90 protein-coding genes, 3 tRNA genes and 1 pseudogene (2 of these 94 cut by a window edge) are annotated in these 115343 nt (G+C 58.5%); 65 read left to right on the forward strand and 29 right to left on the reverse strand.

All coding sequences use genetic code 11. The features are described 5' to 3' along the window. The 5 genes from rnc to coaD all read right to left on the reverse strand — a co-directional run. Positions 1-661, reverse strand: the 5' portion of a protein-coding gene (rnc, locus tag BLLJ_RS01645) for a ribonuclease III (RefSeq protein WP_007055729.1). The gene continues 68 nt to the left of window position 1, outside the view; only the first 661 of its 729 coding nucleotides appear in the window; it begins with the start codon at positions 659-661; the stop codon falls past the left edge of the window. Between the two features lie 147 nt (positions 662-808). Then, entirely contained in the window at positions 809-1003 is a 195-nt protein-coding gene (gene rpmF, locus BLLJ_RS01650) for a 50S ribosomal protein L32 (RefSeq protein WP_007051413.1), read from the reverse strand. A gap of 88 nt (positions 1004-1091) precedes the next feature. Then, positions 1092-1721, reverse strand: a complete 630-nt coding sequence (locus tag BLLJ_RS01655; RefSeq protein WP_007054816.1) for a YceD family protein — start codon at positions 1719-1721, stop codon at positions 1092-1094. An 88-nt stretch (positions 1722-1809) separates the two neighbouring features. After that, entirely contained in the window at positions 1810-2700 is an 891-nt protein-coding gene (locus tag BLLJ_RS01660) for a cell division protein (RefSeq protein ID WP_007057854.1), read from the reverse strand. A gap of 7 nt (positions 2701-2707) precedes the next feature. Then, positions 2708-3208, reverse strand: coding sequence for a pantetheine-phosphate adenylyltransferase (gene coaD, locus BLLJ_RS01665; protein ID WP_007051410.1), 501 nt, complete (start codon positions 3206-3208; stop codon positions 2708-2710). Between the two features lie 273 nt (positions 3209-3481). On the opposite strand from coaD, the gene BLLJ_RS01670 reads away from it, so the two are divergent. Then, on the forward strand, positions 3482-3775 hold the full coding sequence (locus tag BLLJ_RS01670; RefSeq protein ID WP_007055705.1) for a DUF3039 domain-containing protein: 294 nt from the start codon (positions 3482-3484) through the stop codon (positions 3773-3775). Between the two features lie 41 nt (positions 3776-3816). On the opposite strand, the gene BLLJ_RS01675 is transcribed toward BLLJ_RS01670, so the two are convergent. Then, on the reverse strand, positions 3817-4827 hold the full coding sequence (locus BLLJ_RS01675) for an aldo/keto reductase (protein ID WP_010081165.1): 1011 nt from the start codon (positions 4825-4827) through the stop codon (positions 3817-3819). A 173-nt stretch (positions 4828-5000) separates the two neighbouring features. Between BLLJ_RS01675 and BLLJ_RS01680 the strand changes: the two genes are divergently transcribed. Beyond that, the gene (locus BLLJ_RS01680; RefSeq protein WP_007051407.1) at positions 5001-5429 is read left to right on the forward strand and encodes a MerR family transcriptional regulator; all 429 of its coding nucleotides are present in this window, start codon (positions 5001-5003) and stop codon (positions 5427-5429) included. Between the two features lie 99 nt (positions 5430-5528). On the opposite strand, the gene BLLJ_RS01685 is transcribed toward BLLJ_RS01680, so the two are convergent. Continuing rightward, complete coding sequence (locus BLLJ_RS01685; RefSeq protein WP_013582373.1) at positions 5529-6155, reverse strand: Pr6Pr family membrane protein; 627 nt, start codon at positions 6153-6155, stop codon at positions 5529-5531. 230 nt (positions 6156-6385) lie between these two features. Here BLLJ_RS01685 and BLLJ_RS01690 point away from each other — a divergent pair, with 230 nt between their 5' ends. From BLLJ_RS01690 to BLLJ_RS01700, 3 genes are all read left to right on the forward strand, one after another. Further along, on the forward strand, positions 6386-7708 hold the full coding sequence (locus tag BLLJ_RS01690; protein WP_007055715.1) for a nicotinate phosphoribosyltransferase: 1323 nt from the start codon (positions 6386-6388) through the stop codon (positions 7706-7708). Between the two features lie 294 nt (positions 7709-8002). Further along, positions 8003-8767, forward strand: a complete 765-nt coding sequence (gene rph, locus BLLJ_RS01695; RefSeq protein ID WP_007058292.1) for a ribonuclease PH — start codon at positions 8003-8005, stop codon at positions 8765-8767. Positions 8768-8810: 43 nt separating this feature from the next. Beyond that, complete coding sequence (locus BLLJ_RS01700) at positions 8811-9569, forward strand: non-canonical purine NTP pyrophosphatase (protein WP_007051401.1); 759 nt, start codon at positions 8811-8813, stop codon at positions 9567-9569. Positions 9570-9736: 167 nt separating this feature from the next. On the opposite strand, the gene BLLJ_RS01705 is transcribed toward BLLJ_RS01700, so the two are convergent. Beyond that, positions 9737-9809: transfer RNA gene (locus tag BLLJ_RS01705), tRNA-Thr, on the reverse strand. A 206-nt stretch (positions 9810-10015) separates the two neighbouring features. Here BLLJ_RS01705 and BLLJ_RS01710 point away from each other — a divergent pair. The 3 genes from BLLJ_RS01710 to BLLJ_RS01720 all read left to right on the forward strand — a co-directional run bounded on the left by BLLJ_RS01710 (position 10016) and on the right by BLLJ_RS01720 (position 13998). Then, positions 10016-11284: an aminoacyltransferase gene (locus BLLJ_RS01710; protein ID WP_007051400.1), complete on the forward strand. Its 1269-nt coding sequence runs from the start codon at positions 10016-10018 to the stop codon at positions 11282-11284. Between the two features lie 73 nt (positions 11285-11357). Beyond that, positions 11358-12668 (forward strand): aminoacyltransferase, encoded by a 1311-nt coding sequence (locus BLLJ_RS01715; protein ID WP_007051399.1) that lies wholly within the window; start codon positions 11358-11360, stop codon positions 12666-12668. A 49-nt stretch (positions 12669-12717) separates the two neighbouring features. Further along, positions 12718-13998 carry an aminoacyltransferase gene (locus tag BLLJ_RS01720; RefSeq protein WP_013582374.1) on the forward strand — a complete coding sequence of 427 codons (1281 nt, stop codon included), beginning with the start codon at positions 12718-12720 and terminating at the stop codon, positions 13996-13998. Positions 13999-14080: 82 nt separating this feature from the next. Here the strand turns inward: BLLJ_RS01720 and BLLJ_RS01725 are convergent, their stop codons facing one another. From BLLJ_RS01725 to BLLJ_RS01735, 3 genes are all read right to left on the reverse strand, one after another. Then, positions 14081-15082, reverse strand: coding sequence for an AEC family transporter (locus BLLJ_RS01725; RefSeq protein WP_007054825.1), 1002 nt, complete (start codon positions 15080-15082; stop codon positions 14081-14083). 191 nt (positions 15083-15273) lie between these two features. Further along, positions 15274-15354 (reverse strand) — tRNA-Leu (locus tag BLLJ_RS01730). 87 nt (positions 15355-15441) lie between these two features. After that, positions 15442-15514: transfer RNA gene (locus BLLJ_RS01735), tRNA-Thr, on the reverse strand. 288 nt (positions 15515-15802) lie between these two features. Here BLLJ_RS01735 and pgi point away from each other — a divergent pair. From pgi to araA, 8 genes are all read left to right on the forward strand, one after another. Beyond that, positions 15803-17503 (forward strand): glucose-6-phosphate isomerase, encoded by a 1701-nt coding sequence (gene pgi, locus BLLJ_RS01740; protein ID WP_007057834.1) that lies wholly within the window; start codon positions 15803-15805, stop codon positions 17501-17503. Between the two features lie 631 nt (positions 17504-18134). Then, positions 18135-18500, forward strand: coding sequence for a 50S ribosomal protein L19 (gene rplS, locus BLLJ_RS01745; RefSeq protein ID WP_007051394.1), 366 nt, complete (start codon positions 18135-18137; stop codon positions 18498-18500). Positions 18501-18666: 166 nt separating this feature from the next. Then, positions 18667-19524, forward strand: a complete 858-nt coding sequence (lepB, locus tag BLLJ_RS01750; protein WP_007057862.1) for a signal peptidase I — start codon at positions 18667-18669, stop codon at positions 19522-19524. 119 nt (positions 19525-19643) lie between these two features. Next, positions 19644-20483: a ribonuclease HII gene (locus tag BLLJ_RS01755; RefSeq protein ID WP_007057855.1), complete on the forward strand. Its 840-nt coding sequence runs from the start codon at positions 19644-19646 to the stop codon at positions 20481-20483. A gap of 126 nt (positions 20484-20609) precedes the next feature. After that, complete coding sequence (locus BLLJ_RS01760; RefSeq protein ID WP_007057860.1) at positions 20610-21725, forward strand: LacI family DNA-binding transcriptional regulator; 1116 nt, start codon at positions 20610-20612, stop codon at positions 21723-21725. 155 nt (positions 21726-21880) lie between these two features. After that, positions 21881-23527 carry a xylulokinase gene (locus tag BLLJ_RS01765; protein WP_013582375.1) on the forward strand — a complete coding sequence of 549 codons (1647 nt, stop codon included), beginning with the start codon at positions 21881-21883 and terminating at the stop codon, positions 23525-23527. 84 nt (positions 23528-23611) lie between these two features. Beyond that, the gene (locus BLLJ_RS01770; RefSeq protein ID WP_007051389.1) at positions 23612-24304 is read left to right on the forward strand and encodes an L-ribulose-5-phosphate 4-epimerase; all 693 of its coding nucleotides are present in this window, start codon (positions 23612-23614) and stop codon (positions 24302-24304) included. Positions 24305-24535: 231 nt separating this feature from the next. Continuing rightward, positions 24536-26053, forward strand: a complete 1518-nt coding sequence (araA, locus tag BLLJ_RS01775; protein WP_007051388.1) for an L-arabinose isomerase — start codon at positions 24536-24538, stop codon at positions 26051-26053. Positions 26054-26236: 183 nt separating this feature from the next. Here araA and BLLJ_RS01780 read toward each other — a convergent pair whose 3' ends face one another. Further along, complete coding sequence (locus BLLJ_RS01780) at positions 26237-26953, reverse strand: gamma-glutamyl-gamma-aminobutyrate hydrolase family protein (protein WP_007057865.1); 717 nt, start codon at positions 26951-26953, stop codon at positions 26237-26239. 273 nt (positions 26954-27226) lie between these two features. On the opposite strand from BLLJ_RS01780, the gene BLLJ_RS11095 reads away from it, so the two are divergent. From BLLJ_RS11095 to BLLJ_RS01800, 4 genes are all read left to right on the forward strand, one after another. Continuing rightward, positions 27227-28801: a hypothetical protein gene (locus BLLJ_RS11095; protein ID WP_007054834.1), complete on the forward strand. Its 1575-nt coding sequence runs from the start codon at positions 27227-27229 to the stop codon at positions 28799-28801. A gap of 148 nt (positions 28802-28949) precedes the next feature. Next, positions 28950-30317: an ABC transporter permease gene (locus tag BLLJ_RS01790; protein WP_007054835.1), complete on the forward strand. Its 1368-nt coding sequence runs from the start codon at positions 28950-28952 to the stop codon at positions 30315-30317. Next, positions 30314-31537, forward strand: a complete 1224-nt coding sequence (locus BLLJ_RS01795) for an ABC transporter permease (RefSeq protein ID WP_007054836.1) — start codon at positions 30314-30316, stop codon at positions 31535-31537. The genes BLLJ_RS01790 and BLLJ_RS01795 overlap by 4 nt, the downstream gene beginning before the upstream one ends. Before the next feature lie 12 nt (positions 31538-31549). After that, complete coding sequence (locus BLLJ_RS01800; RefSeq protein WP_007051383.1) at positions 31550-32185, forward strand: ABC transporter ATP-binding protein; 636 nt, start codon at positions 31550-31552, stop codon at positions 32183-32185. Positions 32186-32366: 181 nt separating this feature from the next. Here the strand turns inward: BLLJ_RS01800 and BLLJ_RS01805 are convergent, their stop codons facing one another. Then, the gene (locus BLLJ_RS01805) at positions 32367-34190 is read right to left on the reverse strand and encodes an AMP-dependent synthetase/ligase (protein WP_013582376.1); all 1824 of its coding nucleotides are present in this window, start codon (positions 34188-34190) and stop codon (positions 32367-32369) included. 169 nt (positions 34191-34359) lie between these two features. Between BLLJ_RS01805 and BLLJ_RS11365 the strand changes: the two genes are divergently transcribed. After that, a complete protein-coding gene (locus tag BLLJ_RS11365; RefSeq protein ID WP_007054838.1) occupies positions 34360-34560 on the forward strand; it encodes a hypothetical protein in 201 nt (66 codons plus the stop codon). 138 nt (positions 34561-34698) lie between these two features. Then, positions 34699-38550: an ABC transporter ATP-binding protein/permease gene (locus BLLJ_RS01815; protein WP_013582377.1), complete on the forward strand. Its 3852-nt coding sequence runs from the start codon at positions 34699-34701 to the stop codon at positions 38548-38550. Positions 38551-38602: 52 nt separating this feature from the next. On the opposite strand, the gene BLLJ_RS01820 is transcribed toward BLLJ_RS01815, so the two are convergent. Continuing rightward, the gene (locus tag BLLJ_RS01820) at positions 38603-40846 is read right to left on the reverse strand and encodes a sugar porter family MFS transporter (protein ID WP_013582378.1); all 2244 of its coding nucleotides are present in this window, start codon (positions 40844-40846) and stop codon (positions 38603-38605) included. Positions 40847-41290: 444 nt separating this feature from the next. On the opposite strand from BLLJ_RS01820, the gene BLLJ_RS01825 reads away from it, so the two are divergent. From BLLJ_RS01825 to BLLJ_RS01860, 7 genes and pseudogenes are all read left to right on the forward strand, one after another. Next, positions 41291-43450 carry a beta-galactosidase gene (locus BLLJ_RS01825; protein WP_013582379.1) on the forward strand — a complete coding sequence of 720 codons (2160 nt, stop codon included), beginning with the start codon at positions 41291-41293 and terminating at the stop codon, positions 43448-43450. A gap of 43 nt (positions 43451-43493) precedes the next feature. Then, positions 43494-44549, forward strand: a complete 1056-nt coding sequence (locus BLLJ_RS01830; protein ID WP_013410360.1) for a LacI family DNA-binding transcriptional regulator — start codon at positions 43494-43496, stop codon at positions 44547-44549. Between the two features lie 246 nt (positions 44550-44795). Beyond that, positions 44796-46067, forward strand: a complete 1272-nt coding sequence (locus tag BLLJ_RS01835; RefSeq protein ID WP_008783747.1) for an IS30-like element ISBlo4 family transposase — start codon at positions 44796-44798, stop codon at positions 46065-46067. A 243-nt stretch (positions 46068-46310) separates the two neighbouring features. Beyond that, positions 46311-47918, forward strand: coding sequence for a glycoside-pentoside-hexuronide (GPH):cation symporter (locus tag BLLJ_RS01840; RefSeq protein WP_013582380.1), 1608 nt, complete (start codon positions 46311-46313; stop codon positions 47916-47918). A 356-nt stretch (positions 47919-48274) separates the two neighbouring features. Beyond that, positions 48275-48457: pseudogene (locus BLLJ_RS11370) on the forward strand (glycosyl hydrolase 53 family protein); the annotation flags it as partial. Between the two features lie 821 nt (positions 48458-49278). Next, on the forward strand, positions 49279-50148 hold the full coding sequence (locus tag BLLJ_RS01855; RefSeq protein ID WP_011068388.1) for an aldo/keto reductase: 870 nt from the start codon (positions 49279-49281) through the stop codon (positions 50146-50148). Positions 50149-50151: 3 nt separating this feature from the next. Continuing rightward, positions 50152-50895 (forward strand): HNH endonuclease family protein, encoded by a 744-nt coding sequence (locus BLLJ_RS01860; protein ID WP_013410358.1) that lies wholly within the window; start codon positions 50152-50154, stop codon positions 50893-50895. A 3-nt stretch (positions 50896-50898) separates the two neighbouring features. Here the strand turns inward: BLLJ_RS01860 and BLLJ_RS01865 are convergent, their stop codons facing one another. Further along, the gene (locus tag BLLJ_RS01865; RefSeq protein WP_013410357.1) at positions 50899-52269 is read right to left on the reverse strand and encodes an ATP-binding protein; all 1371 of its coding nucleotides are present in this window, start codon (positions 52267-52269) and stop codon (positions 50899-50901) included. Positions 52270-52558: 289 nt separating this feature from the next. Between BLLJ_RS01865 and BLLJ_RS01870 the strand changes: the two genes are divergently transcribed. After that, on the forward strand, positions 52559-53926 hold the full coding sequence (locus BLLJ_RS01870) for an Nramp family divalent metal transporter (RefSeq protein WP_013582381.1): 1368 nt from the start codon (positions 52559-52561) through the stop codon (positions 53924-53926). Between the two features lie 99 nt (positions 53927-54025). Here the strand turns inward: BLLJ_RS01870 and BLLJ_RS01875 are convergent, their stop codons facing one another. After that, the gene (locus tag BLLJ_RS01875; RefSeq protein WP_013582382.1) at positions 54026-55615 is read right to left on the reverse strand and encodes an MDR family MFS transporter; all 1590 of its coding nucleotides are present in this window, start codon (positions 55613-55615) and stop codon (positions 54026-54028) included. A gap of 310 nt (positions 55616-55925) precedes the next feature. Here BLLJ_RS01875 and BLLJ_RS01880 point away from each other — a divergent pair, with 310 nt between their 5' ends. The 14 genes from BLLJ_RS01880 (at position 55926) to BLLJ_RS01940 (ending at position 74776) form a co-directional block, all read left to right on the forward strand. After that, entirely contained in the window at positions 55926-57197 is a 1272-nt protein-coding gene (locus BLLJ_RS01880) for an IS30-like element ISBlo4 family transposase (RefSeq protein WP_008783747.1), read from the forward strand. A 187-nt stretch (positions 57198-57384) separates the two neighbouring features. Continuing rightward, a complete protein-coding gene (locus BLLJ_RS01885) occupies positions 57385-58980 on the forward strand; it encodes a sugar transferase (protein ID WP_013582383.1) in 1596 nt (531 codons plus the stop codon). A gap of 243 nt (positions 58981-59223) precedes the next feature. Continuing rightward, on the forward strand, positions 59224-60996 hold the full coding sequence (locus tag BLLJ_RS01890) for a DUF4012 domain-containing protein (RefSeq protein WP_229063381.1): 1773 nt from the start codon (positions 59224-59226) through the stop codon (positions 60994-60996). A 58-nt stretch (positions 60997-61054) separates the two neighbouring features. Continuing rightward, on the forward strand, positions 61055-62533 hold the full coding sequence (locus BLLJ_RS01895; protein ID WP_013582385.1) for a polysaccharide biosynthesis tyrosine autokinase: 1479 nt from the start codon (positions 61055-61057) through the stop codon (positions 62531-62533). 4 nt (positions 62534-62537) lie between these two features. Then, positions 62538-63746 carry a glycosyltransferase family 4 protein gene (locus BLLJ_RS01900; protein WP_013582386.1) on the forward strand — a complete coding sequence of 403 codons (1209 nt, stop codon included), beginning with the start codon at positions 62538-62540 and terminating at the stop codon, positions 63744-63746. Continuing rightward, a complete protein-coding gene (locus tag BLLJ_RS01905) occupies positions 63743-65125 on the forward strand; it encodes a glycosyltransferase (RefSeq protein WP_013582387.1) in 1383 nt (460 codons plus the stop codon). Before BLLJ_RS01900 ends, BLLJ_RS01905 begins: the two co-directional genes overlap by 4 nt. Positions 65126-65177: 52 nt before the next feature. Further along, on the forward strand, positions 65178-66191 hold the full coding sequence (locus BLLJ_RS01910; RefSeq protein ID WP_032740595.1) for a capsular polysaccharide synthesis protein: 1014 nt from the start codon (positions 65178-65180) through the stop codon (positions 66189-66191). Between the two features lie 4 nt (positions 66192-66195). After that, on the forward strand, positions 66196-67206 hold the full coding sequence (locus BLLJ_RS10250; RefSeq protein ID WP_074709860.1) for a glycosyltransferase family 2 protein: 1011 nt from the start codon (positions 66196-66198) through the stop codon (positions 67204-67206). After that, positions 67203-68300, forward strand: coding sequence for a polysaccharide pyruvyl transferase family protein (locus BLLJ_RS01915; protein ID WP_013582389.1), 1098 nt, complete (start codon positions 67203-67205; stop codon positions 68298-68300). Before BLLJ_RS10250 ends, BLLJ_RS01915 begins: the two co-directional genes overlap by 4 nt. A 307-nt stretch (positions 68301-68607) precedes the next feature. Further along, the gene (locus BLLJ_RS01920; protein WP_197530259.1) at positions 68608-69579 is read left to right on the forward strand and encodes an O-antigen ligase family protein; all 972 of its coding nucleotides are present in this window, start codon (positions 68608-68610) and stop codon (positions 69577-69579) included. Further along, positions 69563-70501, forward strand: a complete 939-nt coding sequence (locus tag BLLJ_RS01925) for a glycosyltransferase family 2 protein (protein WP_041473806.1) — start codon at positions 69563-69565, stop codon at positions 70499-70501. The genes BLLJ_RS01920 and BLLJ_RS01925 overlap by 17 nt, the downstream gene beginning before the upstream one ends. A 3-nt stretch (positions 70502-70504) precedes the next feature. After that, the gene (locus BLLJ_RS01930; RefSeq protein WP_372584482.1) at positions 70505-72028 is read left to right on the forward strand and encodes a lipopolysaccharide biosynthesis protein; all 1524 of its coding nucleotides are present in this window, start codon (positions 70505-70507) and stop codon (positions 72026-72028) included. Between the two features lie 177 nt (positions 72029-72205). Continuing rightward, complete coding sequence (locus BLLJ_RS01935; protein ID WP_013582393.1) at positions 72206-73213, forward strand: nitroreductase family protein; 1008 nt, start codon at positions 72206-72208, stop codon at positions 73211-73213. Positions 73214-73339: 126 nt separating this feature from the next. Beyond that, a complete protein-coding gene (locus BLLJ_RS01940; protein ID WP_013582394.1) occupies positions 73340-74776 on the forward strand; it encodes a Coenzyme F420 hydrogenase/dehydrogenase, beta subunit C-terminal domain in 1437 nt (478 codons plus the stop codon). A 314-nt stretch (positions 74777-75090) separates the two neighbouring features. Here the strand turns inward: BLLJ_RS01940 and BLLJ_RS01945 are convergent, their stop codons facing one another. After that, positions 75091-76308: an ATP-binding protein gene (locus BLLJ_RS01945; RefSeq protein ID WP_013582395.1), complete on the reverse strand. Its 1218-nt coding sequence runs from the start codon at positions 76306-76308 to the stop codon at positions 75091-75093. Positions 76309-76380: 72 nt separating this feature from the next. On the opposite strand from BLLJ_RS01945, the gene BLLJ_RS11025 reads away from it, so the two are divergent. Next, on the forward strand, positions 76381-76542 hold the full coding sequence (locus BLLJ_RS11025; protein WP_007051352.1) for a hypothetical protein: 162 nt from the start codon (positions 76381-76383) through the stop codon (positions 76540-76542). A gap of 509 nt (positions 76543-77051) precedes the next feature. Here BLLJ_RS11025 and BLLJ_RS01950 read toward each other — a convergent pair. The 7 genes from BLLJ_RS01950 to trxA form a co-directional block, all read right to left on the reverse strand. Continuing rightward, the gene (locus BLLJ_RS01950) at positions 77052-77486 is read right to left on the reverse strand and encodes a hypothetical protein (protein ID WP_013582397.1); all 435 of its coding nucleotides are present in this window, start codon (positions 77484-77486) and stop codon (positions 77052-77054) included. A 278-nt stretch (positions 77487-77764) separates the two neighbouring features. Further along, the gene (locus BLLJ_RS01955) at positions 77765-78364 is read right to left on the reverse strand and encodes an arsenate reductase/protein-tyrosine-phosphatase family protein (protein WP_256754980.1); all 600 of its coding nucleotides are present in this window, start codon (positions 78362-78364) and stop codon (positions 77765-77767) included. A 142-nt stretch (positions 78365-78506) separates the two neighbouring features. Beyond that, a complete protein-coding gene (locus BLLJ_RS01960; RefSeq protein WP_013582399.1) occupies positions 78507-79016 on the reverse strand; it encodes a hypothetical protein in 510 nt (169 codons plus the stop codon). 321 nt (positions 79017-79337) lie between these two features. Further along, a complete protein-coding gene (locus tag BLLJ_RS01965) occupies positions 79338-79553 on the reverse strand; it encodes a helix-turn-helix transcriptional regulator (protein WP_074709857.1) in 216 nt (71 codons plus the stop codon). After that, positions 79543-79968, reverse strand: a complete 426-nt coding sequence (locus BLLJ_RS01970) for a hypothetical protein (RefSeq protein WP_032740603.1) — start codon at positions 79966-79968, stop codon at positions 79543-79545. The genes BLLJ_RS01965 and BLLJ_RS01970 overlap by 11 nt, the downstream gene beginning before the upstream one ends. A 129-nt stretch (positions 79969-80097) precedes the next feature. After that, positions 80098-81093 (reverse strand): aggregation-promoting factor C-terminal-like domain-containing protein, encoded by a 996-nt coding sequence (locus tag BLLJ_RS01975; RefSeq protein WP_013582402.1) that lies wholly within the window; start codon positions 81091-81093, stop codon positions 80098-80100. Between the two features lie 69 nt (positions 81094-81162). Then, positions 81163-81537, reverse strand: a complete 375-nt coding sequence (trxA, locus tag BLLJ_RS01980; RefSeq protein ID WP_007051343.1) for a thioredoxin — start codon at positions 81535-81537, stop codon at positions 81163-81165. 255 nt (positions 81538-81792) lie between these two features. On the opposite strand from trxA, the gene BLLJ_RS01985 reads away from it, so the two are divergent. The 11 genes from BLLJ_RS01985 (at position 81793) to BLLJ_RS02035 (ending at position 96307) form a co-directional block, all read left to right on the forward strand. After that, positions 81793-82425 carry an NUDIX hydrolase family protein gene (locus BLLJ_RS01985; protein ID WP_013582403.1) on the forward strand — a complete coding sequence of 211 codons (633 nt, stop codon included), beginning with the start codon at positions 81793-81795 and terminating at the stop codon, positions 82423-82425. Positions 82426-82552: 127 nt separating this feature from the next. Then, positions 82553-83410 (forward strand): alpha/beta fold hydrolase, encoded by an 858-nt coding sequence (locus tag BLLJ_RS01990; protein WP_007051340.1) that lies wholly within the window; start codon positions 82553-82555, stop codon positions 83408-83410. Positions 83411-83419: 9 nt separating this feature from the next. Further along, positions 83420-84712 carry an NAD(+) diphosphatase gene (nudC, locus tag BLLJ_RS01995; protein ID WP_007057649.1) on the forward strand — a complete coding sequence of 431 codons (1293 nt, stop codon included), beginning with the start codon at positions 83420-83422 and terminating at the stop codon, positions 84710-84712. Between the two features lie 25 nt (positions 84713-84737). Then, on the forward strand, positions 84738-85151 hold the full coding sequence (gene gcvH, locus BLLJ_RS02000; RefSeq protein ID WP_007051338.1) for a glycine cleavage system protein GcvH: 414 nt from the start codon (positions 84738-84740) through the stop codon (positions 85149-85151). Between the two features lie 66 nt (positions 85152-85217). Beyond that, positions 85218-86549 carry an App1 family protein gene (locus BLLJ_RS02005; RefSeq protein ID WP_007057650.1) on the forward strand — a complete coding sequence of 444 codons (1332 nt, stop codon included), beginning with the start codon at positions 85218-85220 and terminating at the stop codon, positions 86547-86549. A gap of 60 nt (positions 86550-86609) precedes the next feature. Continuing rightward, the gene (locus tag BLLJ_RS02010) at positions 86610-89126 is read left to right on the forward strand and encodes a S9 family peptidase (RefSeq protein WP_007051336.1); all 2517 of its coding nucleotides are present in this window, start codon (positions 86610-86612) and stop codon (positions 89124-89126) included. A gap of 64 nt (positions 89127-89190) precedes the next feature. Then, positions 89191-90222, forward strand: coding sequence for a 3-isopropylmalate dehydrogenase (locus tag BLLJ_RS02015; protein WP_007051335.1), 1032 nt, complete (start codon positions 89191-89193; stop codon positions 90220-90222). 57 nt (positions 90223-90279) lie between these two features. Continuing rightward, on the forward strand, positions 90280-91365 hold the full coding sequence (locus BLLJ_RS02020; RefSeq protein ID WP_013582404.1) for a lipoate--protein ligase family protein: 1086 nt from the start codon (positions 90280-90282) through the stop codon (positions 91363-91365). A gap of 238 nt (positions 91366-91603) precedes the next feature. Continuing rightward, positions 91604-92323, forward strand: coding sequence for a Crp/Fnr family transcriptional regulator (locus BLLJ_RS02025; protein WP_007051333.1), 720 nt, complete (start codon positions 91604-91606; stop codon positions 92321-92323). A 103-nt stretch (positions 92324-92426) separates the two neighbouring features. Continuing rightward, a complete protein-coding gene (locus BLLJ_RS02030) occupies positions 92427-94742 on the forward strand; it encodes a transglycosylase domain-containing protein (RefSeq protein ID WP_007051332.1) in 2316 nt (771 codons plus the stop codon). A gap of 191 nt (positions 94743-94933) precedes the next feature. After that, positions 94934-96307 carry an NADH:flavin oxidoreductase/NADH oxidase gene (locus BLLJ_RS02035; RefSeq protein ID WP_007055215.1) on the forward strand — a complete coding sequence of 458 codons (1374 nt, stop codon included), beginning with the start codon at positions 94934-94936 and terminating at the stop codon, positions 96305-96307. A gap of 167 nt (positions 96308-96474) precedes the next feature. Here BLLJ_RS02035 and BLLJ_RS02040 read toward each other — a convergent pair whose 3' ends face one another. Next, positions 96475-97626 (reverse strand): quinone-dependent dihydroorotate dehydrogenase, encoded by a 1152-nt coding sequence (locus tag BLLJ_RS02040; protein WP_007057648.1) that lies wholly within the window; start codon positions 97624-97626, stop codon positions 96475-96477. Positions 97627-97980: 354 nt separating this feature from the next. On the opposite strand from BLLJ_RS02040, the gene BLLJ_RS02045 reads away from it, so the two are divergent. The 5 genes from BLLJ_RS02045 (at position 97981) to BLLJ_RS02065 (ending at position 103161) form a co-directional block, all read left to right on the forward strand. Continuing rightward, positions 97981-98796 carry a DeoR/GlpR family DNA-binding transcription regulator gene (locus BLLJ_RS02045; protein WP_023658105.1) on the forward strand — a complete coding sequence of 272 codons (816 nt, stop codon included), beginning with the start codon at positions 97981-97983 and terminating at the stop codon, positions 98794-98796. After that, entirely contained in the window at positions 98789-100039 is a 1251-nt protein-coding gene (gene galT / locus BLLJ_RS02050) for a galactose-1-phosphate uridylyltransferase (protein WP_007053742.1), read from the forward strand. Before BLLJ_RS02045 ends, galT begins: the two co-directional genes overlap by 8 nt. Positions 100040-100055: 16 nt before the next feature. Next, complete coding sequence (galK, locus tag BLLJ_RS02055; RefSeq protein ID WP_007057651.1) at positions 100056-101306, forward strand: galactokinase; 1251 nt, start codon at positions 100056-100058, stop codon at positions 101304-101306. An 82-nt stretch (positions 101307-101388) separates the two neighbouring features. Then, positions 101389-101661 carry an ACT domain-containing protein gene (locus tag BLLJ_RS02060; protein ID WP_007053740.1) on the forward strand — a complete coding sequence of 91 codons (273 nt, stop codon included), beginning with the start codon at positions 101389-101391 and terminating at the stop codon, positions 101659-101661. Between the two features lie 135 nt (positions 101662-101796). Continuing rightward, entirely contained in the window at positions 101797-103161 is a 1365-nt protein-coding gene (locus BLLJ_RS02065; protein ID WP_007053739.1) for a PFL family protein, read from the forward strand. 306 nt (positions 103162-103467) lie between these two features. On the opposite strand, the gene BLLJ_RS02070 is transcribed toward BLLJ_RS02065, so the two are convergent. Next, positions 103468-104130 carry a tRNA (cytidine(34)-2'-O)-methyltransferase gene (locus tag BLLJ_RS02070; RefSeq protein WP_007053738.1) on the reverse strand — a complete coding sequence of 221 codons (663 nt, stop codon included), beginning with the start codon at positions 104128-104130 and terminating at the stop codon, positions 103468-103470. Positions 104131-104150: 20 nt separating this feature from the next. Between BLLJ_RS02070 and BLLJ_RS02075 the strand changes: the two genes are divergently transcribed. The 4 genes from BLLJ_RS02075 to BLLJ_RS02090 all read left to right on the forward strand — a co-directional run bounded on the left by BLLJ_RS02075 (position 104151) and on the right by BLLJ_RS02090 (position 113847). After that, positions 104151-105137, forward strand: coding sequence for an HhH-GPD family protein (locus BLLJ_RS02075; protein ID WP_007053737.1), 987 nt, complete (start codon positions 104151-104153; stop codon positions 105135-105137). Positions 105138-105201: 64 nt separating this feature from the next. Further along, positions 105202-105924: a hypothetical protein gene (locus tag BLLJ_RS02080; RefSeq protein ID WP_007057770.1), complete on the forward strand. Its 723-nt coding sequence runs from the start codon at positions 105202-105204 to the stop codon at positions 105922-105924. Between the two features lie 154 nt (positions 105925-106078). Continuing rightward, a complete protein-coding gene (rpoB, locus tag BLLJ_RS02085; RefSeq protein ID WP_013582405.1) occupies positions 106079-109642 on the forward strand; it encodes a DNA-directed RNA polymerase subunit beta in 3564 nt (1187 codons plus the stop codon). A 167-nt stretch (positions 109643-109809) separates the two neighbouring features. After that, positions 109810-113847 carry a DNA-directed RNA polymerase subunit beta' gene (locus BLLJ_RS02090; protein WP_013582406.1) on the forward strand — a complete coding sequence of 1346 codons (4038 nt, stop codon included), beginning with the start codon at positions 109810-109812 and terminating at the stop codon, positions 113845-113847. Between the two features lie 158 nt (positions 113848-114005). On the opposite strand, the gene BLLJ_RS02095 is transcribed toward BLLJ_RS02090, so the two are convergent. The 3 genes in view from BLLJ_RS02095 to BLLJ_RS02105 are tightly spaced (at most 26 nt apart) and all read right to left on the reverse strand, a layout consistent with a single transcriptional unit that may run on beyond the window. Beyond that, positions 114006-114638 (reverse strand): FHA domain-containing protein, encoded by a 633-nt coding sequence (locus BLLJ_RS02095; RefSeq protein ID WP_007051318.1) that lies wholly within the window; start codon positions 114636-114638, stop codon positions 114006-114008. Positions 114639-114653: 15 nt separating this feature from the next. Continuing rightward, positions 114654-115169 carry a variant leucine-rich repeat-containing protein gene (locus BLLJ_RS02100; protein ID WP_013582407.1) on the reverse strand — a complete coding sequence of 172 codons (516 nt, stop codon included), beginning with the start codon at positions 115167-115169 and terminating at the stop codon, positions 114654-114656. Between the two features lie 26 nt (positions 115170-115195). Next, a protein-coding gene (locus BLLJ_RS02105) for a PP2C family protein-serine/threonine phosphatase (RefSeq protein ID WP_007056411.1) crosses the window boundary here: on the reverse strand, positions 115196-115343 show its end. 785 nt of this gene lie beyond the right edge of the window; only the last 148 of its 933 coding nucleotides appear in the window; the start codon falls outside the window, past its right edge; its stop codon occupies positions 115196-115198.

Genomic DNA, 115343 nt, shown 5'->3' on the forward strand with positions numbered 1-115343 from the left:
TACGCTTGCTGGAGCCCTTACCGATGCCGATGATGTCGCCGTTCTCGCCCAATGAGACGCGCGCGGTGAAGATCTGCGCGTATTCCGGGCCGGAGACCTCCATATGGTAGACAGGCTCCTCCTTGCCGAGGCCGTGCGCCTTGACGGTCAGCGAGGTCTTCCAGTCAAGTGCCGGGCCCTCGGTGGCCACTTCGGCGAGCGTGTCGTCAATAAGCCGGTGAATCACCTTGCGTGCCTCGTCGATGCCGTGTTCCAGGAAGGTCGCGCCGATGAGCGATTCCACGATGTCGCATAGGATGGAGTTCTTCTCCGCGCCGCCCTGCTCGGCTTCTCCGTGACCCAGCAGAATGTAGGGGCCCACCTTGAGCTTGGTTTTGGCGATGGCGCTCAGCGCGTCTTCGGAGACGGCCTTGGCGCGCATCTTGGCCAGTTGCCCCTCGGTCATATCCGGGTGAATGGTGAACAGCGTTTCAGTGGAGACCAGTTCGAGCACCGCGTCTCCCAGGAATTCGAGGCGTTCGTAATTGGCCACGCCGGGGTGCTCATGCGAGAAGGAACGGTGGGTGAGTGCCTGCACGAGCAGATCCGGGCTGAGAGTGGTGCCCAACGCTTCAAGAAGCTCGTTGGCCGGCGTCGGCTGCTGTGGGGTTTCATTACTCATGATTGTTGTATGGTCCTTCACGCGATGGTGATGTGTTGTGTTGTGTTGTGTTGTTTGCGATGCGATGGTGTACGCAATGGTGCACTTATGCGAAGACCCCGCCACCCGTCGATGGCAGGGCCTTCATTCAAGCCGTTATCGCAGGACTCACTTGGTGTGAGCCGGCTGGATGGCGGAGCGGTAGGTGCGGCCGCGGTAGTTACCGCAGCTCGGGCAAGCCATGTGCGGCAGGGCCGGAGCGCCACAGTTCGGGCAGTTCACGGTCGCAGCAGCGGTGGCCTTCCAGTTCGCGCGACGCGAATGCGTGTTGGCGCGCGAGGTCTTGTACTTAGGCAGTGCCATTTGAGTATCCTCTATTTCGTTCGAACAATTGAGCTTAAGCGTCCGTTATCTTAACGCACGGCTCGTACAAACTTCGTTCAGGCGCGCGTCACTCGGCCTGCTCGCCGTTCTGCTCGGCCTCGAGCTGGGCTTTGAGCCCCGCCAATCCGGCAAAACGGATATCCGTCACATCGTGATGATGGTCGGGATCCTCGTTCAGATCGGCACCGCACTGCGAGCACAGACCCCTGCAATCCGGTCGGCACAGTGGTTGCAACGGCAGCGATTCGACCAGCGTGTCGCGGATCATCGCCTCGATGTCCGCGAATGCGCCGTTCTCCAGCAGCGGATACGTGTCTTCCGACTCGTCCTCGCCGGCGATGATGTCGATTTCGTCGTCCTTCTTGCTCTTGCCGCCCTTGCCGTTGGCCTTGTCCTGGCCCGACTCGTACGGGAAGAACACCGTCACATCAACCGGCCAGTCCTCGTCAATCGGCTTCAGGCAGCGCGTGCACTCGCTGACGAATGGCGCGACCAGGCGGCCGGTGAAGATCAGGCCGTCCACAATCGAATCGAACTGCCCGCTCACGTGTACGGGCTCACCTTCCTTGATGCCGACAATGCTGTCGCCAATGCCGGAAGGTGCCGGGAAATCGGCGTCAATCGGCTTGGATTGACCGGCGCGCGAAGCAATCTGCGCTACCGGAATGGCCCACGGGGAATCTTCAACTCGTGCCATGGTATGTTCTTGGTGCCTTTCGTATGTTGGCTGGAGTTATTCGTTACTGGCGTTATTCGCGTTACTGATGTTGCCGGCGTTGCTGGCGTTACTGGGCTTCGGGATAGTCGTTCAGCGTCAGGTGCGGCATCTGTTCGCGGGCCGCGCGCTGGCGCTCTTCCAGCACGTTAAGACCGGCCTGCACATCCTGACTGAGTTTGCCGAGCTGCTGGGACAGCCCTTCCATCACCGTAGTGCAGTACTGGTCCGCGCCTTGGGTCAGATGGTCGGCTTTGGTCTGTGCCTGGTCAAGAATCGCGCGCGCTTTCTGCCGTGCAAGCTCGGTGACGTTCTCTTGGCCGGCCAGGAACTGTGCCTGTTCGTTGGCGTCCCTGATCATGTTGGCTGCGCGGCTTTGTGCGGAGGCGACGATGGCGTTGGACTGGGTCTGTGCCGATTCCAGACGGCGCTCGGCCTCGCGCATGAGGGCGGAGGCGCGCTCCAACTGCACCGGCAGCATTTTCTTCAACTCGGAAAGCTGGTCGGTGAATTCGTCGCGGTCAACCTTCACCATGCCGGGGGCGAATATGCTGGACTTCGCTTCGCCCAGTGCCGCCTCGAGCTGGTCGATGATGTCATACACCGTGGTGAATTCCTCGTGGCTCTTGACCGTGGCCGGGTCGTCGTCCGTGGTTTCTCGCAGGTCGGGCATTTCGTTCATGAACGAGGGGCGAATGCCGGCGGCCTGAGCGGTCTGAGCCTGTGCCCGGGTCTGCTGAGCTGCTTGGGCCTGCGCTTTGGCCTGCATTTGTGCCGGAGTAGGGGTAGGCGCGGCGGGCGGCGATCCGGCGAGAACATCGGCCTCTTCGGTGGGTGCCGGCGCGGCTTGCGTAGACGCGGGCGGTTCCGGGGCGGACGGCTCCGGAGTGGACGATGCGGCGTCCGCATTCGGTTTGGTCAGATCGACGTATCCAGTAGGGTGGTCATCGCTCATAGTCATTAGTGCATCAGTCCTTCCGCTGACGTTCCTCGGCCAGGGCATCGGCCAGCATCGGCACGACGCAATCGGGCACCATGCCGGTCACGTCGCCTCCATGGCGGGCCACGTCCTTGACGATGGAACTGGAGATGTGTTCAAGAATCGGATCGGCCGGCAAAAACAGGGTTTCGATGCCAGCGAGCTTGCGATTGACCAGCGCCATGCCGAGCTCGGCTTCATAGTCGCCGTTCTGGCGCAGACCCTTGATGATAACGGTGGCGCCGACCTTCTTGCAGTAGTCGGTGATCAGGCCGTCGGTGGAAGAAACGGTGACGTTCTTGCAACCGGCTTTGTCAAGGGCGCGGCGGATCACGTCGACTCTGGTGGCTTCGGAAAACATCGGTGTTTTCGCGGCGTTGACGGCCACCACCACATGCACCTCGTCGAAAAACCGCGCCGAGCGCTCGATTACATCCAAGTGTCCGGCGGTAACGGGGTCATACGAGCCGGGGCATACTGCGATAGTCATGCTTTATAGCCTACCGCTAGTGGTGTGCTTCGTGCTGCCGAGCGTGCATTGTTGTCGCGTCGGCGTATGAGGCAGTGTGTGCGGTGCCGTATGTGGCGTCGGTGTGGCGTCGTGTGCGGCATTGTATGTGGCATTGTATGTGGCGGGGTGGCGTGATGCGCGACATGGGTGTGTGGAGGTGTGCGGATTACGCGCCAATGGGTTTCGCGGGTAACGACGGGAATCTATGATGGAGTGCAGTCGAATCGTTGAATACGAGGAAAGAAGTGCACCATGACTTTTGCCGAGATGTTCGTTGATGATGCCGAACCGCTGCGCAACCCGGACCAAGGTGCCGGCACGTCGGTGCTGGAGCGTCCGGAGACCAAGGAGTCGCCGGTTCGTGACGATGGTGGCGACGCCGATCGTTTTGCGCACTACGTATCCAAGGACCGTATCGCTGAATCGCGTGCGACCGGCCGCCCGGTGGTGGCCCTGTGCGGTAAGGTTTGGGTGCCCAAGCACGATCCGTCCAAGTACCCGGTTTGCCCCGACTGCAAGCGGATTTACGAGGAAATGACGCGCTAAAGGTGGTACTTGGCTCCCCTCAGCGAGGGGAGCCAAAATGGTCACCGAGCCGAAATCTCGTCGATCAGCTTGAGCTCCTCGTCGCTGAAGTGGGTGTTCTTCAGTGCGCCGATGTTGTCGAGAATCTGCTGCGGCTTGGAGGCTCCGGTCAGCACGGAGGTCACCTTGCCGTCGTGCAGCAGCCATGCCAGGCTCATCTCGGCCAGCGTCTGGCCGCGTTCGGCGGCCAGATTGTTCAGGTCCACAACCTGCTTGTGCAGTTTCTCGGTCAGGGCGGAATCGTTGAGGAATCGCGGATCGTGAGCCATGCGGCTGTCGGCCGGAATGCCGTTGAGATAGCGGTTGGTCAGCAGGCCCTGAGCCAGCGGGCAGAAGGTGATAAGGCCTTTGCCCAGCTTGAAGGCGGTCTCTTTCAGGCCGTTCTTTTCAACGGTGCGGTCGAGGATGTTGTACTTGTTCTGGTTGATGATGAACGGCACGTGCAGTTCTGCCAGAATTGCGGCGGCCTTTTCCATCGTCGGACCATCGTAGTTGGACAGACCCACGTACAGGGCCTTGCCGGAGTTCACGGCCTGAGCCAGCGCGCCCATCGTCTCCTCAAGCGGGGTTTCCGGATCCGGGTGGTGGTGGTAGAAGATGTCCACATAATCCAAGCCCAAGCGTTCCAGCGACTGGTCGAGGCTGGCGAGCAGGTACTTGCGGCTGCCGAGGTCGCCATAGGGGCCTGTCCACATTTCGTAGCCGGCCTTGGTGGAGATGACGAGTTCGTCGCGGTGATGCTTGAAGTACTTGGCGAGCAGCAGTCCGCAGTTCTTCTCTGCCTGGCCGGGCTCGGGGCCGTAGTTGTTGGCTAGGTCGAAGTGGGTGATGCCGTTGTCGAAGGCGGTGAAGACCAGGGACTTCATCTGGTCGAATGGCGTGATGTCGCCGAAGTTGTGCCAGAAGCCAAGTGAGACGGCCGGCAACTTGAGGCCGGAGGTGCCGGCACGGTTGTAGGTCATCGTGTCGTAACGGTGCGGGTTGGGGGCATAGATGGCGGTTGGCTCGAACATTGAGTCTCCTTACAATGTCATTCTTGTTCTTACGAATGCTTACCTGCGATGGGCAAACCGACGCCGATTGAGCGGTATTCGTAAGTGTTCTTGGATACTATGGTTCCAGTTCAAGTGAACTTGAATGCAAACGGCTGCGACGCTTCGGCGTGTTGCCGCAGTAAGGAGTCATGATGTCCTACACCATTCGTCAGGTGGCCACGCAGTTCCATATGCAGCCCTCTACGCTGCGCTATTACGAGGATCAGGGATTGCTGACCAACGTGGAGCGCACCGAAACCGGCCAGCGCATATACGAAGACTGCCATATCGACCGTCTGCGCGCGATTTGCTGCTTCAAGAACGCCGGCATGACCATTGACGATCTTAAAAAGTTCTTCGTGTATGAGTCCAATGAGCCCGAGCATATCGATGAAATCCTTGATCTGCTGGAATCTCGCCGCGAATCCTTGGACGAGCAGCGCCGAGCCCTCAACGAGGCGGCCATGCACGTGCAGCGCAAGCTCCATTACTATGGCGACATCAAGCGTGCCATCGACGCCGGTGAAGACTGGCCGGATTGGCGCGAGTACAAAAACCGCGCCTATTCCATTGAATGTTGAGACCATCGAATGTTGAGACCATCGAATGTTGAGGCCATCGAGTGCTGAGCTGGATGCCGGCTGGGCACTAAGACCAATGCGCGTCGATCGTGGGCGCGTCTATCCGAGTAAGGCCTTGCTCGGCAGTGCGCGGTCGAGCAGCCAGACAACGAGCGATATCACGAAGAACGCTATGGCCAGCTTGCCGCAGCTAATGCCGAACCCTTGCCAGTCGAGTGCGTCGAGGTTGATGAAGTCGTACGGATACGGACTGCCGCCGGCCGCCGGTCCGGACCCCGGCCAAATCGCCGCACGGGCCAGCACGAAGACCAAGTATGCAGGGAAGTACGCCAGCCACGAGAACATGTAATGCCAGCGGAAACGCCGGTGCGGGTCGAATAGCACGAAATCGATAACCGCCATAATCGGGGCGATTTTGTGCAGCATCGTATTGGTCATGATGCCAATAACCTGTGGCACGTATGCCGGGTCGTCCGGAGGCGTCAGGAAGAACGCCACCAGTGCGGTGACTATGGCGTACACAGTCAGGCACCCCTTAAGCCATGCAGGCGGCTGAATACCTTTGAGCAGTGTGGCCGCGCCGGACCACAGCATCACGATGCCCAGCACGAAACCGGTCTGGAACGTGAAATACACCCAGAACTGCGGTTTGGACCATGCCTCATATGTGCCCACGAAGCAGAAACCGGCGATCGCAAAGCGCCACAACGCCACGATGAATCTCATGCATCGAGTCTACCGCTTCGCCAGTGGGCCGTATGGTGCGGCTGGCGTATTGGCTGGTCGTGATGATTATGGTCGGTGTGACCGACCGCCATAGTGCCGATGAATATGACGATACTGAACCCGGCAATATCGAATCTGGCGATACGAGAATAAGACGAGCCCTTCCCGCACGGCTTTGCCCGGACTACACTTAGGTGCAACTTCACCACTTATGTAGGAAAGGCCTTGCAATGGTCGATTATTCGCCGGCTCTGATGACCGACATGTATGAATACACGATGCTCGACGCCGCTCTGAAAGACGGTACCGCCGACCGCAAGTGCGTGTTCGAGGTGTTCACGCGTCACTTGCCCGAAGGCCGTCGCTATGGCGTGGTGGCCGGCACCGGCCGCATTCTGGATGCGCTGGAACATTTCCACTTGGATGAAGCGGATCTGAAGTTCCTGGCCGACCGTCACGTGGTAAGCCCCGAGACCATTAAGTGGCTGGAGAACTTCCACTTTTCCGGTACGATTCGCGGTTACCGCGAAGGTGAGATGTTCTTCCCGAACTCCCCGATTTTGCAGGTCGAAGGCACGTTCGGCGAATGCACGCTACTGGAGACGTTGATTCTATCCGTGCTGAACTACGATTCCGCAGTGGCCTCCGCCGCCTCACGTATGGCGTCGGCAGCCAAGGATCGTCCTTGCATGGATATGGGCGGACGCCGCACTAACGAGTGGGCCGCCGTGGCCGCCGCTCGAGCTGCCGTAGTGGGCGGATTCAAGGGTACCGCCAATCTGCTGGCCGCCCAGCTGTATGGTCTGAAGGCCATTGGCACCGCCGCGCATTGCTTCACGTTGGTGCATGATTCCGAGCGTGACGCCTTTGAATCACAGATCGAGGCATTGGGCAAGAACACCACGCTGCTGGTGGACACCTACAACATCGAGGAAGCCGTGAAAACCGCCGTCGAAGTGGCCGGTCCCGAACTGGGTGGCGTGCGCATCGACTCCGGCGACTTGGCCGCCATGGCCCAGCGTGTGCGCAACCAGCTGGACGCCCTGGGTGCCACGAACACCACCATTACCGTGACCAACGATTTGGATGAGTACGCGCTCGCCGCATTGCAGACCGCGCCGGTCGACTCCTATGGCGTGGGCACCATGCTGGTCACCGGCTCCGGCGCTCCCACTTGTGCGATGGTGTACAAGCTCACCGAGCGTGAAGGCGCTGACGGCACGATGGTTCCGGTCATGAAGAAGTCCAAGGATAAGGCCACAGTGCCCGGTCGCAAGTTGGCATTCCGCTCCTACGAATACGCGCTAGCCGAAGCCGAACACGTGATTTCCGGCTCGGAAGAGAAGCTGGCCGGTTTCACGCCCGAACCGACGTGGAAGAACCTGCTGGTCGATTTCGTGGACCACGGCCATATCGATGCGCAGTGGCAGGGCCATGACGCCATCATGGCCGCCCACGACTACCACGCCAAGGCGTTGTCCGAACTGCCCATCACCGCGCAGAGCCTCATGAAGGGCGAGCCAGTGATTCCTACGGAGACTCAGGTTCTCTGACGAGAACTTTCGTCTCCATAGGAATCCGTCGCAGCATAGCTGCTCCCCTTACCTACGGACAGCCCACTGGGCTGTCCGCTTAACGGTTCGACCACAGAGACCAAAGTCCTCTGACCGTATCTCACTGGCCGCATCCCTCTGGTTACATTGGCTACTCTTCCCTCTGGATGAGTGAAACTCTCAATGGTGATAACGCGGCGGGCAACGATGACGTATCAGAGCGGCGCGATGTAGTTCGATGATGGTTGACGAGTTGCTATCCAGGCATAGAGCGGATGGCGTATGCTGGGGCGCATGGTTGAAATCAAAGACATGCTTGGCAATCACCAAATAATTCGTGCCGACGGCCGCAAGGTCGACGAACTGCGCCCTGTGCGCATCACCCGCCACTTCACCGACGCCCCCGAAGGCTCCGTGCTCATCGAATGCGGTAACACGCGCGTGATGTGCACCGCCACTTTTACTCCCGGTGTGCCGCGTTGGCGCAAGGACTCCGGCCTCGGCTGGGTCACCGCCGAATACTCGATGCTGCCGCGTGCCACCGCCGAACGCACCGACCGTGAATCCGTACGTGGCAAAATCGGTGGCCGTACCCACGAAATCAGCCGACTGATTGGCCGCTGCCTGCGTGGCGTCATCGATATGAAGGCGCTCGGCGAGAATCAGATTCAGCTTGACTGCGATGTGCTTCAGGCCGATGGTGGTACTCGCACGGCTTCCGTAACCGGTGCGTACGTGGCTTTGGTCGACGCAGTCAATTGGGCGGAGAAGCACCGCCATATCAAGTCCGCCAGCCGCGTGCTTAAGGACTATGTGTCCGCCGTATCGGTGGGCGTGATCAACGGCACTCCGATGCTTGACCTGCCATACATTGAAGACAGTCAGGCCATGACCGACATGAACGTGGCCATGACCGGTTCCGGCACCTTCATCGAGATTCAGGGCACCGCAGAACACCGTCCGTTCAACCGTGCCGAACTCGGCACCCTGCTTGACTTGGCCGAAAAGGGCAACAAGGAACTGCAAGCCGCCCAGCGTGCCGCTCTGTCCCTAGACTAAGCCAGCTCCCCTGACAAGGGGAGCCTTCTTAAAGGAGAACCTCATGCAAATCGTCGTCGCAACCCATAACGAAGGCAAGCTTGTGGAAATCCGCCGCATTCTCGAAGAGGATCTTGGCGCGGATGCCGAAAACATCGAACTGGTGTCCGCTGGCAGCCTTCACCTGCCGGATCCGGTGGAAACTGGCGTCACCTTCCAGGAGAACGCGCTACTCAAGGCCCGCGCTGTGGCCATCCGTACCGGTCTGCCCGCTGTCGCGGATGATTCAGGTCTCATCGTCGATGTGATGGGTAACGCTCCGGGCATTCTGTCTGCTCGCTGGGCGGGTGCTCACGGCCACGACAAGGCCAATAATGCGCTGCTGCTCGCCCAAATCGAAGATATTCCGGATGACAAGCGTACCGCGCGCTTCCGTTGCGCCGCCGCGCTGGTGGTCCCGGACACCGAGACCGGTGCCGACGTGACCGGTGGAGTGGCTGCCGACGGCATCACCGTTCACACCACGGCTGCCGATGGGAGCCCTGCCCCGGTGCATGCTCGATACGCCATCAAGTCGGAGACAGTGGAGCTCGGCGACATGCCGGGTCGCATCATCCGCGAGGCTCGTGGCGTACACGGTTTCGGTTACGATCCGCTGTTTGTCCCGGACGATCAGCCTGCCGGTCGCGTCAGCACTGAGCCTGACCATGAAGGCGAGCCGCTGACCAGCGCCGAGATGACTCCGGCCGAGAAGAATGCGATTTCCCACCGAGGCAAGGCGCTGAAAGCCTTGGTCCCCGCCATCGAGGCCCTGCTGCACTAAGTCGTCTAGGCTGTCTAGCTGCACTGAGCCGCGACTAAGCCACAGTTGAGTCGCGGCTCAGCACTCAGCCCCCGAATCGGGCGAGTGTCTAGCAAGCGCCTATGACCTAGCAAGGGCGATACGAAAGAAGGCCGGCGCTTAGTGCGTCGGCCTTCTTGATGAACAAGAGCCACCCGATAGAATCGAACTACCGACCTTCCCACGAACGAGGGGGATGCTCTACCACTGAGCTAAGGTGGCGTGGCTTCAAGAGCCAAGTAGAGAATATAGCACTGCGTTTGATTCACTGCAAGCCGGACATTCATCATCTTTGGGCCATTGTTCTTTGGACCATCGTGGCGGCAATAGTGCGAACGATGTGCACACCTCATCTGCTCGGCCGCCATTCGTCGTGTGCGCGCTATGCTAGCATGGTGAGCCTGATTGACTCGGAGGCAAAGGGAAGCATGCGTGATTTTGTGCTGGTGAAGTTGACAGACGAGGAGTTCGATGATTTCTCCGCCAGGCATCCACAAGGCAATTTCCAACAAACCTCGGCGATGGGACGCCTTCGCGCCGCGCAGGGGATCGACGTCGAATATTTGGCCCTCAAGGAGGGCGAGAAGATCGTCGCGGCGGCACTGTTCGAAACTCACCGCTCTCGATTCTCTACATTTGCGGTCATCCATGATGGCCCGATGTGCGACTATCACGACACCGAAGCATTGACCTTCTTCATGGATGCGCTGAAACGCCATGCCAAGGCAAAGGGTGCTTCACAGCTGGAAATCACCCCTGAATCCCCGTATCGGCTTCGCGACACCAATGGAGCTTCTTTGCCGGATGACCAGAATGGCGCTCCCGACAATAAGCTGATAGAACAGCTCGAGGCGATCGGCTTCACTCATGGCGGTTTCACCGTGGGCTACACGGCGGTTCCGCGTTGGCGCTACCTCAAGGATCTGACCGGCATTACCGATGAGAAAAGTCTGCTGAAGTCCTATGACAAGCGCACCCAGTGGAGCGTGAAGCGTGCCCAATCGATGGGTGTGCACGTGCGTGAGCTGTCGGACGACGAGCTGGGGGTATTCGCACGAATCGAGCAGCAAACCGCTGAACGCCGTAGCTTCGAATACCGTGGCGAAGCATATTTCCACCGTTTCAAGGAAGCGTTCGGCAGCAAAGCGCATTTTATGGTTGCCGAGATCCACATCGACGAATACGTAGCGGACATGACGTCCAAGCGTGAAGCGCTTTCGGCCAAGGTGGCGGCATTGACCGCCAAAAACGCCGAACACCCCACCACCAAAACCGAACGTCAGCTGGGGGAGGAGACCCGCAATCTGGCGGCAGCCGAAAAGCGCCTGAACGAGGCGGCCGAGTTCGCCAAAGACGGGGATGTACTGCCGGCTGCGGCATCACTATTCGTGGAGCATCCGCGCGAGGTCATCTACCTGTTCTCCGGTAGCGTCGAGCAGTACAAGCCCTTCTACGCCTCCGCGCTGATTCAGCATGACGCGATGCTGCATTTCTGCGTGGAACACGGGCTGTCTCGCTACAACTTCTACGGCATCGACGGCGTCTTTGATGATCCCGATGACGAGGGGCGTGGTGTACTGGAGTTCAAGCAGGGCTTCAACGGATATGTCGAGGAACTTCCGGGCGAGTTCGTGCTGCCGGTCAAACCGGTCGCCTATGCCATGAAGCAATTTGCGCACAAGCTGCTGTCGCGGTAAACGGACGCAGCACACAGGCCATTCCAGAGCCCAGAGTAACGATCAGAGTAACGACAAGTAAGAAGGTTCGATTATGACGCAATCCGATGCAGGCGTCGCCTCGCTCACCCCTACCAAGATCACTCCTGCCGAGCTGGATGCGTTCTCCGCAGCTCAAGTGCAAGGTAGTTTCCAGCAGACCTCGCAGATGGCCGCCATGGGTGCGTTCAACGGTCCGGTGGACTATGTGGGTGTCAAGCGCGGTGACAAGCTGATTGCCGCCTGCTACGTGGTGTACACGCGGTCCCGTTTCGGTTTGGAAGGCTCGGTCTGGTGCGGACCGCTGTGCGATTATGACAATCCACAGGTGGTTGAGGCGATGACCGAAGCCCTGCGTCGTTCGGCCAAGGCCCATCACGCCATCAGCGTATCCTGCTGGCCGGCCGCAGTCTACCGTCTGCATGATCTGGACGGCAAGCCGACCAGCGACCCGGACACCACGATGATGGACAACATGGCCCGCTTCGGTTGGAAACATGGCGGTTTCACCGTGGGCTACGAATCCGTGGTGAACCGCTGGAACTTCGTCAAGGGGCTTGACGGCATTCATAATGAGAAGGAACTGCTGGCCTCGTTCTCCAAGTACCGCCGTAAGAACATCCGCATTGCCCAGGATTCCGGTCTGCGCGTGCGCCGACTGGAACGCGGCGAACTGAGCACTTTCGTCAAGCTGTGCGATATGAGCGCCGCACGTCAAGGCTTCAAGAGCCGCGATCTGGCCTACTATGAGCGTCTGTTCGATACCTTCGGCGACCTGATCGAGTTCAAGGTGGTCGAAACCCATTTCGACGAATATCTGGACACCCTGCAATCCAAGCTGAATGCGGCCTCCAAAGACAAGCGCAACCTCGAACGCCTGCTCCAGCGCACGCAACAGCAGCCGGAAGGCACGGCCAAGAAGGGTGCTTCCGACCCGGCAACGCTGGAAAAGCGCATCGCCACCGCAGACAAGAAGATTGCGGCGCTGGAAAAGACCATCGGCGAAGTCAATGGCATCATCGCTTCGGACGGCCCGGTCATTCCGGTGGAAGCCGGCGTCTACTTCTGGCATCCGAACGAGGTCGTCTGCCTGTCCAGCGGCGAGGACGATCGTTTCATGGATTACTACCCGTCTTCCCTAATCCACTTCGAGGCGATGCTTGACTGCATCGCCCGTGGCGTGGAGCGCTTCAACTTCTACGGCATTTCCGGTATTTTCGACGCCAACGATCCTTCCTACGGCGTCTGGCAGTTCAAGACTCGCTTCGGCGGATTCGTGGAAGAGCTTCCGGGCAAGTTCACGCTGCCGGTGGACGGACTGCGCTTCGGTGTATCCGAAGCAGCGCACAAGCTGCTGCATCGCTGACAAACAGTGGCGAGCACGGACACAGAAATAAGGCACAGGTGACGACGAGATGAGCGCGACTGCGAATCGAACAGATACGACGTATACGTTTGGCGTGATTACGCCCGAAGAGCTCGACCGGCTTTCCGAAGCCACAAGCCAGGGCAGCTTCCAGCAATGGTCCGGGCAGGTCCGTCTTGCCAAGATTCGTGGGCATGAAGCCGAATGCGTTGGCGTGTGCGACGCATCCGGCAATCTGGTAACCGGCTGCGTAATTCTGTACCTCAATGGTCGTTTCGGTGCAGATGGCTCCGTATATTTCGGCCCCATCGGCATTAGCGATGATCCGGCTCTGCTGCGGGCCATAACCGAGGCGATTTGCGAATCAGCCCGTCGCCACCATGCTGTTTCCGTAGCATGCTGGCCTAACGTCGCCTACCGTCTGTATTCCTCGGACGGGCAGCCCGACGGCGAGCCGAACGATGCACTACTGGCCGGATTCGCCGATGCCGGCTGGACGCATGGCGGATTCCATACCGGTTATGACGTGGTCTGTCAGTGGATGTACGTCAAGGATCTCACCGGCATCACCAACGGCAAGGAACTGCTGGCGTCATTCGGCAAACGTGCTCAGTGGAGTGTCAAGCGGGCGCAGTCGATGGGTGTGCACGTTCGTGAGATCGGCCCCGACGAGTTCGACGTGTTCGCCGATATCGAACGGCGGACCGGTGAACGCCGTGGGTTCGCGACGCGTGGCGCGGACTATTTCCGCCAGTTCAAGCAGGCGTATGGCGCAGATGCGCATTTCATGCTCGCGGAAATCCACATCGCCGAATATGTGGCGGATATGACCGCCAAGCGCGAGGCGTTGCAGGCCAAGGTAGCTCGATTGCAGGCGAAATACGATGAACGTCCGACCACGCGTATCGAACGTCAGCTGGGGGAGGAATCACGCAATCTCGCGGCCGCCGACAAGCGTCTGGCTGAGGTGGAGGGATATGCCAGGAAGGGCGATGTGCTGCCGGCAGCGGCTTCAATGTTCGTCAGTCACCCCAATGAGGTGGTCTATCAGTATTCCGGTTCGTTGGAGGAGTACAAGCCGTTCTACGCCTCGGCGCTGATTCAGTACGAAGCAATGCTGCATCTATGTGTGGAGAAGGGCGTGAGCCGCTACAACTTCTACGGCATTTCCGGCGTGTTCGACGATCCGAACGACGAGGGCCGCGGCGTGCTGGAATTCAAGCAGGGCTTTAACGGCTACGTCGAGCAGATGGTAGGAAAATTCACGTTGCCGGTGGATAAGTTCCGCTTCGGCGTGAGCAATCTGGCGCACAAGCTGCTGCGCCGGTAGCAACTGGCGGTCGGGGGACGAGCCTATGTGGGCTGCGTCTCGTCTGACCGTGCACCCGCCGTGTGCCTACTTGCGCATTTGCTCACACGCCCATCAGCGCGTGAGCCACAGCCATCATCACCAGTGAAATCATCGCGGTGATTGCCAGCGAGAAGCCGGCCAGTTTGGCGTTGCCGAGTACTTTGTCGGTGAACAGCGTGGAGAAAATGGCGATCGGAGCCAACGCGCAGATCACCATCACGGCGCGAATCGAAGCCGAGAACGGCAGCAGGAGCCACGCGATCAACGCGAAGGCGACGCTGAACGGTATACGCCAAGCGATGACGGCCATGACTTCCTTCACGTCATGCTTGGATTGGGGCAGGTCCATGAGCATGCCCACCATCAGCATCGACACCAGCGCGTTGGCGCCGCTCAATGGCTGGGTTATAGAGGCGATCCAATCGGGAATCTTCACGTTGGCGACGGTCAACACGATCATGAGCAGATACGTGTCGAACGGCACCGAGCCGAAGAAGCTCTTGCCGATGGTGCGCAGCAATGCGCGGCGGGCAAGCCGTTTGGCGTCGCGATCCTTGGGCTTTTCGTACGGTAGGGTGGGAGCCGAACCGGCGTGTTGTTCGGCAAGTGTTTTGCCGGGCTGAATATGCAGCAGTTGCTGGGTGAGCACATTGGTGCCGGCGGCCACCATCACGCAGTTGCCGATATCGAACATCGCAGCCGGCACCACCGCGCCCGCACCCCAGAATGACTGGACGACCGGGAAAGAAAAACAGCCGAGATTGAAGCCGGCACCGTTGAGCATCAGGAAGGCGCGGTCGGTCACATTGCGCTTGCGGGTGGCCAGAAAGATGAACACGACCGGGATAAAAGCAAACAGGAATGCGAATACCGAAATAAGCAGCAGCGAGATGTCATGCGGATTGGTGGCGAACGAGTATACGATGGCACCGGGCAGCACGATGTTGAATTCCGCGGTTTGCAACACGCGATAATCCTTCTGCCCGAACAGGCCGAACCGCTTGAACAGATAGCCGGCGAGAATGATCAGCAACAGACCAACCGGCGTAAGAATGGCGGACATACACTTCTCTCCTTGACTCACACAGGCTCATGGCGCACAGGCTCAGACCCACAATGCTGTGACCATTATATTTGCCGCCTTGGCATTGCCATATGTAGAGGCGTCCGCAAGGGCTTGCAATTGCCTCACGCATATACGAAAAGCCTCCCGGAATCGTTGGCAATCCAATGCTTCCAAGAGGCTCAAGCCGGTGCGCGAGATGGGACTTGAACCCACACGTCAAAGACACAGGAACCTAAATCCTGCGCGTCTACCAATTCCGCCACTCGCGCGTGCATATCCGCGTTTCCACAGGTGTGGAAGATATACAAAACCCTAGGCCGGACAGCCATTACAGACCAGCCAGCCTAGGGCATCCGAGCCACTTGTCAGAATCGAACTGACGACCTGCTCATTACGAGTGAGCCGCTCTACCGACTGAGCTAAAGTGGCTTGGTTCGCGGAAGGCATTTCGCCAGCCGCGCACAAGAAATTAAGTATAAGACATCCCCGCGAAAAGTCCAATCGGCGGCTTGGCAGTTGTGTCGCGACCGCTCAGTCGAAGATGACGGTTGCGCCGCGCCATGAACTGTTCGATAATGCAAACGATGGCAATCCGACATCGCTGACTCATTTTGTTCTGTTCATGTCCGAATTTGTGAGTATTCTGTTTGGTGATACGGAGCGCATCCGAGCCGTGAGCGAAGGCGCTCCAGTCACTGATGAAAGGAATGGAATCCTATGGCCATCAATCCGCCCGTTGACGCCACCCAGACCCCTGAGTGGGCTGCCCTGCAGAAGCACTATGACGAGCTCCAGGCCGAAGGCGTGAGCCTCAAGAAGTGGTTCGCCGAGGACGCCGAGCGTGTCGACAAGCTGTCCTTCGACGCCGGCGACCTGCACTTCGATCTGTCCAAGAACCTGATCAAGCCGGAAACCCTCCAGCTGTTCGCCAACCTTGCCAAGGCCGTCAAGCTCGATGAGCGCACCAAGGCTATGTACACCGGCGTGCACATCAACAACACCGAAGACCGCGCCGTGCTGCACACCGCGCTGCGCCGCCCGGTCGAAGACGAGGGCAAGTACATCGTTGACGGCCAGGACACCGTCAAGGACGTGCGCGAGACACTCGACAAGATCTACGCTTTCGCTGACGACGTGCGTTCCGGCAAGTGGACCGGTGTGACCGGCCGCAAGATCGAGACCGTGGTCAACATCGGCATCGGCGGCTCCGACCTGGGCCCCGTCATGGTGTACGAAGCTCTGAAGCCGTACGCTGACGCTGGCATCTCCGCCCGCTACATCTCCAACATCGACCCGAACGACCTGGCCGAGAAGACCAAGGGCCTCGACCCGGAGACCACCCTGTTCATCATCGTCTCCAAGACCTTCACCACCCTGGAGACCCTGACCAACGCTCGCGAAGCCCGCACCTGGCTGCTCGAAGAGCTCACCGCCAACGGCGCCATCGCCGAGGGCGACGAGGCTCAGAAGGCCGAGGCCATCAAGAAGCACTTCGTCGCCGTCTCCACCAACCTAGAGAAGGTCGAGGAGTTCGGCATCGACCCGAACAACGCGTTCGGCTTCTGGAACTGGGTTGGCGGCCGTTACTCCGTCGATTCCGCCGTCGGCACCTCCCTGGCCGTGATCTTCGGCCCGGCCCGTTTCGAGGAGTTCCTGCACGGCTTCCACGAGATCGACGAGTACTTCGCCAACACCCCGTTCGAGAAGAACGTCGTGGTGCTGCTCGGCATGCTGAACGTCTGGTACCGCAACTTCTTCAAGGTTGCTTCCCACGCCGTGCTGCCGTACGACCAGTACCTGCACCGCTTCCCGGCTTACCTGCAGCAGCTGACCATGGAGTCCAACGGCAAGTCCGTGCGTTGGGACGGCACCCCCGTCACCTCCGAGACCGGCGAGATCTTCTGGGGCGAGCCTGGCACCAACGGCCAGCACGCCTTCTACCAGCTGATTCACCAGGGCACCCAGCTCATTCCGGCCGACTTCATCGCGTTCGTCAACACCCCGAACCCGACCAAGGACGGCGACCAGGACGTGCACGAGCTGTTCCTGGGCAACTACTTCGCTCAGACCAAGGCTCTGGCATTCGGCAAGACCGCTGACGAGGTTCGCGCCGAGGGTACTCCGGAAGAGATCGTTCCGGCCCGCGTGTTCTCCGGCAACCGTCCGACCACCTCCATCTTCGGTGTGGCTCTGACCCCGTTCGCACTCGGCGAGCTCATCGCCCTGTACGAGCACATCACCTTCGTGGAAGGCACCGTCTGGGGCCTCGACTCCTACGACCAGTGGGGCGTCGAGCTCGGCAAGCAGCTTGCCAAGCAGATCACCCCGGCCATCTCCCAGGACGACGACGCCCTCGCCGCCCAGGACGCCTCCACCCAGAGCCTGATCAAGTTCTACCGCGCAAATCGCGAATTCTGATTCGCTTTGCTCGGTCAGAATTCGTGATTCGCGCGACCGCGGCTGTGCTGTCTGGTGGGCAGTCTGGCGACTGCCCACGTCGCGAATTCTGATTCGCTTTTCTAGCTCCCCTCAATACTGAGGGGAGCTGTCAGCGAAGCTGACTGAGAGGGAGTTATGGAACGCTCCGTATGCTCCCCCCTCAACTATGACTGTTGCCGGCGGCGAAACTACTGGAATAATCACCGTCCATCGGACTCTCACCTTCTTCAAGCCGTGCGCTGAAACGCCAAATCAATACCATCGTCGGTATCCATGCGACCAGCAGGAGGGACGGAAAGTATTCGAATCCGCCATCCGTGCTGCCTCGGCCAAACTGATGCGTTAATAACGGAGAGAGACGACGACACGCCGATACTGTCCGCAATAATCCGTAAAATGGTCGATTGCTGTGTCGAGAAGTGGGCCGCCGCATAAGCCCACGTCTCCATGGGTCCAGCCCGAACGGCCGCAAGGCCTGACTTTCGGCGGATCGGCAGGCTTCCCAAGGGCAAACTCGAGGGATAACGAGAACAGGCCAACGCGCGCGATGCGTAATCGCGTGGATGGCCCCAGATCTGTGGCTGATATGCGGCAGCACTGAAGGAAAACAATGGTTAACGCTGTTGAGGCTTTTGACGCCAAGCACATGAAGCCGGCCGAGGAAATCCCGGCCTTCCGTCCCGGCGACACCGTCGACGTGAACGTGAAGATCCAGGAAGGCAACAACTCCCGTATCCAGACCTTCACCGGCGTGGTGATCGCTCGTAAGGGCGCTGGCGTGCGTGAGACCTTCGTGGTCCGCAAGATCAGCTTCGGCACTGGTGTGGAGCGTCGCTTCCCGGTGCACTCCCCGTCCATCGACTCCATCAAGCTCGTGCGTAAGGGCCGTGTGCGCCGCGCCAAGCTGTACTACCTGCGCGCTCTGCGCGGTAAGGCCGCTCGTATTGCCGAGCGCCGCGACAACTCTGCTAAGTGAGTCGATTCGCGGGTGCAATCGTGAGCCTGATGATGCAGGCGCGCGAATAAACCGTGAAATTCAGCCCGGAACCGTTTCGGTTTCGGGCTGTTTTCGTATTTTCCACGTATGATGGACGGGCGCCGGCACCCCTCATATCCGGCAGCATGAATCGCGAGGAGATGGTATGCAGGACGATCAGGATAACGGCGAATTCCCGATTTCCGACAATCCGGAGAGCAACCAGACCTCGTATGATGACGAGGCCGATGCCCGCGATTCCCGTACGTTCCAAGTCGCCGACCACGGCATCGCCCTGTCCCCGGTTCCCCCGGCACCGGCGCGCCCGGCGCACGCCGCTTCTTCCGCTGGCGCGGGTGCAGCCGCTGGCGCGAATGCCGCGGCAGCATCATCGTCAGATGATGACCACTTCACCCTACGCGACTTTTTCCTGTGGTGCGGCGTTCCCGTGCTTATCGTGCTGCTGATTCGCATTTTCGCCGTCGGCTTTTACGAGATTCCTTCGCGCTCGATGATGGACACCATGGTGCCCGGCGATCGCGTGGTGACCAGCAAGCTCACCCCCAAGATCTTCGATTTGCAGCGCGGCGACGTCGTGGTATTCAAAGATCCCAACAACTGGTTGAACGAGGAGCAGAGCAGCGCTCCCGGTGGCGGGTACCTCATCAAGCGACTGATCGGCCTGCCCGGTGACGTGGTCGAATGCAAGGGCGCGGGCCAGCCGGTGACCATCAACGGCGTGGCCATCAATGAGACCTCCTACATTCGCCCCGGCGTGGACCCGAGCGCCTTCCCGTTCTCGGTAACCGTGACCGAGGGCCGCGTGTTCGTCATGGGCGACAATCGCGCCAATTCCGCCGACTCCCGCTATCATCAGGATGACGGCGATCGCGGCTTGGTTCCCATCTCCGATGTGGTCGGAGTCGGAATCGCGAAATACTGGCCGCTTGACCGGCTTGGTGCGATTGATGACCACCACGAAGTCTTCAAGGACGTGCCTGACGCTTCCGGCTCGAATTCCTGAGTCTTTTTTTGAACCGTGTGAGTCTTTGAACTGATTGAGTTCCGGGCCGTCTGAACCCTGAACCATATGAATCCTGGACCGTCTGAATCCTAACCATTGTGAGACGATGGGAGCCGCGCATGATTACCCCGACACTTGACTTGGAACGCAGCCTTGCGGCCCAGGGCTATGACCTTATCGCTGGATTCGATGAAGTCGGCCGCGGCGCGCTCGCCGGCCCGGTGATGGTCGGGTGCGCCGCCATTTGGGCCCGTGATTTGGAGCCGTTGGATGGCGATGATGCCGTCGAACTGTCCGGGCGGACCTACCTCGGCGTGCCGGACGGCGTGGCCGACTCCAAAATGCTCACCGAACATAGGCGCGAGGCGATTTTCGACGAACTGCGCGACTGGTGCGCGGCCTACGCCGTAGGCCAGGCCAGCAACACCGAGATCGACGAATGGGGCATCACCTACGCGCTCGGCGTGGCCGCCCTGCGCGCGCTCAGCCAAGTCGAACGCGAACTTGGCTTACGACTTAGAGGGGAATCGACGATAAAAAAGGCTTCGGGGGAGTCTGCGGGGAAGATTGTGGAAGGTCGTCCGGGAGGCTCCGTAGGGGAATCCATTGGAAATTGCGAGGGAAGCGTTCGCGCTCTGCCCAAAGTCGCCGGAATTCTCGACGGGCCGAGCGATTACATCACCAAGGCGCTCAACACGTTCGACGCGCCGGACGTGCCGATTCCAGCCGACATAACGACCAAAGTCAAAGGCGACCAGCATTGCGCCACCGTCGCCACCGCGGCGGTCATCGCCAAAGTGACCCGAGACCGGCTGATGGTCGACCTCGCGCAAAGCAACCCACGTTACGCCGCCTACGAATGGGCTCATAACAAGGGCTATGGTTCCGCCGCACACCGTACCGCCATCGCCGAGCACGGGCCGACTCCGCTCCATCGTGTCTCATGGCACCTGACCTGAGCCGCGTGCGACACGACAGTGTGAGCGCTAACGCAAAACTGTTGTGGACGCGCTAAAGTCAGTATTGATTAAGGTACAAGCCTGGCCGTGCACGGATGCCGGCCGCCAGCGGGGAGGTTAGGCAATATGGTGACCAGCCGCAAGCCAAGCAAACGTCCGTCCATGTTCGAAGTGGCCAAGCTCGCCGGAGTCAGCCACCAAACCGTCTCCCGTGTGATCAATGACTCGCCGGACGTTTCCGACGCCACCCGTGCGCGAGTCCAGACCGCCATTGACCAACTCGGCTACCGCCCCTCCAACTCCGCGCGCGCACTGGCTTCCCGCCGTTCGCGCACCATAGGGCTGATCGCCGGAGGCCTCAAATTCTTCGGCCCGATTTCCTCCATCTCCTCCATCGAATCCATGGCCCGCGAGCACGGTCTGTTCATGAGCGTGATGATGGTCCACGAGGCCTTGTGCGCGCAGGCCGACTTCGACAACCTGTGCGACACCTTCAACGAGCAGAACGTCGACGCCTTCATCTTCCTGACCCCGACCGACGTGATGTTCGCCGCCGCCTGCCGTGCACGAGTCACTCAGCCGCGCGTCATCGTCACCGCCACCCACGGCCAAATGACCGTGCGTGAGGGATTGGGCCTTATCTCCACCGAAAACAAGCGTCGCACTGCGCTGGTCGGTATCGACCAGTGGGGTGCAATGGCCAAAGTGGTGGCCTTGCTGGGCGAATACGGGCACAAATCGGCTCTGTATTTTGCCGGTCCCAACGAATGGCGCGACGCCCACACCCGACTGGATGCGTGGCGCAAGCTCGCCGCCTCCCGATCCATCGATTCACAGATCGTGCGCTGCCATACGTGGGATGCCTCTGAGGCATATGCGCACATGAATCATCTCATTGATGAGTATGGGCGTCGAGGCGCGGCGTTGCCCACCGCGGTCGTCGCCGCGAACGACAATCAGGCCGTCGGCATCATGCGCGCGTTGCATGAGCATGGGCTTCGGATTCCGCAAGACATCAGCGTGGTCGGATTCGACGACATGTCTGGCGTGGATAACATGTACCCACCGCTGACCACCGTGCATCCCGATTTCGAGGGGCTCGGCGTGGCCGCCATGCGAGAGACGCTGCGCTTGCTGGGGGAGGGCGGCGAGCCGACCTTCCTGACCACCCAGCACGGCATGGGGCTGATTCCCGCCGAGGTGCGTGCTCGGCGGTCCTTGGGGCCGGCTCCTCGGCGGTAAATTGGCCCTGTTATCAAACCGTTATGATGCGTGACACGGTATAAGTTGTGTCGAATGCAGGTTATCGGTACAATGTTTTTTGGGAAATTGTGAGCGCTAACACCCTCCCCAAGGAAGGGGATAACAACGCCGGCGCTCCAAGGCAAAGGAAAGATATGGCAGCAACCGACAACGCGGCCGAGCAGGTCGCCCACATCGCCGAGAAGATTCGCGCTGGCAAGACCACGCTGGGCATCGAATTCGGCTCCACCCGCATCAAGGCCGTCCTCATCGACGACAACTTCCAGACCATCGCCTCCGGCGACTACAGCTGGGCCTCTCACTTGGAGGATGGTCTGTGGAGCTACACCACCGAGGAGATCTGGGGCGGTTTGCAGTCCGCTTACGCCTCCATGGCCAACGACGTCGAGACCGTCTATGGCGAGAAGCTCACGCACGTCGGCCACATCGGCTTCTCCGCCATGATGCACGGTTACCTCGCATTCGACGAGGCCGGCGAACTGCTGGTGCCGTTCCGCACCTGGCAGAACACCAACACCTCCGAAGCTCACAAGAAGCTCTCCGAGCTGTTCCAGTACAACATCCCCGAGCGTTGGTCCATCGCTCACCTGTACCAGGCCGTGCTCAACAAGGAAGAGCACGTCTCCAAGGTGGCTTACTTCACCACACTCGCCGGTTACGTGCACTGGAAGCTCACCGGTAAGAAGGTCCTCGGCGTGGGCGATGCCTCCGGCATGTTCCCGATTGACCCGACCACTCACACTTACGAAACCGCATTCATTGAGAAGTTCGACGCTCTACCTGAGGTCGCAGCCCAGCCGTGGAAGCTGGAGAACCTGCTTCCTGAGCCGCTTGTGGCCGGCACTCCGGCTGGCGAGCTGACCGAGGAAGGCGCCAAGCTGCTCGATCCGTCCGGCGCCCTGAAGCCCGGCATCGTGCTCGCCCCGCCTGAGGGCGACGCCGGTACTGGCATGGTGGCCACCAACTCCGTGCGCGTACGCACTGGTAACGTCTCCGCCGGCACCTCCATCTTCGCCATGGTGGTTCTGGAGCACAAGCTCAAGGCCCTCCACCCTGAGGTTGACTTGGTCACCACCCCGGCCGGCGATCTGGCCGGTATGAGCCACGCCAACAACTTCACCTCCGACCTCAACGCTTGGGTCGGCCTGTTCGGCCAGTTCGCCAAGGCTATCGGCCAGCCGGTTGACGCAGGTATGCTGTACGGCACCCTGTTCCGCGCGGCCATCGCCGACGACGTGGACGCCAACTGCGGCGGCCTGCTGAACTACCCGTTCCGTTCCGGCGAATTCCTGGCCGGTCTGCCTGAAGGTCGCCCGCTGTTCGCCCGCAGCCCCGAAGCCAACATGACCCTCGGCAACTTCATGCGCGCCCAGCTGTTCTCCGCGTTCTCCCCGGTCAAGATCGGCATGGACGTGATGACCAAGCAGGAGCGCGTGCAGGTCGACTCTCTCGTGGGCCACGGCGGCATCTTCGCCACTCCGAAGGTGGCTCAGAAGATTCTCGCTGCTGCCTTCAACACCCCGATCAAGGTCATGTCCACCGCCGCCGAAGGTGGCGCCTGGGGCATGGCCGTGCTCGCCAACTACCTGTGGAACACCAACGAGGATCACAGCAACCTCGCTGACTTCCTTGACGGTTGCGTGTTCAAGGACGCCCAGTCCACCACTGAGAAGCCGGTGGCTTCCGATGTGGTTGGTTTCGAGGACTTCTTCGCCCGCTTCACCAAGGGCCTGCCCATCGAGCACGCCGCCATCGAAACCATCAACCTCGAAGATAAGTAAGCCTTTCTGACCTCCCTCTATTGAGGGAGGTCCTTGAGATTTTGAAAAAACGTCCATCCATCACAGTGGAAAGGAAAACCAATAATGGCAACTTTGGCTGATTACGGCCCCGAGGTTCGCGCCGAGGTCAAGCAGGTTCGTGAGGTCGTCTCCAACCTGCACCAGCAGCTGATCAAGTGGAACCTGGTCGTGTGGACCGCGGGCAACGTTTCCCAGCGTCTGCACACCGCCGACCTGTTCGTCATCAAGCCCTCCGGCCTGCGCTACGAGTACCTGACCCCGTCCTCCATGGTCGTGTGCGACCTTGACGGCAACGTGGTCGACGGCACCGAAGCCCCGTCCTCGGACACCGCTTCCCACGCCTACATCTACCGCAACATGCCCGACGTCTACGGTGTCGTGCACACCCACTCCACCTACGCCACCGCTTGGGCTGCCACTGGTCAGAACATCCCGTGCGGCCTGACGATGATGGGTGACGAGTTCGGCGGCCCGGTGCCGGTCGGCCCGTTCCGTCTGATCGGCTCCGAGGCGATCGGCAAGGGTGTCGTCGAGACCCTCAAGAAGTACCCGAAGTCCCCGGCCGTCCTCATGCAGAACCATGGCCCCTTCACCATCGGCAAGGATGCTGAAGGCGCCGTCAAGGCCGCTGCCATGACCGAGGAAGTCGCTCACACCATGTGGGCCGCCCGTCAGCTCGGTGACATCATCGAGATCGACCAGGCCGACATCGATAAGCTCAACGACCGCTACCAGAACGTCTACGGTCAGCACTGATTTGATGGAGTGTCCGCCGCGTTACGGAAGGCCCGACGTACCTTCGTACGCCTTCGCCTTCCGCGCCTTGCGGACACACACATCAAATCAGCGCTGACTCCGCCAGCACGGTGGTGTCTTGGCTCCCCTCTCTGAGGGGAGCTGTCAGCGATAGCTGACTGAGGGGAGCCTCGGTCGGCGAATGAAACTTAAACAAACCCCCATAAACAAAGAAGTAAAGGAAGTAACCCTATGGTTATGGAAAATCCCTTCGAGGGCAAGGAAATCTGGTTCGGCGTTGGTTCGCAGGACCTGTACGGCGAAGAAGCCCTGCGCCAGGTCGCCATTCACTCCGCTGAAATGGTCGACTACCTGAACAACACCGGCAAGATTCCGGCCAAGATCGTCCTCAAGCCCACCCTGAAGTCCTCCGACGGTGTCAAGGAGTTCATGGTCGAGGCTTCCGCCAACCCGAACGTCATCGGCGTCATCACCTGGTGCCACACCTTCTCCCCGGCCAAGATGTGGATTCGCGGCCTCGAAGTGCTGACCAAGCCGCTGCTGCAGCTGGCCACCCAGCACCACAAGGAAATCCCGTGGGAGACCATCGACATGGACTTCATGAACCTGAACCAGGCCGCCCACGGCGACCGTGAGTTCGGTTACATCGTCTCCCGCCTCGGCATCAAGCGCAAGGTTGTCGTCGGCCACTACACCGATCCCGAGGTCGCCGAGAAGCTCGGCACCTGGGCCCGCGCCTGCGCCGGCTGGGATGCCTCCAACAACATGAAGGTCATGCGCTGGGGCGACAACATGCGTAACGTCGCCGTCACCGAGGGCGACAAGACCGAGGCTGAGCGCGTGTTCGGCGCCTCCATCAACACTTGGGCCGTCAACGAGCTCGTCGCTGCGTACGACGCCGTCAAGGACGACCAGGTCAAGGAGATCATCGAGGACTACAAGGCCAAGTACGACGTCGACCCGGCTCTGCTGGACGCCAAGTACGACTCCCTGTTCATCGCCGCCAAGGAAGAGGCCGCGATGGTCAACATGATGCGCGCCAACGGCTGCACCGCCGGCGTCGACAACTTCGAGGACCTCGGCGCTCTGCCGCAGCTGCCGGGCGTTGGCCCGCAGCGCTTCCCGTCCGAGTACGGCTGGGGCTTCTCCGCTGAAGGCGACTGGAAGACCGCCGTCCTCGTGCGCATCGGTGCCGTCATGGGCTACGGCCTTGAGGGTGGCGCCTCCCTCATGGAGGACTACTCCTACAACTTCACCGAGGGTGACGAGCTCGACATGGGCTCCCACATGCTCGAGGTTTCCCCGTCCATCGGCACCATCGCCAAGCCGAAGCTGGAGATCCACCCGCTGGGCATCGGCGGCAAGGCCGACCCGGTCCGCCTGGTCTTCTCCGGCAAGCCCGCCAAGGACGCCGTCGTGGTCTCCATGTCCGACGTTCGCGAACGCTTCCGCCTGCTCATGGACGTCGTCGACGTCGTTGAGCCGCAGGGCTCCCTCAAGGAGCTTCCGTGCGCCCGCGCCGTCTGGGAGCCGAAGCCGAGCCTGAAGACCGCTGTTGAGTGCTGGATCACCGCCGGTGGTTCTCACCACACCTGCATGACCACCTCCGTTGGTCGTGAGGCTTGGGAAGACTTCGCCCGCATCGCCGGTGTTGAGCTCGCCGTCATCGACGAGAACACCACCGCTCGCCAGTTCGAGAAGGAACTGGAGCTGTCCGAGATGTACCACCGTCTCAACAACCAGCACTGATTGGCGGAGCGTATACCGCCTTTCCTCAGGTTCGACGTACCTTCGTACGCCTTCGCCTTCGGACGGCGGTCTCCGCACGCGCCAATCAGCGCTGGCAAGCCAGCACTGATGACTAAATCAGTCTGCTGACTGCTACCGCTGAAAAGGGGCTGTTCCGGGAAACCGGAGCAGCCCCTTTTGCTGTTATCGGCAACTCCCCACAAACGCATCAAAAATCGCCTGCGAGCGTGGATCTACCTTGTAGAGAAACTCGGGATGCCACTGCACGGCCCACAGGAAGTGGCTTGCCGGCCGGTACAGGGCCTCGATCACGCCGTCGGGCGCGACGGCCATGACCTCGAGTCCAGCAGCAGGCTCACGAACCGCCTGATGGTGATAGCTATTCACCGCAATCTCAGTCTGCCCTGCGAACAATGAAGCCAGGGGAGTGCCGGGCACCAAGGAAACGTTATGTCCGAACGCATCGTACGGCGGATTCATATGGTGTTCGATATCGCTCGGATGCTGGCTTGGCAGATCCTGCCACAACGTGCCGCGCAGCGCTGCGTTGATGAACTGAATGCCACGGCAGATGCCCAGAATCGGCTTGTCCCAAGCCATTACAGCTGGCAGCAGAATCGATTCCATTCGGTCGCGCTCAGGAGAGAGCACCTCGCTACGGCCGGTGGCGGAGGCCGCTGCACCAACCATCGGTCCCACATCCGGCCCGCCCGTAAACAGAAACGCGTCAAACCGTTCGGCGCATTGCGCAAGAATGTCGGTGTCATCGGTCAGCGGCAACATGACGGGCGTACCGCCGGCCCGCATTATCGCCTCCATATATCCGGGCAGCATCCACAGACTATCGCGCCCGTAATCCATCAGCGGAGTCACCGCAATGAGCGGTCGATTCGTAGTCATGCCTGCCTCTTTTCGCCCAAGTGTTGTTTTCGTCGTTCTGCCGCAAATCGCTTGATTCAGTGGCCAATAATGCCGCCACTGTACCGAACCAATGTAACCGGTCGGCCAACATTATTTCGTCAGCCAGCCGCGACGAGATCGCACAATGTGCCAATGATGGGGGCATTCGGTGCGACCTTGTCAATGTTCGGGCCATTGCACTTTCAGCGGGGAAAGCATGCCCCGTCCGCGCATCATGATGAACGAGTAAGGTTGACGGGGAGGGAGAATCACATGAACCAGGCATGCGTACGCAACGACACCATCGACGCGGGCAACCATCATGGCCGACCGCAATACCGGTCGTTCCTGCGATTTCTGACATCGCAGGAACGCAACGTCATTTGGCTGTTGCTGGCCATTGCTTTTCTTCCGGTGGACGGCACCACGCTTGGCCTGTACGCGCCGTTCTGGTCTCCAATCAGTCCGGCGCTGTTCGCCGTGTACTGCCTATGCAATTGGCGGCAACTGCGCATCGCAGCCAACCGGTACCTGCCAATGTTCCTCCTACCGGTGGCCTGCATAATCCTGTCCATCCCGGGATGGCTGAAGTTCGGCATCCACCTCAACGCCGCGTTCATGAGCATCACCGGATTGCTGGGCGTGCTCGCCACTTTGGGTGCGATCGCCCTTGCGTTCGACATCAAACGCATTCCGTGGCGTACGCCATTGCGGATTCTCATCGCATCATACTGGGTTTCCTTCGGAGTGGGCGTCGTGCAATGGCTGTCCATCCGTCTGCACGCCAAACCGTTGACCGACTATTTCTCGCACCTCATGTACCGGCAATACATCAGCGACAACTCGGTGTGGGGCGGCGGCCGTCCGCAGTTCCTGTTCGCCGAGCCCAGCTATATCGGCATGCACCTGTTCGGCATACTGCTTCCGCTCATGTGGCTCATGCGCGGGCGCGACCGCATCTACGCCAAACGGCTGCGTGACCTCATCGTCACGTATGCCGTCGGCGCGGTGCTCATGCAAGCCGGCACCAGAATCGTCATCGATTCCGTCGTGGCGTTGCTGATCGCCCTTGTGGCGCGCACCGATTGGCATGACGGCGCACGCCGCGTCCGGGGCATGCTGCAGATTCTCGGCGCATGCGCACTGGGCCTGCTGGGTGTGCTGGCGGATTCCAGACTCTCCGCCATCGCGGAAAACGGGGCCGAGGGAGACGGCTCGTTCTTCGCGCGGATCTACCAAAGCCTCGATCCGATATGCGGATTGCTCACCCATCCGTGGACGCTGCTCACCGGTTATGGCGCGGGCAACATCATCAATGCGGTGTGGGCCGGCGCGGCCAAAGCCGGACGGCTGCTGGACGGTCTTGGCATGAACGGCGGCGCGGCCACGGGATTCGCGGCCGGCGTGAACGCGGACACGGTGTGGACGATGTGCGCGTATACCAGCGTCATCGCCGAATACGGGCTGATCGGGCTGGCCATGCTGGTCGGAGCCTCGATGGTCTGCATGACGCGCGGGAGGACGGTATGCCGTGGCGGTGCGGATGGCGCATCGTCCGACGAGCTGGCGCACGGTGTTTGTGTCGCCGACGTTGCCGACGTTGCTGATGTTGCCGGGGGTAATAGTGGTGGCGGCGTTGCCGGCGCGGGTTCGGGCGAATCCGGCGTCTGGCACAAGACCGTCATCTGCTGGCTCGTCCTGGTCGCATACCTGTACATCCAATGCGAGAACTATGCGTTCGCCGCTCTGCCGCTTCTTGTGTTCGCCGCCTCGAAGGTGAGGCGCGAGCCTGATTTCTCGCGGGCCGACGCATCGACGCGGCCCGAGATGGACCAAAATCCAGAATAACCGACATTCGCCGCTGTTCCGTTTTTCGCTCAAGGCGTATATCTCCCGTATCTTGAGGTGCATCATGTATCGTCGCGGCTAACTAATCGGCGAAACGCGGCATGTTTCGCATTTTGGGCGAAAAGCCCAAGTCCCACAGGAGGTATTGATGACGTTCGTTGCACGGTCGGTGCGCTATGTGCTCAGAAAACGAGTGCGAACCATAGTGCTCCTTATAATACTGACCATCATAACGGCGAGCATGCTATCCACGATCGCGGTTTCTCGGGCAGCTCAACAGGCCGCCGGACGAATCGAGAAGGAAGCGGTCGGTGGATTCGTGCTGTCCAGCAACATGCAGGGCAGCATGCTCACGCCTCGCGGAGGCGGCATGGTGCGCCCCGCCGACGTGCGCAGGATCGCCCAACTGCCCGGGGTCGATTCGTATATGGTCCGTCAGAACGCCACCGCCGATCTCGTGGGGGCGAATGTGGCGAAGGTCCCCGGCGGCGATGATTACGATGCGACCCAGGAGCAGCAGTTTGGCAACGCCGCCAACGTCATGGGCACGAATGATTCGTCGAAACTCAACGTGTTCACGTCGCGCACGCTCGGCATGGCCGAAGGACGACATCTGAAGGCCTCCGACAAGTACACGTCGATGATCCATGAGGATCTCGCCAAAGCCAACGGGCTCAAAGTCGGAGACACGCTCACGCTCAAGGCCAACGCCTATGACGCCGACAACGAATCACATTCGACGGCGACCGTCAAGACCACCATCGTGGGCATATTCAAGGGCGACAGCGCCAGAAAGGTATCCAGCCGAGCGGAACTCACCGCCAACACCATCTACACCGATCTGGATACCACACGCGACCTGTACCAGTACAAGGACGGCAAGGAAATATACCAGGACGCCACCTTCGTGCTGTCCAAGGGCGTTGACGTGGAGAAGACCATGGATGCCGCGAAGAAACTCCCGGTGGATTGGAACAACTATCAGATCACGCGCAACGACCAGTATTCATCGAGCATGCTGCATGCCGCCCGCGGCGTGCGCTCCATGATGCGCGGCGCCCTGATCGGCGTGACCGTCTCGGCCGTGCTCGTGCTCAGTCTCATGCTGCTGCTGTGGATGAACGACCGCCGTCAAGAGATGGGCATACTGGTGTCCCTTGGCGTCGGCAAGCCCTCCCTGGTCGCCCAATACCTCACCGAGATGGTGCTGATCGGTCTGCCGTCCCTCGCCCTCGGCTGGCTGTGCGCGCAGGGAATGGCCCAATGGCTCGGCGCCACGGCGCTCCATTCCGTGAACGCCTCCGCGGCGAAGGAGCTGAGCAGCATGGGGCAGGTCGGCGGCGATCTTGAATCCAGCATGTCGGTGCGCACCCTGGATTCGCTCACGGTGTCGGTCGACGGGACCGCCATGCTGTACGTGGCGCTCGGATTGTTGGCGGTGATGCTGGTGTGCGTCGCGGTGGCGTGCATGCCGATGCTGCGCAAATCGCCGCGAGACCTGTCGGAGATTCGATGATGAGCATGAATGTGTGGAAGCGTGCCACGTTGGCGATCGTACGCAAGCCGGTACGTAGCGGCATCATCGGTCTGCTGATGCTGATGGTCTTCACGAGCCTGGTGGCGCAGGTCGGAGTCTCGACGGCCCTGCGTACCATGTCCGACGGCATCGGCGCGGGCATGGGCATAGGGTTTACCGTCAGCGCCGGCGAGAATCCCATTAGCGCCGAGGAGGCGAGCCGGTTCTCGCGTATCCCCGGTGTGACGAAGACCGCCTATGCGACGAAGACCTTGGCGCAGGTGGATGGCGCGCGCCCGGTCATGCCCCGGCAGGGCCCCCGATTGGACTCCGATCTGGCCATGCAGGTCAGCGTGCTGGGCACCACCGATTCCTCATTGTCCGAGGAATTCCAGAGCGGCCTGTACCGCCTGGAGCAGGGCCGCCATATCTCGGGCGACGGCGACAATGTGCTGGTCCACCGCGACTTCGCGATGCAGAACGGCCTATCGGTCGGCTCGACATTCCGTCTCCGGCAGGAGGGGCGCAACGCCACGGTGCGTGTGGCCGGGATCTTCTCCGGCAACGTGCAGGCCCAAAGCCCCCTGCCCTCGGACACTTCCGAGAACCTCATCTATTCGGGTAGGCGAGTAGCTTCCGCTCTGACCGGAAACGACCGGATCGACATGATCCGATGCCTGTCGGATAATCCGCAGGACCTGTCCGCGGCTATTGGACGGGCCAAGACCATGGCCGGCGGCAAGTACGACGTCACCGACGATTCGGCCCGGCTCTCCGGCGTCCTGCAATCCGTGCAGACGGTGCGTAATCTGGTGCGCATGGTGCTGCTGTCCGTCTGCCTCGCGGACGTACTGGTGCTGGCGATGGCGCTGGTCTTCTGGATTCGCTCACGCATCCATGAGATAGGCACGCTTCTGGCCCTCGGCATCGACAAGATGCGGATCGTCGCACAACTCGCCATCGAAACCGGACTCATGGCGGCGGTCGCCGCCCTGTGTTCGCTGGGCACCGGCGCCATGCTGTCGGGATACGTGTCTTCCCGACTGTTGCGCGATTCGGGCGTCGCGCCGTTGGAATCGTTGCACGTGGAGGCCTTGCCGCCTGAGCAGACGATGCTCATCCTGCTGCTCGGATGCGCGGTCATCGCCGTGGCTCTTGCCGTGTCATGCGCCGCCGTGCTGTCCAAATCCCCGAAATCCATTCTTTCCTCTATGCGTTAGGAGTCACCAATCATGTCTAACTGTCTGCAACTGGACCATGTCGATTACGCCTACGGCGCGGCGAAGATCCGTGTTCTTTCGGATGTCAGCGCGGATTTCGAATCCGGGAAGATGTATGCGATCACCGGCCCGTCCGGCGCCGGCAAGAGCACGCTGCTGTCGCTGCTGGCCGGCCTGGACGCCCCCTCCCGGGGAGTGGTCCGCTTCGAAGGGGAGGACATCGCCGCATCGGGCTATGCGAAGCACCGCCGGGAGCACGTGTCCCTGGTGTTCCAGGACCATAACCTGATCGACTACCTCACCCCCGAAGAGAACCTGCGGCTGGTCAGCGCCAAGGCCGATATGAAGATCCTCGAGGAACTGGGTTTGAGCCGTGAGGAATCCAAGCGCAACATCATGCACCTGTCGGGCGGCCAGCGTCAACGGGTGGCGGTCGGCCGCGCGCTGGTCGCCCCGGGCCGCGCGATCCTCGCGGACGAGCCGACGGGCAGCCTCGACCCGGAGATGACCGACGAGGTGATTCATCTGCTGCAGCACGCCGCCCATCAGCTCGGCAAATGCGTGATCGTGGTGACGCATTCCAAGCGCGTCGCCAACTCCGCCGATGTCGTGCTGCGTCTCAGGAGCAAGAAACTGACCCGGGCATGACCCACCTGGGCCGGGCGGCACCCCGGCGACGACCCGCATGGAATCATCGTCATAATGACGCCTGCGATCCCTGGACATGAGAAACCGCACCTCCGATCATCGAATCTGGATTACTCCAGTCCAACAATCGGGGTGCGGTTCAAAAGGCCCTTTTTTTGTGTCGGATTACGAACCGCGCGTCTCACCGCTTGCCGTTGTAGATCTCGTTGTCGATCACATCGGCGAACACGCGATTGACGGCCGGGCGCACCACTTTCAGCGACGGTGTCAGGCACTTGTTCTCCTGCGTGAACTGCGTGTCCAGCACGGCGAACTTGCGTACGGATTCGGCGCGCGAGACCGTCGCATTCGCCTTGTCCACGTACTGCTGAATCTCCTCGCGCACCGCGGCGTTCGTGGCGAGCCGGTCGACCGGCGTCTCCGTGGACAGGCCGTGCGCGGGCAGCCACAATGCCAGCGACTCCGGATCGAGCGTCACCAACGCGCCGATGAACGGGCGCTGGTCGCCCACCACCACGCAGTGCTCCACGATCGGGCACTTGGCGATCTCTTCCTCCAGCGGAATGGGGGAGACGTTCTTGCCGCCGGCAGTAATAATAATGTCCTTGATGCGGCCGGTGATGACGATGTGGCCCTCATCATCGATCTCGGCCAAGTCGCCGGTCCTGAGCCAGCCGTCGGCGGTGAACGCCTCAGCCGTCTTCTCCGGCAGATTGTGGTAGCCGCGGAACACGTTCGGGCCCTTGACCTGCAGTTCGCCTTCGTCGGAAATGCGAATCGAGGAGCCGGGCGCGGGCTGGCCTACGGTGCCGATCACATTGTCGGTCACGCGCGTGGCGGCGAACGGGGCGGCGGTTTCGGTCATGCCATAACCCTGAATCATCGGCAGTCCGATGCCGTTGTAGAAATGCGCCAGATCGAGCGACAGTGGTGCGCCGCCGCAGGCCACGTACTTGATCTTCGGGCCCAGAGCACCGCGCACCGTGCGGTAGACGAGCGTTTCGTACTTGGCGCGCTCGGCGATTTCGGCAAACGTGTGCTGCTCGCCGGCCTGCTCCTTGCGGCTCCAGACGCGCGCGGCCTCGGCGGCCTTGACAAACAGGCGGCCCTTCCAGCCGGCACCGGCCTTGTGCGAGGCGGCGTTGTATACCTTCTCGAACACGCGCGGCACGCCCAGCAGGTAGGTCGGTTCAAACGAACGCAGGTCCGGCAGCAGGGTTTTGGTGTCCGGCAGATAACCGACCACGCCGTCATCGGAGGCGATGGAGGCGTACTGGATGAATCGCGCGAAGCAGTGGGCCAGCGGCAGGAAGAGCAGCAGGCGCGGATGGTCGTCAAGCACCACTTCATGCAACGCCTGCGAGGCGGAGATGGTGATGGACACGAAGTTCTTGTGGGTCAGTTCGGCACCCTTCGGGTTGCCGGTGGAGCCCGAAGTGTAGACGATGGTGGCCAGATCGTCGGCGCGCACGGTGGCCACGCGCTCGTTCAGTTCCTCGTCCGAAACAGCCACGCCCAGACCTTCGAGCGCGCCCAGCGCGTTGCCCTCGATCATGAGAATCTGCTTCAAGGCAGGACAGTGGTCCTTGACCGAGTCAAGCCGGTCGAAGCGCTCGCGGTTGTCGGCAAAGGCCAGCTTGACCGCCGAATCGTTCATGATGCGCTGGGCTTGCGGGGCGGAGTCGGTGTCGTAGATCGGCACGCTTACCGCGCCCACTGCGGCCAGTGCGAAATCGAGAATGCCCCATTCGAGACGGGTGGAGGAAAAGATGGTCACCGCGTCGCCCTTGGCGATGCCGAGCGCGATCAGGCCCTTGGCGGCTGAGACCACGCGCTCGTGGAATTCGCCGGTGGTGACGTTCTGCCAGCGGCCGGGGCCGATTTTCTTGGCGGCGATTACCGTGTCCGCGCCGGTGCGGGCCAGTCGTTCGGTGAGCAGTGAATAGATAGTTTGGTCATCGCGGATCTCGATGGATTCGCCGGGCGTGGTGTATTCGGTAAGCATACGGCCGTTTATTCCTTACAAACATGATGGCAAGTTGACAACCCGAGCCATTCTGACGAGTTAGATTACGCTGGCGTAAGGTTGCGCGCGTTGTGGGCAATGGAGAAGTTGTCTGTCTGGTTTTGTGGATTGTATACAACGCCGTGTCTAACCGATTTGCTCTACGGTTATGACCGTGTCCATTTCGGGAGCCATCGACTTCCTGCAGGACAAGTACGTGCTGAGCCCGGCCCTGCAGGGTCCGGTCATCAGCTCCAGCATCATCGGCGGCGTCGGCATTGGGGAGTCTGTGGCTTCTTATTTGGGAACGAAGCTCAGCGTGACAGTCGTCTCAGCTGAAGGTCTGGCGTGTATGTGCGCTTTCGCCTAAGGTAAATAGGATTGCGCAGTGCACGCCATCGGTATGTGCAGGTATGCGATTGGTGGCACCCGCGACTGATGCATGACGAGACCTACTGCAGTACCACGGCAACCAACACCGCAACAACACGGCAAGGGGAAGCGAACCATGTTCGACAAACGACTGTTCCAATTGGCACCAGGTCTCGGCAAGCTCATAGCCGGCAAAGTGGCTCTGATGTGGGTTGGGCTGCTTGCCAATATCGGCTTCATGCTTTCGCTGGTCATGCTGCTGCAAGGACTGCTCGCCGCAGCCGACCCACACACTTTCTCCTGTAACGCCGCCTCGGCCTCCGAGTGCCCCGCCAATCTGTTCGGCGTTCCGGGCACCACCGTCGCCCCGATGGCCGGCGACCTCATGGTTTACGTGGCCTTGGCGATCGTCTGCATGCTGGTTCGCTACCTGGCCACCACACACGCCACACGCCTCGGCACCGAAGCCGCCGAACGGGTCAAGCTCGCTTTGCGTTCCAAGCTGTACCGCAAAATGGTGGCCCTCGGCCCGTCCTACAGGTCGCGCGTCAAGACCTCGGATGTGGTCCAGTCCGCCGGCGAAGGCGTCGAGCAGATTCAAAGCTTCTTCGAACTGTTCCTGCCGCAGCTCTTCTATGCGATTCTTGCGCCGATCACCCTGTTCGCCGTGATTGCGCCGATCAACATGCCGGCCGCCGTGACCATGCTCGTCTGCGCGCCGCTCATTATTATTGTCACCGGCATCGTATCCATGACCGCCGCCCGCGCCTTCAAAAAATACTGGGGCCGATACACCGACATGGGTGCCGCATTCCTCGACAACCTGCAAGGCCTCGAAACCCTGAAGAACTTCGACGCCGACGACCGTGCCGCCGCCGAAATGGACAAGAAGGCCGAAGGCTTCCGCGTCATGACCATGCGCGTGCTGCAGATCCAGCTGCGCTCGCTGACCGCCATGGATATCGTGGCCTACGGCGGTGCGGCGGCCGGCATTGGTGTGGCTCTATGGCAGTATGCGCATACCGCCGCGGCCGCCGCAGGAGCCAGCGCCGCCGGCTGGTCTCCGATTATGCTCGCCGCCCACCTGCCCGGTGCGTTCGCCTACCTGGCCTACGGCCTGCAATACCTGATGCCGTTCGGTGCGGGCTTCCCGCTCACCCTCGCCGGACTGTTGCTGATCGTGCTGCTGTCCGCTGAATTCTTCATCCCCATGCGCCAGCTCGGCTCCTACTTCCACGTGGCGATGAACGGCATGACCTCCACCAAGCGCATCTTCGCCCTGCTGGACACCCCCGAGCCCGCCCACGGCACTGCCACGCTGCCGGCCACCGCTGGTACCGATGCCGGGACTGATGCCGGTACCAAGGCCGGTACCAAGGCCGATGGCGGAATCACCGTCAGCTTCGACCACGTCGGCTATTCCTATGACAGCGCCGATTCCGGTGCCGCCGTTCAACAAACGAATTCCGCGCCGGCACCTGCGCTCACCGACCTCACCTTCACTGCCTACCCCGGTCAACTCACCGCCATCGTCGGCATCTCCGGTTCCGGCAAATCCACGGCTGCCGCGCTGCTTGCCGGTACGCTGACCGGATACCAAGGCTCGCTTACGCTGAACGGCGTCAAGGTATCCGACCTGTCCGGAGAGACGCTCGCCCGAACCATCACCCTGATCGGTGCCAGTAGCCATCTGTTTGCCGGTACTCTGCGTGAGAACCTTCTGATGGCTTTGCCCGATGACGGCCAGAACGGTGAAGCCGCGTCCGACGCCGTGGATTCCCGTCTCTGGGACGCGCTCGAACAGGCCCGTATCGCCGACTTCGTGCGTTCGCAGCCGGACGGCCTTGACATGACGATTGAGCCCGACGCCGCCAACCTGTCCGGTGGCCAGCGCCAGCGTATCGCCATCGCCCGTGCGCTTCTGCATGATTCGCCGGTATTCGTATTCGACGAGGCCACCAGCAGTGTGGATGTGGAATCCGAGGAACTGATTCTCGCGACCATCCGCGAACTGGTGCAATCCCGCAGCAAGACGGTGATCATGATCACCCATCGCATGGCCAACGCCGAGCACGCCGACCAAGTGGTGGTGCTCGAACACGGCAAGTCGGTGGAAACCGGCACGCATGCCGAACTCATGGCGGCCGGCGGCGTGTACGCCAAGTTGTTCACTACTCAGGCGGATATCGAGAACTTTGGGGCTGACCACCCTCAGCCAGCTTCGCTGACAGCTTCCGCCAGCGGGAGCGGGGCGGCTGTGGGCGCAGCTCCGGCTGCAGCTCCGGCCGAGATGAGCACGTTCCAGGTCATCAAGCGACTACTCGGGGAGGCCAAGCCACTGGCCGGGCTTATGGTCGCGGCTTCCACGGCCGGCACCATCGGTCACCTTGCCGCAACCTTCCTACCGGTGTTCGGCATCATCGCCGGATTCGCGCTCGCCGGCAACCCCGTGTGGGGCATGAGTGCGGCCGGTGCAATCACCGCCATGATTGTTTGCGCGGTGTTGCGCGGCCTGACGCGCTACGTTGAGCAATATCTGAACCACAACGTGGCCTTCCACCTGCTCGCGCTCTTCCGCTCCAAGGCTTTCGCCGCCCTTCGCCGCCTCGCTCCGGCCAAGCTCGCCGGCAAGGGCAAGGGCGACCTCATCGCCATGCTCACCACCGACGTGGAACTGCTCGAAATCTTCTTCGCGCATACCATCAGCCCCGTGGCCATAGCCGTGACCACCACCATCGTCTACGCCATCGTGGCGGCCACGCTGAGCCCCTGGATGGCGTTGGCGCTGATCGTCTCCCATCTGATCATCGGCATCATTGTGCCGCGCTTCTTCGCCACCGGCGTGCGCAATCTGGGCCCCGCCATCCGTGGCGCGGCCGGCGAACTCGACAACGTGATGCTCGACGACATGCGCGGTCTCGACGAGATCATCCGATTCGGTCGGGGTGAAGATCGTGCGCAGGCCATCGAAGACCGCACGCGCGCGCTATGGCGTGACCATGCCAAACTCAGCCGTGTCAACGGCCGGTTCGCCGGTGTCGGCGGATTGCTGGTTGCATTGCTTACCTCGGCGGCTGCCGGCATCGCCATCAATCTTGCCGGCGTGAACCTCTACGATATCCCGGCGCTGGTCGCCGCCTTCGCGCTGCTCGCCAGCTCGTTCGGGCCGACGCTGGCGCTCGCCGCCCTGCCCGCGAACCTCACCCAGACCTTCGCCTCCGCCCGTCGTCTGTTCGGTCTGATGGACGAAGCGCCGGCCGTGGTGGAAACTGGCACTGCGAACTCGGATTATGAGGGCATGCGCCTTGACCGCGTCATCTTCGCGTACCCGGGGGAGGAGAGCGAGGCGATTCTCGCCGACTTCTCGCTCGATGTGCCGCAGCACGGCATCCTCGGTATCCAAGGCCCGTCCGGCCGGGGCAAGTCCACTATGCTGAAGCTGCTGATGCGCTATTGGGATCCGCAGCGCGGCCAAGTGACGCTGTCCGGCACGCCGCTACCGCAAATCGATGTGCATGCCCGCCGCCGTATTCAGGCCATGATGAGTCAGGAGACCCACCTGTTCGACGGCATGATTCGCGATAACCTGCTTATCGCCTTGCCCGAGGCAGAGATTCGCGATGGGGGAGCGGCCGGTGTTCTTGACGCCCGACTCCGCGAAGCCCTCGCCAAGGCATCCGTGCTCGACCTGATCGATTCCCTGCCGGATGGGCTCGACACCCAGGTGGGCGAGCTGGGCGACCGACTGTCTGAAGGCGAACGCCAGCGCATCGGCTTGGCCCGTGTATTCCTGCGCAATGCCGACTTGGTGCTCTTCGACGAGCCGACCAGTCGTCTGGATGCCTTGAATGAAGCCATCATTCTGCGTTCCATTCATGAGCTGTCCAAGAGCGAGCAGAATGCGGATAAGGGGCAAGACGTGGCTGTGGTGCTGGTCTCTCACCGTGAATCCGCCATGCGCGTTGCCGATGCGGTGCTGAATCTGTAAAGTCGCACAGTCACAGGCCGCAATACTCTGCAATACAGGATTTCCTTATATATCAGCCTCTGATAAGGGCATCCAGAGAGTCGAGGGCCGCGTCGATGGCCTGAGCCTCGCGGTCGTCATCCGTCTCGGCGAAGGAATGCTCGCTGTAGGAATCCTCGTCGGCACTGGGCAACAACACTCCGCGAGGCGTATCGGCACTGTGCGCGTGCTCAATAGAGGCCATATGTGCCGGCTGCACGGCATTTGTCTGCTTGCGGTTTCGATTCGCGTCATTCGCGGAATCAACGGCATCTGCGGCATCAACGCTATCTGTATCATCCGCACCACTGCGCGTAGTCGGCCGATTCGCCAGCGTGAATGGATCGTCGGGCAGTGAATCGGCCAAGGCCGCGACTGCTGCGCTGGCCGCTGCCTCGGCCGCCGCGCCGTCCAGCATCGCACCATCCGCAGAGTCAGTCACGGAGCCATCCACAGAGCCATCCGCAGGGCCGTTCGCAGAGCCGTCCGTATACTCACCGTCGTGCCGTCTACTGGATGACTTACCAACCAGAACAGCGCCCCTCGTACGCCGCATAAGCGACGGCACGTTCTCATCCGTCGTAACTTCCGAGACGGTCGCTGCCGTGTCTTCTTCTGCAGCCATATTCGCCGCTGCCTTGGCGGCTTCCTCGGCAGCGCGCTGCGCCTCCAGCCGTTCTGCCTCGACCCTTTTGGCGGTCTCTATGGCGAAAATCTTCTGCTGTGCCGCAGCGCGAGCCCGCTCAGCCGCATCCATAATGCCCAATGCCTGCTGACGTTCGTTTTCAATACGACGCAGCGTGGCTTCCGCGTGGCGGATATTCGCATCAGCCGTGCTCAGCGCGTATTTTGCGTAGGCCAAATCGGTTTTCGGCTGCCATAGATGCTCGATTTCCTCCAGCGTGCGTCCCATTGTCTCCGGCACCAACGCCACGATGCCGAACAGGCAAATCAGATCCAGAACCGCGAAAATCGCGAACGATATGCCGCCGCCCAATCCATCGATCATCATCGGCGTGAATTGTGCGATGATCCAGTTGGCGAACAGCAGACACATCACACACAATCCGGTGGCGCGACCGCGCAGATACGTGGGGAAGAGCTCGGGAATCACAATCCAGGGAATCGGTCCCATCGAAAAGGCGAACGATATGGTGAACGCCATGACGAATATAAGCGTCAGCAGCGAATTGCCCATGAAATACGAGCCCGAAATGCATAGCGCGAACACGCACATCATGCCGGTGCCTATTTCCATAAGACGTTTACGGCCGAACGTGTCGATCAGGTACATGCCTACCACGGTGGCCACCAGCTCCATGCCGCCTACGCTGGCGGCCGCGAGGAACTGAGTGTCCCCGGCGAACCCGAGATCCGAGAACATCACCGGCCCATAGTAGGAAATGGCGTTCATGCCGATGAACTGGTTGAACACGGCGAGAAAGATGCCGATGACGAGTGCCCGTCGCAGGCCTGGACGGAACAAATCATGGAATTCGTGCGACATCTCGGTTTCCAGTTTGACCGAGGCTTGGATGTCATCGGTGCGCAGGCGTGCGCGTTCGGTGCCGAGGATGTGCTCGAGCACCGCGAAACCTTCATCGGTTCTGCCTATCTGAATGAGGAATCGTGGGCTTTCCGGTGCCCTCCGCATAGCCAGCAGGAAGGTGGCGGCCGGAATCGCGCCTAATCCCAGCATCCAGCGCCATCCAGTGGCGATATCCCAGTCGTTTGATCCGTGGGAGGCGATGATGTAGTTGATGACGTTGGTCAGGAAGATACCGCAAACCGCAAGCAGCTGATAAGAGAAGGCGAGCAGACCACGGATGTTGGCCGGAGCCGATTCGGTGATGTATGTGACGGCCAGCGCGGCGGTCAGGCCGATGCCGTAGCCGCCGGCCACGCGCGCCACGATAAGCGCTATGGGACCTATCGTCAGCGCACTCCATACAGCCGCAACGAGGAAGAACGCGCCGCCGATAATAAGGATACGTTTCCTGCCGAATCGGTCGGAAAGGAATCCGGCGGTGGCCGCTCCGATGACGGCACCGAGCATGATGGAGGAAACGACGAGGCCCTCCATGAGAGTACTGAGCCCGTATCTGGCGCGCAGGAATTCGATGGCACCGGAGATGGAGACGGTGTCGTAGCCGTACAGTAATCCGGCAAGACCCGCACTCAAAGCCAGTCCGAATGTATATTTTCCTGATCCGCGGGTGCGTATGGCTGTTCCTAAAGGATTGGGCTGCTTGGAAGCAGTCCGAAACAGTCCCGCCATGTGCTCTTCCTCTCAATACAGCTATGGTGGTGCCTATTCATACTAGCCGAACTGGCTCCGTCTGGCGCTGGACATCCACGAATGTGAACGCTCTCGGAATTGTGGATGTCGGAGGCTGAAGATTCTTCTGTGTGCCCGAGGTGGCGAGTTTTGGCGGGAAATCAGGCGTGTCGCTTGATTTTGACAAATTGGTACACGGGTGTATCATCATAGATATTGGTACACGGGTGTACCAAAGAAAACACCCCAAAAAAGACCGTCAGCGGAGCATATCGCAGGCGAGGAACCCAGGCCCAAGGTAAGTCCAAAGTCCCGAAGCCACGACCAATCCCAACGGCTCAGGAGGAGATAACATGCGCAACACCAAGAAGGTCATCGCAGCAACGGCCGCCGCCAGCAACATAGCATCGGCCATGAGCCGGTACAATAAAGGACTTGATTGATATGACTACTCGTAGAACGTTCAGGTGGCCGTCCCTGCTGACTGAATCCGGTCGTGGCATCGCGTTCGGCGGCGACTACAATCCGGACCAGTGGCCCGAGGAGACACTGGACGAGGACATTCGCCTGATGGTCCAAGCCGGCGTCAACACCGTGGCCCTCGCCATCTTCAGCTGGGACAAGATCGAACCGCGCGAGGGCGAGTTCACGTTCGAGTGGCTTGACCACGTGATCGACAAGCTCGGCGCGGCGAGCATCGCCGTGGACCTGGCATCGGCCACTGCCACGGCCCCGTTGTGGCTGTACGAGCGTCATCCTGAGGTGCTGCCAATCGATCGGTACGGCCATGTGGTCAATGCGGGCTCACGCCAGTCGTGGCAGCCCACAAGCCCGGTGCTCAAGGAATACGCGCTGCGCCTGTGCCGCAAACTTGCCGAACACTACAAGGACAATCCATACGTGACGGCCTGGCACATGGGCAACGAATACGGCTGGAACAACCGCTACGACTACTCCGACAACGCCTTGGCCGCGTTCCGCACGTGGTGCGAGGCCAAATACGGGACCGTCGACGCGTTGAACGAAGCGTGGGGCACGGCCTTCTGGTCCCAGCACGTGAACAGCTTCGACGAGGTGTTGCTGCCTCGCCACATGGGCGGCGACAGCATGGTCAACCCGCCCCAGCAGTTGGATTACGAGCGGTTCGGCAACGACATGCTGCTCGACTTCTACAAGGCCGAACGCGACGCCATCGAAGAAATCTGCCCCGGCAAGCCGTTCACCACGAACTTCATGGTCTCCACCGACCAATGCACCATGGACTACGCGCAATGGGCAAACGAAGTGGACTTCGTGTCCAACGATCACTACTTCCATGAGGGCGAATCCCATCTGGACGAACTCGCCTGCTCGGACGCGCTCATGGACTCGCTCGCGCTCGGCAAGCCGTGGTACGTGATGGAGCACTCCACCTCCGCCGTCCAATGGAAGCCGCTTAACACGCGCAAGCGCGCCGGCGAGCTCATGCGCGACTCCTTGGCCCACGTGGCCATGGGTGCCGACGCCATCAACTTCTTCCAATGGAGACAATCCGCATCGGGTGCCGAGGCGTTCCACTCCGCGATGGTGCCCCACGCGGGCTCCGATACGAAACTGTTTCGAGGAGTGTGCGAACTCGGCGCCGCGCTGAAGACGCTGTCCGACGCGGGTGTGCAAGACACGGAACTGAAGCGCGCGGACACGGCGATTCTGTTTAGTGCGGAATCCGAATGGGCCACTCGCTCCGAGACCCTGCCCAGCATGAAACTCAATCACTGGCATGACGTACGCGACTGGTATCGCGGATATCTCGATGCCGGAGCGCGCGCGGACGTGGTCCCGCTCGCCTACGATTGGAGCGGCTACCAGACTATCGTGCTGCCCACCGTGATCGCCCTGTCCGACGAGGATACCCGTCGCATCGCGGACTTTGCCGAAAACGGCGGTACGGTCATCGTCGGCTATGCCACCGGCCTGATCGACGAACACTTCCACATCGGTCTCGGCGGATACCCCGGCGCCGGCAACGGACTTCTGCGCGACATGCTCGGCATCCGCTCCGAAGAATTCAACATCCTCGGAGAAGAAGCCGAAGACGAACCGGCCGAAATCGGTTTGTCGAATGGACTCACGACACGTCTGTGGCAGAATGACGTGACCTCGGTCGCTCCAGACACTCGCGTGCTTGCCACGTACGTGGGTACAGCCGCTGCTGACTGGGAGCTCGACGGCGTCCCCGCCATCACCAGTCACCCCCACGGCCAAGGCGCCGCCATCTACGTGGGCTGCGATCTTGGCCGCCACGACATCACCCACTTGCTCAAGGAACTCAACACAACAGCCCCCTCCGACGAAAGGGCTCCCGACCAAAGGCCGGGTGGGGGAGAGATCAACGCCGCAACTACGACCGCAGCAGCCACGACTCATGACCCCCGCATCCTGCACACCATCCGCCAATCCTCAGACGGTACCATCCGCTTCGATTTCTATCTGAACCGTTCGAAGCAGCCCGTTGCCGTCAACGGTGTGGAAGGTGATCCCATCATCGCCCACCGTTGCGAGACTGACGCCGTTGGATATACGCTGAACCGCAACGCCATTCTTATCGCTAAAACGTCCTGCTAAACCGCGCTAGAATGGCAATGTTGTCCGGATAGAGGAGTGTGGCATGAGCGACGAGAAAACAGCCAAGCGTCGAGTGACGCTACGCGATGTCGCTCAGGCCGCCGGTGTATCGCTCAAAACTGCGTCGAACGTGATCAATGGCTCCGGGCGTATGACCGATGAAACCCGTGCAAAGGTTGAAACAGTCATTAAGGACCTCGGCTACCGAGTCAACGTGGCCGCCCGTAACCTCAACCGCGATCACACCGGTTTCATCACCCTTGCCGTGCCTTCGCTGATTCCGCCATATCTGGCCGAGTTGGCCAACCGCACCATCGAGGCCGCCCGTCAGCGCGACTACTCCGTATACGTCACCACGTATGCAGAGGGCTCGGCCAAAGGAGCGCGTGACCTGCTCAAGAACTTCAACTCCACCGTGTCAGACGGCATGATTCTCTCCATGAGCGAGGTGGAGGATATTTCGCCCGAAGACCTGAAGGTCGATTTCCCGCTGGTTATTGTCGGTGCCCGAACCACATGGGGTGTTGCCGACCACGTGACTCCGGACGATGTTGCCGCCGCAGCAACAGCGGCAGGCTACCTATACGATCGAGGTTCTTCTCGCCTCGCTGTAGTGGGCGCACGAGACGACTATAACGCGGCCGCTTTGTTGCAGGCTGTGGAAGGCAACGCACAACTGCGTTTGCGTGGTGTCATTGAAGAAACGCGCCGCCGTGGGCTTGAGCTGGATCCTCATCTGATTGGCAACACCGATCAGGATTGGACCATCGGCGCTGGCGCTCGCGTGACTCAGCGACTGATTGATTCCGGCGTGCCATTCGACGGTGTGATCGCACTGAACGATCAGTTGGCCATCGGCGCATTGACCGCTCTGCGCACCGCTGGTTATGAGGTGCCCGCGCAGGTGCAGGTCATCGGCTTCGACAACAACGAGGAAGCCCCCTACCTGCAGATTCCGCTGACCACCATGGATTCCCGCCTTGACTGGACAGCTCCCACGGCAGTGAATCGCATCCTCGGACGCATCGATGGCAGCATCACCAAACCCGAACTGCTCACCACCGAATCCCAAGTCATCGCCCGCGCCTCCACACGCTGACGCTAATCTGGCTCCCCTCCCTGGGGGGAGCTGTCACCGAAGGTGACTGAGGGGAGCCTTGCGGAACATTGTCATCTCCCGTCGTAACTCGTAATTGTCACTCGTTTGAGTGGCCCCATGTGTCATCGGAGGTAGCCGTTCACTCCGCTCCGAGTTCGTGCATCTCTCTCCCCCCCCACGATAAGAGACGCCGTTGGCGGGTTCTAGTGATCGTTGCAACACCTGACCTACCGCAAGGAGGGTCAGGTGACCAGAAGCCACCGAAACGAAGACCGTGGCGGGGAACACCGTTGGACGTTCAACGGCGTCGAATATCCGACGAGGAAGCTGATGTGCGAGGCGAGACGCGCCGAGTACGTGCGCCTGCTGGACGAGGAAGGCATGAACTTCACCCAGGCCGCGCACGCGGTCGGCGTCTCGAAACGCACCGGCAAGGCGTGGCGCAACGGCAGGACGCGCGCCACGGGAAGGAACGAGAAACCCCTGGTGGACTGGTATCGTTCCACCATGGACAAACCCAAGACCCTCCATCCGCGCTACCTGAGCCAGGAGGAGCGCATCCAGATCGCGGACCGTCTGCGTCTGGGCGATTCGATCCGCGCCATCGCCCGCCTGCTGGGCCGCGACCCCGGCACGGTCAGCCGCGAGGTCGAGCGCAACAGGAATCCCGAGTCCGGCGGTTACGAGCCTTACCGCGCCCAGCAGAAGGCCGCGGACCGGCTCAAACGCCCCAAACCGCGCAAGGCGGCCGAGGGCACGCGACTGTGGGACGAGATCGCCGCCGGGTTGCGCAGGCATTGGAGCCCGGAGCAGATAGCCAACCGGCTGAGGCTGGACTTCCCGGATAATGGGGATATGCACGCGAGCGTCGAGACGATCTACCAGGCCATCTACCTGCAGGCCAGGGGCGAACTCAAGCAGGAGCTGAAACGCGCCATGAGGCAGGGGCGAACCGCCCGCAGACCCCAAGGCGGCCAAGGCCGCAAACCCCGTTTCCGCGAACCCATGGCCATGATCTCGGAGCGACCCCCGGAGATCGAGGACCGGGCGGTCCCGGGCCACTGGGAGGGCGATCTCATCACCGGCAGCCGCAACAAAAGCGCCATCGGCACGCTCGTCGAGCGCACCACCAGGTTCACGATCCTGCTGCACCTGCCCGACGGGCACGACGCCGAACACGTCCAGCAGGCCATCATCGACAAGATGCAGCACCTGCCCAAACTCCTGCGCAACAGCCTGACCTGGGACCAGGGAGCGGAACTCGCCCTGCACAAACGGATCGGCGCCTCGCTGGACATGGCCGTCTACTTCTGCGACCCGCACTCCCCGTGGCAGCGCGGCACCAACGAGAACACCAACGGGCTCCTGCGCCAGTACTTCCCCAAAGGCACCGACCTATCCGTCTACCCGGAGGACTACCTCGACGCGGTCGCCGAGGAACTCAACGACCGGCCACGCAAAACCCTCGGGTTCATGAAACCAAGCGAGAAGATCATCGAACTGCTCGACGCCGCGTGATAACCTCAACAACCGACAACGTGACCATGGAAGGCCGCTCAAACCTCAGGTGTTGCAACCACCACTAGAATCTGCCGTTCAATCGTTTAGTGACTTTTTGTTAATTTCTGTGCTTAAGTAGCAACTTTATGTGTGTTTTCTCTACGATCTGGTGTATATTATTTTTTGGTTTACCGGTGTATTGCACGCGCGATGTGTGAATTGCCGCAACATCGCTGATATGCGTACATGGAATCTGGAGGAATGTATCTGATGACGGCATCAACTGAATCGTCTACGCAATCCCATCATGATGAGAAAGAGGCCATTGCTCCCGCGCGACTTGTGGCCTACGCGCTCGGCAACTTCGGCCAGTCGGCGTTCTACAACGCGCTAAGCACCTACTTCGTGGTCTATGTGACCAACTCGCTGTTCTCCGGAGTGGACAAGGCCGTGGCGGGCAAGCTCATCGGCATCATCACCTCGCTGATCGTGATCATTCGTATCGCGGAAATCTTCGTGGACCCGCTGCTGGGCAACCTGGTGGATAACACCACCACCAAACTCGGGCGATTCCGCCCTTGGCAGCTCATCGGCGGTCTGGTGTCCGCCGTGCTGATCGTCATGGTCTACACTGGCCTGTTCGGCTTGGTCAACGTCAACACCACGCTGTTCATCGTCCTGTTCGTGGTGGTGTTCGTGGTGCTCGATGTGTTCTACTCCCTGCGCGATATCTCCTACTGGGGAATGATCCCCTCCATCTCTTCCGACTCCCATCAGCGCGGCATCTACACCGCAGCCGGCACCTTCACCGGATCGCTCGGGTACAACGGTCTGACTATCGCCGTGATGCCCATCGTCACCTTCTTCAGCTTCGATGCCGGCCAGCAGAACCAGAATGGTTGGACCGCGTTCATCATCATCGTGGCCCTGCTCGGCGCTCTCACGGCTCTGAGTGTAGTGTTCGGTGTCAAGGAAAAACAGAGCACGCTGCGCACCAAGGCCCAGGAGAACGGTAACCCGATTGAAGCGTTCCGCGCCCTGATTCACAACGACCAGCTCATGTGGACCGCTTTGTCTTATGTGTTCTACGCCGTCGCCAACGTGGCCACCGGTGGCGTGATGGTCTACCTGTTCAAATACGTGATTGGTCGCATGGACCTTTTCCCGGTCACCGGCGTCATCCCTATTGCGTGCGGTCTGATTATGTCGGTACTGTTCCCGGTCATCACTAGGTGGGTGCCCCGCCGTTATCTGTTCCTCATCGGCATGTCCGTGATGGTCGTGGCCTACCTGCTGCTGATTGTCGCCTCCACGAATATACCGCTGCTGCTGGTGGCACTAGTGCTGTTCTACCTGCCGCAGACCCAGATTCAGATGACCGTGATCGTGTGCCTTGAGGACTCCATTGAATACGGCCAGCTGAAAACAGGCAAACGCAACGAAGCCGTGACGCTGTCCGTGCGTCCGATGCTCGACAAGATCGCCGGCGCATTCTCCAACGGCTTCGTCGGCTTCGTGGCCGTGGCCGCCGGCATGATCGGTTCCGCCACCGCCGCCGACATGACGGCCAAGGACATCACCATCTTCAAGACCTTCGCCTTCATGATTCCGCTGGTGTGCATTGTGCTTGGCCTGATTGTGTTCGCGATTTTCGTGAAGATCGACGAAAAGGCCCATGCGCGTCTGGTCGCCAAGCTCACTGAGAATCTTGCGACGGCTGGCGATGGTGGTGGTAACGACGATGGTGTTGGTGTTGGTGTTGGTGACAATGGTGAGCATAATGGTGGCCACGCCAGCATCGCGTCGGAAGATTCCGCATTGGCGGAATACGGTCCCGAACTCGCCAAGCGGGTGTTGCTCGGCAAATAGTGTTGCTGTGCGAATGAGCTGTTTCATGGGGTGGTGATTGGCCCATGGGGCGGTGAATTCCTCATGGGGCGGTGGCTGAAAATGGCTTTATTCTGCGGAAGGTAAAATTTTACCGACCGCCCCATGGGCAAGTTACCGCCCCATGGGATTTTCGCCGCCCCATGGATGTACGGGTAAAGGCGGCCGAATTGCCTCGTGCCGCCCCCGTGGATATGCAAGTTAAAGAGCATCGGCAGCATGACTGAATGCACATAGAGCGTCCCCCGCATGGTTGTGCCACGTTCCATGGCGGGGTCGCCGTGGTGACTGTCGCCAGTACACGCCATGCCACGCGAGCACGTTGTTGCCGGTGTTCCATGGCGGAAACGTCGTGGGCATACACCTTGGATGATGGCGACGACGATTCCAACACAGTACCCAGTAAAGTAACCGCCGATAACCTCAAGAAATACGACATCAGCCCGCAAGGCCAGGCCGATGAGATTCGCATGGTCGCCGAGGCCGTGAACAATATCGGCGACAACGATGGCGATGGCGATAAGACCAACGGTGCGAATGGCAACAAGGCTACTGGCGTGCTGAGCAAGACCGGTAGCGCGGTGACTGCCGTGGGTCTTGCGGTCGTCGTTCTCGGTGCAGCCGGCGGGGTCTCGTTTGCTTTGCGTCGTAAGCGCTCCTGATAAGGACTGACTCGGCATTATGATGCGGTTGCCAGTTGCTGGCTGTCGGCTGTCGTCTGCCAGATGCGGCTGTCTCGGCGTAGCGATGCGATTCTGTCCCGGTTCGCGCATCAATCGATTGATGTTAATACCGGGACAGAAATCATTGTCCCGGTTTGAAAAAACGGGCGTTTTTCGCGTACCGGGACAATTCTCGTTGCCCCGATACGAGCGTCAATCGTTTTATGTGCGAACCGGGACAACATGTCGATCTCGGGATTGACGGTATTCCGCCGATTCTGCTTGTCGGGGTATGTGGACTTTGAAAATTGGTTTGTCCCGGTTCTCAAAAATGGGCCGAAATTGCGTACCGGGACAACGATTTCTGTCCCGGTAGAAACGTCAATCGATTGACGTTTTCACCGGGACAAATTCGTGCCCAGAGGAGGGGAAGAGGGGCTCCGCAATGGCGCTGGGCATCATTGTGGTTGGAGGCAAATTCGCGTCCGGGAACAATGGGACGAGGCCCCGGTCGCAGGAGTAGAGCGTGATGTTGTCATGATTATGACCGGCTTTCCCACATGGAAGGCCAGTCATAATCATGCCGTTTACCCGCACGCTCCCTGCACACCGGCCGCACATCACCCACATAACCGTGTACAGTGGCGTGTAGTCGCAGCAATAAAGGAGCATCGCACATCATGACCAACGGACACATCAACCCCGCCAACGTGCCGGACATCGCCTTGAAAGACGGTCATTCCATTCCGCAAGTCGGTCTCGGCGTGCTACGTATCGACGATGAGGGTGTGGTCCCCGTCGTCGAATCCGCGTTGGAAGCCGGCTACCGCCATATCGATGGTGCGGCCGGCTACAACAACGAGGCCGGCGTGGGCCGCGCGCTCGCCGCTTCCGGATACAACAAGGGAGCCAAGCGCGAGACCCTGTGGGTCACCACCAAGCTGCGCGACTCCCAGCAGGGCTACGATTCCGCGCTCAAAGCTTTCGACAACTCGCTGAAACTCCTCCAGCTCGATTACGTGGACATGTACATGATCCATTGGCCCACGCCGTTCGACTGGCGCAGCACCGACACCTGGAAGGCGTTCGTCAAGCTGCGCGACGAAGGCATGGCACGCACGCTCGGCGTATGCAACTTCATGCCCGCCGATCTGAAGCGTCTGCACGAGGAGACCGGCGCATGGCCGGCCGTCAATCAGATTGAGCTGCACCCCACGTGGCAGCAGCGCGAAGTGGTGGCGTTCTGCAAGGAGCACGGCATCGCCGTGGAGGCCTACTCGCCGATGGCGCGTGGCGCCGACCTCAACGCCGGCGACGGCACCATCGAGAAGATCGCCGCCGCCCATGAGGTCAGCCCGGCCCAGGTGATTCTGCGTTGGCACATCGAAAACGGCACGATCATCATCCCCAAGTCCGTGCATGCTGACCGCCAGAAGGAGAATCTCAACCTGTTCGGCTTCGCCCTGACCGCCGATGAACACGCTGCCATCGACGCCCTCGACGGCCCCACCCGCGCCGGCCACGACCCCCTCACCTTCACCTATGCGTGATTGATGGCACGTCGTAACGCCCACTTCCGCCGTCGTTTCAACGCTTCTGGTCCGCTGGAGCGCGTGCTGATTCTCATCGTTCTCGCCGCAGCAATCGGCGTGACCATCGGCCTGCTACTGCCGCAGGTCAGCTCCGACGCGGCCAAAATCACAGGTGGCTACACTGCCACCGGTTCAGCCGCCGACACTTTGAACGCGCTCGCCGTAGACGACAACCAAAGCTCCTCCGGCTACGACCGCGATTCCTTCGGTTTCCGCACCACCGACGTCGACGGCAATGGCTGCGACGTACGCGACGACGTGCTCGCCCGTGATCTCACGGACATCACCTACAAATACGCCGGTTCCTGTGTGGTCGAGTCCGGCACACTGGCCGATCCGTACACCGCTCAGACCATCCATTTTGTACGTGGCCGCGCCACCAGCGCCAAAGTGCAGATCGACCATGTGGTGGCCCTTGAAAACGCTTGGCAATCCGGTGCGCGCGACTGGTCCACTGCCAAACGCCATGAATTCGGCAATGACCCCTACAACCTGCTGGCCGTCGACGGCCCGGCCAATCAGGAGAAGGGGTCGGCTTCCGCCGCCTACTGGCTACCCACCAACGCCGACTACCGTTGCGACTACGTGGCCCGCCAGATTGGCGTCAAAGACAAGTACCAGCTCACCGTCACCTCCCAAGAAAAGGACGCCATGCTCGCCGTCCTCCACACCTGCCCGGGCCAGGCCGTGCCCGCAGACGAATAGGGGCTACCGCTCAGGATTGTTGAGCATAGGTGCCTGCCCCTCGTCATAAGCGCGCAGGAGCCGTCGGAGCAAAAATGTGGTGAAGTATGGTGCGGTGAACACGTGTTCGCTACTACCGATATTGCCGGCGGATAGTTTCACGCCGAACTGAATTTCCGGATAAGAATCCGAAGCGATTAGCGTCCGCATGGATTTGGCGGTGCCTTTTTTCGATTTCACCTCCACCGGCACCAGCCATTCGCGCGTGCGGACGAAGAAATCCTGTTCCAGTGTGGAATCCTCTTTTTTGTAGTAGTACAGGTCATAGCCGGATTTCCGTAGCGCTTCAGAGACGATGCTCTCGTACATAGCACCCTTATAGACACCAAGATTACGATTGGCCCGCAGATCATCACTGGCCTCGTCGTCAAGCATCGCTACGAACAGACCGGTATCGCCGAAATATATCTTGAACTTGTTTTCGTCATAATTGCCTTTCAACGGCAGTTCAGGATAGGACATACATCGGCAGATATTCACCATTCCCGAGGTTTCAAGCCATTCCACGCATCCTCGATAGTCTTTGAAACGCGCTCCGCTGGCAACCTTGCTGATTTGGAACTTCTTGTTTTCCTTGGCGAGTTGCACGGGAATATGGTTGAACACGTTGAGAATTCGTGCCTGATCGAGTCCTTGCGCGTATTTGCGGATATCCTCCTGGTAGTCCAAAATAAGCTGGCGCTGCAATTGCAGTGTTCCCTCGAACGTGCCAGTGCGTATATGGGAGGCGACAACCGCAGGCATGCCGCCAAGCACGCAGTAATCCATAAATGCCGTGGAGAAGACGTTCATTTCCACTTCAGAGAATGGCGTAGCATCACACAGGTGGGTGAACATGCTTTCGATGACGGCCTCATCGTATCCGCGAGCCCACAGAAATTCCTCGAAGTCCAACGATCGCATTTCGTAGTCGGTCTTATATCCCACGCTATTGCTTTCGATTTGCTTATAGCTGATGCCCAGCATTGAACCGCTGCAAATCACATCATATTTGCCGTCGATTTTAAAGAACTTCAGTGCAGTGACGATATCAGGATGGGCCTGGATTTCGTCGAAAAAGATGAGCGTATCGCCCGGAATGAACTTTTTAGCTGGGTTGATCAGGGAAATATTGCGGACGATGGTATCCGCGCCATAACCGTCCGCAGTGATTGCGCGATATTTCGGTTCCTCAACGAAGTTGATTTCCACTACCGAACGGTAGTTGTGTGCGGCAAAGTAATCGATAGTCTCTGTCTTGCCTACTTGACGAGGGCCCTTGATGATTAGCGGGGAGCGATTCGGGTCGGATTTCCATGCATTGAGATAGGCATCGGCTTTGCGTTTGAGATACATGAGGAGCCCCTTTCCGAATTACTGCTATATCAATGATTTTACACTTTCATGAGCGAGTTTTCTACCGTCTGGCACATTTCATGAGCGAGTTTTCTAGTAATTTCCTCATTTCATGAGCGAGTTTTCGGCGGTTTGTCACATTTCATGAGCGAGATGGCGGGGAATGCCAGCTGCCAGTCCGCCAGTCATCCATCAATCGTCCGCAGATTGTCCGTCTGTTGACGCGGGAAACATGCCCGCGCTATAACTGAGCCCGGTATGAAGGGAGAAGGGAATAGGAACAGACGATATGGCAGTAACACACACCGCAGCAGATGCCATTGCGGCAACCACTATGACGAACGCCGTGGCAGACATCGAACAGGAAACACCGGAAATCGAGAAGGAACGCCAGCTTGCCGGAGTCGGAGCCGGAGCTGGAACCGTGGCAAACGGCAAGAAAAAGCCGCATGACCATGCGCTGGCCAGCATCCTCGGCCCCGCGTTCGTGGCGGCCGTGGCCTACGTCGATCCTGGCAACGTGGCGGCCAACATCACCTCCGGTGCGAGGTACGGCTACCTGTTGGTATGGGTGCTGGTGCTCGCCAATGCCATGAGCGTGCTTATCCAGTATCAGTCCGCCAAACTCGGCATCGTGACCAACAAATCCTTGCCGGAACTGCTGGGTGAGCGTATGAGCGATGCCGGCCGTTTCATGTTCTTTATGCAGGCTGAAGTCATCGCCATCGCCACCGATCTGGCCGAGGTGATCGGCGGTGCCATCGCCCTGAACCTGCTGTTCGGATTTCCACTGTTCATCGGCGGTTTGGTGATTGGCACAATCTCCACGGTGATGCTGTGGTTCCAAGGCGGCAAGACACAGACCACGTTCGAGCGCATCATCATCGTGATGCTGCTGGTGATTACGTTCGGCTTCATCGCGGGTCTGTTCGTAGCCCCGCCGAACCCCGGCGAAGTGGTCAAAGGCATGATTCCACGCTTCCAAGGCGCCGACTCGGTGTTGATGGCCGCCTCGATTCTGGGCGCCACCGTGATGCCGCACGCCATCTACCTGCACTCCACGCTGGTGAACGACCATTACGCAGGCGGCGAAAAGCCGTCGATCAAAACGCAGCTGAGAGGCTCGAAAATCGATGTGGCCTGGGCGCTGTTGCTGGCCGGCACCGTGAATCTGGCGATGCTGGTGCTCGCCGCCAACTCGCTGCATGGCATGTCTGGCACGGATTCCATCGACGGCGCACAGCGGGCGATCACGCAGGTGCTCGGCCCGGTGATCGGCACGATCTTTTCCGTCGGCCTGCTGGCTTCGTCGCTGAGCTCCACGTCGGTTGGCACGTACGCCGGCTCGGAAATCATGCACGGTCTGCTGCACGTTAACGCCCCGATGTGGGCCTGCCGCGTGGTCACGCTGGTGCCGGCACTGATTGTGCTGTGGTTCGCCAAGGACCCGACTCAGGCGCTGGTCATCGGCCAGGTGGTGCTTTCCATCGGCATCCCGTTCGCCGTGATTCCGCTGATGCGATACACGCATGACAAGGAACTCATGGGCAAGTGGGCTGATGGAACCGTCAAGCACGTGATCTTCATGATCGTCGTGGCGCTGATTGTGGCGTTGAACGTGCTGCTGATTGTTCTGACGCTAATGGGCAGGGCGTAATAGACTCCAGCTGAAATCCTGCGATAGCACAACATAATAAGAAGCCCCGGTGTTGGAAACCGGGGTTTCTTATTATGTTAAGAATGGTTGAATCTGCCGTCAGTTCGCAGCCATACGCCGCGCACGCCGTTCGCGCAGCGCACGCAAGGAAATAATGTCTCGCGTACGACCGGCGCCGTCGCCCTTGACGCCGAAGAACACCATCAACACCATTGCCAGACAGATCATTGCGGAGATGCGCAGCGCCCATTGAATGCCAAAAATCGAAGCGGCGACGGCGGAGGCGCCGCCCTGCTTATGCAAAGCGGCAAACGTTTCCATCAGAATCACCAACACGGGTGCGCCCACAGCGCCCGCAATCTGACGCGCGGTATTCGTCACCGATGATCCGGCGGACACTTCGCTCGGCCCGTTCAGGCAATTCAGGGACCACGTGGTAATCGGCATCAGCAGGAAACCCATGCCGATCTGACGGATGAACTGGCAGATCGATACCCACCAGATCCACGTATCCATCGCCACCAGCGACATGCCCAAGGTGCCAAGGGTCAACACAATCGAACCGAACAAAGCCACGGGTCGTGCGCCGAATCGATCCATCGCACGGCCGCCGAAGAACTGGGAGACGCACTGGCCGATAGCGCCCGGCAACATGATCAGGCCACTCATCGTGGCAGAATACCCACGGTCGGTCTGGATGTAGAGCGGCATGATGACCAGAATCGAACTGAAGGCGAAAAATGCCAGCGACGCGGTAATGGTGCCGACGGTGAACGAACGGTTCTTCAGCACTTCCAAGTCCAGCAGCGGCGGCTGGGGGAGTGCCGACTTGTCCTCGGCTACGGCCTCACGATAGCGCTTGCCGGCGCGCAGGTTACGCAGCACGAACCATACGATGCCGATCAGACCCACAACCATAGGTCCCCACGTGACCGGTGCCGCGAATCCATAGGTCTCTGAATTGGTGAAGCCGAACATAAGCCCGCCAAAGCCGATCACCGACAGGCATGCCGAGAAGAAGTCCGCGCGGGCCGAAGGGTCGTGTGAACCGAAATTATGCAGTCCGAACATGGCCGCCAGCAGCGAGATTACGCCAATGATGGTCATGGTCAGGAAGATCGAGCGCCAGCCGTTGGCATCGGTCTGCCAGCCGCCCAAGGTGGGGCCGATGGCTGGCGCCACGCTCATGGCCATGCCCACCGTGCCCATGGCAAACCCGCGGCGAGACAGCGGGTAAATGGAGAACACGGTGATTTGCAGCACCGGCCACATCACGCCCGTGCCGGCAGCTTCGAGCACGCGCCCGACCAGCACCCATACGAAGTTTGGCCCCAACCATGCCAGCACGGAGCCGAGTGTGAACACCGCCATCGAGCAGATGACGATCTGGCGGGTGGAGAAGCGTCGGGTCAGAAACGCGGTCAGCGGCACCATCACGCCCATGACCAGCTGGAACACGGAGGTGAGCCACTGCCCGGTGGTTACGGAGATGTGGAATTCGGAAACGATAATCGGCAGCGCGGAACTCAGCTGCAACTGCGTGAAGTTGCCCACGAAGGTGATGAAGGTCAATATCGCGATGGAGATGAACGCCGCCCGGCTGAGTTTGCCGTCTACATATGATTCCTCGCGGCTCAGCACCCGCTGCAGTTCGCCGCGATGATTCTTGATTCCCTGAGCTCCGTTCATTCCACTCACGTGCATACTCCACTCTCGCTGATCGACCGCAACAACGCATCAGGCGGTCTCTCAAAGCAACCCCAACACGCTACACCCAGGGGTAGTCCGTGGGGTAGTCCGTCGAGATGCAATGCCGAGATGACTGGCCGCCCGGTTGCAGAGCAAATTAGTCCCGTTATTCGAGACGTCAAAATGAACGTAGTTACTATCCGATCACGTTCGCTATGTTGGTTTTCCAACACCCCCCCCCCTAGCGGTTAGGGGTGTGGGCGGGTTCTAGTGATCGTTGCAACACCTGACCTACCGCAAGGAGGGTCAGGTGACCAGAAGCCACCGAAACGAAGACCGTGGCGGGGAACACCGTTGGACGTTCAACGGCGTCGAATATCCGACGAGGAAGCTGATGTGCGAGGCGAGACGCGCCGAGTACGTGCGCCTGCTGGACGAGGAAGGCATGAACTTCACCCAGGCCGCGCACGCGGTCGGCGTCTCGAAACGCACCGGCAAGGCGTGGCGCAACGGCAGGACGCGCGCCACGGGAAGGAACGAGAAACCCCTGGTGGACTGGTATCGTTCCACCATGGACAAACCCAAGACCCTCCATCCGCGCTACCTGAGCCAGGAGGAGCGCATCCAGATCGCGGACCGTCTGCGTCTGGGCGATTCGATCCGCGCCATCGCCCGCCTGCTGGGCCGCGACCCCGGCACGGTCAGCCGCGAGGTCGAGCGCAACAGGAATCCCGAGTCCGGCGGTTACGAGCCTTACCGCGCCCAGCAGAAGGCCGCGGACCGGCTCAAACGCCCCAAACCGCGCAAGGCGGCCGAGGGCACGCGACTGTGGGACGAGATCGCCGCCGGGTTGCGCAGGCATTGGAGCCCGGAGCAGATAGCCAACCGGCTGAGGCTGGACTTCCCGGATAATGGGGATATGCACGCGAGCGTCGAGACGATCTACCAGGCCATCTACCTGCAGGCCAGGGGCGAACTCAAGCAGGAGCTGAAACGCGCCATGAGGCAGGGGCGAACCGCCCGCAGACCCCAAGGCGGCCAAGGCCGCAAACCCCGTTTCCGCGAACCCATGGCCATGATCTCGGAGCGACCCCCGGAGATCGAGGACCGGGCGGTCCCGGGCCACTGGGAGGGCGATCTCATCACCGGCAGCCGCAACAAAAGCGCCATCGGCACGCTCGTCGAGCGCACCACCAGGTTCACGATCCTGCTGCACCTGCCCGACGGGCACGACGCCGAACACGTCCAGCAGGCCATCATCGACAAGATGCAGCACCTGCCCAAACTCCTGCGCAACAGCCTGACCTGGGACCAGGGAGCGGAACTCGCCCTGCACAAACGGATCGGCGCCTCGCTGGACATGGCCGTCTACTTCTGCGACCCGCACTCCCCGTGGCAGCGCGGCACCAACGAGAACACCAACGGGCTCCTGCGCCAGTACTTCCCCAAAGGCACCGACCTATCCGTCTACCCGGAGGACTACCTCGACGCGGTCGCCGAGGAACTCAACGACCGGCCACGCAAAACCCTCGGGTTCATGAAACCAAGCGAGAAGATCATCGAACTGCTCGACGCCGCGTGATAACCTCAACAACCGACAACGTGACCATGGAAGGCCGCTCAAACCTCAGGTGTTGCAACCACCACTAGAATCTGCCGTGATGTCTGTACCATGTTGAAGGGGTAACCCCGTATACACCCGTACACAGGGGAATCCAGAGAAGTGAGAGCCGCGAGACCTGCAGTATACGGTCGAAAAGGAAGGACTGGTGTCTGAGGTGTCGTATCTGAGCAGTAACGGTCAGCCGTCTACGCGCAGCAGACAGGCCAATAGCGGTGACCGAACCACCGCTCAGCTCAGAGATATCCGCCAAAAGCAGCTCAGCCACGTGCTGTACTGGCGATTCTTCGTCAATCTCGCCCTCATGCTTATCGACGCCGCCATGTACATCATCGCCGGAGCCACGGTGCTCAATCTGCGCCATGAGGCAACGCCGCTCTATTCGAGCAGATTCAATTTCACGATTGACTCCACCGTTTACCTTATTATTGTGGCCTGCTTCTGGGTGTGGTCGCTCTATGTTGCCGGCATTTATCACCGCCATGTTATGGGTGACGGTTACCAGCTCAATGTGCTGCTGGTCAAAGGCATGGTCGTGTGCTGGGTGGTGCAGTGCGCGTTCAACTACTTCTTTAATCTGGGTCTGACCCTCACGTCGCTCTGCTTGGTGGTGATTGCCGGATGGTTGCTCACCATGGTGGAACGCATCGCCAGCCGTGCATTCATTACGCGTAGTCGTCGCAAGGGCACCTACGCTTATGGCACGGTGATCATCGGTTCCCCGCACGGCATTGGTCGCACGCTACAATTCCTCGGTCAGCGTCGGCAACTCAACTACCGCCCGGTGGCAGTATGCCCGATTCATCTCAATCCCGATACCGGATTGATTGAACAGAGCACCGACCATGAGACACTCCGTGAGGAGATGCAAAAGAACGAAGGCTGCCAGCTGCCCGTACTCGAGTACAGCGATCATAATCTTGCTGAACAGATTATTGACATGAACGCGCAGACCGTTATGGTGGCTGACGAGCTGCGTCGCTATTCGGATAATTACGATATCTTCTCCGTGCGCATGGAATCGTTCGGTCTGGAGATTGCCATGCTGGCTTCCGCCGCTGACACTTCTAACCATGAGATTCAGGTTCGATCCATACAGGGCACCACGATTATCACGCAGCGTCTTGCGCAATACACGCCAGCCCGCCGTTTGACCAAACGCTTGTTTGATTTGGTGATTTCTTCGCTAGCGATCATCTGTTCGTCGATTATCACCATCCCGGTGGCGATCGCCATCAAAGTCACGGACGGCGGACCGGTGTTCTACAAGCAGACCCGTATGGGCCTGCGCGGCAAGCCGTTCCAGATGTACAAGTTCCGTTCGATGGTAGTGAACGCCGACGCGCTCAAGAAGGAGCTCGCAAAAGAGACCGGCCAGACCGACCGCTTCATCTTCAAGATGAAGAACGACCCACGCATCACCAAGGTGGGGCACTTCATTCGCCGCTTCTCCATTGACGAGTTGCCCCAGTTCCTCAACGTGTGGATGGGGGATATGTCCGTAGTGGGGCCGCGCCCGCCGCTGCCTGAGGAATATGCCCGTTACAACCGTCTGTACGCCACCCGCATGCTGGTCAAGCCCGGCATCACCGGTCCGTGGCAGGTGTCCGGCCGCTCCGATCTGTCCGCCGAGGAAAGCGAGGCCCTTGATGTGGCTTACGTGCAGAACTGGTCGATTATGGGAGACATTGTGCTGCTGTTCCGCACGGTGGGTGCAGTGCTGAGCCATAAGGGAGCGTACTGATTCCTTCCCGTTTCGCTGTCACAGTTTTGCCGCGCCCTTGCCGCACCGCCCTTGAACGTGATTACAGAAAGATAAGTCGATATATCTATGACTGATTCGAACATACCAGAAATACCTCAGCCGCCGGCACCCTCCGAGCGGTCGGAAAACGCGGATGATCGCCAAGTGATACAGCCGTATGTTGACCCTGAGGTACTTGCTGAAGACGCCCGAGCGGCGGAACGGCGTAAGCACCGCCGGCGTATGAGCCATGAACATATCAGGCGGATCAAGCGCAAAAAGCGCATTCGGATGGTGCTGATTGTAATCGGCGCACTGCTGTTGATTATTGCCGCGCTCGCGGCGTGGCTTGGCCTTTCCGCGCTCAAAGCGAAAAATGAAGTGGAAGCAGCGATTCAGGCCGCAAGCCGCATCCAATCACAAGTTCAAGCCGGCGACACCGACAAAGCGCAAGCCAGCATTGAAGCATTCTCCCAGCATATCGACGCTACGTATGTGCAGACCAAGCAGCCGGTATGGAAACTGGCCACATTGGTGCCCTATTACGGTTCTGACGTGAAGGCCGCGCGAGACATGGTGCACATTTTGGAAGACGTGTCGAACAACGCATTGCCGAAGCTTGCCAAGGCGGCACAGGCCTTGGATTTCAACAGCATCGGTATCAAAGACGGAACGATTCAGCTGGGGGATATGGCCAGCGTGGCTCAGGATCTTGCCGCCGCCAATGGAGTAGTGGCGGATGCCAGCGTAGACATGGGCAAGATTGGCGATACGCATATTCCGCAGATTACCGAGGCGGTGCAGCAGGGGCGTAGCAGGTTCAAGGAGCTTGCCAGCCTGACGGATGCGGCCAGTCGGCTGGCGGATGTGCTGCCCAAGATGTTCGACTTGGATAGCAGCGAGGGTAGTAGCAGTGGCCCGCGAACCTACCTGGTGCTGGCACAGAACAATGCTGAGCTGCGTGCCACGGGAGGTATTCCAACTGCGTGGGCCACGCTCACCGTCGATGCAGGCAAAATCAGCATGAGCACGTTCGGCGATCCGCCTCGGGATGGTCTGTTCAGCCAGGATGAAGCCGCGAGCGTACTGACGGCGGAAGAACGCAATCTCTTCTCCACCAAGATGGCCACGGACTACCCGGACATCAATTTCACTCCCGATTTCCCCCGCGTCGCTGATATCGCGAGTCAGATCTGGCATCGAGCCGGTCATGACGATGTGGATGGCGTCATCAGCGTGGACCCGGTGTTCCTGCAGCGGTTATTGAAGGTTGCCGGCCCCGTGACGCTCTCCGATGGCACGGTGATGAGCGGCGACAATGCCGAGCAGCGGATTCTGAACCAGATTTATATTGATACCGATACGCAGGCGGAGCAAACCGACTTCTTCACGATGGCGGCCAGTGAGATCTTCACGCATGTGCTCAAGAATGTGGACGGCAAGAATCAGCAGCTGGTGCAAACGTTCCAGGAGTCCGTATCCGACGGCCATCTGTATGTATGGAGTGCTCATGAAGATGAGCAGCGGCGTATCTCGGGTACGACCATCGCCGGCGAATTGCGGTCGAAACCGGCTCATTCGGTTACGGGGGTGTACTTCAACGATGCCACTATGGGCAAGATGGACTGGTACCTGAAGCGTGAAGTGACCAGTACATATGACAAAACCTATCCCAGTGGCGCCAAGCAATACACCGTTCACATCAAACTGACGAATACGGCCGATGCCGCCAAGGTGAATGCCGCTCCGGATCTATTGCGCGGCTATGACCATAACGGCAACCCCCGTACAGGGGAGATCGAAACGGTGCTGTACGTCTACGCCCCCAATGAAGGGCGCATTGTGGATTGGACCCAGGATTTCGATCAGTTCGCTGTGCACGATGGACTGACGGTGGGTGTGAAAACCGTGACATTGCGGCCGGGGGAAAGTTTCGAGACCACGGTGCATGTGCTGGCCAGTCCCGCGGCCAATGAAAATGAAATGATTTTGAGACAGACCCCCTTGGTTGATTAAAGGGGCAACCCCTATACATTAAGGTGGAACCGTGAATAAGGAAGAACGGAGCATAGCTGTGGATGAAGCTGAACAGGTGCAGGATGGTAATGGAGTCACCATTCTCGATTTATTCAATGCGGTAAGAAAGCATGTGATTACCGCAGTGGTCACGCTGGTTATTGTGATGGTGGCAATCTGCGCGTACACCTTTACCCGCACTCCGCAATACACCGCGACTTCCGAACTCTTGGCCACTTATCGCAGTTCAGCGGCTGCGTCGGGCGCATCCAGCAATGCAGTCGAGCTGAGCTCTGGCGCCAATTACATCAATAGCCAGATTCAAACGTATCCGCAATTGATAAAAACCGAGTCCGTATTGCAGCCGGTTATTGACGATCTGGGTCTTGACACCACGGTAAAGGAATTGGCTGCGAGCGTTACCGCTTCCAACCCGGACGGCACCATGCTGGTGGATATTTCGGTTAATGATCCAGACCCGAAGCAGGCGTCCAGCATTGCCAATTCGGTTGCCGAAAACCTGAGAAAACAGGTTACTTCCACGATTTACAGCGATGAGGGCGATAAGATCATCTCTCCCGTCAACCTGACTGTGGTGCAGCAGGCGTACGCTCCGGCTTCCCCCAGCTCACCCAACGTCAAGCTGAATATGGCGATAGGCCTTGTGTCCGGCATTGTTCTCGGCGTCATGGTGGCCCTTATCAAGGATTTGCTGGACACCCGTGTTCGCCGCGATTCGGATGTTACTACTGTTATCGATGCTCCCGTACTGGGGTCGCTGAGCCGCAATGAGGCTTATGTCGGTACGTCGCCGGTGATTATCTCCCGCCCGGCCTCCCGCGAGGCAGAAGAGATTCGACGTCTGCGCACCAATGTGATGTTCGTGCTGCCCGATGAGCCGTTATCCAATGTGATTGTGGTGACTTCCGCCGGCCCGTCTGAAGGCAAGACCACGCTGAGCGTGAACCTGGCGACTGCATTTGCCGAAAACGGCAGCAAGGTACTGCTGATCGACGCCGATGTGCGCAACCCCTCGGTGAGCAAGGCCCTAGGCATTGAGGGCGCAGTGGGCTTGACCCATCTGATTACCAACCGTGTATCGTCGCATGATGCGATTCAACGCTACTGGAAGCCGAACTTCCACGTGCTTCCTGCTGGAAAACAAACCATGAACCCCAGCATTCTGCTGAATTCCCGCGCTATGAAGGCACTGGTTGAGCAGGTTTCCGGAGCCTATGACTATGTGATTATCGATACCGCCCCCATGCAGGTGGCCAATGATGCCGCCGTATTCGCCAAGGAAGGGCCGGAACTGCTGCTGGTGGCCGGCTTGGGAGTGACGGAAAAGAAACTGCTCCGGCAGACCGGGCGCGAACTGAGCACACTGAGCATCGATCCCGTGGGCTTGGCCATGAATTACGGCGAGACGGAGAAGCCCCAGAAGGGTGGCTATTACTACTACGGCGACGAGTCCGATGACAACGGCAGGAAGCGCCAAATCCAGCACAAAAAGAGCGAGAAAATGAAGAAGGACTGAGGCCATGAGGATCGCGTTCATCGGCCACAAACGCATTCCGTCTCGCGAAGGTGGCATCGAGATTGTTGTGGACGAACTGGCTACACGTATGGCTGCACGCGGAGAACAGGTCATAGCGTTTAACCGCAAAGGCCATAATGTTGCCGGTGCGGTGTTCGATAATGCGTCGAATCAGAATAGCAAGCCGTTCATGTATCGCGGAGTGAAGGTAATACCTGTCACCACTATCGATGCAAAAGGTCTGGCCGCGCTCACCTCGTCATTCTTTGCCACAGTAAAGGCTATTATGGCCCGCCCTGATGTGATTCATTACCACGCGGAAGGGCCGTGCGTGCCGTTGCGTTTTGCGCACTGGTTCGGTATTCGTACAGTGGCCACGATTCATGGTCTAGATTGGCAGCGCGCCAAATGGGGTAAATTCGCCTCTACGTATCTGAAATTAGGGGAGCGTACCGCCGCTACCTGTGCCGATGAAGTGATTGTGCTGAGCCGCAACGTGCAGCGCTATTTCAAAGACACCTATGGGCGTGATGTGCGATTCATTCCCAATGGCATTGAACGCAATGAGTCTGTTCCAGCCAATGAGATTACTCGGAAATATGGTTTGGTGAAAGACGGGTATGTGCTGTTTCTAGGCCGTATCGTGCCGGAAAAAGGCGTGCATTATCTTATCGAGGCATTCAAGCAATTGGATACTGATAAGAAGCTGGTCATCGCCGGCGGATCTTCCGATTCCGCTGAATACTATGAACAGATTCAATCTGCTGCGGCTACCGATCCTCGCATCGTGTTGACTGGTTTTATCGAGGGTCAGGAACTTGCGGAGTTGTACAGCAATGCTTATATCTATGTGTTGCCTAGTGATCTCGAAGGCATGCCTATGAGTCTGCTGGAAGCCATGAGCTATGGCAATTGTTGCCTTACTTCCGACATCCCCGAATGCGCCGAGGTAGTAGAAGACCACGCCGTTACCTTCCGCAAGGGTGATGTTGCAGATCTCACTGCCAAACTGAGCAACTTGCTCACTGACCCTTCCCGCGTGGCGCAGCTACAAGCGACCGCCGCCAACTACATCACTCAAAAATACAATTGGGACAAAGTAGTGGACCAAACCTTGGCGTTGTACCAAGGAAAAGACCCCTCTGACGAGGGGGCTCCCGGCGGAGCCGGGTGGGGGAGAGCCCACCACGACCATCAGGAGGCTTCCCAATGAAAATCCTCCTAGTCAATAAATACTTCTACCGCAAAGGCGGTGCCGAAACCTACTTTTTCGCACTCGCCGAAGGCCTGAAATCATTAGGCCACGAAGTTGCCTTCTTCTCCATGCAGCACCCGAACAACGAGCCAAGCTATTGGAGCAAGTATTTCGTATCTGAAAAAGACTACGTCGGTAAAATTTCCGCATTCCAACAGGCAAAGGAAGCGGCAACGCTGATCTATTCGTTGGAATCCAAGCGCAAGTTTGAGGCGCTGCTGGAGGAGTTCCAGCCGGATGTGATCCACATGAACAACGTGCACCGTCAGCTGACACTGTCGATTCTGGATGCGCCGTACCTGAAGAAGCATCGTGTGCCAGTGGTGTACACCGCACATGACTACATTCTGCTGTGCCCTGCATACACCATGGTGGACGGCAACGGCAAGGTGTGCGACGACTGCCTTGATCGACGTTTCATCCATGCTGTGAAGAAGACTTGCGTGAAGGGTTCCAAAGCCAAAAGCGGACTCGCGTTCCTGGAGGCGGAGTTCCTGAAACACCATCACAGCTACGACAAGATCGACAAGATCATCGCGCCGAGCGAGTTCATGAAGAGCAAGCTCGACGAGGGCGGCTATGCGGGCCGTACCGTGGCCATGCAGAACTTCCTGACCACCAGCCAGATGGATATGGCTCATAAAGTAACGAATACGGACAAATTCAACACCGTGGACCCGTATTTTCTGTTCTTCGGTCGTCTCTCCAAGGAAAAGGGCATCCTTACCTTGGTCAAGGCTTTCCTTCAGGCCGCAGGTCTGCTCCCGCTGGCGGGAGCTGTCGAGCAAAGCGAGACTGAGGGTGGTCACCTTGTAGCTAACTGTCTCCCCTCCAATTGGACCCTCCACATCGTCGGCGACGGCCCAGAACGCCAAACCATCGAAATGCTCATCAAATCTGCCGGCTCCGAAGCCGAAAATCGCATTAAACTCCTCGGCTACAAAACCGGCGAAAATCTCCAGCGCGAAGTCGGCAACGCCCGCTTCTCTGTTCTATGCTCCGAATGGCGTGAGAACATGCCGTACTCCGGCTTGGAATCCTTGGCAGCGCAGACCCCGGTGATCGGCGCGAACATCGGAGGCATCCCCGAACTCGTGGTGGAAGGCGAAACTGGCTTCAAATTCGAAAGCGGGAACCAGGACGATCTGGCCCGGACATTGACCAAGGCGGCACAGGTGGACGCCGGACGCTACGCCTCCATGCAGGAGTCCTGCGGCCGCTATGTCGAGGAACGGTGCCGACAGGATATGTATGTGCGGCAGCTGGAGGATGTCTACCGAGGCACTCGCAATGCCGACGGCATGTCCGTGGTTTCCGGCGTTGCCGGGAATAGGTAAGTTGACACGGGCCGTCTGATAGACGCGTGGAAGCAGAGGAGAGCAAGAAAATATGGTCGCAGGTCATTCAAGTATCAAACGAATCGTCCATCGTATCGGTGAGGAGTGCCGTTCCACGGCGGAGATCGCCCGGCTGACGTCATGGCCGGAGGCGTTGGAGACCTTCATGGCGAAGGTGGACATCCAGATGATGAATCGCAACGGATTCAAAGAACCGCCGGCGGTGCGCAACCGTCTGGTACACAAGCATGAGATTCTCATGAAGTACTTCGAGCAGCGTTATGGCCGCTTCGCCGATGAGTATGACTTCCATGCCCCCATGCAGGCGAGCGACCCCGCTCTTGAAGGCAAGATCTGGACGTGCTGGTGGCAGGGCCTCGATCAGGCTCCCGAAATCGTCAAATGGTGCGTGGAATCCATCAAGCGGAACGCCGGTGGCCGCGAGGTCATCATCATCACCGATGAGAACTACGAACGCTACGTGCACATCCCCCAGTGGGTGAAGGAGAAGCAGAAGGCCGGCATCATCACGCGGACCCATCTTTCGGATCTGCTTCGTTTCATGCTGCTGTCGCAATACGGTGGGCTGTGGCTGGATTCCACGTTCTTCTGCACCGGTTCCTTGGAGGATGTCGCGTTTGCTTCTTCCCTGTGGTCGATCAAGCGGCCGGATTATTTCCATGCCTCTGTGGCTCAGGGCTATTTCGCGAACTACTCTTTTGCGTGCCATTCCGATAAACGTTGGGTATTCGCCGCTATTCGTGATTTTGTTCTGGAATACTGGCGTACCAATGATTCCATGGTGGATTATCTGTTCGTCGATTACCTGATTACATTGGCGATACGGCATGATACGGCAATGAAGGAAGCATTCGCGGCGATTCCTTCCAATAACCCCAATTGCGATGAATTGTTCAAAGTATTGGGCAAGCCATATGACGAACGACTCTGGGGAAAGATAGGTAAGGAGACCTCCTTGTTCAAGCTTACATGGAAACAAGTTTTTCCTGTCGAGCATGATGGTGAAAAAACATTTTATGGAATGTTGAAAGGCATAGGAGATTAATAATATGCCTATCCTTTCAGTTGTCATACCCTGTTATAATGCCTCGTCGACAATCGAAGAATGTGTTCTGTCGGTCATGGATCAATCGTTAACTGATTTGGAAATAATTGTGGTTGATGATGGATCTACGGACGATTCTTTAGCTATTTGTCGCAGGTTAGCCGAGGAAGATGAACGGATTTCCGTTTATACAAAAAAGAATGCCGGTCAAGGCATTGCTCGGAATTTTGGCATGTCGCATGCAACAGGGGAATACATAGCTTTTGTTGATGCTGATGATACATGTAATGTTGAGATGTACAGGGCGTTGATTGATTCAGCTAAAGAATTCGACGCAGATCTTGTTTTCTCGGGATATAGAGACATTAAAGACGGGAAAGTGGTAGAAGAGCATCCAAACAATAGAGAAGTACTCCAAGACGATGCTGCTATTCGACAACACATGGCCGATCTTATAGCTTCTTCTGCAGGGAATGTTGGTTCGTGCTGTGTTGCGGTCTGGGATGGCATATTTAGGTTATCCATGCTAAGAAAATATGGCATAGAATTCCCTTCAGAAAGGACTGTTTATTCCGAAGATCTTGTATTCAAGCTAAGAGCACTTGCATTGTCCAATACGGTATCTTTCCTTCCGGATAGTTATTATGAATACCATATAAGCGAATCTTCGTATTCAAGATGTATTGATGTACATGTTATTGACAAGCTTATTTCGATGTATAAAATAATTGAGTGTGAATTTTCGGAAACACTGGATGAGTTCTGTTTCTCATCAAGAAACGCAGCGAGGCTGTTTGCCTCGCTCCGTTTTGCTTTGCGTAGCGCACCGTTGGATAATGGACGTTTGTCGTTTTTCAGAGCAGTTGTCTCAAATCAGGATTTACGAGTTTGTTTAGCGTTATTTAAGCCGAATTCTGCCTTGGATAAGCTTATATATAGAACGTTTTTGAAGGAAGAATACATCATTCTTTCTCTCCTATTTTTATGTTTCCAGCTGAAAGGGTATCTGAAATGAAAATTGGTGTCATCACGTTTCACCGTGCCATCAACTACGGTGCTGCACTGCAGACTTACGCACTGCAGAGGGCCATATCTGACCTCGGTTTTGATACCGAGGTAATTGATTACCGGTGTGAACATATGGAAAATCTGTATAAACTGATTGGTGGTTTCAAGCAGAAGACATTTAAGCAGAATATCAGAGGGTTTATTAATCTTATTCCATCTTGGAAGAAGATGAATAGTTTCCGCTCTATGATTGCTGGGAATACTAAATTAAGTCCTGTTGCGTATGATTCAAAGTCAATCGCCACAGCAAATCAACGCTATGATGTATTCATCACCGGAAGTGATCAAGTTTTTAACTATGCTTGTTCAGATTTTGATAAGAATTATTATCTTTCGTTTGTAGAAGATACTAGGAAAATAAATTCTTATGCAGCATCTTTTGGGATTAGTGAAATTCCTCAAGAGTACCAGAGTGAGTACACGAGGTTGCTTAATAGATTTAATCATCTCTCAGTCCGAGAAGAATCCGGACGCCGTATCGTTCGTGAATTGACGGGAAGAGATTGCGCATTACATGTCGATCCGGTTTTCCTTTTAAATGCCGCTGAATGGTCGAAACTCGCGAAAGATCCTGGTATTGATAATTACATTCTTATTTATCGTTTGAATAAGTCAAATATTATTGATGATTTTGCTAGAAAACTTGCAAAAAAAACAGGAAAAAGGGTCATTAATATTGGTCAGGACTTGATTGACAAAGTCAAGAATCCAGATTTTGAAGGTAATCTTAGCACTTCCGTTGAAGAATTCCTTGGTCTATTCAAGCATGCCGATTATGTTGTGACTAATTCTTTCCATGGTACGGCTTTTTCTGTAATCTTTAATCGTAAGCTATATGTAGAGACAAAACAGAAAGATTTCAAGAAGAACGATAGAGCAGAGAATTTACTTAAACTAACTGGTCTCACAGACTCGATTATCGAGACTTTGGATGATTGTAATCTTGATATTGTTCGTGATTTTGAGCATGCTCAATCTGTACTTTCTAGCGAGAGAGAGTCTGCCTTAGATTATCTCCGGGGAATTTGTTCCAATGAATAGTCTGATATATAAGTTAAGAATCTGGCTGAGAACAACTCCAATTGAAGATTATTTCATTCCATGCATATTGCTTATATTAGTTTTTTCTACTGATAATAAGCTAATATTCATCACGAGACAGTTAGCCATTGTGCTTACGGCTGCTATTTTCTGTTTCGCATTGATGTCGAAAAGGAAGTCAGGTTTATCCTCTGTCGTAGAGAAAGTCTACGTAGCTTTTTTCTTGCTTATCTGCATAAGCTTTCTCTACACAGGTGATCGCTTAACTTATAGTAAGTATTTTCCTTACGTCCTTGCCATCTTTTCTATGACGCTTTTTGAATTCGATAGTAAATTTTTTAGTTGTCTCATCAGGCAGTTTGAATTTCTGTTCTGGATATTTATCTTTTCGATGTATCTAGAGTTATTGGCTCCCAATCTATTTTCTTTATTCTTCGGTTTTCTTGATCATGGAAGTAGCCGATCTGCAGTTATGGTTAACACTGGTGGCGCTATTTCGGGATTAGCTTATGAAAAAGGTTATGCAGCGTTCCTATGCAACATGGGATTAGGCGTGCTATTTGCAAAGTTTTTCGTCAGAGGATTTACCTTAGCTAGATTGTTCCAAATCATTGGTGTCTTTGCTGCTTTAATGATGACAGGTAAAAGGACTTTGTTTCTTATTCCAGTGATGGGACTTATCGTATTTGCGTTGTTCTTCTCCAAGAAGCATAAGATTTCAATTGCTCTTGGTCTATCCTTTGTGCTCGTTGTGTCATTAACAATAGCTGATTCGCTTATTCCTCAAGTGTCTCTTGTATTCGACAGATTGTTTGCAGATAACGGCGATCCCTTGAGCGGTAGACAGGTTTTTTGGACATATGCCATGCAGATGTTTGAGGCATCTCCGCTTATCGGCAGAGGCTTTCTTTCATTTAATGCGTATATAAATGCTCAAGGTTTCCGTTATTATGGGTTGCTTTGGAGCTATCAAGCCCATAACGTTTATTTACAGCTTCTTGCTGAGCTTGGTATTGCTGGTTTTTTGCTATTCGTTGCCTTGCTTGCCACGCTTACCTTTGGTCTAGTTCGTAGTTTTTTGAGTTGGAAAGACAGCCAAGGCTTGGAACCTGTTATTCTTCTTACTGCAGTATACTGGATTATTCTCATAGCCGTGTATAGCTTGACCGGCAATACAATCTACTATTCGTGTCAACTTGTGGTGCTCGGTATTTGTATAGCTATATATCAGACTTTCAAATTTAAGAAAGCGTTGCAGAAAAATGGAACCACTTGTTAGTATTATTACTCCGGCTTTTAACGCCTCTAAGTATCTTGTTTCTTTCTTCGAATCTGTGTTAGACCAGGAATATTCCAACTATGAACTAATTTTCATAAATGATGGTTCAACTGATGATACAGAGGAAATTGCACTACAATACAAGAAGATTTTTGAAGAAAAAGGTCATCGATTCGTTTATCTTGTAAAAGAGAATGGCGGACAGGCTGCTGCCCTTAATACCGGTTTCCCATACATGAAGGGAAAGTACTTTATCTGGCCTGACTCTGATGATACTCTATGCTCCGATAATCTGTCAGTCAAAGTTGACTTCATGGAAAAAAATCCGAGTATCGATCTTGGTATCGCGTGGGCGATACATGTGGATGAGAGTGGCAATGATTTAGGTGTTCTAAAAAGAATACCTGCGGAAAATGATAATCTATTCCGTGATTTACTTGTCAGTAATAATGTGCAGTTCTGTCCAGGTATATATATTATTAGAACTTCCACTTTCAAAAAGTGTTACCCTGAGCTGCATATTGATGAGAGTCGAGCCGGGCAAAATTATCAGCTTCTTCTTCCTATGGCGTATAAGTATCGTTACGGTTATATTAATAGAGTTTTGTATACATATATCTTGCATCCTGCCAGTCACTCAAATTTCAAGCCGCATGATGAGCAAGCCCAGATGGAACGTTTTGAGAGACAAGAGCATCTTTTGCTGAGGCTCGTAGAACATATATGTGTCCAAGATGATAAGGTTGAGATGATTGCTCTGGTCAGGAGACATTTTCAAGGCATTTATCTGAGGATTGCCAATGAACATATTGACAGAAGAAAAGCTGCAGCCTCCATGTATTCGTTATGTCGCATGCATCAGGTGAATTGTAAGGATATCATCTACGCATTCGCAACTTTTGCTGGAATCAAGCTTAAATGAGGGGTGAGCATCTTGGGAAGGACAAGCAAATTCGTTCTCAATGCGATATCAACTGCGCTTCTTCAGATAGTAACTATGGTAGCAGGGTTTATTACACCCCGTTTTCTTTTAGTCGCTTATGGGTCAGATATTAATGGTCTTATCTCATCCATCAATCAGTTCATTGTTTACTTTAATCTTGTAGAGGCTGGGTTGTCAAGTGCCGCTGTTTATTCATTATATAAACCAATAGCTGAGCATAATTATAACCAAATCAATCGTGTTGTAGTTGCTGCGCGAAATTTTTATGTTAAGTCTGGCTTCATCTTTGTCGGTCTTGTTTTTCTGCTTGCATTTGTATATCCTTGGATAACGCATACAGAGGTACTGGATAAGGGAACTGTTTTTTGTCTAGTCCTTGTACTTGGCGTAAATGGTGCTCTTGAATTTTTCACTCTGGCAAAATATAGAGCTTTATTGACAGCGGATCAAAAAACTTATGTGATCTCCACGGCATCAATCGTTTATACAATCCTTAATACTCTCATTGTCGTTATTCTATCGACTTTGAGAGTTGACATATTACTCCTTCGGATCGTCGCCCTTATTTCCATATTTGCTAGAAGTCTGATCTTATATATTTATATAAAGATACACTATAAGTTTATTGATTATAAAGTAGCACCAGATAATTCTGCCATGGATAAGCGTTGGAGTGCGTTGTACCTGCAGGTTGTGCAGACTGTACAAAATGCTTCTCCCGCTGTATTGACTACGTTATTCTCTACACTTAAGATGGTCAGTGTTTATTCCGTCTATAATATGGTGCTCGCTGGAATCAATGGTGTAATGTCGGTGTTTTCTACTGGAGTATCTGCTGGGTTCGGAGAGCTCCTAGTAAAGAAAGACATGAAAGCGTTCAGCAAAGCATATAAAGACTTTGAATACCTATATTATATGGCGATGAGCATAGTATACGGTGTTACGATGGCAACGATTCTTCCATTCATTCAGGTGTATACAAAAGGTGTTAATGATGTTCAGTACGTGAATATTGTTTTTGCCGTATTGTTTGTCCTCAATGGGGTTTTTTATAATCTAAAGACACCTCAAGGAATGCTAGTGATTGCAGCTGGTCTCTACAAGGAGACGCGGATTCAGAGCACCATTCAGGCGGGTATCCTGGTTGTTGGAGGTGTTGTCCTCGGCTATTCATTTGGTCTTACGGGTGTTTTGGTTGCCTCTTGCTTGTCTAATTTCTATAGATGTGTTGATTTGCTTTTCTTCATTCCGAAGAATGTTACGCATCTTCCGATTCTCCCTTCATTACGGCGAATGGTGGAGACGCTGGTGGTCATTGTCCTGATATGTGCCGCTTCATGGCTCTGCCTTCCGTTCCATCCGAACACTTTGATGACTTGGGTTGGTTATGCTTTCTGTAATCTTGTGTTGGCGGTTCTGTTGGTAATGCTGTTCCATGTTCTTTTTGAGCGATCAAATATTCATATTGTTGTTGACAGAGTTCGTTCGATTTTCAAGAGAAAATAGTACATGTCTTTGTGGATCATATTCTATGAATGCATATTCCTTAATTTAAAACTGGCTCGCTTCCTTTTTTATAGTGTGATTAACGAATGTTGGTTGAACAGCATTGTATAGGGTCCGGATTTCAATATTGCTGACAATATGGGCATATACTCTGAATTGAATAGAAAGGATGTTCTAATGAATATCAAAGATGAAGTAAAAAAGTTAACTCCAGTTTTTTTGTTGGAAAGAAAACAGTGGCTGCATTTAAAACATGAATCGCTTTATCAACTGAAACGTTTCTATAATGCCATTACGAATGGTAGCAATAATAATGTAAATCACTGCATCGCCAAGGTAACGTTCTATAGTCATCAAATCGAAAAAGGATTAAGCCATAGTAATTTTCGCTATGGATTTGGGAAGTCAGCTTTAATGAATCTTTCCTCAGCCTTAGAAGATCTGAAACGATGTGATTCTGACTATCCGGAATGTGCGGCTTATCAGAGTGCTGTGGCAGCATTGCAGGAATACCGCTATAAGCATGAAAATGCTGGTTATCACATAGATGATATGATTGCGCTTTTTCCCTCGGACATCTGGGATGATGCTTCTGCATCTGCTTCCGCTAACGGTGGAAGTGTTCCGGTTAAAGCCTCATTGAAAGATGGAAATGCCACCATTCCCTTTGAGAACCTGTTCCTAAACCGTAGGTCTGTACGCGAATTTTCTGATAGCCCTCTTACCGAAACCGAGATTCAACATGTGATTGAAGTAGCTACGAAAGCACCGTCGGTTTGTAACCGTCAGCCGGTTCGTGTGTACGCGATTACGAATAAATCTGTAATTGAGAAAGCGTTGAAGCTACAAGGAGGCTTTAATGGGTATAAGGTTCCCCCGGCTTTGTTCTTGATCACAGCAGACAATGAAGCTTTTCTTTCGATAAGCGAACACAATGAAGGTTTTGTTGACGGCGGTCTTTTCTCCATGGCCTTACTAATGGCTATGGAAGCTAATAAGATCGCTGCGTGTCCTTTAAACACTATGTTCTCAAAACAGATTGATCAACAGACGCGTAATTTAATCGGAGTTCCTGAAAACGAGTTCTTGATTATGTATATTGCTGCTGGACATTTTCCTGATGAAACACATACATGTATTTCTAAACGATATCCTGTTCAGGATATTCTTACTATCGTCAGATAGTGTATTCTGAAATACAGTACAAGGTTCATTTCTATGTTTCATAACAGTTCATCGCCAGAATTGTGATAATTAAGTACTATCTACCACTTTTTTCATTACTGGCATGTCGAAGAGAAAGGTTGATAAATGAACGGAGTCAAAGATGATGAGCTCCATACCATCGAACGTGTGATAGCGTCTCCTGACGAGGATGCGATTGGAGGCACGGCTACATACTGCATAGGATGTGGTTCGTGTGCGGTAATAGATCCAGCGTTTCGCATTGCAAAAAATGCAGATGGCTGCTATCGAGCTAGTGTTGTCGGTGAGCCTCGTGATTGGATTGCGGCGGAGCGTGTTTGCCCATTCGCGTCCTCGGTAGACGAGAACCAGCTCGGGGAGGAGCTGTTTAGCAAACAGTCCGGCGTTAAGTATGACCAGCATCTAGGTTATTACCTGAGTGCTTATGCCGGATATGTGTCTGTGGACGGTTGGCGTTCCCGGGGCACTTCCGGTGGCATGATCAGTTGGCTGGCTGCTAAAATGCTTCAGGATGGGCTTGTAGATGCGGTCATTCATGCCAAAGATGGTCCTGATCCTAAGAATATGTATACTATCCAGATCTCCCGTACTGTCGATGAGATCAAAGCGGGTGCAAAAGCGAAGTATTATCCTATTGAACTCAGCGAGGCCATTAAACAGGTACGTGAGCACGAAGGGCGTTACCTATTTATCGGCCTTCCGTGCTTTGTTAAGGCCGTTCGGCTTTTACGTCGTGAGGATCCTGTGCTGATGAAGCGCATCCCCTATTGCATCGGCTTGATATGCGGACATTTGAAATCTGATTTCTTTGGACAAGCCGAAGCATGGGAGTCAGGCGTGCCTCTTGACAAGATTGCACGTGTGGACTTCCGGCACAAGACTTCCGGTACACGTGCCTCGGATTATGCAATTGAGGTGCGTCGCACGGATAAGGATGAGCCTATCGTCAAGCGCATTGCCGAATTGTCTACTGCAAACTGGGGACTCGGCTATTTCAAATACAATGCGTGTGATTACTGCGATGATGTGCTTGCCGAGACCGCTGACGCGACTTTCGGAGATGCATGGATTCCCAAATATGTGTCGGATGACAAAGGTTGCAATGTTATCATCATTCGGAATCAAGCCATTCAGGATTTGTTTAACCGGTATAGGAATGAACTCGTCCTGCATGATTCGGATGCCACGGAAGTCTATCAATCACAGTCCAGCGGATTCCGCCATCGTCGCCAAGGTCTAGCTGAGCGTCTGTACATCCATCAACAGCGTGGCGAATGGACACCTACCAAACGTATTAAGCCGTCCCTTGATGGAATTCCTGAACGGCGTCAGCGGGTTTACGCAATGCGCACCATTTTGAAAAATGAGAGCTTTGTAGCATTCCGTGAGGCCGTCAAAGCCGGGGATTTCACCGTGTTCAACAAACACATGAAACCCCTCGAACGTAAGTACTGGCGCGTTAGTATCCCTTTCAAGAAGCGTATGATGAACCTCGTCAAACGAGCCATTAACAAACTAGGCCGAATCCTTAAAAAGCTCTAATTTCCGCCGCGAATATGTTCCGATGTTCTAATGCCGATAATCGGAATGGATTCATATCGATAGGACTACCATTTTGGTGCAGGGGCTGCGGGCGTCTTTTTAAGATAGCCATGCAGCCCCTATTACTGTGATGCGTACAATGATAAGGGGGGTGAAGACCAAAGTGCGCAAAACTTTGGGCCCTAGGGGACACTTGCAGGTCGGGTGCGACGTTGTACAACGCCATGCGCATCTGCCCGTAGCTCATATGGGCAGACAAGGGTAAGAGAGATGCCGGTTCCACGGCCGTCCTTATCGGGAGGCTTCTGTTTTCTCTATGCTCGGTCGTCATAGGTCTGTTCCTCCGACGGTGCGGCTCTGCGAATGAAATCACCCATGCCGGGAACGGTGAATGCCAAGAGCCCACGTTCTGGCGAATATGCCAGCCCGGAATCGATGATGCCTTTTCTGACCCGTACGACATCCGCAGGTGGCCGTCCCAGTCGTTCCGCGATCTCCGCCGAGCTGCACACGCTTTTTTCGAGCGAGGCCATGGCCCTCATGTATTCCCGTTCCAGTGGGCGGGCCCGTTGCCAGCGTGATTCGTATAGGCCGCTGTCCAGTGATGCCTGCGCTATGGGTTCGCCCTTGATGACGGCGGACAATGGGATTGGTGATGATTCGGATTCATCGAAGGCTGCAGAACCATATGCCTGGATGAAATACGGATACCCCTTGGAGAGCTCTATGAGACGGTTCAGGGCATCGTCGTCGAATCGCACATTGATTTTGCCGATGGTCTTTTCGAAGCATTCCCTGGTCTCGTCTTCGGGGAGCCGTCCGATTCGCTTGTACTGGAACAGGCGTTCGGCGTAGGAGCGTGATTTGGTAAGCACGCCGGGAAGGTTGGGCAGTCCCGCCGCGATGACGTAGAAGGGCAGATCCTCCTGTCCCATGCTGTGCTGCAGTCCGATGATGGTGCCCATCAGGTCGCTGGACATCACTTGGAACTCGTCGATGAACAGGAACAGGCCCGATCCTTCCTTTTTGAGTTCGCGGCATAGTTCCTCGACCATCATTTCGAGTCGCAGCGAGTCGCTGGATATGCCTTTGTCCTCGTTGCCGAGCCCGATTGACGTTTTGATTAACCCGAGTTCGAGGGAAACCTCGTTGACGTGTTTGAGGGAGTCGAGCATTTTCTGTCGGAGCGTTCCTCTTCTCTCGCGCAGTATCGCTTTGGAGATGCCGTCGAAGAGGAGTTCGTAGTCGTGGGTCTCGTTTCCCGTGGCTTCCATGCGGACGGTAATGAGTCCTTGGCCGGCGGCCATGTCTTTCATTCTCAGCAGGAGCACGGTCTTGCCGACGCCTCTCAGCCCGCTGTAGACCAGTCCGCGGTCGGAGTATCCCGCTTTTGTTCTGGCGATGATTCTGTCCATGATTTCGAGTTCCTGCTCGCGTCCTACGAGTTCCTTGGGTTGTCTTCCCGCTCCGGGCGCGAATGGATTGAGGGCGTGCATCGCTTCTTTGCGTCTGGCTAAATCCACGGTGTTCATGTGCGGTTCCTTTGGCCTTCCATAAGTTCTAGGTAAAAATATACACTTATATACACATATATACATGAATATGTGAGTTCAAGCGAACTGATGCTACGCCGGCTCGTCCCCGTCCCCATCAAACTTGTGCTCATCCTCGTAGGCAACGATGTCCATATCGCCTCGATGGAGTTTCTTGAGTGTTTCAGCTACTCGCGCCTGCTCATCATCAACAATAGGGCGCTCGCCGGCTAAGCATGTGAGACCATCGGATACTGCGGAAAACACTGCCGAACCCGCCCAACAAACATTGAAGCAATACATTTTTTATTTGCTTCGTTACTGCGTATTCTGCACTCCACATGTGCGAAACGTTGGAATTCCGCCAAAATTTTATTTGCCTGGTATTTGCTTGGGTGGGTCGCAAAGCGCGGTTGCGGCACGATTCTTAGTGGTGGTGCCTTATGGCGTCGGGCTTTCCTCGCAAATCGAGGTAAGGAAACTGGCCCTTAACCCGGAATTTGAAAAAGTAAAAGGTCCCTGGCTGTTCACCAGCCAGAGACCTTTTTGGTAACAACTGAGGTTGAGGAAACCTCGGCAGTTGGGTCCAACGGGGCGAAAGTCTGTGGCGCCGCCGAGAAGATTGCCCCGAAGCTAGCGCGACCTTTCTGCTACAACACAGCATACCAGCATCCATCGAACCTTATCTTTTACGGGTTCCGGCCCCTCGTCTTCAATCAGGGCACCGTTTCAAGGCAGAAGAATCAGGCGGCCTTCTTGCGACCGCGGCGCTTCATGGTGCCGGCGGTGGCATTGGCCGCATCGAAGATCACGGTCTTGCTTTCGGGGTAGGCGGTACCGTTGACGGACTGGTAGGCGATTTCGCCTTCCGGAGCCTCGGGCAGAGTGAAGTATGCCTTCACTGCTTCAATGAGCGTGGCTTCCTTGACGCTTACCGAAGCAGCCTGCTTGCCTTCGGGCTTGCTGAACTTAATGGCGTTGTCGGCCTTGGCGGTGGTCGGGGTCACGGCGATCTGCCTGGTCTTGTCGTTAATCAGCACCTTGACGTACGCCGGGAATCCGAGCACTTCAGCGGTGGCTTTGTTGAAACGAATGGCGGAATCGGTGACGGTCAGAACGGTCTTGCCCACCGGCTTGACCAGCTGAACCTCTTCGAATCCCTGAAGCAATGAAGCCATAATTGCTCTCCTTATTGCATTGGTCACGTTTTTTTTATTTACGTCACTAATTGTAACCAGCTAATTTCGCATTATACAAACCATATGCATGCATGATTGCATAATTGAAGAACATTTGACCTACGTATTGCGCTCCCCGAATAGCACTGATTTAACCAATACCAAGAAAAGCGGAAACAAGAACCCGCAATATCAGCCGTATTGAATATAGAAATATGCAATTTCAACATCGCAATAACTGACGGTCTTTTTGCTGGCTCTATTCGCCGATATCGCATTCAGGCCACAGCGCCGAGCATAATATCGACGCCGTGCTTGATTTCCGCATACACGCGTTCAAACACCTCGCGTGATTGACGATGAGGGTCTTCGGTTTCGAGTGCCGTAGGCAAAAACGGCCGCAGCATAGGTACGCAATCCATGATTTCGATGAGCCTGTCTGCGGCGGTATCGCCGGCAATCGGACCCTCGGCATGCATATATTTGCAAGCGTTCACGAAGTCATTGAACAGAAATACTTTGCGAATAGCCAGTGGATTCTGTTCAAGCAAATCGGAAATTTGCTCACGCTCAAAACACAGAATCAGGTCGGCTTGCCGGCTGATATCGGTGGTGAGAGGGGTGGAAGAATGGGAATTCGCGTCAATGCCGTCGTTCTTCAGCAAATCGATAACCATCGGATCAGCGGGATGCGGGGGATAGTGCAGAGTACCCGCGCTGCGCACGGTGATATTGCCGCTCTGCAAGCCAATTCCTCGGTCGGCAAGCTTGGCTCGGGTGTAGTATTCGGCCATCACGGAACGGCATTGATTGCCGGTGCATACATACATGATTTGCATAACAACGTCCCTTCTCAAGTGTTGTGAGCATTCCCTCATATATTCCAGTGAGCATTCCTCGCGAATATGCGTGCGTTATGTACCGTAGCAATAACATGAAAAAACCGGGAATCATCGACTCCCGGTTCAGTGGTATTCGCGAACTATGCTTCAGCGTCTACTGTTTATTATGTCAGTCACGTCAGCGACGAGTGGTGTTCTTGCGGACGGCGAACAGGGCGATGCCCGCGGCGGCAAGCAGCACAACGGCCACACCGTACGGTGCGATGGCCGCACCGGTGTTGGCGGTGGTAGCAGTCGTGGTACCGGACTGGTCACCGGTTCCGGTTGCCGGAACCTGAATGGTGGCGGTCTTGGTACCGGATACAGCGCCAACAGCCTTGACCGCGATGGTCTTGCCAGCCTGGCTGGCCTTGAACGTGTACAGCAAAGTCAAGGAACCATCTGCCTTGGCAGTGAACGTCTTGGATACTTCAGCGATCTGCTGGACGTCGGCGACGATGGCATCATCGTAGTACACGGTGACGGATTCATTCGGTTGGAATGTGCCTGCAGGGAACGTCACGGTAGCGGTGGTGCCGCTGTAAGTAACCGTTGCACCGTAATCATCAGCCATGGCGGTATTCGTTGCGAAACCAAAGCCCAGAACTGCGGCGATAACGGCCAGCACGGCCATAATCTTCTTCTTCATAACTTCGAACCTCCACAATAGAACCGGTTACTACCGATGAGAAATCGGTTCTTATCAATAGAAAATCGGTCTTCCTTCAATTACAACCCCCAACCATACACCCCCCTTTGTCGGTATATAAGGGGTAATTATGTTAACGGATAAGGGGGGGTGACAACGTGGTCACATCATGTGACAACGTTCGAACATATTGTCGCCGCATTACCGTTGCGGCGGGGTCTCCTGACGTTCTGAAAACGTTGCTATTCCAACGATTGCGGTGATTGGCGATACGTGCATGGTAAACAACAGGGAAATTTTTTTCTGCGACACGCCGACGGGCTACTCGGATTCTGATTCGTACTCGTCGTCAAAACTGAACAGGTCCTCTACGGTGGTGCCGAACACCCGCGCCAAATCCATGGCCAGACGCAATGATGGGCAGTATTGCCCCTGTTCCAGCCTTCCTATGGTCTCACGTCGCACGTTGACCAGATCGGCGAGGTCGGATTGCTTCATACCGCGTTGGAGTCGGTGAAGTTTCAGACTAGTCTTCATCGTCGCCTCCGGTGCCGGTATCGTGTTCCAGCCATAGATATCGAATATCGGAAATGGCCAAGGCACACATGGCCAATGCGGGCAGTAGCATTGGCGGAATAATGTGAACTATCGAGCGGTCAATCAGATTCAGTGTGGTGTAGATGAAACCGACAATTACCAGAATGCCCACCAAACTGACCAGCGCGAATTGCATGGCCGCGCTTTGATGCATATCGGAAAGCTCGTCGCGTCGCGGGTTCTGCCGTCGGAATACAGTCATGCCCCATACTTCGCCGCCGATCCACAACAGCGCCGCGATCGCTGCCACGATTACTCCGAGCAGGTTATTGCCAATAAGAGCCATCAGCATGCAGGCAATGGCACCTATGGATTCAAGGATGGCACGAAAGCAAATATACCGATTAAAGGTCATGGCCGTCTCCGTGAATTATGCGAGCGATATTGAATTGCATACGCAATTATAAAGTTAGGGGGGTAACCCCTTGTGTGGTGGTTAGGCCAACCGGCGGAGGCTCTTTGCGTAGACCGAGAATAATCGCAATCAGTAATTGTTATGGGCGATCCAGTAGTTGTACGCTGCGACGATGCCGCCGTAGCGCTGCTCGCAGTAGCTGATGAACCACTTGAACTGGGTCTTGTAGTTGGTCTGCCAGTCCGCACCGGCGGAAGCCATCTTGCTACCGGGGTAGGCCTGACCCAAGCCATAAGCACCAGACGTGGGGTTGGTGGCGGTGGGGCTCCAACCGGACTCGTGGTTGATGATGTAGTTCGCAGCGGTGAAGTCCGCTTCGCTATACCCGTTGTCCAACAGATACTGATGCGCCCAGGACTGCACTTCTCCAGCCGGAACAGTGGTGCCGAGATCGGCCGACGACGGCGACTTGGTGGAACCAGTGCCCACTAGGATCACCTTATCCACCGGGGCCTTCTTGACCCATGAGGCGAATACGTTGGAAGAGACGACCTTGTCGCCGGCTCGCTTGACCAGCGAGGTGGTCTCCATAATGCCCTTCTGGCCCTCGGTCTCGACCTTTTCCTGACCCTTGGGCAGGCTGCTGGTCTCCTTGCGCACTTCATTGAAGGCGATCTCGGTATCGTTGGTCTCCACATCGGCATCCGCGCGATTAATGGTGACCACGGTGGCCTCGGTGACCTTGGATTTCAGCGAGGGAGATATGGCATCATCCGGGTCAAGCGTGATATCACCCGTCTCCAGCACGTCCTTGACGGTGGTCATGTTGGCTTTTTCGCCAAGTACTACGCGCGAATCGCCATTAATCTTCACCGTAACGAACGTGGTGTTCTTGTCGGCGCTGTTGATTGCGCCACGAGTGGCAGAACGGGATGCGGCCGAATCGGTGGCGGAGAACGAAGTGATGGTGGAAATCGGCTTCACATCATCAGCATGGTAGAAACTGCGCGACACCAATCCCGCCGTGCCGAGCAGACCTGCCGCGGCCACCACAGCCGCGATCTTCATCCACTGGCGCTTGTTCAACGGCCTGAGCATAAGGGTTGGCTTGGCATGTCTCGTCATTGCGCTCCTTGATCGGATTTCACACTGCCCACCATGATAGGCGGCGCAGTGGATGAAGGAAAATCAGGCTCAGGCCTGCTGGTCGGCACCGGACTGGGCGGCCTTGGCGGCGGCCAGATCGAGTGCCTTGGCCTGGGCGATCAGATCGTCGAGATCGGCGGCCTGCAGCGCGCCGGCCTGCTGGAAGATGACCTCGCCCTGCTTGGCGATCATCAGCGTGGGCACCGCCTGGATGCCGGCGGCCTGGGCCAGATCCTGGTTGGCGTCGATATCAACCTTGACGAAGGCGATGTTCGCGTTCTCCGGCTCGTTGGAGGCCGCCTCGAAAATCGGGCCGAACGCGCGGCACGGGCCGCACCAGGTGGCCCAGAAGTCAACGAACACGATTTCGTTGTCGGTGATGGTCTTCTCGAAATCGGCGGAGGTGATGGCGGTGGTTGCCATGATGTTCCCTTCTTTTGTGTTTTCCTTGGCGTCGCCGTACGGCCCTCGTGCGTGGCCGCCGGGCGATTGCCTTATTCATGCAATACGTCTTGGCGCTTGGAGCCGTGCGGTTCGTGGCCGTCGGCTCCCTGCTGGCTACCAGCTTCCCAGCACCACCCAACATTTGTGTCGTATTTTCCGCCGCCGGCCAAACGTTTCCCAAGATTTCGCTGGAAGGTGACGCGCGGCGCGCTGTGACGCGCAATAATGGGATGCATGCCAGTCATGAATGATGAAGTGCCCGACGAGGGCGATTATGATGCCGGCCGTGGCCGCGGCGAATTCGACAACATCACGCCCGAGGACTTCATCCACGGAGGCGGTTCTGGCCATGGCAACCCGCCGGGCTGGCTGGGGCCGTCCGACATCAACCGGGCGCGCCATCAGATGCCCATCGCGTATGTGGAGATCGTGCCCGTACGCACCGATGAGATGGGCCGCATCTCCCAGGTGGGCTCGCTGCTGCGCGTATCCGATGACGGGTCGATCGAACGCACGCTGATCACCGGCCGTGTGCTGTACCACGAGACGCTGCGCGAGGCCATCGCCCGCAATGTGGCCAAGGACCTGGGCGACATCGCCCTGCCGCTGCTGCCGGTCGGACTCCAGCCATTCACCGTGGCCGAATTCTTCCCCACGCCGGGACTGAGCGAATACTACGATCCGCGCCAGCACGCCATCGCCCTGTGCTACATGGTGCCCATCGCCGGCGACTGCAAGCCGCAGGACGAGACGCTGGATGTGGAATGGGTGGATCCCAAGAGCGACGTAATGAACACGTTCGTGGCGCAGATGGTCAACGGCCACGGGCGCATCGTGCGGCAGGCGTTGGCCTGGGCCGGAATCTGACAGTTGTTTTGCCTTCCGTTGGCGGGGATGGCGCGTAGCGACGGAGGGCGGTCCGCTTTGAGACCGCTCCCAGCCGACTGTGTCGACAGCTCCGCCAGTGGGGCGCGAATGTGAAGGAGTAACGACAATGGCAATCGAATTGGCCAATCATATCTACCGCGACGGCGAAGGCGTGCCGGTGGTGCTGATGAACGCCTACCCGGTGGACCACCGCATGTGGGACGTGTGCGCGAAGGCGCTCGCCGATTTCGCCGACCTGAACGATGTGCCGGACTTCCCGATTTGGGCTCCGGACATGGCCGGCTCCGGCGCATCCCCGGTGCCGAGCGACGCCGATTCGGGCCCCCGCATGGCGAACGGCGCGTACAGCGAGGCGTTGGATCGCCTGGCCGGAGCCTACGTGGACCTGATCAAGGCCGCCGGCTATGAGCAGGCGATTTGGGTCGGGCTGTCGATGGGCGGCTACGTGGCGATGGACATCCAGCGCCTGTACCCCGAAACGGTGGCCGGACTGGCCTTGTGTGACACGATGGCCGCGTCCGACGGCGTGGGCGGAGAGAACCGACTGAAGATGGCGGACGCCGCCGAACAGACGAACTCGGTCGAACCGGTGATGCACTTCGCGCAGCCGGCCGATGGCGATTCCACCGTCAAGAAGACTCCTGAATTCATCGCGACCATGACCGGCTGGATCAACGAACAGAACCCGGCTGGTCTGGCCTGGCGTCAGCGCATGACCTACGGACGTCCTGAACTGGGGGCGGTGCCGGAAACGATCAGCGCACCGAGCCTGGTGGTATCCGGCGAACTGGACCCCTCCAGCAATCCGAGTGTGATGCGGCCGCTCGCCGAACGAATCACCGGCGCTGAATTCATCGATATTCCGGACTGCGGCCATTTCAGTGCCGTCGAACATCCGGATACCGTGGCGCGAGCACTGCTCTCGCTCGTCAAGCGCGTGCAGAGCGCGCAGAAGAACGCATAGGAGACTTCGATGACCGCTGACATTCATTTCTCGCCTCTGGCACTGACCCATGCGCTGCCGTTCCTGCCGCTCGCACAAGGTGACATCGACTATCAGGTGGACCGGCGCAGCGAACCCGGCCTGATCGACGAGCTGTTGGCCGAGCCGACCACCAAAGTCGTGCTTACGCGCGGCGGACTTGTCGCCGTACCGCGCGGCCAAGGCGAGCTTGTGGACTATGAGAACGTGAAAATGCGGCTCGCCACGTTGCCGGGCGCCTATGTGTCCGCCGAACTGGCACGCTACCCCGAAGCGGTCGCCATGTTCCTTGGCTCCTATGTCGGGGCGCGCGGCGAATCCGTGGTCGCCGTGGATATCACGCGCGTGCCGGAAGCCGGCGTTCCCGGTGTTGGCGGGATTGCCGGTGTTGGCGGTGCCGTCGGCGGCGTGCTCGGCACCCAGGATTCCGGCACTGTGGACGGCGCGCTGGGCAAGAACGGCATCAGCGGAGGTGCTGCCGCCGGAATACGGCAGCCGGGAAACGCCAAGGGTAATGGCGGCGTAGCCGCAGCCAAAATCGCCGGGCCGCTCGGTGTACCGGATTCGGCCGGGCAAGGTGCGGACGATGCCTTCGATGATTCGGTCGGCGCGCCCGTACAGCCCTTGGCCCCGAAGCCCACGCTGCTGCAACAGGCCGTGACCCGGTTCGACTGGGTGGACCTGCGCGGATTTGCCCCTCACTCCAACGCGCGCGAGGCCGGGCAAGCCACCAGTGCCATCACCTTAAGCATCTGGCACAGCCGCCAGCGGTTCTGTCCCACCTGTGGCGCGGCGGTCCGGCCGGCGCTCGCCGGATGGGCGCAGCGATGCACCAACGAGGCGGACGGCAACCGTGTGCTGTTCCCGCGCGTGGAGCCGGCGGTCATTACCGCCATCGTGGACGGGCACGACCGTCTGCTGCTGCAACACAACGCGGCATGGAAGGATTCGAGGCTGTATTCGGTGTCCGCCGGATTTGTGGAGGCGGGGGAGAACCTTGAACACGCCTGCCGCCGCGAGGCCATGGAAGAGACCGGCATCAAGCTTGGCGAGGTGCGGTACCTGGGTTCGCAGCCGTGGCCGTTCCCGGCTTCGCTGATGATGGCGTTCAAGGCACATGCGATCACCACCGACGTGCGTGTGGACGGCGAGGAGACCATGACCGCGCGATGGGTCACACGCGACGAATACACGGCCGAGCTCATCGCCGGCCGTATGGTGGCGCCGGGCCGCGCCACCATCGCCCGCTACATGATTGAGGAATGGCTCGGTCGCGAGCTGTGACGGACCGCGAAGATAGGTTAGGCTTATGACTATGAGTGATGACAACGAAAACGAACAGCCGCTGAATCTCGACATTCCCGACCACCTCGAATACTCCGAGGAGCATGCGTGGGTGGACCGTTCGGTCGACCCCGCAATCATCGGCATCACCGAATACGCCGCCGACCAGCTTGGCGAACTTGTGTTCGTGGATCTGCCTGAGCCTGGCGCCCGTGTGGAGGCCGGCGACGAGATCGTGGAGCTTGAATCCTCCAAGGCCGTCCAGCCGCTGATCAGCCCCGTGGCGGGTACGGTCAAGTATGTGAACCGTGACGTGGCGGACGACCCGTCCGTGGTCAACGGCGATCCGTACGGCGAAGGCTGGCTGCTGAAGGTCGAGCTTGACGACGATGAGCCGGAGCTGCTGAGCGCCGACGAATACGCGAAGGTCGTGCGGTAGTTCCTTTTGAGCTCCCCTCTCTGAGGGGAGCCAAGAAAATGAGGCGTATGGCCTATATTGGTGTCTATGAGAAGCCCACGCGAGGATTTTGAGGCGGCAGGCAAGCGACTGCCTTGGGATGCTGCTGCTTGCAATGCAGCGCTGTCCGCCACCGCGCCAGTCTCTGACGTCAAGGCATCCGCCAATGGTGCCGACAATGCCAGCAACGCTGAACATTCCGATGACATGCCCACCGTGCCGATTCCCGCACGCAAGGCTGCCACGACGTTCGACACCCCCTCCAAGCGTGAGCGCATCGAAGTCAAGCCGCCGATCACCCGATTCATACGTCGTGCCGTCACCCGCGTGTTCGGTGTATGGTCACGCATCTCCACTCAGGTGGTGCGCCAATGGGACTGGTATCCGCGAGTGGAACCCTATGTGGGTTATGGTACCGGCGATTACTCGCGTCTGATCTGCCGCACGGTATACGCCCCCAGGCACGCGCAATCCGGCGAACTGATCCGTGGCATCCGCGGCATGCTTGCCATACCCGCGCCGCGCACCCACGTGCAGGCCAGCATTGATGACATGCCGCTCAACACCGTGCAGATCGGTGTCTCCGAGGTCTATGACAAGGTGGACCGCACGCGCGATCTCGGCAGCGAATACGCCATCTCCGATTCCGCCGGATATCTCGACCTCGTGGCCGAGCATCGTCTGGTGCCCGGCATCCATCGCGTCTCCTACAGCGTGGCCAACCGCAAACCCGTGAGCGCCAACCTGTACACCATCCCCGCCAGTGCCAAAGTCGGCATCATCTCCGATGTGGACGACACCATCATGATCACGCAGGCCCCGGTGCCATGGAAGGCCGCGTACAACCTGCTGTTCCTCGACCCCAAGAAGAAAGCCTCCGTGCCGGGCATGAGCGTGCTGTTCACCCGCATCGCCGACCTGTTCCCCGGCGCACCGTTCTTCTATCTTTCGACATCGCCCTGGAATGTGGAGAGTTCGATTCGCAACTTCATCACTGACCATGGTTTTCCCGAAGGCCCGCTGCTGCTGCGCGACCTCGACCCGAGGCCCAAGACCTTCGTACCCACCGGCCCCCAGCACAAACTTGAGTTTGCCGAACAACTTATGGCCGACTTCCCAGACATGAAGTTCATTCTGGTGGGCGATGACGGGCAGAAAGACCCGACCACGTACGCCACCATCGCCCGCAGATATCCCGGACGTGTACTGGCGATCGTCATTCGTGAGTTGAGCCCGCGCGAATCAACCGGATTGGCGTCGGTGACGGGGCTCACCTCGACCCAGCCGACTCCGGTAACCGATGTGCCAGTATTCACCGGCACCACAGGCTCGAACATTCTGAAGACCATGCTGCCGTATCTGAAGACGGTGTTGCGATAGGCGCGGCGTGATGAACACTGAATGCGTCCCGGTGCGGTGCCTCGCCTATAATCGCGTGGTATGACTGACGAGAGCACAAACGCCGCGGCCGCGATGCCGCCTTACGCCAAGCGCGAGCCGAAGCGCCGCGAATTCCACGGTGACGTTTTCGAAGACGATTACGAGTGGATGCGAGACAAAGACTCCGATGATGTGCGCAGCTACGTAGCTGCCGAAAACCAGTACTGCGAGCGTCGCATGGCGCATCTGGCGGATTTCCGGCATACGTTGTTTGAAGAGCTGAAATCGCATGTGGAAGAGACTGATATGTCGGTTCCCACGCGCGTCAATGATTACTGGTACTTCACCCGCACGCAGCAGGGCAAACAGTATGGCGTGCAATGCCGCATCCCCGTGCGCGATGCCGATGACTGGGACCCGCCGGTCGTGGATCCGCAAGGCGCGCCCGGCTCCATGCCCGGTGAACAGGTCGTTTTTGATGCGAACAAGGAATCCGAGGGGCATGACTTCTTCCGGCTCGGCGGCTTGGATCTGAGCAAGGACGGCCGTTGGATGCTGTACGGCGTGGATGTTGCGGGAGACGAGCGATATGATTTCCGCATTCGCGACCTTGCCGGGCTGGAGACCGGGGAGCCGGTCAGCGAACTGCCCGAACAGTTCACCGGCATTGGCAGCGCATGCTTCACGCCGGACGGCCAATGGGTGTTCTGGGTGGAATTGGACGATTCCTGGCGGCCGCTCGCTGTGTGGCGGCATCGTGTTGGCACGGCGGTCGAATCGGATGTGTGCGTGTACCGAGAAACCGATGAACGGTTCTGGGTGGGCGTTGGCATCAGTTTTGATGAGCGCAATATCGTGATCGGCACCGGTTCCAAAACCACCACCGAAGTGCTGATGCTGCCGGTGGCCACGCCTGAAGGCGAATTCCAAGCTTTCATTCCGCGTCAGAACGATATTGAATATGATGTGAGCTTTGCCTGTTTTGAAGGCGCGGGGGAGAACGGTGCGGATGTGCCACTCGCCGTGGTCTATCACAACGCTGCCAATCCGAATTTCGAAATCGACGTCATTGACATGCGTGGCCATGAGCCGCCGTACCGACTCGGCGAAGGCGTGTGCATTGCCGCCGGGTCGCCGTACGGCTGTGAACATGGTGAGCCGGATAAGCCGATTACCGAGGCATACTTCAACGCCGTCAATCCGGCGATATTGCAGGGTGCCCACGGTCTGGGCATCGAAGGCATCGCGTTGCATCGCAACTTTGTGTCCCTGAGCTACCGTGCCGACGGCCAGCCGCACGTGGCATACATGACCAAGAGCGCGGCTGCCGCCGACTTCCTGGCCGGACGGCCGTGGCGGTTTACGGAATTGCTGCCGCCTGCCCTGGAGGACGACTGGGACATGGTTGCCGACGATCGCGAAAACTTCACCGGCGATCATGGCGAAATCTTGTGGACCGAAGATGAGGCCCCCACGGATCACACGTCATCTTCCGATGGTGCTAGCGACGACCACCTGCCCGGTGAGACCCGGCGCTTGTACACCATCGGCGTCGGCGGCAACCCCTCGTATGAGGCGCCGCGCATGCGCTACTCGTTCGCCAGCTACACCCGCCCGGGCGAGTTGCACGAAATCGATCCCGCCACCGGTGAAGATGCGCTGCTGAAGCGAGCCACCGTGTTGGGCAACTTCAATCCACGCGATTACATGGAACGCCGTGTGTGGATTACCGCGCGCGACGGCGAACGCATTCCTGTTTCCCTCGTCTGGCACCGCGATTGCCCGGCGCAGGATTCGCCGATGTTCATTACCGGATATGGTGCATACGAGATTTCCTCCGATCCGGGGTTCTCGGTCTCTCGTCTGAGCATGTTGGATCGCGGTGTGCTGTACGCCGTGCCGCATATTCGTGGCGGCGGCGAAATGGGACGCGCCTGGTATGAGCAGGGGCGCAGACTGAACAAGAAGCATTCCTTTGAGGACTTCGTGGACGCCACACGCGCGCTGCAGAAGGCGCATTTGGCTGATGCTTGGCGCACCGTGGCCAACGGCGGATCCGCTGGCGGCCTGCTGATGGGCGCGATTGCCAATATGGCGCCCGAATGCTACGCCGGTGTTGAGGCGGATGTGCCGTTCGTGGACGCGTTGACCTCCATTCTTGACCCGGACTTGCCGTTGACCGTCACCGAATGGGACGAATGGGGAGACCCGTTGCATGACCCTGAGGTGTATCAGTACATGAAGTCGTACACGCCATACGAGAATGTGCCGGTCGCCGTGCTCGAGGGCGGCAACGACGAGGCTGCCGGTGACGGCAGTGCTGATGGGGCGGCCACCGGCGCGGTCGCCGCCGCGCAATTCCCGAGAATCTTCATTACCACCTCGATGAACGACACCCGCGTGCTGTACGTCGAGCCGCTCAAATGGCTGGCCCGTTTGCAGTCCGCCGGCGTGGACGCGGTGGCCAAGATTGAGGTCGAGGCCGGTCACGGCGGTCTATCCGGGCGTTACAAGCAATGGGAAGAGGTTTCCTATGAGAACGCTTGGTGCATGGATGTGATGGGGCTCGCTCATTAGGCCATGTCCACTAGCTGAGCGGGTTCGGGCCGGCAGGTGATAGCGCGAGTAGGCTCCTTGAACTATGGCAAAGACATATAAAATCGCCGTTATTCCCGGCGACGGTATTGGCAAGGAAGTCACTCCGTGGGCTCAGAAGGCTTTGGAAAAGGCCGCTGAAGGCGTAGCTGACTTCGAGTACGAGAACTTCGACTTGGGTGCCGAGCGTTATCTGCGCGATGGTGCGATTCTGCCCGAGGACGAAGAGGAGCGCATCAAGGCCAACGACGCGATTCTGCTCGGTGCCGTGGGCGATCCGCGCATCAAGGCCGGCATTCTGGAACGCGGCCTGCTGCTCAAGCTCCGCTTCGACCTCGACCAGTACGTGAACCTGCGCCCCTCCAAGCTGTACAAGGGCGTCACCTCGCCGCTCGCCAACCCCGGCGACATCGACTTCGTGGTGGTACGTGAAGGCACCGAAGGTCTGTACTGCGGTGCCGGCGGCGCGGTGCGCCGCAACACCCCGCAGGAGGTGGCCACCGAGGTGTCCATCAATACCGCATACGGTGTGGAGCGTGTGGTGCGTTACGCCTTCAAGCTCGCTATGAAGCGCAAGAAGCACGTCACCCTGGTGCACAAGAAGAACGTGCTCGTCAACGCCGGTGATATGTGGCAGCGCATCGTCGACAAGGTCGGCGAGGAATACCCTGAGGTCACCCACGACTACCAGCACATTGATGCGGCCACCATCTTCCTGGTCTCCGACCCGAGCCGTTTCGATGTGATTCTCACCGACAACCTCTTTGGCGACATTCTGACCGATGAGGCCGGCTCCGTGGTGGGCGGCGTGGGCTACTCCGCCTCCGGCTGCATCAACGCCTCCGACGAGTTCCCGTCCATGTTCGAGCCGATTCACGGTTCCGCTCCGGACATCGCCGGTCAGAACAAGGCCAACCCGACCGCCGCCATCCTCTCCGCCGCCATGCTGCTCGAGCATCTCGGCTTTGATGATGCGGCCAAGAAGATCCATACCGCCGTCGAAGCGGACATCGAGGAGCTCGGCTCCACCGTGCGCTCCACCGACCAGGTCGGCAAGGACATTCTGGCCCGCATGTGACCTCAAACCTGGCTCCCCTCGCTGAGGGGAGCCAGAAAACTCTCTATACTGAGTTGCATGCAAATGCGACATGGGGAATGCAAAACCGTTGGCAGCAAACTAGTCGCCGTGACCGTATCCGTCGATGATGACGGCACCGCACAGTCATGCCATATCAGCGGTGATTTCTTTATTGAATCAGTTTCGGATGCCGAATCCCATGCTTTGTTGCATGACCTGGAACGAGCTCTAATTAGCGATGATTCATTGCGGTCCGTATTGGACGCTCATCCTAGTTGCCAAATTATCGGCACAGATGAAGTTGCCATCAAAACCGCATACAGCCGAGCCGTAAGCAGCAACTTACCCCCGCTGGCGGGGGCTCCAGCGCAGCGGGTGGGGGTGGGCAGCCCCGATGCGCCGAACATCCCAGCATCCATCAATACACAAACCAAGCAGCCCGACAAAAGCTCTGAATACCGGGAGCGCTGGAACGCCCTCAAGCCTCAACTCACCGTGATCCACGACCATCCGCGTACTCCGGACGAGCAAATGGCCATTGACGAGACCTGGGCGCGTGAAGTCGCAGCAGGAACACGACAGCCGACCATCCGATTATGGGAGTGGGCGGGCCCGGCTGTGGTCATCGGCCGTTTCCAATCGGCCCAGGACGAGGTGAATCTGGACATTGCCAAGCAGCTCGGCTTCGACGTGGTACGCCGTTGCACGGGTGGCGGAGCGATGTTTATCGAACCGGGCAACACCATTACCTATTCTCTGTATGCGCCGCTCGATTTCGTTCAGGGCGTAAGCATCGAAGAATCCTACCGGCTCTGTGACTGGTGGCTGGTCGAAGCGCTGCGCGAACTTGGCTTGGATGTGCGGTTCGCGGGCCTCAATGATATCGCCTCGCAGTACGGCAAGATCGGGGGAGCGGCGCAGCGGCGCTTCCCCGTAGGCTCAGGCGGCGCGGTGCTGCACCATGTGACCATGGCGTATGACATCGATGCGGCCAAGATGAGCCGTGTGCTCAACACCAGTCGCGAGAAGATGTCAGACAAAGCGGTGAAATCAGCGGTCAAACGCGTGGACCCGATGAAAAGCCAGACGGGTCTCAGCCGCGAACACATCGTCGAGCACCTTATTGACTGGTTTGCGGCGTGATTTCACCGATGGCCGTATACGATTTTGCCGGTGGCCGTGCGCGGTTTTGTCATGGGCGAGCGCGGTAGCCGCGACAGTGCCGTTTTTCGCGGTAACGCATTCGTCAGCATGTCGTACGGCTATCGGATCGTGCCACACATGAAGTGACGAATGAGGGCATGCTCCTGACGAAACCTGTGGGGCGCGTTACAATATGACGGATGGGCGACGACGGTCATAGGACAATAAGGATGGTGCGATGAGCTTGGAAACGCCAAACGCTTTTGCTGACGAGGAAAACATCCTGTTGCATACGGCATTGTTCAAGCAGGTATCGCCAGCCGAAGCCGAGGAGCTGTTGCCGCATTTGAAGCATGCGACGTTCGATAAAGGCGACTATATCTTCTCCGAAGGCGATACCGATCAGCGCATGTATTTACTGGAGCAGGGGCGCGTCAAGCTGATTCGCACTTCTTCCGATGACCGCGTGCAGCTGCTGTCCATCCACGCGCCGGGCGAAGTGCTTGGCGAGATTCCGGTATTCGACCCTCATGGTGGCCCGCGCACCGCGTCCGCGGTGTCCATGAGCCATGGCACGCGCGTGGTCTGGCTGGAGCATGATGCCCTGTTCGCATGGCTTGATGAGCATCCGCGTGTGGCCATCGACATGTTGCAGGTCATGGCCAGCCGCCAGCGCGGCAACAACGAACGCATCTCCGACTTGGTATTCATGGATGTGCCGGCGCGTCTGGCCAAGACATTGCTCAACTTGGGCTCACGTTTCGGCGAGCCGGTGGAACAGGGCCTCAAAGTGCCGCATGACCTGACTCAGGAAGAGCTGGCCCAACTGGTGGGCTCCAGTCGTGAGACCGTGAACAAGGCGTTGATGGACTTTTCCAACCGCGGATGGATCGCACGTGACGGCCGATCGATCATCATCTTCCAGCCCGGTATGCTGATTCGACGCTCGCGGCGCTGACCGTTCGGCTGACTTCCAGCCAATGTTACGCTAGTGCGATTCTTGTGATGATATGTTCACGGGAGCTGACCGTAAGCCCGGTTGGTAGGGCACCCCATTTAGAATGGGGCCCATGCCCAAAAAGAAGTCCCTCACTCTCCAACGTGTGCTTGTTCTCCTCTTGGCCTATATCATGCTTGCCGTCTGCGGCGGCGTGGCGGCCAGCGTGTTGTTTGTACCGGGTGTGATCGGTGCCAATAAAGCCGCCAAAGCGGTGATTCCGTCGCTCAAGGTAGAAAACGTGGACTTCGACGTGACTAGTCTGCCCCAGAAGTCGACGATGTACGCGCGAGACGGTTCCACCGTTATCGCGACGTTCTACAACCAAAACCGTATCGTCGTGCCGCTGAAGAAGATTTCCAAAACCATGCAGCAGGCAGTGGTGGCGCGCGAAGACCGTCGATTCTGGACTCACGCCGGCGTCGACGTGCAAGGCGTGATGCGTGCGTTCGTGCAGACCTACCTCGTCAAAGGCTCCCAGCAGGGTGGTTCGTCGCTGACCCAGCAGTACGTCAAGAACGTGCTGCTGATGCAGGCGATCGAGGATGACGATTCGATCGCCCAGTACCATGCCACTGAAGACACCATCGCCCGTAAGATTCGCGAGATGCTGATTTCCGTGCAGATGGAAAAGAAGTATTCCAAGGCCGAGATTCTGCAGGGCTATTTGAACATCGCCCAGTTCGGCAACAACCTGTATGGCGTGGAAACCGCGGCCCAGCGCTACTTCAGCGTGTCCGCCGCCGATTTGAACGTGGTGCAGTCCGCCACCATCGCGGCTATCACCAAGAACCCAAGCCTGTATGATCCGCTGGTCGAAGAGAACCAGAAGGAAAGCGAAAACCAACGCAATATCGTGCTCAAGCTGATGCTGCAGGAAGGATACATCACCCAGAAGCAGTACACCGAAGCTGTGAACACGCCGTTGAAGGACACGCTGAAAGCACAGGACGTGAATGTCGGCTGTCAGGACACCGGCGATTACGCGTACTTCTGCGATTTTGTGGTGCATCGCATCCAGAACTCCGAAGAATTCGGCAAGACTCGTGCCGAGCGTAACAAGCTGCTGCAGGAGGGTGGCCTGAAAATCGTCACCACGCTGGATGTGGAAGCGAATTCCACGATGATGGAGACCGCGCGTAATACCATTCCACCGGACGATCCCAGCGGCATGGAGATAGCCATGGCCGCAGTCAAACCGGGAACCGGCGAAGTGCTGAGCTTTGGCCTGAATCGTTACTATGACGCCACTCCGGCAGCCGCGAACGATCCCACCAAGACGAGCCAGAACTATGCCGTCGATTTGGCGGATGGCGGTGGTTCTGGTTGGACCATCGGTTCGTCCTGGAAGCCGATCAACCTGATTGCGTGGATGGAAGCGGGCCATTCCATCAACGACAACCTCCAGACCTCGACGTCATACCCCACTACGGACTTCGCCTGCAGTAACTATTCGGGCGGTGCCGATTCGTGGAACGTGTCGAACGCCATGGGCGCAGGTACAGTGAACCCAGAAAGCCCATTCCTCGGTCTGGTCCGTTCGCATAACACTACTCAGGCTTCCATGGGTGCCATCCTCAAACTGTGCAAGGTGGCGGACACCGCGACTGAACTGGGATACCATGACGCCGCCACGGGTGAGACCATCGACAAAACCCAGGTGTATACACCATCCATGATGATCGGCTCGGTGAATGTGTCCCCGCTGACCATGGCGAGCATCTTCGCCGTATACGCCTCGAATGGTGTGCAATGCAACCCGATTGCCATCAGCAAGGTGACCGATAAGGACGGCAACGATCTCAAGGTTCCATCCGCGAACTGCCATCAGGCGGTGGATAAGGACATCATCCAAACACTCGCTTATACCCTGAACCAAGGTACGGTGCGGCCGGATGGTGCCGGTTGGTCATTCAGATTGGCTGACGGGCGTAAGTCGTTTGGTAAGACCGGTACCAGTGAGGATCTTGCGGTGTCCGGTGGATCGTTCATTCCTAATCAGATTGCGGCGTTCGCTGTGGTCGGCGATGCACAGAACCCGTACACCAACCGTATTTCCAACATTGCCATCAACGGCCGGTACAACAGCTATTGGGATGGTTCGACAATCGCGGCTCCGGCCGTTACCAACTTCTTCAATAGCTACATTTCCAAGAAGAAAATACCGATTGACAACGATTACGGCCAGCCCGTCTCGAAGTACACCACGACTGGCAAGTATCTGGGCATTGGCGGACGAACGTTCAGCGTGCCGCAGACCACTACGAATGGCAACAGCCAATCGCAGAGCAGCAACAATCAGTCTCAGTCGCAGAACACTGGGCAAAACAACACCCAAACCCAGGGCACCAATTCAGAGCAGTCGAATGATGGCCAGTGATTGGTGATTGGCGTTTGACATTTGGTGATTGCATGCCGGCTGAGTCTGCGTAACATGGCCGACTGCGATACCCAAATTACGTAGTTTGCGGGCGTTACCTGTTTCAGGTGACGCCCGTTTTACAATACTTAATGACAACGCCATCGCGTTCATCGAATATTTGCCATGAACGTGCATCGGAAAGGGGAACGATGAGCAACGACGATCTGACGCATGAGAATTTTGATTTTCGTGGATTCGACGTGCCGGATCTCAAAGCGGTGACGCTGGCTTCGTCTTCGGACGGCGATCAGTCCAAGCAGCCGAAGACCAAGCACGAGGATGCATCGAAGAACCGTAAGCACGGTAAGAAGAAGTCAAAATCCGATGCACGGTCCAAGAAGCGGGCCGGCGCGGGCAAGACGAGCGAATCGTTCGATGATTATGAGGATTATGAGGAAAGGGAAGCTGTGAGCAAGGCAGATAAGAAAGTCAGCAAGGACCGTCCGGGGCTGTTTGCGCCAATGACGCTGCGCGAGGTGACCGTGCGTAATCGTATTTGGTTGCCGCCGATGTGCACGTATTCGTCGTTCGCCCGCGATGGTAGGCCCACGCCGTTCCACTACCAGCATTACGTGTCTCGCGCGTTCGGCGGATTCGGCATGGTGATTGTCGAATCCACCGCCGTGGCTCCTGAGGGGCGTATCACGCCGTGCGATCTGGGCCTGTGGGAAGACGGGCAGATTGATGCTTGGCGCTGGATCGTGGACGGTATTCGCGAGGCGGGTGCGGTGCCTGCCATCCAGCTCAACCATGCGGGGCGTAAGGCTTCGACTGGTTGCTTTGCCGTTGGTTACGACGGTCAGAACGTGCCGGAGGAGGCGGGCGGCTGGCCTACCATGGCACCGTCTGAAATCGCGTTCGGTGGGTTGCGTACGCCGCGCGCGCTGTCCGTGGATGAGATTCATGGTCTGGTCGGCGCGTTCGCCGTGGCGGCGGGCCGTGCGGTGGCCGCCGGCTTCCAAGCGATTCAGATTCATGCCGCGCATGGCTATCTGATTTCTCAGTTCCTTGACCCGCTGAGCAATGAGCGTGATGACGAATATGGTGGCGATTTGACCGGTCGCTCTCGGTTCCTGGTCGAGGTTGTGGATGCCGTGCGTGGGGCCGTCCCTGAGGGCGTGCCGGTTCTGGTGCGCATTTCGGCCACGGATTGGGCCGCCGGCGGTTGGGATTTGGACCAGACCATCGCACTATCCAAGGTGCTGAAGGAGCATGGCGTCGATGTGATGGACGTGTCTACCGGCGGCATCATGTCGGGAGTGTCGATTCCGGTCAAGCCGAACTATCAGGTGCCGTTCTCCGAGCAGGTCAAGGCCAAGGCCGATATTCCGGTGACCGCGGTGGGTCTTATCACCAAGCCGAAGCAGGCGGCCAAGATTCTGGCCCATGGCGAAGCCGATGCCGTGGAGATTGGCCGCGCCGCATTGCGTGATCCATACTGGCCGTTGCGTGCAGCCAACAAGCTGGGCATACCGTCCACCGAGATCCCCTACGCCCCGCAATACGTGGCCGGTGCGTACTAAATCCTCATGGGGCGGTAACTTTCCCATGGGGCGGTAAAACCCTCATGGGGCGGTAACCCAAAACGGCGGTATTCTGCGGAATGTGAAATTTGGCTAACCGCCCCATGGGACAATCACCGCCCCATGAGGGTTTTACCGCCCCATGGGTAATAGGGCAATATGTGAGTTCACTCCACGTCCACGCCGACGGCGTCGGAGACGTGCTCGAATCCGTCGCGGCGCAGCAGCTGGGCCAGACCGCGCTTCAACACGGTAATCTGCTGCGGGCCTCGGTACATCAGCGAACTGATGAACATGACCAAGCTGGAGCCGGAACGAATCTTCGCATAGGCTTGCTCGGGGGTAAAGACGCCACCGATGCCGGCGATAGCGAACCGGTCGCCATACTCTTTATACACCTTGCGAATCAGCTCGGTGCTGGCGTTGGTGCACGGGCCGCCGGACAGGCCGCCCTCCCAATCGCGCGGAATCTCGAGGCCGGTGCGGTCCTTCTGCAGATTGGCGATGGACAGCCCCTGCACATTGTGATCGGCCAGCACATCGAGCAGCTCCTTGTACTCGCCCCACGGCTTGTTCAACGGCATCTTGACCAGCGTGGGCTGCGGGCGGTCGATCTTGTCGAGCGCCGTAAACAGACGGTCGAGCGCTTCCGGAGTCGCGGTGAACGGTTCGCCGACGTGCGTGTTCGGGCAGGAGACGTTGACCTCCACCATCGCGGTGCGGCCGGCGGCGCGGCGCATCGAAATGCAGTAATCCTCAATGCCTTCGTCCAAATCGCCGCACTGGTCGTCGTTGGTGCGGGCGATCGACACAGACAGCTGCATCTGGCGGGCCTGAGTCCAAGCCTTCTCGGCGCGCTCGATGACCTTGTCCGAACCGATGTTGGCGAGGCCGACGTGCACCATCATCGAATCGTATTCAGGCAGACGGTGGAACCACGGCTTGGCGTTGCCCGGGCAGGGACGCGAGGTGGTGGAGCCTACGGTTTCAAAACCGAAGCCGGCATGGTCCAGCACCACGGGCATGTCGCAGTTCTTGTCGAGGCCGGCGGACAGGCCGAACGGGTTGGTGAAATCGACGCCCATCACATTCGTTTCCAGAATGGGGTCGGTGTAGTCGAGCATCAGCTGCTCGGCGAGCAGCAGCGGCGGGACGTTCTTGACGACGTGGCAGAACTCGATCATCTGATCGTGTGCCTCATCGGGGCGGTGGTTGAACACGAAGTTCGGTTTGATGATGTGCTTGTAGCCGAAGGTGAACAGATCGGTGGTGGCTTTGTTGACGGCGTCGTGCCAGAAGCTTTCAGAAACGTAAGTCATACCGCCTATTGTCTCACGCTTGGGCTGGTGCGGCTAGGCGATTCCTGCCTAGGCGAATTGGGGAAGGGGCTACCGCGTGTCGAGGCGCACGCAGGCGTCGGCTCGGCAGAAGATACATGAATCGGGATGCACCAGGTATCAGGCGTGACTCGCCGCTGAGCAACGCGCTCGGGAGAGTCGTCGGTCGTGAGTCATCGCGCTAGTGGTCGCTGCGAGAATATCGGTTCGCACAATGTGCGATTTTGCGCGGTTTTGTGGAAATGAACACCTGAATTGCCCGGGATTTTCGAGAGATTGTCCCCAAAACGCTCAAGCCGGTTTGGTTTGTGAGCTTTTGTGTGCGATAATGTTCGCATGATTTCGTCACAACGTCAGCACCTCATCTTGAGCAGGTTGCGCACACGCGGGGCAGTGCGCATTACGGCGCTATCGAAGGAACTGGGTGTGTCGGCGATGACCATCCGCCGCGATATCGCCGAACTTGCCGACAAGGGACTGTTGAAGCGCGTCCATGGCGGCGCGGTGACTACCAGTACCTTGCTCAGCGAACCCCTGTTCTCTGTCAAGTCTCAGATGGATATCGGCCTGAAGGACGCCATCGCCCAGGAAGCCATCAAATATGTGGCTCCCGGCGATGTAATCGCCATCGGCGGCGGCACCACGGCCTATGTCTTCGCCCAGCATCTGCTCGAATCGCAGCAGTCCAGCGGCATCACCATCCTCACCAATTCGATTCCCGTGGCCGAGCTGGTCCAGGCCCTCGAATCCAAGGATGTGGAGGTGATCGTCACCGGCGGCGTGATCACCCGATCGAACTCGCTTGTCGGCCCGATCGCGGACAAGGTCGTCGCTTCGCTGCGTGTCAACACCGTATTCCTCGGCACCCACTCGGTGTCGATTCCCCGTGGCTTCCTGATGCCGAATTCGCTGGAAGCCGCAACCGATATGGCGATGATGGACATCGCCGATCGCACCATAGTTTTGACCGATCACACCAAGTGGAGCTGCACGTCGCTGTCGCTGTTTGCGCGCTTCGACCAAGTGGACACGGTCATTACTGACGACGGGCTCGACCCCGACTCCGCCGCCAAAACCAAGGATTTAGTAAAGGAGCTCGTGCTGGCCCACCAGAGCGAGACCATTGAGGAAAGTGAGCAAACCCATGGCTGATTTCGCCAACTACACCCCCGGGGAGTATGCGAAGGAGCACATCCGCATCACGCCGACGACGCTTGCCGACGGCCGTGACTTCTTCTACCTGGACGACGACCCCGAGTTCGTCTCCGGTGCCAAGACCCGCGAGCTCAAGGACCCGCGCCCGCTGGACTACCGTTTCGCCCCGCACCTGGACGCCGACGGCAACGAAGTGCCGTACGCCGCCCCGCAGATGCGCCGCGACCCGCTGACCGGCGACTGGATCCCGATGGCCACCGCCCGTATGAACCGCCCGATCACCGCCGGCCCCGGCGCCACCGCCAAGGGCAACCCGCTGGCCGCCCGCAAGCCCGGTGACCCGTACCAGGACGGCGAAGTGCCGGACACCGACTACAACGTCGTCGTGTTCGAGAACCGCTTCCCCTCCATGGTGCGCGTGCCCGGCGTCTCCGAGGACGTGACCTACGTTGACGGCAACCCGCTGTGGGAGAAGAAGCTCGCCGCCGGCCGCTGCGAGGTCATCTGCTTCGACCCGAACGAGGACGGCCTGCCGGCCGATCTGCCGGTCTCCCGCCTGCGCACCGTGGTTGAGGCTTGGGCCTTCCGTACCGCCGAAATCTCCAAGATGGAAGGCATCGAGCAGATCTTCCCGTTCGAGAACCACGGCCAGGAAATCGGCGTCTCCCTCGCTCACCCGCACGGCCAGGTCTACTGCTACCCGTTCATCGCCCCGAAGATGGAGAAGGAACTCCAGCACACCGAGGCCTACCACGAGAAGACCGGCGGCAACCTGCTTAAGGACATCATGAACGCCGAGCTCGAAGCCGGCGAACGCATCGTGATGCGCAACCACAGCTGGGTCGCCTACGTGCCGGCCGCCGCCCGTTGGCCCCTCGAGGTCCACGTGGCTCCGGTGCGCGACGTGCTCACCCTCGACCAGCTCAACGACGAAGAACGCTGGGACCTCGCCTCCATGTACTCGCACCTCCTGAAGCGCGGCAACGCCTTCTTCGACAAGGGCGACGGCAAGGGCATGGACCTGCCATACATCGCCGCCTGGCACCAGGCCCCGATCCACGACGCCCGCCGCGAGAACTACCGCCTGAACCTGCAGTTCTTCTCCTTCCGCCGCGCCGCCAACAAGATCAAGTACCTCGCCGGCTCCGAATCCGGCATGGCCGCCTGGATCTCCGACACCACGCCGGAACTCATCGCCAAGCGCTTCCACGAGCTCGGCTCCATCGACATCGCCGACTGATAGAAAGAAAACATCAATGACTGCTGTTGAATTCATTGAGCCGCTGACCCATGAGGAAGGCGTCTCGCAAGCTACCAAGCTGTTCGTCGACACCTACGGCGCTGCGCCCGAGGGCGTGTGGGCTGCTCCGGGCCGTGTGAACCTGATCGGTGAGCACACCGATTACAACGCCGGCCTGTGCCTGCCGATCGCTCTGCCGCACCGCACCTTCATCGCTCTGAAGCCGCGCGAAGACACCAAGGTTCGCGTCGTCTCCGACGTGGCTCCCGACAAGGTTGCCGAAGCTGATCTCGATGGCCTCAAGGCCCGTGGCGTGGACGGCTGGTCCGCCTACCCGACCGGCGTGGCCTGGGCGCTGCGTGAAGCCGGCTTCGACAAGGTCAAGGGCTTTGACGCCGCTTTCGTCTCCTGCGTGCCGCTGGGCTCTGGCCTGAGCTCCTCCGCCGCCATGACCTGCTCCACCGCTCTGGCTCTGGACGACGTGTACGGCCTTGGTTACGGCGATTCCGACGCCGGCCGCGTGACCCTCATCAACGCTGCCATCAAGTCCGAGAACGAGATGGCCGGCGCTTCCACCGGTGGTCTTGACCAGAGCGCCTCCATGCGTTGCACCGAAGGCCACGCGCTGCTGCTCGACTGCCGCCCGGAGCTCACCCCGCTGGAGAACGTCTCCCAGCAGGAGTTCGATCTCGACAAGTACAACCTCGAATTGCTTGTGGTCGATACCCAGGCTCCGCACCAGCTCAACGATGGTCAGTACGCTCAGCGCCGCGCCACCTGCGAGCAGGCCGCGAAGATCCTCGGCGTGGCCAACCTGCGCGTCACCGCCGACGGCATCGCCAAGGCCGACGACCCGTTCCAGGCGCTCAAGGAGACGCTGGACGCGCTGCCGGACGAGACGATGAAGAAGCGCGTGCGCCATGTGGTCACCGAGATCGAGCGCGTGCGCTCCTTCGTGCGCGCCTTCGCCAGCGGCGACATCGAGGCCGCGGGCCGCCTGTTCAACGCCTCCCATGATTCGCTGGCCGCGGACTACGAGGTCACTGTGCCCGAGCTCGACGTGGCCGTGGACGTGGCCCGCAAGAACGGTGCCTACGGTGCGCGTATGACCGGCGGCGGCTTCGGTGGCTCCATCATCGCGTTGGTGGACAAGGGTCGTTCTCAGGAAGTCGCTCAGAAGATCGCCGACGAATTCGAAAAGCAAGGCTTCCACGCACCGCGCGCGCTTGCCGCGTACGCGGCGAAATCCGCTTCACGCGAGGCATGATAATAAATCACAATGCTAAATGGCGGGTGTCTTCCCTATACTTGGGTAGTCACCCGCTTTTTGTATACGACCAGGGAGAGCCATGAACAAGGCAATCATCACCGTCGTCGGTCAGGACACCGTCGGCATCATCGCGCGAGTCTGCACCTACCTGTCCCAGCACAACGTCAACGTGCTCGACATCTCGCAGACCATCATCGACGGTTACTTCAACATGATGATGATTGTCGACTACGCCAACGCGGACAAGGACTTCGGCGCGATGGTCGGCAACCTTGAGGACCTCGGCGACGACATCGGCGTGCGCATCCGCTGCCAGCGTGAGGAAATCTTCACCAAGATGCACCGTATTTGAGGCGGCCCGCTCAGCAGGCCGCCTCACGCGAGGAGGTGGAAAGCCCGGTGGGCTTTCCACTGACGGAGCCATCCTTATCCCTCTGATGAGGGTGACCGCCAAACTAGTCTTTAAATATCCTGTAAGGAACAAACCATGCTGAACATCATGGAGGTCCACGAGACCAATCAGATGATCGAGCAGGAGAAGCTCGACGTCCGCACCATCACCATGGGCATCTCGTTGCTCGACTGCGCCTCGGACGATGTCGACAAGACCTGCGACAACATCTACCGCAAGATCACCACCTATGCCAAGGACCTCGTTTCCACCGGCAAGGCCATCGAACGCGACTACGGCATCCCGATCGTCAACAAGCGCATCACCGTCACCCCGATCTCACTGGTCGGTGCCAGCTCCTGCAAGACGAGCGAGGATTTCGTCAAGATCGCCCACGCGCTTGACAAGGCGGCCAAGGAAGTCGGCGTCGACCTGATCGGCGGCTACTCCGCACTCGTTTCCAAGTCCATGACCCCGGCCGAGGAGCTGCTCATCCGCTCCCTGCCGCAGGCTCTCTCCGAGACCGACATCGTCTGCTCGTCCGTGAACGTCGGCTCCACCAAGACCGGCATCGACATGAACGCGGTCGAACTGCTCGGCCATATCATCAAGGACGTTGCCGAGCGTACCGCCGACAACGACTCCTACGGCTGCGTCAAGTTCGTGGCCTTCTGCAACGTGCCTGACGACAACCCGTTTATGGCCGGAGGCTTCCACGGCGTCACCGAGGGCGACGCGGTCATCAACGTCGGTGTCTCCGGCCCCGGCGTGGTCTCCCGCGCACTCGATGCGGCCAAGGGCAAGGACTTCGAGTTCCTGTGCGAGACCATCAAGCGCACCGCGTTCAAGATCACGCGCGTCGGCCAGCTTGTGGCCCAGGAAGCATCCCGCCGCCTCGGCATTCCGTTCGGCATCATCGACCTGTCGCTCGCCCCGACCCCGGCTGTGGGCGACTCCGTGGGCGAAGTGCTAGAGAAGATCGGCCTCGAACAGGTCGGCGCTCCCGGCACCACGGCGGCGCTCGCCATGCTCAACGACCAGGTCAAGAAGGGCGGCATCATGGCGTCCTCCTACGTGGGCGGCCTGTCCGGCGCGTTCATCCCGGTCTCCGAAGACAAGAACATGATCGACGCGGCTTCTTCCGATTGCCTGACCATCGAGAAGCTCGAAGCCATGACCTGCGTGTGCTCGGTGGGCCTCGACATGATCGCCATTCCGGGCGATACCTCTGCTTCCACCATCTCCGGCCTGATCGCCGACGAGGCCGCCATCGGCATGGTCAACCAGAAGACTACCGCCGTGCGCGTGATCCCGGTTGCCGGCAAGGGCGTGGGCGAGATGGCGAACTTCGGCGGCCTGATGGGCTACGCGCCCATCATGCCGGTCAACCAGACCAGCTGCGAGGCCTTTGTGACCCGTGGCGGTCGTATTCCCGCTCCGATTCACAGCTTCAAGAACTGATTCAGTAGGGTATCTGCCTTCAAAGAGGTACATTTGCGCAGATAGGTATCTGCTTTCAGAGGGGTACCTCAATCAAGAAACCCCGAGTACAAGCGTTGATATTTCAACGCCTATACTCGGGGTTTCGTCCTTTAACAGCCCCTCGAAGCGGCAATAGACCTCCGGCAGATGCCAAATCAGCCCCTCGAAGCGCCGATAGACCCATTTTCTGCGATGATGGTCGTGCTGCGAGGCTCAGGGTTTCCTCTCTCACGCCTGTCGGCGTTCGTTCGGCGTCGCTACTCGAAGGCCCACCGGGCCTTCTCCTCAGCGCCCTCCAGCGAAGTTGAGTTGGCGCCAGGCTTCGTAGATGGCGATGGACGCGCAATTGGTGAGGTTCAGGGAACGCAAGGACGGGCGCATGGGCAGTCGCACTTGTTCGGCCACATGAGGGCCCTCCATGATGTCCATCGGGTCGGGGATGTCGCCGGGCTCGGGGCCGAACAGCAGGATGTCGGTCGGCTTGTATTCCACCTCGGTGTACAGCTTGGTAGCATGTGCGGTGAACGCGATGATGCGCGAATTGGGCATGGACTCCACCAGGTTGTCGAAATTCGGGTGCAGCACCACGTGGGCCATGTCGTGGTAGTCGAGGCCTGCTCGGCGCAGCTTGGTGTCGCGCAGGTTGAAACCCAACGGCTCCACCAAATGCAGGATGGTGCCGGTCACCGCGCACAGGCGGATGGCCGAGCCGGTGTTGCCGGGAATGCGCGGTGAGTAGTAGCACAGATGCGGTGTTACGGTTTCGGTGGTGGCGGCCTTTTCAGCCGAGAGCATCGCGTCCACCACGGAGATGGGGTTGCCATGCGCGTCGGTTACGAGTTCGTCCGGTCCGTAATTCGATTTACGGTACCCGTACTCGAACATCTTCTCGACTTTTGTTTCGGGATTCTGTGCGTTCTGCGAATTCTGTTCTGCTTCGTTCGTCATAGCTGCTAAGAATAAGAACGATGAACGACACAGCAATTTCTTTGCGATTGGGCGCATGGTGGGAGGCCAATGCGCGCGATTTGCCATGGCGCTTCGGCCGGGCCACGCCGTGGGGCGTGCTGGTATCCGAAGTCATGAGCCAGCAGACGCAGATGAGCCGTGTAGTGCCGTACTGGACCGACTGGATGGAACGTTGGCCCGACGCCCGCGCCCTCGCCGAGGCCCCCAAGGCCGAGGTGATCACCGCATGGGGGCGGCTCGGCTATCCACGCCGCGCATTGCGGTTACAGGAATGCGCCCGCGTGGTGGCTGAAGATTACGCCGACAAACTGCCGCGCACGTATGACGAACTCACTGCATTGCCCGGCATCGGCGATTACACCGCCTCCGCGGTGATGAGCTTTGCGTTCGGCGAACGAATTGCCGTGATCGATACCAACATTCGCCGCGTGCTGAGCCGCGTGTTCCTGGGCGTCGAATCGCGCGGGGGAGCGACCAGCCCGGCCGAACGCGCGCTGGCGAACCGCATGCTGCCCAAAGACGAGATTCTCGGGTGCGATGCTGACGTCGCCGATAATGCCGGTAGCGCCGAACATGTCGTGAACAGCACTATCCGTGGCGGCAAACGCTCTCGACTGCATCGTGGCGAGCGCCCATCGGTCACGTGGAACCAGTCGGTGATGGAACTGGGCGCGGTGATCTGCACGGCCAAGTCGCCGCTGTGCGACACCTGCCCGATTGCGGACGACTGTGCATTTCTCAAGGCCGGCCGCCCCGGACTGGGGGAGCGCCGCACCCGCCCACGCCAACGATTCCAAGGCACGGATCGACAGGTGCGCGGTCTGGTGCTCGCCGCGCTGCGCGAGCTTCCCGCTGGAGCCACGTTGCCCAGGGAAGATGCCGACAAGCTTTGGAAGGACCAGATTCAGCTTGCCGCCTGCATCGCCAGCCTTGACGATGACGGCCTGATAGAGATTCTGGACGGCGGCCTGCGACTACCCAGCTGACATTGTGAAAAATGGTGGGCTCCCCAAGCGTGTATGGGCGTGGTGACCGTAGACTGGAAGAGTTATGGCAGTGCAGAGGAACACATCAGGCGCGAGAACGGCACGCGGAGCCGGCACCGGGGCCAATGGGCCATCCGGCGGGCCCTCCCAAAACAACCGTTCCGGCAAGCCGCGCAAGCGCAGGATCAGCAAAAAGCAGCAGGCCATCTATCGTCGTCGGCGTATCGTGGCCGGTACGGTGCTGCTGCTGATAATCGCGCTGATTGTATTCTGCGTGTATAGCCTTGGCCGGGGTATCGGTGCCGTGAACTCGATGATCCACCATGACGAGGTGTATGCGATTTCCCGCGACGCCACGCCGGCGCCGAAGAAAGTCAGCAACGTCAAGGATTGCTCGGCCAGTGATGTGACATTGCAGCTTTCCGCGGCCTCCCAATCCGTGCCGGTAGGAGGATCGCTTGATTTCACCGCGACCATCGTGCACGAGGGGTCAGGCAACTGTTTAGTGGACGGGTCCGATTCCGGCCGTGTGCTCACCATTACTTCCGGTCAGGAAACGATTTACAAGTCCGATGTGTGCCCGGCGGATTCACGTCTGCTGCTGATGGCTAAGGGCGATAAGGACGTTCAGAAGGTCACGTGGAATACCAATGCGAACGCCACGCTCGCCAAATGCACGGATGAGTCAGGTTGGGCCAAAGTCAATGCGGGAACGTACGTGGCGCAGCTGAGTTTGAAGGATCATCCGAAGGTGAAGAGCGATCCGGTGACGTTTACGGTGCAGTAAAAGTCTTGCCTTAGCGCTATTCTTTTGACTTTGCATGAGGTGTGTCATATTGCGGGCATGCCGTCGACAATGAAGCGTCCGCATAGGCATATGGTGGCCATGCCGGCGCTCCCAGGGGAATTACCACATATTAGCGAGCGATAAGGAACGTCCATTGGCTACTGAGTCTACGACGAACACCACCACCATCATCGCACGCGCCGACCAGCATGATATTGACCTGCACAAGGCGTCGGATCGCGTGAACTTCGGTTCCATCAAGGAACCCATCGATGTGCCCTACCTGCTGGGCGTGCAGACCGACAGCTTCGATTGGCTGATCGGCAACGAACGCTGGAAGGCGCGCGTCGAGGAGGACGAAAAGAACGGCACTAACACCGTGGCCCACACCTCCGGCCTCGATGAGGTCTTCAACGAGATCTCTCCGATCGAGAACTTCGCTCAGACCATGAGCCTGACCTTCTCCGATCCGTACTTCGAAGAGCCGCGTCACACCGTGCAGGAATGCAAGGAGAAGGATTACACCTACTCCGCACCGCTGTACGTGAATGCCGAGTTCGAGAACGGCGACACCGGCGAGATCAAGTCCCAGACCGTGTTCATGGGCGATTTCCCGCTGCAGACCCCGCACGGTACCTTCATCATCGGCGGCACCGAGCGAGTCATCGTCTCCCAGCTCGTGCGTTCCCCGGGCGTCTACTTCGACCGCCAGCAGGATCGCACCTCCGATAAGGAAGTCTTCGGCGCGAAGATCATCCCGAGCCGTGGTGCATGGCTCGAGTTCGAGATCGATAAGAAAGACCAGCCGCAGGTGCGCGTGGACCGCAAGCGCAAGCAGTCCGCCATCGTGTTCCTCATGGCCATCGGCATGACCAAGTCCGAGATCGCCCAGGCATTCAAGGACTACCCGCTGGTGCTCGACGCACTGGAGAAGGAAACCCTCGAGACCCAGGACGAGGCCCTCGTTGACCTCTACCGCAAGATTCGTCCGGCCGACACCCCGACCCCCGAGGCCGGCAAGAATCTGCTGGACTCCTTCTACTTCAACACCAAGCGCTACGATCTGGCCCGTGTTGGCCGCTACAAGATCAACCGCAAGCTGGGTGTCGAGGCCGATTTCAACGATCGTTCCCTCCACCAGGAAGACATCATCGCCACAATCAAGTACCTGGTGGCCCTGCACGACGGTGCGGCGACCTTCCCGGGCAAGCGCAACGGCGAAGACGTTGACCTGCGCGTGGACGTCGACGATATCGATCACTTCGGCAACCGTCGTATCCGCCAGGTCGGCGAGCTGATTCAGAACCAGCTGCGTACCGGTCTGAGCCGTATGGAGCGCGTGGTGCGCGAGCGTATGACCACTCAGGACGCCGAGGCCATCACCCCGCAGTCCCTGATCAACATCCGTCCGGTGAACGCCACCATCAAGGAGTTCTTCGGCACTTCCCAGCTCTCCCAGTTCATGGATCAGAACAACCCGCTGTCCGGTGTGACGAACAAGCGTCGTCTTTCCGCACTGGGCCCCGGCGGTCTGTCCCGCGACCGCGCCTCCATGGAGGTGCGCGACGTGCACCCGTCCCACTTCGGCCGTATGTGCCCGATCGAGTCTCCTGAAGGCCCGAACATCGGTCTGATCGGCTCCCTGGCAACCTTCGGCCGCGTCAACCCGTTCGGCTTCATCGAGACCCCGTACCGCAAGGTCGTCAACGGCCACGTGACCGACGAGGTCGAGTACATGACCGCTGACCGCGATCTTGACCACGTCATTGCCCAGGCCAACCAGGAGCTCGACGAGAACGGCAACTTCGTGCAGAAGTCCGCCCTTGCCCGAGTCGGCGAAGAAGAGGCGGTCGATGTGCCGGTGAGCTCCGTGGACTACATGGACGTCTCCCCGCGCCAGATGGTCTCCCTCGGCGCCTCCCTGATTCCGTTCCTGGAGCATGATGAGGGCCACCGTGCACTGATGGGTACCAACATGCAGCGTCAGGCCGTGCCGCTGATCGAATCCGAGCGCCCGCTGGTGGGCACCGGCTCCGAATGGCGCGCCGCCAACGACTCCGGCGACGTCATCAAGTCCGAGAAGGACGGTGTGGTTACCTACGTGTCCGCCGACCTGATCCGCGTGATGAACGACGACGGCACCACCAGCTCCTACAAGCTGGCCAAGTTCCAGCGCTCCAACCAGACCACCTGCTACAACCAGCGCCCGATCGTCCACGACGGCGAGCGTGTGGAAGCCGGCTCGGTTATGGCTGACGGCCCCGCCATCCAGAACGGCGACCTGGCCCTGGGCAAGAACCTGCTCATCGCCTTCATGCCGTGGAACGGCTACAACTACGAGGATGCTGTGATCATCTCCCAGCGCCTCGTGCAGGACGACACCCTCTCCTCCATCCACATCGAGGAGTACGAGATCGACGCCCGCGAAACCAAGCTGGGCGCCGAAGAGATCACCCGCGACCTGCCGAACGTCGGCGAGGACGCTGTGGCCAACCTCGACGAGCGCGGCATCATCCGCATCGGCGCCGAGGTCGAGGCCGGCGACATCCTGGTCGGTAAGGTCACCCCGAAGGGCGAGACCGAGCTGACCCCGGAGGAGCGCCTGCTGCGCGCCATCTTCGGCGAGAAGTCCCGCGAGGTGCGCGACACCTCCCTGCGCGTGCCTCACGGCGAGACCGGTACCGTCATCGGCGTCAAGGAGATCACCCGCGAGGATGCCGAGGAGGACGGCGACGAGCTGCCCAACGGCGTCAACCAGATGATCCGCGTCTACATCGCCCAGCACCGTAAGATCACGGTGGGCGACAAGCTCTCCGGCCGCCACGGCAACAAGGGCTGCATCTCCCGCATTCTGCCGGAAGAGGATATGCCGTTCCTTGCCGACGGTACTCCGGTCGACATCATGTTGAACCCGCTGGGTGTGCCTTCCCGAATGAACCTCGGTCAGGTGCTCGAACTGCACCTTGGCTGGATCGCCCACTCCGGTTGGGATATCTCCCTTGACCCGAACATGGAAGCCGAGTGGAAGAAGCTGATTCCGTCCGGTGCCGAGAAGGCCGAGCCGAACACCCCGGTCGCCACCCCGGTGTTCGACGGTGTCAAGCCCGAAGTCCTGAAGGGCCTGTTGTCCACCACGCTGCCGAACCGTGACGGCGACCGTCTGGTCGGCCCCGACGGCAAGGCCACCCTGTTCGATGGCCGTACCGGTGAGCCGTACACCAAGCCGATTTCCGTCGGCTACATGTACATGTTGAAGCTGCACCACCTGGTCGACGACAAGATCCACGCCCGTTCCACCGGCCCGTACTCCATGATCACCCAGCAGCCGCTCGGTGGTAAGGCCCAGTTCGGTGGCCAGCGCTTCGGCGAGATGGAGGTGTGGGCCCTTGAGGCCTACGGTGCCGCCTACACGCTGCACGAGATGATGACCACCAAGTCCGATGACGTCGACGGCCGCGTGCGCGTCTACGGTGCCATCGTCAAGGGCGATAACCTGCCGCCGGCAGGTATCCCTGAGTCGTTCAAGGTGCTCCTGAAGGAAATGCAGTCCCTGTCCCTGAACGTCGAAGTGCTCAACGCCGAAGGCGTGGCCATCGACATGAAGGATGAGGATGACGATCCGGCCAGCTCCGCTGACGACCTCGGCTTCAACATTGGCGCCCGCCCCGACGCGGCCGCCAAGGAAGACCAGAAGGCCGAAGAGCCCGAATACCAGTGATCCCTCGGGCTGCATGCGGTCAATACGCCGCGTGTAGCCCCGCCAACGTGAAATAGATAACGTACAGAGACCTTTCCGGTTTGCACTACCCCTCAGTCAGCCTTGGCTGACAGCTCCCCTGACAAGGGGAGCTTGGGAAGGTCTCAAGAACAGAAACGGATTAACAAGTGCTGGACGTCAACGCATTTGACAAGATTCGCATCGGCCTTGCCACCGCCGATGACATCCGTGGTTGGAGCCACGGTGAGGTCAAGAAGCCTGAAACCATCAACTACCGTACGCTGAAGCCTGAGAAGGACGGTCTGTTCGGCGAACAGATCTTCGGCCCGACCCGTGACTGGGAGTGCGCCTGCGGCAAGTACAAGCGCGTGCGCTTCAAGGGCATCGTCTGCGAGCGATGCGGCGTCGAAGTGACCCGCAGCCGCGTGCGCCGTGAGCGCATGGGCCACATCGAGCTCGCCGCCCCGGTGACGCACATCTGGTTCTTCAAGGGTGTGCCTTCCCGCCTCGGCTACCTGCTGAACGTCACCCCGAAGGATCTGGAGCGCGTGATCTACTTCGCCTCCTACATGGTCACCGAGGTGAACGAGGACGAGCGTCACAACGATCTGCCCGGTCTGCAGGACGAGTTCGATTCCGAGATCAAGCGCCTTGAGCAGCGCCGTGACTCCGACATCGAAGCCCGCGCCAAGAAGGTCGAAGAGGATCTCGCCACCCTTGAGGAGGCCGGTGAGGCCAAGGGCCCGGCCCGCACCAAGCTGCGTAACGGTGCCGAGCGCGATATGGCCGCCATCCGCACCCGCTACAACGACCAGATCGCCCGTGTGGACGCCGTCTTCGACAAGTTCAAGAAGCTCAAGCCCGGCGACATGGTCGACGACGTGGACCTGTGGCGCGAGATGCAGGACCGCTACGGCGATTACTTCGACGGCTGCATGGGCGCCGAAGCCATCAAGAAGCGCCTGCAGTCCCTCGACCTGGAGACCATCTCCAAGGAACTGCGCGAGGAGATCAAGGACGCTTCCGAGCAGCGTAAGACCAAGGCTCTGAAGCGCCTCAAGGTCGTCAACGCCTTCCTGACCACCGGCAACAAGCCGGAGGCCATGGTGCTCGACGTGATCCCGGTCATCCCGCCGGACCTGCGCCCGATGGTCCAGCTCGACGGTGGCCGTTTCGCCACCTCCGACCTCAACGACCTGTACCGCCGTGTGATCAACCGTAACAACCGTCTGAAGCGACTGATCGAGCTCGGCGCCCCTGAAATCATGCTCAACAACGAGAAGCGCATGCTCCAGGAAGCCGTCGACTCCCTGTTCGACAACGGCCGTCGTGGTCGCCCGGTCACCGGTGCCTCCAACCGTCCGCTGAAGTCCCTGTCCGACATGCTCAAGGGTAAGCAGGGTCGTTTCCGTCAGAACCTGCTCGGTAAGCGAGTCGACTACTCCGGCCGTTCCGTGATCGTGGTCGGCCCGTCCCTGCGCATGCACCAGTGCGGTCTGCCGAAGCCGATGGCCCTCGAGCTGTTCAAGCCGTTCGTCATCAAGCGCCTCGTGGACCTGAACTATGCGCAGAACATGAAGTCCGCCAAGCGTCTTGTGGACCGCGGCGACGCCGAAGTGTGGGGCGTGCTCGAGGAGGTCATCTCCGAGCACCCCGTGCTGCTCAACCGTGCACCTACGCTGCACCGTCTGGGTATTCAGGCATTCGAGCCGATCCTGGTGGAAGGCAAGGCCATCCACCTGCCGCCGCTGGCCTGCGCCGCCTTCAACGCCGACTTCGATGGTGACCAGATGGCAGTCCACCTGCCGCTCTCCGCCGAAGCCCAGGCCGAGGCCCGCTCGCTGATGATGGCTTCCGACAACATCCTGAAGCCGGCCGACGGCCACACTGTGACCATGCCGAGCCAGGATATGATCCTCGGTTTGTACTACCTGTCCACCGTGCTGGAAGGCGTCAAGGGCCAGGGCCGCGTGTTCTCCTCGCTGGAAGAGGCCGAAATGGCCCTCGACCGCCACGAGATCGACATGCAGGCCAAGGTGCTCATCCGCCTGCCCGAGAGCTTCGTGCTGCCGAAGAACTGGGAGCCCGGCGAAGTCAAGGTGCTCGACCCGCGCGAAGGCGAGGACGAGGTCGTCAAGGAAGAACGCTTCCACGACGGCACCGTGCTGTTCGCCACCTCCTACGGCCGCATCCTGTTCAACGAGACCCTGCCGACCGACTACCCGTTCGTCAACGAGCAGGTGGCCAAGGGCCGTCTGTCCAAGATCGTCGATGACATCGCCATGCGTTACTCCACCCAGCAGGTGGCCGCCACGCTGGATGCCCTGAAGGATCTCGGCTTCACCCGCGCACCGTGGTCCGGCGTGTCCTTCGCGTTCTCCGACGTGAACGAGCCGCCCGAGCGCGACGAGAAGATCGCCGAGTACGAGGCCAAGGCCGACAAGGTCAACGCCAACTACGAGATGGGTCTGTTGACCGAGGAAGCTCGCCGTCAGGAACTCATCGACCTGTGGACCGAGTGCACCGCCGAAGTGTCCAAGGAAGTCGAGGAGAAGTTCGACCCGACCTCCAACCTGGCCATCATCGTGCAGTCTGGTGCACGAGGCAACATGATGCAGATCAACCAGATTGCAGGTATGCGAGGCCTCGTGGCTAACCCGAAGGGTGAGATCATTCCTCGTCCTGTGAAGTCCAACTACCGCGACGGCCTGTCCGTGCTGGAGTACTTCATCTCCCAGCACGGTGCACGTAAGGGTCTGGCCGATACCGCACTGCGTACCGCAGAATCCGGTTACCTGACCCGTCGTCTGGTCGACGTCTCCCAGGACGTCATCGTGCGCGAAGAGGACTGCGGCACCAAGGCCGGTCTGCCCATCCGCGTCGCCGAGCGCGACAACGACGGCAACCTGGTGCTCGTCAAGGCCGCCGACGGTGGCCCGTACTCCCGTCTGCTCGCCGCCGACGTCATCGACCCGGCCGACGGACAGACCGTGCTGTACAAGCGCGACGACGCCCTGTCCATGGACGTGCTCAACGACCTCGTGGCCCACGGCGTCGAGGAAGTCAAGTGCCGTTCCGTGCTGACCTGCGAGTCCAAGCGCGGCGTGTGCGCCAAGTGCTACGGCTGGTCCCTGGCCACCAACAAGCTGGTCGATGTCGGCGAGACCGTCGGTATCGTCGCCGCCCAGTCCATCGGTGAGCCTGGTACCCAGCTGACGCTGCGTTCCTTCCACTCCGGTGGTGTGGCCGCGGCCTCCGATATCACCCAGGGTCTTCCCCGTGTCACCGAGCTTTTCGAGGCCCGCACCCCGAAGGGTGAGGCCCCGATCACCGAGTTCGCCGGCAGCATCAAGATCGTGGAGAACGATCGCGGTCGCCAGATCATCCTGACCCCGGACGCCGATTCCGGCGCACCGAAGGAAGACGGCGTGATCAAGCCGATCACCTACCAGGTCTCCAAGCGCGTGCCGCTCAAGGTTGCCGACGGCGACCACATCAAGGTCGGCACCCAGCTGGTCGAAGGTTCTGTGGACCCCAAGAAGATCCTCACCATCCTCGGCAAGCGCGCCGCCCAGGTCAACATCGTGGAGGAAGTGCACACCGTGTACCGCTCCCAGGGTGTGGATATCCACGACAAGCACATCGAGGTCATCGTGCACCAGATGACCCGTCGCGTGACCATCATCGACTCCGGCGACACCGACCTGCTGCCGGGTGAGCTGGTGGACAACGCCCGCTTCCGCGAGATCAACCGCAACATCGTCAAGAACGGTGGCCGTCCGGCCGTCGGTCGTCCGGCGCTTATGGGTATCACCAAGGCGTCGCTGGCCACCGACTCCTGGCTGTCCGCCGCATCCTTCCAGGAGACCACCCGCGTGCTCACCGAAGCCGCCCTCTCCGAGAAGGTCGACGACCTCAAGGGCCTCAAGGAGAACGTCATCATCGGTAAGCTCATCCCGGCCGGTACGGGCCTCGCGCGCTACCGCAACGCCGTGGTCGAGCCTGACAAGGCCATCCGCGACACCATCTACCCGAACTTCGGTCTGGGCGGCGATGGCGATCTCGGCGACGCGAGCTTCTCCGACGCCGACCTGTCTGACCTGAACTTCTCGAACCTCGAGTTCGGCGATCTGAAGCTCGGCGACGACTTCAACCCGGATGATTTCTACTCCGATCAGGGCGGTCAGCCTGACATCGAGGAGTAAGTGAGAAGGTCCTAGAAAGGATGCCCCTTCTAGGACTCAGATCTTGCGTTAATCGCAATAAGATGGCCCGGAACTATATCAGTTCCGGGCCATCCGTATATTTGCCATTGTGATTTTCCTGTTGAACAAGAGCAGGCAGCCGCTCGTTGCTTGATTACTCAAGCCTGTTTTTCGGTGAACTGGAAGAACTGGTCTCCGATACGCACCGTGGCAGGCGCGCTGAGCTTGAGCGGTGTGCCCTTGGTGACTTGTGTCTCTTGGCCATTGGTGATGATGTAGGTGCCGTTCAACGAGCCGTAGTCCTCGATCCACAGCGCGCCATCGGTGTCGATGCTGATGGCGGCATGGTTGCGGGATGTGGTGCGGGTCGGGTCTACGATACGCACCGCCTTGGCACCCTGCGGCACATCCATGGAAGGCTTGCGGCCCAGCAACGTGCTCTTATCGATCACGATGGTCTGGCCGGTGACATCGTTATGCAGCAGGTACGTCTTCTTCGGTGCCTTGGACGTGAACGAGGAGGAGAGCACGGTGCTGTCCCAATCCTCGATGTCGTTTTCGGCGGCGTGCGGTGTGGTGTCTGCCGGAGCGGTGGCAGCGGGCTCAGCGGCGGCGGCCGTGGCGGCAGGCTCTGCGGTAAAAGCGGTATTGGTTGCCGCTTCCGCGGTACTGGGCTGCCCGTAGTCGTTCTGCGGTTCGGCTGTGCCAACTGCGGAATCCGGGGTGCCTTCCACCGGATCGTCAGAATACCAACCCAGTTCAGGTGCTGGAGGGTAGGGAAGTTTGGCCATGATGATGCCGTCCTTTCACTGACGGGAAGCCAGAGCGGCGTTGATTGCCGGGTCGCCGAGCTGGCCCAGCCATTCGATCAGTGCCGGATAGGTGTTGGGATTACGTGCGATGCAGGCGCGTAGTTCAGGCGCGTACTGGGCAATCTGGGCGATTTGCATCTGGTCGGTGGTGGTCAGGGCCTGTTCGGCGGTGAAACCGTAAGGATTGGTGGCCACAGGCTCCTCGAATGCCGCCTGAGCCGCGGGCTGCTGAGCCTGTTCGGCGGCGGGCTGCTGGGCCGCCTGTGCCGTGGCTTTCTGATCCTGAACCGGGCCGCCGAATGCCTCGGCAGTGAACCCGTATTGCGCCAGGGTCTCGCGGGCGCGACCGTCACCGAACTCGGCGATCCAACGCTTCAAGCCGGGATAACAGCGCGGATTCACGGCGACATTGGCACCGAATTCCGGATTCTCGTAGGCGATTTTTGCCAGCAGAATCGGATCCGCGTTCGGATCCTGAACGGCAGCGACCGCAGCATCATAATCAACCATGGGATTACCTCCTTATGTTCGCTCGGTTATGCCGAACGTATGGTCCGTAGTGTTTGTAGTGTTGCGTCTTCAATGGCGCCGATATCCTCACCTTCGTCCAGCCTGAATGCGCTGAACGCATGATGTTCGGGTTCGGTCAATGGCATATCGGCCACAATCACAGTGATATTGTCG

This window comes from Bifidobacterium longum subsp. longum JCM 1217, from assembly GCF_000196555.1.
Classification (GTDB): Bacteria; Actinomycetota; Actinomycetes; order Actinomycetales; family Bifidobacteriaceae; genus Bifidobacterium; species Bifidobacterium longum.

Excerpts from the sequence above, each read along its gene's own strand:
- rpmF (WP_007051413.1), bottom strand. The coding sequence starts at position 1,003 with ATGGCACTGCCTAAGTACAAGACCTCGCGCGCCAACACGCATTCGCGT.
- BLLJ_RS01655 (WP_007054816.1), bottom strand. The coding sequence starts at position 1,721 with ATGGCACGAGTTGAAGATTCCCCGTGGGCCATTCCGGTAGCGCAGATT.
- BLLJ_RS01660 (WP_007057854.1), bottom strand. The coding sequence starts at position 2,700 with ATGACTATGAGCGATGACCACCCTACTGGATACGTCGATCTGACCAAA.
- coaD (WP_007051410.1), bottom strand. The coding sequence starts at position 3,208 with ATGACTATCGCAGTATGCCCCGGCTCGTATGACCCCGTTACCGCCGGA.
- BLLJ_RS01670 (WP_007055705.1), top strand. The coding sequence starts at position 3,482 with ATGACTTTTGCCGAGATGTTCGTTGATGATGCCGAACCGCTGCGCAAC.
- BLLJ_RS01675 (WP_010081165.1), bottom strand. The coding sequence starts at position 4,827 with ATGTTCGAGCCAACCGCCATCTATGCCCCCAACCCGCACCGTTACGAC.
- BLLJ_RS01680 (WP_007051407.1), top strand. The coding sequence starts at position 5,001 with ATGTCCTACACCATTCGTCAGGTGGCCACGCAGTTCCATATGCAGCCC.
- BLLJ_RS01685 (WP_013582373.1), bottom strand. The coding sequence starts at position 6,155 with ATGAGATTCATCGTGGCGTTGTGGCGCTTTGCGATCGCCGGTTTCTGC.
- BLLJ_RS01690 (WP_007055715.1), top strand. The coding sequence starts at position 6,386 with ATGGTCGATTATTCGCCGGCTCTGATGACCGACATGTATGAATACACG.
- rph (WP_007058292.1), top strand. The coding sequence starts at position 8,003 with ATGGTTGAAATCAAAGACATGCTTGGCAATCACCAAATAATTCGTGCC.
- BLLJ_RS01700 (WP_007051401.1), top strand. The coding sequence starts at position 8,811 with ATGCAAATCGTCGTCGCAACCCATAACGAAGGCAAGCTTGTGGAAATC.
- BLLJ_RS01710 (WP_007051400.1), top strand. The coding sequence starts at position 10,016 with ATGCGTGATTTTGTGCTGGTGAAGTTGACAGACGAGGAGTTCGATGAT.
- BLLJ_RS01715 (WP_007051399.1), top strand. The coding sequence starts at position 11,358 with ATGACGCAATCCGATGCAGGCGTCGCCTCGCTCACCCCTACCAAGATC.
- BLLJ_RS01720 (WP_013582374.1), top strand. The coding sequence starts at position 12,718 with ATGAGCGCGACTGCGAATCGAACAGATACGACGTATACGTTTGGCGTG.
- BLLJ_RS01725 (WP_007054825.1), bottom strand. The coding sequence starts at position 15,082 with ATGTCCGCCATTCTTACGCCGGTTGGTCTGTTGCTGATCATTCTCGCC.
- pgi (WP_007057834.1), top strand. The coding sequence starts at position 15,803 with ATGGCCATCAATCCGCCCGTTGACGCCACCCAGACCCCTGAGTGGGCT.
- rplS (WP_007051394.1), top strand. The coding sequence starts at position 18,135 with ATGGTTAACGCTGTTGAGGCTTTTGACGCCAAGCACATGAAGCCGGCC.
- lepB (WP_007057862.1), top strand. The coding sequence starts at position 18,667 with ATGCAGGACGATCAGGATAACGGCGAATTCCCGATTTCCGACAATCCG.
- BLLJ_RS01755 (WP_007057855.1), top strand. The coding sequence starts at position 19,644 with ATGATTACCCCGACACTTGACTTGGAACGCAGCCTTGCGGCCCAGGGC.
- BLLJ_RS01760 (WP_007057860.1), top strand. The coding sequence starts at position 20,610 with ATGGTGACCAGCCGCAAGCCAAGCAAACGTCCGTCCATGTTCGAAGTG.
- BLLJ_RS01765 (WP_013582375.1), top strand. The coding sequence starts at position 21,881 with ATGGCAGCAACCGACAACGCGGCCGAGCAGGTCGCCCACATCGCCGAG.
- BLLJ_RS01770 (WP_007051389.1), top strand. The coding sequence starts at position 23,612 with ATGGCAACTTTGGCTGATTACGGCCCCGAGGTTCGCGCCGAGGTCAAG.
- araA (WP_007051388.1), top strand. The coding sequence starts at position 24,536 with ATGGTTATGGAAAATCCCTTCGAGGGCAAGGAAATCTGGTTCGGCGTT.
- BLLJ_RS01780 (WP_007057865.1), bottom strand. The coding sequence starts at position 26,953 with ATGACTACGAATCGACCGCTCATTGCGGTGACTCCGCTGATGGATTAC.
- BLLJ_RS11095 (WP_007054834.1), top strand. The coding sequence starts at position 27,227 with ATGAACCAGGCATGCGTACGCAACGACACCATCGACGCGGGCAACCAT.
- BLLJ_RS01790 (WP_007054835.1), top strand. The coding sequence starts at position 28,950 with ATGACGTTCGTTGCACGGTCGGTGCGCTATGTGCTCAGAAAACGAGTG.
- BLLJ_RS01795 (WP_007054836.1), top strand. The coding sequence starts at position 30,314 with ATGATGAGCATGAATGTGTGGAAGCGTGCCACGTTGGCGATCGTACGC.
- BLLJ_RS01800 (WP_007051383.1), top strand. The coding sequence starts at position 31,550 with ATGTCTAACTGTCTGCAACTGGACCATGTCGATTACGCCTACGGCGCG.
- BLLJ_RS01805 (WP_013582376.1), bottom strand. The coding sequence starts at position 34,190 with ATGCTTACCGAATACACCACGCCCGGCGAATCCATCGAGATCCGCGAT.
- BLLJ_RS11365 (WP_007054838.1), top strand. The coding sequence starts at position 34,360 with ATGACCGTGTCCATTTCGGGAGCCATCGACTTCCTGCAGGACAAGTAC.
- BLLJ_RS01815 (WP_013582377.1), top strand. The coding sequence starts at position 34,699 with ATGTTCGACAAACGACTGTTCCAATTGGCACCAGGTCTCGGCAAGCTC.
- BLLJ_RS01820 (WP_013582378.1), bottom strand. The coding sequence starts at position 40,846 with ATGGCGGGACTGTTTCGGACTGCTTCCAAGCAGCCCAATCCTTTAGGA.
- BLLJ_RS01825 (WP_013582379.1), top strand. The coding sequence starts at position 41,291 with ATGACTACTCGTAGAACGTTCAGGTGGCCGTCCCTGCTGACTGAATCC.
- BLLJ_RS01830 (WP_013410360.1), top strand. The coding sequence starts at position 43,494 with ATGAGCGACGAGAAAACAGCCAAGCGTCGAGTGACGCTACGCGATGTC.
- BLLJ_RS01840 (WP_013582380.1), top strand. The coding sequence starts at position 46,311 with ATGTATCTGATGACGGCATCAACTGAATCGTCTACGCAATCCCATCAT.
- BLLJ_RS01855 (WP_011068388.1), top strand. The coding sequence starts at position 49,279 with ATGACCAACGGACACATCAACCCCGCCAACGTGCCGGACATCGCCTTG.
- BLLJ_RS01860 (WP_013410358.1), top strand. The coding sequence starts at position 50,152 with ATGGCACGTCGTAACGCCCACTTCCGCCGTCGTTTCAACGCTTCTGGT.
- BLLJ_RS01865 (WP_013410357.1), bottom strand. The coding sequence starts at position 52,269 with ATGTATCTCAAACGCAAAGCCGATGCCTATCTCAATGCATGGAAATCC.
- BLLJ_RS01870 (WP_013582381.1), top strand. The coding sequence starts at position 52,559 with ATGGCAGTAACACACACCGCAGCAGATGCCATTGCGGCAACCACTATG.
- BLLJ_RS01875 (WP_013582382.1), bottom strand. The coding sequence starts at position 55,615 with ATGAACGGAGCTCAGGGAATCAAGAATCATCGCGGCGAACTGCAGCGG.
- BLLJ_RS01890 (WP_229063381.1), top strand. The coding sequence starts at position 59,224 with ATGAGCCATGAACATATCAGGCGGATCAAGCGCAAAAAGCGCATTCGG.
- BLLJ_RS01900 (WP_013582386.1), top strand. The coding sequence starts at position 62,538 with ATGAGGATCGCGTTCATCGGCCACAAACGCATTCCGTCTCGCGAAGGT.
- BLLJ_RS01905 (WP_013582387.1), top strand. The coding sequence starts at position 63,743 with ATGAAAATCCTCCTAGTCAATAAATACTTCTACCGCAAAGGCGGTGCC.
- BLLJ_RS01910 (WP_032740595.1), top strand. The coding sequence starts at position 65,178 with ATGGTCGCAGGTCATTCAAGTATCAAACGAATCGTCCATCGTATCGGT.
- BLLJ_RS10250 (WP_074709860.1), top strand. The coding sequence starts at position 66,196 with ATGCCTATCCTTTCAGTTGTCATACCCTGTTATAATGCCTCGTCGACA.
- BLLJ_RS01915 (WP_013582389.1), top strand. The coding sequence starts at position 67,203 with ATGAAAATTGGTGTCATCACGTTTCACCGTGCCATCAACTACGGTGCT.
- BLLJ_RS01920 (WP_197530259.1), top strand. The coding sequence starts at position 68,608 with ATGACGCTTTTTGAATTCGATAGTAAATTTTTTAGTTGTCTCATCAGG.
- BLLJ_RS01925 (WP_041473806.1), top strand. The coding sequence starts at position 69,563 with ATGGAACCACTTGTTAGTATTATTACTCCGGCTTTTAACGCCTCTAAG.
- BLLJ_RS01935 (WP_013582393.1), top strand. The coding sequence starts at position 72,206 with ATGAATATCAAAGATGAAGTAAAAAAGTTAACTCCAGTTTTTTTGTTG.
- BLLJ_RS01940 (WP_013582394.1), top strand. The coding sequence starts at position 73,340 with ATGAACGGAGTCAAAGATGATGAGCTCCATACCATCGAACGTGTGATA.
- BLLJ_RS01945 (WP_013582395.1), bottom strand. The coding sequence starts at position 76,308 with ATGAACACCGTGGATTTAGCCAGACGCAAAGAAGCGATGCACGCCCTC.
- BLLJ_RS01950 (WP_013582397.1), bottom strand. The coding sequence starts at position 77,486 with ATGGCTTCATTGCTTCAGGGATTCGAAGAGGTTCAGCTGGTCAAGCCG.
- BLLJ_RS01955 (WP_256754980.1), bottom strand. The coding sequence starts at position 78,364 with ATGAGGGAATGCTCACAACACTTGAGAAGGGACGTTGTTATGCAAATC.
- BLLJ_RS01960 (WP_013582399.1), bottom strand. The coding sequence starts at position 79,016 with ATGAAGAAGAAGATTATGGCCGTGCTGGCCGTTATCGCCGCAGTTCTG.
- BLLJ_RS01965 (WP_074709857.1), bottom strand. The coding sequence starts at position 79,553 with ATGAAGACTAGTCTGAAACTTCACCGACTCCAACGCGGTATGAAGCAA.
- BLLJ_RS01970 (WP_032740603.1), bottom strand. The coding sequence starts at position 79,968 with ATGACCTTTAATCGGTATATTTGCTTTCGTGCCATCCTTGAATCCATA.
- BLLJ_RS01975 (WP_013582402.1), bottom strand. The coding sequence starts at position 81,093 with ATGACGAGACATGCCAAGCCAACCCTTATGCTCAGGCCGTTGAACAAG.
- trxA (WP_007051343.1), bottom strand. The coding sequence starts at position 81,537 with ATGGCAACCACCGCCATCACCTCCGCCGATTTCGAGAAGACCATCACC.
- BLLJ_RS01985 (WP_013582403.1), top strand. The coding sequence starts at position 81,793 with ATGCCAGTCATGAATGATGAAGTGCCCGACGAGGGCGATTATGATGCC.
- BLLJ_RS01990 (WP_007051340.1), top strand. The coding sequence starts at position 82,553 with ATGGCAATCGAATTGGCCAATCATATCTACCGCGACGGCGAAGGCGTG.
- nudC (WP_007057649.1), top strand. The coding sequence starts at position 83,420 with ATGACCGCTGACATTCATTTCTCGCCTCTGGCACTGACCCATGCGCTG.
- gcvH (WP_007051338.1), top strand. The coding sequence starts at position 84,738 with ATGACTATGAGTGATGACAACGAAAACGAACAGCCGCTGAATCTCGAC.
- BLLJ_RS02005 (WP_007057650.1), top strand. The coding sequence starts at position 85,218 with ATGAGAAGCCCACGCGAGGATTTTGAGGCGGCAGGCAAGCGACTGCCT.
- BLLJ_RS02010 (WP_007051336.1), top strand. The coding sequence starts at position 86,610 with ATGACTGACGAGAGCACAAACGCCGCGGCCGCGATGCCGCCTTACGCC.
- BLLJ_RS02015 (WP_007051335.1), top strand. The coding sequence starts at position 89,191 with ATGGCAAAGACATATAAAATCGCCGTTATTCCCGGCGACGGTATTGGC.
- BLLJ_RS02020 (WP_013582404.1), top strand. The coding sequence starts at position 90,280 with ATGCAAATGCGACATGGGGAATGCAAAACCGTTGGCAGCAAACTAGTC.
- BLLJ_RS02025 (WP_007051333.1), top strand. The coding sequence starts at position 91,604 with ATGAGCTTGGAAACGCCAAACGCTTTTGCTGACGAGGAAAACATCCTG.
- BLLJ_RS02030 (WP_007051332.1), top strand. The coding sequence starts at position 92,427 with ATGGGGCCCATGCCCAAAAAGAAGTCCCTCACTCTCCAACGTGTGCTT.
- BLLJ_RS02035 (WP_007055215.1), top strand. The coding sequence starts at position 94,934 with ATGAGCAACGACGATCTGACGCATGAGAATTTTGATTTTCGTGGATTC.
- BLLJ_RS02040 (WP_007057648.1), bottom strand. The coding sequence starts at position 97,626 with ATGACTTACGTTTCTGAAAGCTTCTGGCACGACGCCGTCAACAAAGCC.
- BLLJ_RS02045 (WP_023658105.1), top strand. The coding sequence starts at position 97,981 with ATGATTTCGTCACAACGTCAGCACCTCATCTTGAGCAGGTTGCGCACA.
- galT (WP_007053742.1), top strand. The coding sequence starts at position 98,789 with ATGGCTGATTTCGCCAACTACACCCCCGGGGAGTATGCGAAGGAGCAC.
- galK (WP_007057651.1), top strand. The coding sequence starts at position 100,056 with ATGACTGCTGTTGAATTCATTGAGCCGCTGACCCATGAGGAAGGCGTC.
- BLLJ_RS02060 (WP_007053740.1), top strand. The coding sequence starts at position 101,389 with ATGAACAAGGCAATCATCACCGTCGTCGGTCAGGACACCGTCGGCATC.
- BLLJ_RS02065 (WP_007053739.1), top strand. The coding sequence starts at position 101,797 with ATGCTGAACATCATGGAGGTCCACGAGACCAATCAGATGATCGAGCAG.
- BLLJ_RS02070 (WP_007053738.1), bottom strand. The coding sequence starts at position 104,130 with ATGACGAACGAAGCAGAACAGAATTCGCAGAACGCACAGAATCCCGAA.
- BLLJ_RS02075 (WP_007053737.1), top strand. The coding sequence starts at position 104,151 with ATGAACGACACAGCAATTTCTTTGCGATTGGGCGCATGGTGGGAGGCC.
- BLLJ_RS02080 (WP_007057770.1), top strand. The coding sequence starts at position 105,202 with ATGGCAGTGCAGAGGAACACATCAGGCGCGAGAACGGCACGCGGAGCC.
- BLLJ_RS02095 (WP_007051318.1), bottom strand. The coding sequence starts at position 114,638 with ATGGCCAAACTTCCCTACCCTCCAGCACCTGAACTGGGTTGGTATTCT.
- BLLJ_RS02100 (WP_013582407.1), bottom strand. The coding sequence starts at position 115,169 with ATGGTTGATTATGATGCTGCGGTCGCTGCCGTTCAGGATCCGAACGCG.